A 115,343-nucleotide genomic window follows, 5' to 3' on the forward strand; every position below is an offset into this window, starting at 1 on the left:
AGAAACGCAGTAGCAAGCAGATCCACACAGTACCCCTGGCCCCAAGACCTCCTCCCTTGACCGTCCGTCTGCGACACTCCGCTCGCCGACTATTTCACCTCGAGCTTCATATACACAAAACTATAATTTTCTTGCACTTACCACAAAAACTTGATACTATGTTATGAGAAAAATACGATAAAAAAGAGGCGAATCTAATGTCCGCATACCAAAGTTTTGCAAGGGTGTATGATATGTTCATGGATAATATCCCCTATGAAGAATGGGGAGAGTATGTGAGCAGTCTGTTAAAGGAATATGGAATTGAAGACGGTCTGGTGCTGGAGCTGGGATGTGGGACGGGGAGTCTTACTCAGGTGCTGGCGGGGATGGGATATGATATGATTGGCGTGGACAACTCTGCGGACATGCTGGAGATTGCCCAGGAGAAGAAGCTGGAGAGCGGACTGGATATTTTGTATCTCCTGCAGGATATGCGGGAGTTTGAGCTGTATGGAACGGTAAGGGCGGCAGTGAGTATCTGCGACTCTATGAACTATATTTTAGAGGAAGAGGAACTGCTGGAGGTGTTCCGGCTGGTGAATAATTATCTGGATCCCGGGGGAATCTTTATCTTTGATATGAATACCCGGTATAAGTATGAAGAAATTTTGGGAGAGAATACGATTGCAGAGAACCGGGAAGAGGGGAGTTTTATCTGGGATAATTATTATCACCGGGAGGAAGAGATCAATGAGTATGATCTTACCCTGTTTATTCCCGAGGGAAGGGAATCCCTTTTGTATAGAAAATATCAGGAGACACATTATCAGAAGGCCTACGCTGTGGGACGGGTGAGAGAATTGCTGGAAGAGGCTGGGCTTCAGTTTGTCAGTGTGTATGAAGCATTTACCAGAGAGGAACCGGACAGTGGGAGTGAGAGAGTTTACTTTTTAGCCCGGGAAGTGGAAAAATCAGTATAAGGAGATAAAAAAAGTGAGAGATTATATTGTAAGAGCGACAGCAGCCGGCAATCAGATCCGGGCATTTGCCGCCACAACGAGAGACTTGGTGGAGGCAGGGAGAGCGGCTCATAATACGAGCCCGGTAGCCACAGCGGCCCTGGGAAGGCTGCTGACCGCAGGGGCTATGATGGGAGTTATGATGAAGGGGGACAAAGATCTGCTGACGCTGCAGATAAAAGCCGGAGGTCCCCTGAACGGAATTACGGTAACAGCAGACAGTAAAGGAAATGTAAAAGGATACGTAGGGAATCCCAATGTACTGCTGCCGGCCAACAAGAATGGGAAGCTGGATGTGGCTGGCGCAGTGGGTGTGGGGCTTTTGAATGTAATTAAGGATCTGGGGCTGAAAGAACCATATTCCGGCCAGACGATTCTCCAGACCAGTGAAATTGCTGAGGATCTTACCTATTATTTTGCTACCAGCGAGCAGGTGCCCTCTTCCGTAGGCCTTGGGGTTCTTATGGAAAAGGATAATACCGTAAAGCAGGCCGGGGGCTTTATCATTCAGCTGATGCCTTTTGCAGAGGAGGCAGTGATAAGCAAGCTGGAAAAAAATCTGTCCCGTGTAACTTCAGTGACTGGAATGCTGGAAAAGGGCTATACACCGGAAGCGATTCTGGAGACCTTGCTGGAGGGAATGGAGATTGAATACAATGACAGGATCAGCACTCGTTTTTACTGCAACTGCTGCAAGGAAAGAGTGGCTAAAGCACTTATCAGCGTAGGAAGGAAGGATTTGAAAGAGATGATAGATGAGGGAAAAGAAGTGGAGCTAAACTGTCATTTCTGCAACAGGAATTATATCTTTGATGTCCAGGAACTGAAAGAACTATATACACTGAGCAAATAATTTGCAGAAAGCGGGGAATAGAGATGAATCAGGGTTTTATCAAAGCCGCAGCAGGAACCCCCAGTATAAAGGTGGCGGACTGCTGCTACAACGAGAAGGAGATTGCAAAAACAATACGTGAGATGGCGGACCACGGAGCTAAGTTAATGGTTTTGCCGGAGCTGTGTCTCACCGCTTATACTTGTCAGGACTTGTTCTGGCAGGATGTGCTAATCAGGGAGGCAGAGGAACAGCTCCTGAAACTGGCGGAAGATGTAAGGGACATAGACGGATTGATTTTTGTGGGAACACCTTTTGCTTGTAAGGGAAAACTGTATAATACAGCTGCTGTTATTTCCGGCGGAGAAGTTATAGGTATTGTGCCGAAGATAAATCTCCCCAACTACTGTGAATTTTATGAGGCCCGTCATTTTATACCGGGTAACAAAGAAATAGAATGGATATCCTTCGGCGGTAAAGAAATTCCTTTTGGAACAAATCAGCTGTTTGTCTGTGAGACTATGCCGGAACTGGTAGTGGCAGCGGAGATTTGTGAAGATCTCTGGGTACCCAACCCTCCCAGCATCCGTCATGTGCTGGCGGGAGCAAACGTAATCGTGAATCTTTCGGCCAGCGATGAGGTAATAGGGAAAGATGCCTACCGGAAGGGGCTGGTAAAAGGACAGTCTGCCAATTTGGTGTGCGGATACATCTACGCCACAGCAGGCGAGGGGGAATCCACCCAGGATCTGGTATTTGGGGGAGGGAACCTTATAGGTGAAAACGGTGTACTTCTGGCAGAGGGAACACGGTTTAAGAATGAGATTGTATACGGCGATCTGGATATTCAGAGACTGCAGAGTGAGAGAAGGAAAATGAGTACCTTCCCCGGAGCAGATGAGACGGGATACTGCAGGGTGCTATTTAGCCTTGAAGTGCAGGAGACTGCTCTGGAGAGGACCTTTGATCCCGCTCCTTTTGTACCTTCGGATAAGGGTGACAGGGACAGGCGCTGCGAAGAGATTCTTACGATTCAGGCTATGGGGCTGAAAAAGAGACTGATGCATACCAACTGTACCCATGCGGTGCTGGGAATCTCCGGGGGGTTGGATTCTACCCTTGCTCTTTTGGTGACTGCAAGAGCTTTCGATCTTCTTGGGATACCCAGGAGGAATATTCTCGCTGTTACCATGCCCTGTTTCGGAACCACAGACAGAACATATACCAATGCCTGCAGGATGACAAAGTGTCTGGGAGCATCCTTAAAAGAGGTGGATATAAAGGCTTCCGTAACCCAGCACTTTAAGGATATCGGACACGATATGGAGGCACATGATGTAACCTTTGAAAATGCGCAGGCAAGGGAAAGAACGCAGGTGCTGATGGATCTTGCAAACCAATGCCAGGGAATGGTGATAGGCACCGGTGATCTGTCGGAGCTGGCCCTGGGATGGGCGACGTACAATGGGGATCATATGTCCATGTACGGTGTGAACAGCTCCATACCAAAGACTCTGGTGCGCCATCTGGTGCGCTACTACGCGGACAACTGCGGGGAAGCTGAGCTGGCAGCTACTCTGCGGGATGTGCTGGACACACCTGTCAGCCCGGAACTTCTGCCGCCCAAGGACGGTGTGATATCACAGAAGACAGAGGATCTGGTAGGACCCTATGAACTGCATGACTTCTTCCTCTACTATATGCTGCGGGCAGATTTTCCGCCGTCTAAAATCTTAAGAATTGCCAAGCTTTCATTTAAAGGCGTTTATGACGACGATACGATAGTAAAATGGCTGAAGACCTTTTACCGGAGATTTTTCTCCCAGCAGTTTAAACGCTCCTGCCTGCCGGACGGCCCTAAGGTAGGAAGTGTTGCGGTATCTCCCAGAGGAGACCTCAGAATGCCCAGTGATGCATGTGCGGATGTGTGGATGAAGGAATTGGAAAACGAATAGAAAGACCTCTGCTTTGGCGTGCGCCGGGCCGGGGACATGGAAACACAAGAAGAAAGAGTCTGACCTGTCAGACTCTTTCTTCGCATACAGGGTTACTTTATCTCTGCTTTGTCCAGGGCTGAATTAATGGCATCCAAGAGCAGCATGGAAGTATATTTATTGTCCTCTGAATACGTAATGCCTTCCGTTGACTGGGTGGTATATATCTGACTGGCAAGATCCTCCAGGGTTGGCTCCATGAGCGGATACATTGCTGTGGTTGTCTCGCTGAGATTGACCAGAGAAATGGCATTGATGTGATCCGCATCTACAGTTACTTCCACATCAAACGTATTATCATTTAAGGTGACGGAAGTATTGTAAACGCCTGCATGGAAGCGCGGATTGGAGACATTGGCAGCTTCATCATTCTTTTTAGAACCGAACATTATGAACATCAGAACAGCCAGAACAATGGCGAGAACAACAAAGATACCGGTATAAATAACTTCTTTCATATGTAGTACTACAATTTTGGTTTTTGAACTCATGGCAATACCCCTCCTGATTTCCTTTTTATAACTTATTATGGGAATGGGGAAAATATGCAAAAACCGGGCAGGATTGTGCTATAATATTTAAAATATTGAACATACAGGAAAGGAAAGGTAATAGGATGCCGTTACAGTTTGTATTTGGAAATTCAGGTTCCGGGAAATCCTGGACCCTTTATCATAAAATAATAGAAGAATCGATGGAGCATCCCCAGAGGCAGTATCTGATTCTTGTACCGGAACAGTTTACCATGCAGACCCAGAAGGACCTGGTTGCTATGCATCCCAGAGGCGGGATCATGAATATTGATGTGGTAAGCTTTGAGCGCCTTGCCTTCCGGGTTATGGAAGAGGTAGGGGAAGATATGGGACAGGTGCTGGAGGAAACAGGGAAAAGCCTGGTACTTCGGAAAGTAGCACAGAAGAAAAAGAAAGAACTGAAGGTATTAAAGGAGCAGATAAAAAAGCCCGGATACATTGCCCAGCTGAAATCAACCGTTTCGGAGTTTACCCAGTATCATGTGGGACCGGAGGATATGGAGCGTATGCTGCGGGCGGTGGAAGAAAAACCCCAGCTTTACTATAAGCTAAGGGATATCCAGATTTTATACCAGGGATTTATGGATTATCTCAGGGGAACATATATCACGGCAGAGCAGGTGCTGGAGATGCTCAGCCGAGTTATCTGGAAGTGGCAGCGGCTTGAGGACTGTGTGGTTGTTCTGGATGGATTCACCGGATTTACACCTGTGCAGTACCGTCTTCTGGAAGAAATCTTCCCCAGGGCTGGAAAGGTATATGCAGTCATTACTCTGGACGAGAAGGAGGACCCATACAGTCCGGGGAGTCCCCATAAGCTATTTTTTATGAGTAAGCAGACCGTTCACCGGCTTCTTCAGATTGCCCGGCGAACCAGAACAGAGGTGGAGAAGGAAATCTGTATTCGCCGGGGAGGAAAGGGAAGATTCGTACACAGTCCAGCTCTTGCCTATCTGGAGCAGAATATTTTTCGCTATGGCAGCAGGCCGTATCCGGGTAAACAGGAGGAGATCGAGATTCGAATCTGCAAAACCCCGCAGTCAGAGATGGAAATGGCAGCCGATGAGATCCGAAGGCTGGTAAGAGAAGAGGGATACCGCTACCGGGATTTTGCTGTGGTGACGGGAGATATGGAGGGATACGCCAGTTATGCGGCCTGGGCATTTGAGGATGCAGGGATTCCCTGTTTTTTGGATCAGAAGCACTCGGTCCTAATGAATCCTTTTATTGAGTTTATCCGGGCGGCAGTGGAGATTGCCGCGGAAAATTACAGCTATGACAGTGTATTCCGTTTTCTTCGCTGCGGCCTTACGGAGCTGATTCCGGAAGAGGTGGATCTTCTGGAGAATTATGTGATTGCCCTTGGCATCCGGGGAACAAAGAGATGGGAGGAGGAATGGATCCGCAGGTATCGGGGGCAGGAAGAGGGAGAGACCGTCCAAATGGAGAGGATCCGCAGCTTTCTCATGGCGTCGCTGCATCCTTTTATCAGTACACTGAAGAAGAAGGGGCTGACTGTTCGGGAGGGAGTGACTGCCCTCTATCAGTTTATTGTGGGGTTCAGGCTCCAGGAAAAGCTTAAGCATCAGGAGGAGCTCTTTAGAAGCTCCGGGGAATATGCCATGGTAAAGGAATACAGCCAGATCTATGAGATTATTATGGAGCTTCTGGATAAGATGGCAGATGTTCTGGGGGAGGAAAGGGTTACGGTGAAGGAATTCCAGGAACTTCTGGAGGCGGGGCTGCAGGAGGCGAAAGTGGGGGTGATCCCGCCCAGCGCAGATCAGGTCCTGGTGGGGGATATTGAGAGGACAAGACTGAAGGACGTTCGTATTCTTTTTTTTGCAGGGGTTAATGATGGAGTAATTCCCAAGAAAGAAAGCGGAGGCGGCCTTTTGTCGGATATCGACAGGGAGTATCTGAGAGGCTCCAGGGTAGAACTGGCGCCCACACAGAAGGAGAATCATGACAACCAGCGCTTTTATCTGTACCTTAACATGACTAAGCCAAGGGACAGACTGATTCTTTCATATTCCAGAACCAATGGAAAAGGGGAGTCATCCAATCCTGCTTATCTCATCCGCAGTATCCAGCATATTTTTCCGGAGCTGACCCTTCGGGATATGGAGGAAGAGACCGGGTGCCTGGAGAACCCGGTAAGAGGGCTGGAGTATCTTGGCAAAGGGTTTCGGGAAGCATTTGACCGGGAACCCAGGGGCGACTGGAAGGAACTCTGGAGCTGGTATCTGCGGTCGCCCAATTACAGAGACACCGCTAAAAAACTGGCAGAGGCAGCCTTTTATACGAATCCTCACGATCATATCAGTCTGAGCGCAGCAAGGGCACTGTATGGCACCACACTGGAAAACAGTCCTACCAGGCTGGAACGCTTTGCTGCCTGCGCCTTTGCCCATTTCCTGGAACATGGACTGGGACTCAGGGAAAGAATCCAGTACCAGTTTAATGCCATGGATATGGGGAATGTTCTCCACACCGCCCTGGAGCTTTTTGCAAGAAAGCTGGGACTTTTAGGGATCAGCTGGCGGGAACTGGGGGAGGAAAAGCGTCTGACCCTGGTAGAGGAAAGTGTGGAAGAAATCATAAACGATTACGGGAATACAGTGCTTCACAGCAGCGCCAGAAACGAATACATGATCGCCAGGGTAAAGCGGATGATGAACCGTACCGTCTGGGCGCTGCAGAAACAGGTAGAGCGGGGAGATTTTGTTCCCAGGCGGTTTGAGGTATCCTTTTCCATGGCTGATTCCCTGAAAAGTGTGAACATCGCTTTGTCAGAGGAAGAGGAAATGAAGCTAAAGGGTAGAATCGACCGTCTGGATACCTACGAGGACGGGAATCATGTCTATGTAAAAGTTATTGATTACAAATCCGGAAATACCAGCTTTGACCTGGTGGCGCTCTATCACGGCCTGCAGCTTCAGCTGGTGCTGTACCTGAATGCGGCTGTGGAGATAGAGCAGCAGGAGCACCCGGGAAAGGAAGTGAAGCCGGCGGGAATATTTTATTATAATATAAAGGATCCGGTAGTGGACAAGGTCCCCGGGGAGTCTTTGGAGGACCTGAATGAGAGAATTTTAAAGAATCTGAGGGTAAACGGGTTAGTGACAGGGGAAAAGGAAATCCTGGAGAGAATGGACCAGGGATTCTCCGGCCCTCCCCCCTATATCTCTTCCGTGGTCCCTGCGGCGTTTAATAAGGACGGAAGTCTTTCAAGAACCTCTGCGGCAGTGAATGACTACCAGTTTGGTATTCTCAGGGAATATGTGGATAAAAAAATCAGGGATATCGGAACCGATATTCTAAAAGGCAATGTTAAAGTGTCCCCTTATCAGCTGGGACAGAAGAATCCATGTACCTACTGCCCTTATCATGGAGTATGCGGCTTTGACGAGAAGATACCCGGTTATTCTTTCCGCCGTCTGGGGACCTTGCCGTCCGAGGAATTATGGGAAAAAATGAAGGAGGAAATGTAGATATGGGAGTTCAGTGGACAAAAGAGCAGCGGCAGGTAATAGAACTTCGAAATCGCAATATTCTGGTAAGCGCAGCTGCCGGATCAGGGAAAACAGCCGTACTGGTAGAGCGAATTATTTCTATGATTACGGATCCGCTGCATCCCATAGACATCGATAGGCTGCTGATTGTAACATTTACAAAGGCAGCAGCCCAGGAGATGAGAGAACGGATCGGGGCGGCAATTGAGGGATGCCTGGAGGACGAACCTGGGAATGAACACCTTCAGAGGCAGACATCCCTGATTCACAGTGCCCAGATAATGACAATAGACAGTTTCTGCTCTTATGTAGTCCGCAATTATTTTCATCTGACGGATCTGGATCCCGGATACCGTATGGGAGAAGAGGGTGAGATGAAGCTTTTAAAGGCTGATGTTGCCGCAGAAGTTCTGGAAGAGGCTTACGCCGGGAAGGAGGAGGACTTTTTAGAGTTTATAGAGTCCTATTCCACAGGAAAAACGGACGAAGGTATTGAGGAAATGATACTGAAGCTTTACGAATTTTCCATGAGCTATCCATGGCCGGGAGAGTGGCTTCAGGCCTGCCGGCAGGCATACCGGGCAGAGAATATCGAAGAACTGGAAAGCTCTCCGTTTATGAAGATTCTGGCCTGTGACACCAGACATGTGCTGGAGGAGGGGAAGGAGATTCTCAGGCAGGCAGTCCGGATTGCCGGGGGGGAGGATGGTCCCTATATGTATCTGGAAGCACTGGAATCGGACCTCAGACAGGTAGAGGCTTTGCTGGCGGCAGAGACTTACCGGAAGCGGTGGGAGGGATTCAGCAAACTGAAGTTTCAGCGCCTTTCCTCAAAAAAGGACAAAACGGTATCCGACAATTCCAGAGAGTTGGTGAAGGAGCTGAGGAATCAGGCAAAGGAAAGTCTAAAAGAACTTGGGGAGCAGTATTACTTTTCTGAACCGGAGGAAGTGATTCAGAATATCCGTCAGGCCGCTGTGCCGGTACAGGTACTCATAGACCTTACGCTTAGATTTCAGGCCGCATTTGCCGCAAAAAAGAGAGAAAAGAACATCCTGGATTTTTCAGATTTGGAACATTTTGCCCTTGACATTCTAGTGGAACACCGGACGGAGGGGGATGTGCCAAGCGGGGCAGCCGGAGAACTGGCGGACCGGTACGAGGAGATTCTGATAGACGAATACCAGGACAGCAACTATGTCCAGGAAAAGCTTCTGACCAGTGTGTCCAGGCTGGCCCAGGGAAGGTATAATCTTTTTATGGTCGGGGATGTAAAACAGAGTATCTACCGCTTTCGTCTGGCACGGCCGGAACTGTTTATGGAAAAGTTCCACAGATATACACTTGAGGACAGTGAATGCCAGAGGATTGACCTGCACAAGAATTTCAGAAGCAGAAAGGAAGTGCTTTCAGGTGTTAACTTTATCTTCCGCCAGATTATGGGGGAAGAACTGGGAGGGGTGGAATATAATGATGAGGCGGCCCTGTATCCCGGCGCATCTTTTCCGGAAAAAACAGATGGGGAGGAGTTTCTCTCCCCAGAGGTTCTGCTGGTAGAAAAGGACGATAAAGAGTGGAGAGAGATGGAGTCTGAGGAGAACGACAGAGAGCTGGAAGCCAGAGCTGTGGCCTCTAGGATTCTTGAGATTGTGGGCAGGGAACAGGTCCTGGACAAAAAAACAGGGACCTACCGGCCGGCCAGATACGGAGACTGTGTCATTCTTCTGAGAACGATATCCGGGTGGGCCGATGTATTCGGAAGAATTCTGAATGGAAAAGGGATTCCTGTGAATGTCACCTCCAGGACCGGCTATTTTTCAGCACTGGAAGTTGTCACTGTGTTAAACTACCTGCATATCTGTGACAATCCCAGGCAGGACATCCCGCTGGCGGGAGTGCTGACATCTCCTTTGGGCGGGTTCTCCTCAGAGGAGATGGCAGTTATGAAAGGGGCCTGCAGGGAATTGTCTCTGTATGACAGTCTGGCAGCCTGGGAAGAGGGGGCTGTAGGGAAGTTAGAAGAGGGAAAAGAATTGACGGAGTTGGAAGAAAAGATACACCATTTTTTCAGCCTCTATGAACGCCTTCGGGAAAAAGTCCCCTATACGCCTATCCATCAGCTGATTAAAGACATTCTCCGGGAGACTGGCTATATGGAGTATGCCAGGGCTTTGCCGGAAGGAGAGATTCGGGGGGCAAATCTGCAGATGCTTATGGAAAAGGCCATGGATTTTGAGAAGACCAGTTACCGGGGGCTTTTTAACTTTATCCGCTACATTGAATATCTGCAGAAATATTCCGTGGATTTCGGGGAGGCTAATGTAAGCTCGGAGAATGAAGATACGGTACGTATTATGAGCATTCATAAAAGCAAGGGACTGGAATTTCCCATTGTTTTTGTGGGAGGGATGGGAAAGCGGTTTAACCAGCAGGATGCCAGAAGCAAGCTTGTCCTGCATCCGGATCTGGGGATTGGCGCTGACTGCATGGATCACCGTCTGAGGACCAAGTGTCCCACACTGAACAAAAAGATCATTCAGCGCCAGACGGTCCTGGAGAATCTGGGTGAGGAGCTGAGGGTTCTGTATGTAGCGCTGACCCGGGCCAAAGAGAAATTGATTCTTACAGGTACGATAGATCATCTGGAGAAAAAAAAGGCTTCCTGGCAGATGCTGGGGAGCCGGGAGGAGGAGCTTCTGCCCTATGGAGTCCTGTCAAAGGCAGGATGCTACTGGGACTGGATCCTCCCCGCACTGTTCAGACACAGGGGAAAGGAAGAAGAATCCCTGTTTCAGATAAAGTGTATCTCTCCCCTTGCGCTTGTGGAGGAGGAGGCTGTGGAGCAGGGGATGCGCATGGTACAAAGAGAGCGTTTTCTGCACTGGGATACGAAGATCGTATATGACAGAGATGCTGCTCGTGATATAGAGGAAAGGTTTGCCTTCACGTATCCCTATGAGCATCTGCGGGATGTCCCGGTTAAGGTGACCGTGTCAGAAGTGAAAAGCGGGCGTCTTGGGAGAGAAGACTCCTTTGAGCTGCTGGAGGAGTCCCCCATTATTCCCTATGTACCTGATTTTATGAAAGAAGAGCAGGGAGAACTCTCCGGTGCGGCAAGGGGGACGGCCTATCACCGGCTCCTGGAGTGGCTGGATTATGAAAAAGCAGAAAGCCCGGAGGCAGTGGAAGCCCAGATTATGGCTCTTACCAGTCAGGGGAAACTGACGGAGGAGATGGCCCGATGCATCAGTGTAAAACAGATATGGGAGTTTTGCTGTTCCCCTTTGGGAAAAAGAATGAAGGAGGCAGCAAGGGCCGGGGAGCTATACCGGGAACAGCAATTTATGATGAGTGTACCTGCTGCCAGCCTGAATGAGCGCTGGGCCGCTGACGAGACGGTGGTGGTTCAGGGGATCATAGACGGATTCTTTCGGGAAGAGGACGGCATTGTACTGGTTGATTACAAGACAGACTGGGTTCCTGAAAGGGAGGAAGGCTTTCTCAAAGAGAAATATGGGGCGCAGCTGGATGTGTATGCAGAGGCGTTGGAACGGCTTATCGGAGGGAAAATGAAAGAAAAAATTATCTATTCTTTTTATCTGGGAAAAGGAATACTGGTAAAATAATAAAAAATATGTTAAAATATTATAAATTATATCTGAAGTGCAGCGTCAAAGGGGACGACATCTGGTTTGGTGTCCGTCCCCTTTTGCCTGTACTGCTCAGATATAGAAAAAGGAGGGAATAGGATGAGTTTTTCAGATGTGTTGTCAAAGGTAAATGATTTTGTATGGGGGCCTGTAATGCTGGTCCTTTTAGTGGGGACCGGACTGTTTCTTACCATACGTCTGAAGTTTTTGCCCTGGAGGAATCTGGGATTCGCCCTGCGGTCCGTTTTCTCAAGGCCTGACAGAAGCAAGGACGAAAGCGAGGGTGATATTACGCCCTTTCAGTCCCTGATGACGGCCCTTGCGGCAACCATTGGCACAGGAAATATTGTGGGCGTTGCCACTGCTATGGTTCTCGGCGGTCCCGGTGCTATTGTGTGGATGTGGATCAGTGCTTTGTTTGGTTTGTCAACGAAATATGCGGAGAGTGTCCTGGCCGTGAAATACAGAGAGGTGAACGACGCGGGGGAGATGGCAGGCGGGCCTATGTACGCTATGAAAAATGGATTTAAGAGGAAATGGATTGGCACTCCTCTGGCAACCCTTTTTGCAGTATTTGCAGTTCTTGCCTCTTTTGGAATTGGAAATATGACACAGGCCAACTCTATTGCGGGAGCTCTGCATAGTACTTTCGGCGTCCCAAAGATGATAACAGGGGCCATAATCACAGTGCTGGCCATTATCATTCTGCTTGGGGGCATCAAGAGCATAGGAAGGGTATGTGAAAAGATTGTACCTTTTATGGCGGTTCTATATTTTGTCTCCGGAATTGTTGTAATTATCATAAACATAAAAAATCTGCCCTCCGGAGCAGCAGAAATCTTTTCCATGGCATTTTCTGTGAAAGCAGTGGCAGGAGGCGTGGGAGGAAGCGTTGTGGCAAGTATGCTTCAGGCTATGAGATGGGGCGTTGCAAGAGGGGTATTCTCGAACGAAGCCGGCCTTGGATCTGCGCCAATCGCGGCTGCCGCTGCCAAAACGGATCATCCCTCCCGTCAGGGATATATCAATATGACGGGTACGTTTTTTGACACCCTGGTGGTCTGTTCTGTAACCGGTCTGGTAATTGCCTCTTCCGGAGTACTGGGACAGATGAACGAGGCTACCGGAGAACTTCTCACGGGTGCGGATCTCACCATTGCTGCCTTTCGCACAGCTCTTGGCAGTGCCGGAGGCTGGCTGGTTTCCATTGGCATTATGCTGTTTGCGTTCTCTACGATTCTGGGATGGGAATATTATGGGGAAAAGTCACTGGAATTTCTCGTCCGCTCCACAAAGGCCAATAAGGTATACCGCCTGTTTTTCTCTCTGATTGCCTTTGTGGGGGCGACGACTACACTTCAGATTGTCTGGGATTTTTCGGACACAATGAATGGACTCATGGCCATCCCGAATCTAATCTGTCTGCTGGTACTCAGCAATGTTGTGGCAAAAGAATGCTTTGAATTTCAGAAAAATGAAGTGAAGAAGGACAGATTCTAAAGCTTGCGTTTCAGCATCTCCGCATTTGAGGCGTGACTGAGAGCGGTGTCTTTGGAGATTATCCCATCTTTGTAAAGCCTCAGCAGATTTGCATCTGTAGAGATCATATCCTCTGTGGTGGAGGAATAGATAAGTCCCTCAATCTGTGGCACCTTGTTATCACGAATCATATTACGGATGGCAGGTGTCACTTTCATTATCTCAAATACAGGTACCAGCCTGCCGTCTGTGGCAGGCACCAGCTGCTGAGTCACTACTGCCTGCAGGCACATAGAAAGCTGTACGGCAATCTGCCGTTGCTGGTTAGAGGGAAACACATCGATAATTCGGTCGATGGTATTGGCAGCGCCTATGGTATGCAGCGTTGAAATGATAAGATGGCCTGTTTCCGCGGCAGTCATGGCCACGTTGATGGTCTCATAATCTCTCATTTCCCCCAGCAGAATCACATCAGGACTCTGGCGCAGGGTGGCTCTGAGGGCTGTGACATAGCTTTCCGTATCTGTATTAATCTCTCTTTGGCTTACAATGCTTTTTTTATGGCTGTGAAGAAATTCCAGAGGGTCCTCAAGGGTCATAATATGACGTGCCAATGAATTGTTAATGGCGTCAACAATGCAGGCCAGAGTCGTTGACTTGCCGCTTCCGGCAGGGCCTGTGATGAGCACAAGGCCTTTGGAGAGCTGGCCCAGGCGTATAATGTTGGCAGGGATTCCCAGATCCGTGGGGTTTGGAAGCTGGAAGGTAATAATCCTTACAACAGCAGCCAGGGAACCTCTCTGTTTATATGTGCTCACACGGAAACGTGACATTCCTTTGATAGAAAAGGAAAAGTCGTCATCCCCGCTTTCCATAAACGGTCGGATCTCCCGGTTATCTGCTAATTTATAGATACTTCTGATGATTTCTTTGGTATCAGGGGGGAGCAGCCTCTGCTCCTCATGCACCAGGACCCCGTTGATTCTGTAAGAGAGGGGGAGGCCGGCGATGATAAAGATGTCAGAAGCTCCTTTCTGTGTGGCGTTTCCTAATAATTCTAATACATCCATAGAGTTATCCTTTCTGATTCAATTATTCCCCTTCCGGATCCAGAAGATTCAGAGAATCATCAGGTTTCCAGTCTTTCACAGAAACTTCCTTCCAGCTGATAATTCTGCAGAGGGGATCCTGCAGCTGTCTGGGGAAGACAACTTCCAGATCGCACTCTAAAATAAAATCCTCATTGACCGGGATTTGGTAAGAGATGACAGGTGCCCGGGAGGGATCCGGGAATTTTGCCCGGACTCCTTCCATATCCTTAAGTGCTTCATAGGCATCCTGGTAGTATTCGGCGGGAGTATCGGCAGGAATTTCTGTAAGGGCAGTCTGTATCTCTGCCAGAAGCTCCTCTCCTCTATTGCAGGCAGTGTAATAGTCAGATGTTCTGTCTGCAATTTTTTCGGCATAAGTAAGGCTTGCCCTGGAACTTGCCAGTGACAGCATAGCGAAGGTTACCAGACATAGTATTATAAAGATGACGAGTATGGAAGAGGTTCCCATAGTAACAACAGGTTGTTTCTTTTTCTCCATGACATGTCCTTTCTGCAGACGGTTTTGTTATCGGGCGAGAGACAGATAACGGTTAACGTCCAGCTCATAGATACAATCCTTGCCCCGGATATCTGTTACCTCTATGTGGGAATACAGCATCTGCGGCTGAAAAGACAGATCCGCCCGAAGCAGGTATTTGGCATCTTTCTTTTTGCAGAAGTCCCACTCACTATCATAGTAGAGCCGGAAGCCATGAGTGTCAACAACGGCGTCGGGCAGAAATTCGCTGACTGCGGAGGAACTGCAGTCGGTAGTACGGATCACCTCCGCAGCACTCTGGGCCTGGCTGACTGCCTGGTTCAGATCTGCGGCCTCTCTGGTGAGAAGATGGGACTTCACAAACAACTGAACACAGACTGCGCTGGCCAGTGAGAAGAATAAAATTGCGATCATGAGTTCCATAAGGAACAAACTGGAACGTTTTGCCGGATTATGAGTTTTCATTTGATTACTCCTCTGGGATATTCAGGAACTATGGGTTCCTATGAGAAGGGAACTTTTGCTGCCGCCCGTATCTTCCACAGTAAAGCGGTACAGATTCTGTCCCAATTCTTCTACAGTAAAATCATTCACGGTAAGTATTTCCTGGCCGCTGCCGTCGGGTACAACAGCCCCCTCTTTTGTGTATAACTCCTTGAGCTGTCTTCCTTCGTAGAGATAAATATAAGTGATATACGCAGTATCCTCAATCTCCTGTCGGATTACCAGGGCCTGGTGGCCCTGAAAACTGCCCACGCTTACATTCCCGCTTGTATCATTCTGTCTGATTTTTTCCGACAGATACGTAAGAGCAGTGCTCCGGGTATGATACGTATTCGATTCTGATACTGCGGACTGATAGACATCCGCCCCCATAATAACTACCATCAGGGCGGAGGCTGCAAATACACAGAAAAGCGCCAGTGTAAATACCAAATCTACCACATGGTTTCTTGATGTTCTTATGTTCATACTGTGCCTCCTCATTCCTGTCTGGAAATAACTGTGATATCAGGCAGAATATTGGATCCGGTGACCTGATAGTCCACATAGAACCGGCTGCTGTCATAGGTAATCCCATAGTGTTCTTTCAGGTATTCCAGGCTTTCCGGGTACGTGCCTTCTGCTGCATAGCACCGCACTACTGCCTGAGACAGAGCTGTTTTCAGGCTCTTTTCCTGCTCTTTCAGGGAAATCCTTGAGATAGAAGTAACTCCTGTATAGAATAAGAGCAGAATTCCCGCAAAAATAAGAACGGAAAGCCACAGGTTTCTGGTATTAGGTTGCTTTTTATGCTGAAATCGGGCCATATGCCTTACCTCCTAATTGCTGCATTGCGGTTCCTACAGGGCTATAGACTGGACATAATACCCATAAGCGGCAGAATTACAGACAACAGAATCATACCTACAATAATAGAAAGAACAGCTACCAGAGTAGGCTCCAGTACCGAAATCATCCGGTTTATATGGGAATCTACTTCCTCCTCGTACAGGGAGGCTATTTTATCCATAACAGTTTCCAGGGCACCTGTTTTAAACCCCACGGAGATCATCCGGGAATACAGTCCGGTAAAGAGATGTGAATCTGCCAGGGCCTGGGAGACATCAACGCCGGTATCCATTAATTCCATACAGTTTTTTATCTTGTCCGTCACTTTCGGGTTATCTGCAAGGGCAGATGCCAGTTCCATACTCTGGTGGGTGTCTAGCCCGCTGCTGAGTGTAAGAGCCATACCTCCTGCAAACCGCCCGGAGGCCATCTTTTCCCAGAGATCTCTGGTGAGGGGAAATGCGCTGAGAAAGGCGGTCAGCCTTTTTTTGCCGGATTTACCCTTTGCAAAATAAAGATATATAAGGAAGAGGGCAACAAGAATTCCAATAAATACATAGGAGTACCTTCCAAGAACCTGTCCCAGGTTCATAAGACCTCTGGAAAATCCTGTCATTTCCTGTCCAAGCTGAAGAAAAACCTGGTTGAAGATAGGCAGTACCTTAACAATTAATACTACGATAATAATCAACATCATACCGATCATAATAAAAGGATAGGTAACAGCACTTTTTATAGACTGGGCCACAGATTCCTCCCTTTCATAATATCGGCTCAGGGAGTCCATGACCTCGTCCAGACGCCCGGACTGTTCCCCCAGTTCTGCCATGTGAAGCATATGAGAGGGAAATGCTCCCGTCTCTGCCAGGGCCTCCCGAAAGTTTCCTGTGGACTGCAGGGTATTGCAGATGATCCGGAGAATCTCCTTCTCCTGACTGCTGCCGGCATCCTCCAGCATAATGGTAATCCCCTCAACAGAAGAAATTCCGGCTTTTAAAATCATAGCCATCTGACTGCAGAAGGAAGACAGCTCTGTATTTGTCAATGGCTTGATGCGGGTATCCTGTGCCATATAATCTCCTTTCCAAAATCTTCGATTAACAGTTAATAAGAATATTGGAGCGTGTAATTACTTCCGTCCCCAATATACTTTTTCAAATCTTTTGCGCCGTTGCTGGCTGCAAGCGTGGGATCCATGAGTTCCCAGGACTTACCGTCAAAATGAATAATATTATCCACCCACCCGATTTCGTCCAGATACGTACTGATCCAGGCATGCTTCAGCTCCTGGGTGTAACCGATCTCCAGTTTCGTCGGAATCCCCTGGGAACGGAACATAGTAGTCATAAGTGAAGCATAGTCAAAGCAGATCCCTTTTTTGGTCTCCAGTGTTTCATCCACATCAGGAAGATATCCGCTTTTTACGTTATCCGCTTTTTCTTTATCATACTTGACATCTCCGATTACAAAATCATAGATCTTTTCTACCACTTCCAAATCAGAATAACAATTCTCCGCCAGGGAGGCAGCTTTTGCCACCGCCAGGGAATCAGCAGTGAAGCGCACATACTGATTGGGATACAAAAACGGGGAAAATTCATCGCTTAACGTAACCTCCAGAGGCTGGGAGAATGCAGTGGCATACTGGTCATCTACTACATGCTCCATAATGTCCACCTGGTATGTGCCGTCTCCACCGGGCAGGGGAAAGACATCATAATCTCCGTTTAGTGACAGTGTATACTTATATACCGTCTGATCCGGCAGGGTGAGAAGAACCTTTACTAATTCACAGGTACCGGTATACTTCACCATCACATATCCGTCAGAGGTATGGGAGGCATCGATGACAACAGAATCATCTCCGTAGGTCACAGTTCCATCAGCCACAGGGGTCAGTATCTGAGGAGTGTTATCTCTGGGTGGACCTTCTGGCTGAGACTCTGTTTGCTTTTCTTTATGACTGCAGCCAACAAAAAGGCAGAGGGCAAGTAAAAGAATGGTTATTCTGTATTTGCCGCGGTACTTGCATCTGTCCATGAATCAGCCTCCTACCTGTTTGTTATAAATATCCTATTTGAACTATTTTAACACAGATAAAAAATAAAAAAAATACTTTGTAAATACTATTGACAAAACCATATTATATAACGTATAGTATTAAATATAAAATAATATTACAAAAAAAATAATAATATATTTTTTATAATGATTGGAAAGGAGTGGTTTTATGGTATTTAATACAGGTGCCGCCTTGCTGGACGCAATTGTGCTGGCCGTTGTATCCAGAGAGACAGACGGTACATACGGATATAAAATCACCCAGGATGTACGCCAGGTTCTGGAAGTATCAGAGTCAACGCTCTATCCTGTATTGCGCAGACTTCAAAAAGATGCATGTCTGGAGGTCTATGATATGGAATACGGAGGAAGAAACCGAAGATATTATCAGGTAACAGAAAAAGGAATCGCGCAGCTGGATTTATACAGGAAGGAATGGAAAAACTATTCCGGCAAAATTACGCAGATGTTCGAGGGAGGGAGAGTATAATGAACAGAATTGAATTTATGAAGCAGCTTGAGCGGCTGCTCTGGGATATTCCGGAACAAGAGTGCCGGGATGCCATAGATTTCTACAACGCTTATTTTGATGATGCCGGCCCCGAGAATGAGGCGCAGGTAATCAGTGAACTGGGGAGTCCGGGGAAGGTAGCCGCGATTATCAAAGCGGATTTGAAGGGGAGCGCCCAGACAGAAACTTACGGAGAATATACAGAGACAGGATACCAGGATCACCGTTTTTCCGGGGGTACCCAGGTACCTGACAGGACGAATGTTATCCGTGAGAGAGAGGAAAGCGGCCGAAGGAGAAACCGGGGATATCAGGGCAGACAGACAAGGAGCGGAGGAAATCTGGCTCTGGTGATCGTGATTTTGGTATTTACAAGTCCCGTATGGTTGGGTCTGGCCGGAGGAATCCTTGGAATTGTGTTTGGCCTGGTGTTTGGAATCCTTGGAGTGGTTCTGGGGATTGGAGCTGGCTCCCTGGGACTTCTGGCCGGAGGAGGAGCGGTAATTGTTTCCGGGATCTTGAAAATAGCGTCCAATCCTGCAGTAGGGCTTGCCTCCTCAGGAGCCGGGTTCCTTATGGTGGCAATAGGCATAATGCTTCTGGTGGCTTTTCTCTGGGTAGTGGCAAAGCTTCTTCCTATGTCCCTTCGGGCTGTGGTTGGATTGTGCCAGAGGATTTTTCACCGTGGCAGAGGAGGTGACAAGAGATGAAAAAGTTTACTAAGATAAGCTTTATAGCCAGCGGAGTTCTTGCTGTGGTGGGGATTGCTTTCCTGATATCTGGTTTTGTCATGGGGGTAAGCTGGCAGGAAGTAGAGGATACCTTCGAACTTCACACTGCTGCCAGATGGATTGAAGATCACGGAGACATAATAGAGGGCAGTGAGGCATCTCACAGCTTTCCGGCGGCTGAGATTAAAAAACTGGAGATTGAGTTTAATAAAGGAGACCTGTATCTGTCAGAGACCGACGGTGATGAGATTCGTGTAAGTACCTTTAATGGAAAAGACAAGGTAAACCAGGAAAACGATACTCTAAAGATTGAGAGCAGAGGCCGGGTCAACAACGATAATACTATTGAAATAGAGATCCCCAGAGGAGTGAGCTTTGATGAAGTAGAACTTAAGATAGATGCAGGCAGCGGTCAGGTAGACTATCTGAAGACGAATGAACTGGAAGCTGAGGTCAATGCCGGCGATCTCACCTTTTATGAAGATATTGCAGCGGCAAAAGTCAATTTAGATGTGAATGCCGGAAGCTTAGACACAGAGCTGCTGGATGCCAAAGAAGTAGAGATAAAATGTGATGCGGGTTCTGTGAGCACCATACTCTCCGGAAGACAGAATGACTATCAGATTGAAATGAAAGGAGACCTGGCATCTGTAAGTCTGGATGGTTTTGAATACTCCGGACTGTCAACCAAAAAGCAGTGGGGAGATCCCAATGCGTCCAGAAAACTCGAGGCCAAATGCAATGCCGGGAGTCTGGACATAGAATTTGAACTTGATTAAAAAGCGATATATAGAAAGGGGAAATTTAGTATGAGTGAAAAAAGATTATACCGTTCATCGGCTAATTATATGCTTTGCGGGGTATGCGGAGGTATTGCAGAATATTTTAACATTGATCCCACACTGGTACGTCTGGCATGGGTGATACTCAGCTGCTTTGGAGGAAGCGGGATTATAGCATATATTGTAGCGGCTATTATAATTCCCAAGTAAGAGCGAAGATTTACGAACCGTCTGAATAAAGTACCATAAAAAAGGTCATACTCCAGTAAGAATATAAAGGAGTGTGACTTTTTTTATGGGAAAATCGAAGAAAAAGGAAGAAATTAAATTACATGAGCTTACACCCGAGGAACAGTTAAAATACGAGATTGCTGAGGAACTTGGGCTTCTGGATAAAGTAATGGAGACAGGGTGGAAAAGCCTGTCCGCCAAAGAGACAGGAAGAATCGGCGGATTGATTACGAAAAGAAAAAGACAGCTGAATCAGGGAAAAGAATCTTAGGCCGGATGGATTCGGAGTGTTAAATTTATATTGACACTCCGAATCCATTTGTCTTAAGATATAATTCAGTTAGAAGAATTTAAAACACGAAGGAGAATCTGCGTTATGAATGAGACCAGCAAACAACAGTCAGTTCTGGAAAGATTATTCCATTTAAGAGAGAATGGCACGGATGTGAAGACAGAAGTGATCGCGGGACTGACAACTTTTATGACTATGGCTTATATTCTGGCCGTAAACCCCTCTATCCTGAAAGAGGCAGGCATGGATCAGGGGGCTGTATTTACTGCCACAGCCCTGGCGGCCCTGGCGGCCACTTTGCTTATGGCAGTGCTTTCGAATTATCCCTTTGCTCTGGCCCCGGGAATGGGGCTGAATGCCTACTTTGCTTTTACTGTAGTGATCGGTATGGGGTACAGCTGGCAGGAAGCACTGGCTGCGGTATTTATTGAGGGAGTAATCTTTCTGCTCTTGTCTCTGACAAACGTCAGAGAGGCAATCTTTAATTCCATTCCAATGTCGCTGAAATATGCGGTTTCAGCGGGAATTGGCCTTTTTATTGCTTTTATTGGCCTGCAGAACGCAAAGATTGTGGGAGCGGACCCTTCTACCTTGGTATCTTTCTTTTCTTTTACGGGTTCCATAAAGGAACATACCTTCTCTACGGCAGGGATTACCGTACTCTTGGCACTCCTGGGCACCATACTTATGGCAGTGCTCCTGGTAAGAAAAGTGAAGGGCGGTATTTTGTGGGGGATTCTGGGCACCTGGGCAGCCGGAATGGTGTGTCAGGCTGCGGGGCTTTACCGGCCGAATCCGGAGACCGGATTCTATAGTCTTTTTCCGGATTTCAGCGGTGGCATTGGGGTTCCGGGAATGGGGGAGACCTTTATGCAAATGGATTTTTCCAGGGCGCTTTCCCTGGATTTTGCGGTCATTGTGTTTGCCTTTTTGTTTGTTGATATCTTCGATACTCTGGGAGGATTGATGGGGATAGGAGCGCAGGCAGATATGCTGGATGAGGAAGGAAGACTACCCAGGATCAAAGGCGCATTGATTTCAGATGCATTGGGAACCAGCATAGGTGCAGTCTTCGGAACCTCTACAACAACTACATACGCGGAGAGCGCAACAGGGATCGCAGAAGGAGGGCGCACCGGGCTGACCAGTGTAGTGGTCGCCGTATTATTTGGTCTTTCTCTCTTTTTATCCCCGGTTTTTTTGGCGATTCCTTCCTTTGCCACGGCTCCGGCTCTGATTGCGGTGGGATTTATCATGGTAACCTCTATTGCCAAGATACCTTTTAAGGATTATTCTGAGTCGATTCCAGCCTTTGTCTGCGTTATGGCAATGCCGTTTTTTTACAGTATTTCAGAAGGAATCTCTCTGGGAATCATTTTTTACGTGCTGGTGAATGTGCTTAGCGGCAAGAGGAAAGAAAAGAAGATTAGTCTGCTTATGTATATTCTGGCGGCAATCTTTGTACTGAAGTATATACTTATCTGACCGGGAAGCTTATTCGCAGCCGGACAACTGCCCGCTTTCGGCCTGCCTTCAGGCGGGCCGAAAGAGTTTTTCCGGGATGGTATTGCATTATGAAAAAAATTGTGCTAGAATAATTCTTGTATAATTCCATATGCAGCATCCAGTGCACCTGTGTTGACCGCACAACATTGGTGAAAAGGGAATTAGGTGAGAGTCCTAAGCGATCCGGTCACTGTATTTGGGGAGCGATACTTTAGAAGTCCATTGTACGCAAGTATGAGAAGGAAAAGTAAAGCTGTGATCCATAAGTCAGGAAACCTGCTAGATGCCAAAGGTGAGACTTCCGTGCAAAGTTGAACATCCCTTTTATAATATCCGCAAGTATTATAATTGATGTATCTGCTTACCCGCTGGGAGAGCAGATTTTTTTATGGAATGCCAAAGGTAACGGAGCCTGTGTGAATTATGCATTGATTAAATGGCAAGGTGAGTTGCCCTGATTCAAGCTCTGATTTACTGCTATGCGATCCCTGTTGTTCCGCAACCAACAGGTCCGCAGATCCTCCGCGAAAGATCAGAATTGTTCGTGACCGAATCAGGGTGGACCCGCCCCATTTGCGGATGAGAAGAGAAGAAAAAGAGATTCCCTACTTGACAAACAGCAAAAAGCCTACTATGATAGGACGTAAGTTCAATAGGAAAAGGTTATGAGAAAGAGGAGTATATCTAAAGACCCTGTCAGAGAGGAAGGTTCACCGGCTGAAAAACCATCCCGGGAAGGTTAGATAGAAGGTAGCTTTTGAACCGGAGGGCTGAAGATTTTGCGAGTGGTTTCGTAGAGGGATTCATTGTAGAATTGGTAAGCCATCACGCCTGGTCTGCGTTAAAAGACTTAAGAGATATAGGAGAGAATGCAGTTCCTTCCTATAATAAAGGTGGTACCGCGCATCTGAGATAAGTATGACGCCCTTTACAACAATTGTTGTAAGGGCTTTTTTTATTACATAGGAAACTTTGTTTCCTATGTAATAAAAAACCCTCCGGGGGATCACACTGCGGCGGAAAGGAAGATGCTGTCTGCGACAGCCCGCCTGGTACAGGAATTGTATTTCCCAATACGCTCAGAAGAGTAAAAATAAGAAAAAGAGAAAATAATACCAAGGAGGCTATCCATGAGCAAAGAGTTAGCAAAGACCTACGATCCCAAGGGACTGGAGGATAGAATTTATCAAAAATGGCTGGATAACAAATATTTCCATGCAGAAGTAAACAGAGAGAAAAAGCCGTTTACCATTGTAATGCCCCCGCCAAATGTAACAGGGCAGCTTCATATGGGCCATGCACTGGACAATACGATGCAGGATATTTTAATTCGTTTTAAGAGAATGCAGGGCTATGAGGCACTATGGCAGCCTGGCACGGACCACGCGGCCATAGCCACCGAAGTAAAGGTCATTGAGAAGCTGAAAGAAGAGGGAATTGATAAAGACGATATAGGAAGAGACGCGTTTCTGAAACATGCCTGGGCATGGAAGGATGAGTACGGCGGAAGAATTATCAATCAGCTGAAAAAGCTTGGGGCATCCGCTGACTGGGACAGAGAGCGGTTTACCATGGATGAGGGCTGCTCCAAGGCAGTGGAAGAAGTGTTTATAAAACTCTATAACAAAGGATATATTTACAAAGGCTCCAGAATCATAAACTGGTGCCCCGTATGCCAGACATCGATCTCTGATGCAGAGGTAGAACATTCGGAGCAGACGGGCCACTTTTGGCATATCAGATATCCCATCGCAGGGAGCAGTGAGTTTGTTGAGATTGCAACTACCAGACCAGAAACAATGCTGGGGGACACAGCGGTTGCTGTGAATCCTGAGGACGAGAGATACACAGACCTTATCGGCAAAACCCTGAAGCTTCCTTTGACAGACAGAGAGATACCGGTCATCGGGGATCCATACGTAGACAAGGAGTTTGGAACTGGGTGTGTGAAGATCACCCCGGCACACGACCCCAATGACTTTGAAGTGGGAAAGCGTCATAATCTGGAAGAGATCAACATACTAAATGATGATGCAACTATGAATGACAGGTGCGGCAAATATGCAGGCATGGACCGCTACGAAGCCAGGAAGGCCATGGTGGCAGACCTTGAAGCGCAGGGGCTTCTGGTGAAGGTAGAAGAACATGTGCATAATGTTGGGACGCATGACAGATGTAAAACTACCATTGAGCCTATGGTAAAACCCCAGTGGTTCGTCCGCATGAAAGAGATGGCAAAACCTGCTGTGGAGGCGGTGAAAAAAAAGGAGTTGAAGCTGGTTCCTGAGCGGATGGAGAAATCTTACATGAACTGGATGGACAATATCCGTGACTGGTGCATCTCCCGGCAGCTCTGGTGGGGGCACAGAATTCCGGCCTATTACTGTGACAGCTGCGGAGAAGTGGCAGTATCAAAGGAAAAACCGGCGCTCTGTCCAAAATGCGGGTGTGCACATCTGACTCAGGACGAGGATACTCTGGATACCTGGTTCAGCTCAGCGCTGTGGCCGTTCTCCACTCTGGGCTGGCCTGAGAAGACGGAAGATCTGGAATATTTTTACCCTACCAATGTTTTGGTAACCGGCTATGATATCATATTCTTCTGGGTTATCCGTATGGTATTCTCCGGAATTGAACAGACTGGCCAGCTTCCCTTTGACACCGTAATTTTCCATGGACTGGTGAGAGATTCCGAGGGAAGGAAGATGAGCAAGTCTCTGGGAAATGGAATCGACCCTCTTGAGGTGATAGACAAGTACGGAGCAGATGCGCTGAGGCTGACACTGATCACCGGCAATGCACCAGGCAACGATATGCGTTTCTATTGGGAAAGAGTGGAGGCCAGCCGTAACTTTGCCAATAAAGTATGGAATGCATCCAGATTTATTATGATGAATCTGGAAAAAGCTGAATCGGCGGAAGAACCGGATCCTGCAGCGCTCACTGATGCGGACAAATGGATTCTCTCCAAGGTGAATACCCTTGCAAAAGACGTAACAGAGAACATGGACAAATATGAGATGGGCATTGCTGTACAGAAGGTCTATGACTTTATCTGGGAAGAGTTCTGCGACTGGTTTATTGAGATGGTAAAACCAAGGCTTTACAGTGACGCAGATGAGACGAAAGGGGCGGCTCTTTGGACCCTGCGGACAGTGCTTACCAATGCGCTGAAGCTGCTGCATCCCTTTATGCCCTTTGTCACAGAAGAAATCTACTGCACGCTCTGTCCGGAGGAGGAATCCATTATGATCTCCAGCTGGCCTGCATTCAGAGAAGACTGGAGATTTGTTGAGGAAGAGAAGAAGGTAGAATTGATAAAAGGGGCTGTAAGGGAGATTCGGAATGTGAGAACGCAGATGAATGTTCCTATCAGCAAAAAAACAAAAGTGTTTGTGGTTTCAGAGAAGGAGGAGGTGCTGGACACCTTTGAAAAGGGCAGGGTATTCTTTGCTACCCTTGCACATGCCAGCGATGTTCTGGTACAGAAGGATAAAACAGGAATAGGAGAGGATGCAGTCTCAGCAGTAATCCCTGATGCGGTAATTTATCTTCCCCTGGCAGAACTGGTAGATATAGAAAAAGAAATTGAGCGTCTGAAAAAAGAACAGGAGAGGCTGACGAAGGAACTTGCCCGTGTAAACGGTATGCTGAAAAACGAGAAATTTATGAGCAAGGCTCCCCAGCAGAAGGTAGAAGAAGAGCGGGCAAAGCTGGAAAAATATACCCAGATGATGGAGCAGGTAACGCTGCAGCTGCGTCAGATGGAGAAATAGGAAAGGGCAGGCATGGCCTGCCCTCTAAGTAAGAGAGGTTAATTATGGAAAAATGGATAAAAAGACTGAATCTGGTGTCTGTCCCTCTGCAGATGCTGGCAGTGTGTCTGGGATACTTTATAATAGAAGCAATCTCCCGCCATTCTGTGGCCGAGGCTTATACATTCATGACAGAACGTCCTTTAGTCTTTTTGTATAATGCATTTTTAATATTTACCACTACGCTGATTGTCTATCTGGTGAGGAGACGTGTGTTCCTGCGCACTCTTCTTGCTATTTTCTGGATGGGACTGGGAATTATAAACGGAGTGCTGCTGTCTAACCGGGTTACACCGTTTACAGGACCGGATCTTCATCTGATTACAGATGCTTTTAACATTATGAATAAGTACTTGTCCCCCGGTCTCATGGTAGTGGCGCTCATCGGAATACTTCTTGCGCTGGCGGGACTGGCCCTGCTGTTTTTTAAGGGACCGAGATATCAGGGAACACTGAAATACAAATGGAATATCCCCCTGGTTCTTGCAGGGGTGCTGGCTTTTGCGGGGACAACCAAGCTTGCCCTGGAAAAGAGGGTACTGTCTAATTATTTTGGGAATATAGCCTTTGCCTATGAAGACTACGGTTATCCCTACTGTCTGGCTACAACACTGTTTAACACAGGGATTAGCTGTCCTAGAGAGTACTCGGAAGAGACCATTGCCAAGATTGAGGAAAGCGAGAATAAGCTGCCCGAAACCACAGAGAACAGGCCAAATATTATATTTCTCCAGCTGGAATCTTTCTTTGATCCCACATTGGTAAATTATCTTCAGTTTTCAGAGGATCCCATTCCTAATTTCCGCCGCCTGATGTCAGAATATTCCTCTGGCTACTATCGGGTCCCGTCGGTAGGGGCAGGGACGGCCAACACAGAGTTTGAGTCCATAACCGGGATGAATCTGCGCTATTTTGGTCCGGGGGAGTATCCGTATAAGAGCATTCTCAAGGAGAAAACCTGTGAGAGCGCTCCCTATGTACTGAAGGGGCTGGGGTATACCACCCATGCTATACACAACAACGAGGCTAATTTTTATGGAAGGCGATCAGTGTTCGCTAATCTGGGGTTTGACACCTTCACATCTGAAGAATATATGGATGAGCAGGATGAGGTAAATCCAAATGACTGGATGAAAGATAAAGTCCTCACCAGGCATATACTGGACTGCCTGAACTCTACAGAAGGCCCGGATTATGTCTATACGATCTCCGTCCAGGGCCATGGAGATTATCCCGAGGAACCAATGATTGACAATCCTGAAATTACAGTCACCGGCGGTGAGTCAGAGGCTGTGAATAACAAATGGGAGTACTATGCCAACCAAATTCATGAAATGGACGAATTTGTACAGGAGCTAATTGATGCGCTCTCTCAGCTGGATGAAGATGTTGTGTTAGTTATGTACGGAGATCATCTGCCCACTATGGGACTTACCGTTAAGGATGTCAAGAACCGCTATCTGTTCCAGACAGAGTATGTTATGTGGGACAATATGGGCCTGAAAAAGAAGGATGAGAATCTCTCTGCCTATCAGATGGCCGCAGAGGTTATGAATCGTGTGGGGATTCACGAAGGAAATATCTTCCGGTATCATCAGGCGCGGAGAAAAACAAAAAATTATCAGGTAGATCTGGAAATGATCCAATATGATATTTTGTATGGAAAACAGTATGTTTACGATGGGCAGAGTCCCTTTGAACGTACCAAGATTCATCTGGGTATTCATGATGCTACCATCTCTTCGATAGAGCCGGTGTCTGCCAACAGCTATTATGTGACCGGAACAAACTTTACCCAGTCTGCATTTGTGGAAATCAATGGGGAACTGGTAGAGACTACCTTTATAGATCCCAGGACGCTGCTCCTGAAAGATGTGGAGTTAAAGGATGGGGATGAGGTGGACGTGGCCATAAGAAGCAACAGCCCCACAAAAAAGGTGCTCACAAGAACAGAGCCGATTATCTACAGGATTCCTGTGGCGGATGTGAGCCCGGGTGATTTGACAGGGCAGCCTCCGGAGACTTTGCCGGAGGAGGGACTGACGGATGGCATGACAGACACGGGGCAGGAAGAACCCCAGAATCTGGTTCCTCCTGCAGAGTAAAAGAAACTTTAAGAGATACGACATAATTTGCTTGCATATTGCCACCGCTATATTATAATGGTAAAGAGCGACCAAAACGATACAGCGGTGGCTTTCAATTTAGTTTAACAGAGAAAAGAGAGGAAACAGCTTTGTTTACGTATGAAGAGGCAGTAGAATACATTGAGGAGATTCCTAAATTTACAAAGAAAAATAAGCTGGAACACACCAAAGAATGTTTAAGACGTTTGGGGAATCCAGGTTCTGATAAAAAAATCATCCACGTTGCAGGCACTAACGGGAAAGGGAGCGTCTGTGCCTTTCTGGCTTCTATGCTCCGGCAGGGAGGCTGTGTCTGCGGACTGTTTACATCCCCCCATCTGGTGGAAATCAATGAACGGTTCCAGATTGACGAGGTGCCTGTGGACAACCAGCTGTTTCTGGAGGCATTTATTAAGGTAAAAGAACTTTCGGACGAACTTCTGTCCGAGGGAAGTTACCATCCCACATATTTTGAATTCCTCTTTTTGATGGGAATGTGGATCTTTTGTAAGACAGATGTGGAATACATTATTCTGGAGACAGGGCTGGGCGGGAGGTTGGATGCGACGAATTCCATTGCCCGGCCTCTGGCCTGTGTCATCACATCCGTCAGTCTGGATCACACAGAATATCTGGGTGACACAGTAACTGCCATCGCAGGTGAAAAGGCCGGTATTATTAAGAACCAGGTACCTGTTATCTATGACGGCAATCTCCCTGCATCCTCTGAAGTAATCAAAAAGAGAGCGGAATCCCTGGAGAGTTTATCCTGCCCGGTGACAGAAGATCAGATTTCCATTCATAGAATTGCCGCCGAGGGCATTGATTTTTCGTGGAAGAGCGGGTATTATCAAGATGTGGCTGTCAGGATTCCTTTTATTGCCAGGTATCAGGTGATGAACGCCGCTTTGGCTATGAAAGTGATGGAGGTCCTGAAAGATATCCATAAAATACCGGTGGAAGCTCTGGTGGAGGGGATCGCAGTAACCAGATGGCAGGGCAGAATGGAAACAGTTCTGCCGGGAGTTATTGTAGACGGGGCCCACAATGAGGATGGGGTGGCACGCTTCGTTGAAACGGTGTCACATTTTGAAGAGGAATATCCGGTGACCCTGTTATTTTCTGCAGTATCGGATAAAGATTATGAGGACATGATTCGGGAAATTTGCAGCGGCCTTTCCCTCTCCGGGGTTGTAACCACCGAGGTGGGGGGATATCGGGCCGTCTCAGCCGGCAAACTGGCAGAGGTATTCCGGGAGAATGCCTGCGAAACAGTATATGCTTGTCCTAATATAGAACATGCATTTGAGAAGGCCTGTGACCTGAAAAAAGAAGGGATGCTTTTCTGCGCAGGTTCTTTGTATCTGGTAGGGGAGATAAAGGATTATATCAGGAGGAGAGTACATGATTAATTATGAAGAGGAGCTAAAGAAGTTTCAGCCCTGTCTGGATGTAGATGACGCAGAGGGAGTGATTTACAGCCGGGATTTGACAGATGTCATTGATATCTTAAAGGAAATTATGACAGAAACCAGCGGTAGTGACAGAGAATAAGGAGATGCTGAAATGAATTGTATGTTTTGTGGCGCTCCTTTGGGTGCTTCTGATTACTGCGGCAGCTGTAACCGCAATGTGGGAGCTCAGAAGAAGGCATTGCTCTTGTCAAATCTCTATTACAATCAGGGACTGGAAAAAGCACAGATCCGGGATTTGTCCGGGGCAATTGACTGTCTAAAGAGAAGTCTGAAGCTGAATAAGCTGAATATACAGGCAAGAAACCTGCTGGGGCTAGCCTACTTTGAAACAGGTGAGGTGGTGGCAGCTCTCAGTGAGTGGGTGATCAGTAAGAACATCCAGCCCCAGGGAAATCTTGCTGCTGAGTTTATCCAGAAGCTTCAGGGGAATCCCAACCGTCTGGATACCATTAATCAGACGATTAAAAAATACAATCAGTCTCTGCTTTACTGCAGGCAGGGAAATGTTGATATGGCTGTTATGCAGCTGAAAAAGGTCCTGGCCCAGAATCCTAAGCTGATCAAAGGGTATCACCTTCTGGCACTTCTCTATATCAGAGAACAGGCCTATGAGAAAGCTAGGAAACTGCTGAGAAGTGCGGCCAAAATTGATAAGACCAATACCACCACCCTCCGCTTTCTGCGGGAGGTGGACGAGCAGACCGGAAAGGTGACCAGTCTGGAACCCAGGTTCCGGGGACTGAGCCGAGAGAAGGAAGAAAAGAAAGCAGAGCGGTCTGTGTATTATTCCGGGAATGATCTTGTGATTCAGCCGCCTGCGTTTAGGGAGAGCTCTACGGTGGCCACGCTTCTGAACCTTGGATTCGGTCTGGTGGTTGGGGCTGCCCTTTTATGGTTTTTAATCGTACCGGGCAAGATCCAGAAAGTAAATCAGGAGGCGAATCAAAAGGTAGTGGAATACAGCGATCAGGTGGCTAGCCAGGCAGCTGAACTTGAGCGTCTGCAGAGCAGCATAGAAAGCTCCCAGAGCACAGTAGATTCGGCAAACGATCAGGTTGCACAGGCCGAGGAAAAGGCTGCCAGTTATGATAATCTGATGAAAGCTTCTGCTGCCCTGCGTGAGGAGAACTATACCACGGCGGCCAATGCACTTCAGAGTGTAAATCCTGACCTTCTGTCCATAGAGGCGAAATCTGTGTATGATACTGTGTTTGGAGAAGTGAAGACAACTTTGTACCGCCAGTACAAAAAGGACGGGGAGAGTGCCTATGAATCTCAGGATTATGCCACAGCTATAGATCAGCTCACCAAAGCCCAGGAGATTGACGCCAGTGATTACAATGTCCTGTATTATCTGGCTATGGCGTACAGGGAAACCGGAGATACGCAGAATGCCATTGCCCAGTTCCAGAAAATAATCGATACCTTTCCGAATACAAAGCGGGCCACAGACGCTAAGGATTATATGGAGGCCCTCGGAGGAACTCCGGGAAACGGGGACAGCGGTGAAGGAGACACCCAGGGAGAGGAGCCCCAGGAGGAGGATTCCGGAGACCAGCCGGAAGATACAGGGGACAACAGAGGTACAGAAGAAGGAGAATAAAGCTTACAGGAAGAAACAAAAAGAGAAACCTCGGATTAGGGGATGCACCAAACTGTGTGCATCTCTTTTTGTTGTACAGATACTTAAGAACCCGGAAAAACACATGAGAACAGTATAAAGCTTGTAGAAAAGGGGAAAGATGGGAATATGGAGGAATTTTTGCTTAAAAAAGGGAACTGTCTGATGGTTGCGGTTCCCGGAGAGCTGGATCATCACACCGCGGAGCCGATCCGCAGAGCGGTGGATAAAAGACTGGAAGAGGGAGTAATCCGGAATGTAGTGTTTGACTTCCGGAATACTACATTTATGGACAGCTCAGGGATCGGTATGCTGATGGGGCGTTACCGGCTTTTGCGCTATATGGGAGGTACAGTGACTGCGATCCACGTAAGTGACAGGATCCTGCGTATTATGCAGCTGTCAGGGATCCATAAATTTATAGAAATCAGCCAGGAAACTGTATGGACACAAAAAAGAAAGTGAGGGGAGCAGATATGGAAAATACCAATGAAATGATAATTGAATTTGACAGCCGTTCCTGCAACGAGAGTTTTGCGAGAGTAACGGTGGCAGCTTTTTGTACCCAGCTGAATCCGACGCTGGAGGAGATGACAGACATAAAGACAGCAGTCTCTGAAGCCATTACCAATGCTATTGTCCACGGGTATGAGGGGGAGATACATAAGATAAGGATAGAATGCCGTATCCGCGATAATGAGATGGAGGTAGGTATCATTGACCGGGGCAGAGGAATAGAAAATGTAAAGAAAGCAATGGAGCCGCTGTTTACCACGAAACCGGAGCAGGACAGGTCCGGAATGGGATTTGCTTTTATGGAGGCATTTATGGACGAGGTAACTGTGGATTCTGCACCGGGACAGGGGACGAAGGTGTGGATGAAAAAAAGAATAAGCAATAAGAATACACTGTTCGAATAGAAGGAGGAAATATGGACCATATCCTTGCCCTGATCGGGCGTGCGCACCAAGGGGATAAGGAAGCAAGAGATACATTAGTAGAGGAAAATATCGGATTAGTATGGAGTATAGTAAAGAGGTTTGGCAACCGTGGAGTGGAGATGGAGGACCTGTTTCAGATCGGAAGCATCGGACTGCTTAAGGCTATCGACAAATTTGACACGTCTTTCGATGTCAAATTCTCCACCTATGCTGTCCCTATGATTGCCGGGGAGATTAAGAGGTTTCTCAGAGATGACGGTATGATTAAGGTCAGCCGCTCCATGAAAGAGATCTCGTATAAAGCTTATGTAACCCGGGAAGAACTGGAGAGGAGTACAGGAAGAGAACCAACCCTTCTGGAGATTGCCAATGAACTTCAGGTAACCCAGGAGGAGCTTGTTATGGCAATGGAAGCCGGCTCCCAGATAGAATCCCTTCAGAAAACAATCTACCAGGGAGACGGCAGCGATATCTCTCTGGAAGAGAAACTGGAGGAAAAGAAGGATCATCAGGAAGCACTTCTCAACCGGTTGCTGCTGGAGGAGATTTTGGGTACCCTGGAGGCCCAGGACAGAAAATTAATTTATATGCGTTTTTTTCAGGAAAGAACCCAGTCAGAGATTGCAAAAGAGATGGGAATCTCTCAGGTGCAGGTATCCAGAATGGAAAAAAGGATACTTCAGTCTCTCCGGGGAAAGCTTTAGCTGCCTTACACATACAGCCTGCTGTGCGGTCTGCATCCTTTGATGCAAATCCCGGCAGGCTGTATTTGTATATTTTAATAGAAAGAAAGGCATACTACATGGAAGAAAAGTACCTGTAAGGGAGTGAAATAATGAGTGACACTTTATATATTCAAACTGAAAAAAATGTAGAGGTACACAGCCCGGATGTATATCTGCAGGATGTGGCAAAACTCTCCTGCTGCAACAGCAGTGTGCTCAACAGGAATAAGGTCAGAAAAATTTTTACCATACCGCAGGATAAGCCGGGCAGATATGTTGTTTCTGCCATGGATCTGATTGACGAGATACAGAAAAAAGAACAGAGCGTGGATGTGAACCACATCGGGGAGCCTAATTTTGTAATTACCTATGAGACTCAGAAACACAAACATGTGGCCTACAGCTGGTTTAAAACCGTATTAGTAAGCCTGGTGACCTTTGTGGGCGCGGCCTTCTCCATTATGACCTTTAATACGGATGTGGATACCTCGGGGCTGTTTTTCCATATTTATAAACAGTTCACCGGCAACATCTCCGATGGATATACGATCCTGGAGCTTACCTATTCTATCGGAATCGGCCTTGGGGTTATCTTCTTCTTCAACCATTTCGGAGGCAAACGACTGACGCAGGATCCCACGCCTATGGAAGTGGAGATGCGCCTCTATGAAGACGATATTGATACTACGATCATTGAGCAGGCAGAGCGAAAGGAGAATCAGTAAATGTGGTTAGTATCTCAGATTGCAGTTGGAGCCATCGGACTTGCAGGGGGGATGGTAGTGGCAAGCGGTCTGGCAGCTCTTATGATTGGGTTGGGGATTATTCCCAGGTATGCGGGGATTACTCACACAGGGGACAGGATACTGCTGTATGAGACCTGTACCATGCTGGGGACTATTTTCGGCAACCTCTTTTATCTTTACCGTTGGGAGCTGCCTGTGGGGACTATAGGGCTCTGTATTGTAGGACTGCTCTTTGGTATCTTTCTGGGCAGCTGGGTGATTGCACTGGGAGAAGTGGTTAATATATTCGCAATCATGGCCAGAAGAGTGGGACTGACCAAAGGCATCGGGCTGGTAATTGTGTCCATGGCAGCCGGAAAAATAATAGGCTCCATCCTTTTCTTTTTCTATGGATGGTAGAGAACTATATAAATCAGCGAGAAAGGACTTAAAACTATGGTTGATATAGCAAAAGAAAAAAAACAAAAAGAATATGAAAAGTATGTAAAAAAGGTAACACCAACCCACAGTCTCCCCCTAAATATGGCAAAGGCATTTCTAATCGGGGGGATCATCTGTACTCTGGGACAGGGCATACTCAATTTTGCACAGAGCCAGGGCCTGGATCAGGAGACAGCGGGAGCCTGGTGCTCTCTGATTCTGGTGCTCCTGAGTGTTCTGTTAACAGGGCTTAATGTATATGGAAAAATAGTAAAATTCGGAGGAGCAGGGGCTTTGGTACCCATTACAGGATTCGCTAATTCTGTGGCAGCCCCCGCCATTGAATATCAGAAGGAAGGGCAGGTCTTTGGCATTGGTTGCAAGATCTTTACAATTGCAGGCCCTGTAATTCTTTATGGGATATTTACCAGCTGGATTCTGGGACTGGCCTACTGGATATTAAAGACAGCAGGGATTGCATAGAGAGGAGAAGCAAAATGGATCAGACAAAAGGAAAACAGAGTATAGAGTTTCAGGAGGGAGTGCACATTCTCAGCGGAGCTTCTATAGTAGGAAAGAAAGAGGGGGAAGGTCCTCTGGGTTCTTGCTTTGATTTGATTGGGGAGGATCCAATGTTTGGATGTAAGACATGGGAGGATGCTGAGAGTACCCTTCAGAAGGAAACAGCACAGCTGGCCATAGGGAAAGCACAGCTGGAAAAGTGGCAGATTCGCACCATCTTTGCCGGGGATCTTCTGGCGCAGTCGATTGCGTCCTCCTTTGGCATTATGGATCTGGAGATACCTGTCTACGGCCTGTACGGTGCCTGTTCTACCATGGGGGAAGCGCTCTCTTTGGGGGCTATGGCAGTATCCGGAGGGTTCGGAGAGTATGTACTCTCCATTACATCCAGCCATTTCGGAAGTGCAGAAAAAGAATTCCGGTTTCCGCTGGAATATGGGAATCAGCGTCCCCTTTCCGCTACCTGGACAGTAACCGGAAGCGGCGCTTGTGTGCTGGGAAAGAAGGGGGGGAAAGCCAGAATTACTGGTTTGACCACGGGAAAAATTATGGACTACGGACTGAAGGACTCTCTGAATATGGGAGCTTGTATGGCTCCGGCAGCCTGTGACACTATTTATCAGAATTTTATGGACTTCAACAGAAGCCCTGAAGACTATGATCGCATTATTACCGGGGATCTCGGTGAGGTAGGGCAGCGAATCCTGTTTGATCTGATGGCGGAGAAAGGCTTTGATATTAAAAAGCAGCATATGGACTGCGGAATTGAAATTTTTGACAATGCAACTCAGGATACCCACGCTGGGGGAAGCGGATGCGGATGTTCTGCGGCCACCTTTGCCTCCTACATTCTGCCAAAACTGGAAAAGGGAGAGTGGAAGCGGATTCTCTTTGTGCCAACGGGTGCGCTGCTCTCAAAGGTGAGTTTCAATGAAGGACAGAGTGTTCCGGGGATTGCTCAGGCAGTTGTGGTGGAGCATTGTTAACAGATACAAAGTACTAAATTGTGAGAAGGAGAAATATTATGGATTATATCAATGCATTCTGGGTAGGAGGTTTAATCTGTGCGCTGGTGCAGATTCTGCTGGATAAAACCAAAATGCTTCCCGGAAGAGTAATGGTACTTCTGGTGTGCACCGGAGCCGTTCTGGGGGCTGTGGGAATCTACGAACCATTTTTAAAATTTGCCGGAGGAGGAGCCAGCGTACCGCTGCTTGGCTTTGGAAATGTACTCTGGAAAGGAGTGGAGAAAGCCGTCACAGAAAAAGGCTTTCTGGGAATTTTTATGGGCGGTTTTACTGCAAGTGCAGTAGGAATCAGTGCTGCCCTTGTCTTTGGATATCTGGCCAGTCTGATCTTTAAGCCGAAAATGAAGGACTAAAAATTACCAGAGGAAAAAAGCATGTACTTTTCCCGGTTAAAATAGTATAATGTCGATATATATAGACATTATACTATTGCCTGGAGAACAGGTGAGAGGAAAATAGGAGGAATGACACTTATGTTGCATGCGTTTTCCAGAACAGAATCTCTGATAGGAGAAAAAGGGCTGGACACCTTACTGCGGTCTAAAGTTGCCGTCTTCGGAATCGGGGGCGTTGGTTCCTATGTGGTGGAAGCACTTGCCAGAAGCGGGGTCGGTAATCTTACGCTGGTTGACAACGATGAGGTAGCGGTTACCAATATCAATCGTCAGCTGATTGCTCTTCGCTCAACGATAGGAAAATCCAAGACACAGGTAGCAAAAGACAGGATCATGGATATTAATCAGGATGCTGTGGTTCACACCTACGATACGTTCTACAGTGCCAGAACAGCAGATCTTTTTGATTTTAGTACGTTTGACTATGTGGTAGACGCCATTGATACGGTATCGTCCAAGATCCTGCTCATTGAGAAAGCGAAAGAAGCGCAGGTTCCTATTATCTCATCTATGGGAACGGGGAATAAACTGGACCCGTCCAAATTCCAGATCACAGATATTTCCAAGACGAGCGTCTGCCCATTGGCAAAGGTTATGCGTCTGGAGCTGAAAAAAAGAAAAATAAAGAAAGTTAAGGTGCTTTTTTCCACCGAGCTGCCTCAGAAGGACAGGAGGAAGAGGGGAGAACCACAGGAGACAAAAGGAAACACGAATCACCCCGTGCCGGGAAGTATCTCTTTTGTGCCCAGCGTGGCGGGCCTTTTGATTGCAGGGGAAGTGATTCGTGACTTGCTGAAGGAAAAAGAGCAGAATAAATAAAGACAGAGGGAAGCAGAGGTTAGACAGTTGAAGGAAAATATAGTAAATGAATTTTGCAGCATAGTAGGAAGCGATAACGTTTGGACGGATGAGCCTATGTGTAATCATACCACCTTCCGAATCGGAGGACCGGCGGATTACTATCTTTGCCCCCACTCCATTGAAGAGATACAAAGGATATTACATACCTGCCAGGAGGCGGAGGTGCCCTATTTTATTCTTGGGAACGGAAGCAATCTGCTGGTGAGTGATAAAGGCTACCGGGGAGCAATCATCCAAATCTACCGGAACCTGAGTGATATTCTGGTGGAAGGCACTCTGCTCACAGTAAAGGCGGGAGCACTGCTTTCCCAGGTCGCCAGAAAAGCTATGGAATATGGTCTTACGGGATTTGAATTCGCAGGAGGGATCCCCGGCACATTGGGGGGAGCGGTTGTGATGAACGCAGGCGCCTATGGAGGAGAGATGAAAGATGTCCTTCAGGAGGTGGTAGTGATGACCAATGAGGGAGAGGTATGCTGCCTGAAAGCGGAGGATTTGAAGCTTGGTTACCGGACCAGTATCATCAAAGAATCTGGATATATTGTTCTTGAGGCGGCCATCAGGCTGATGCCGGGGGAAAAAGAAAAAATCAGGGAAAGAATGAACGAGCTGCGTGACAGAAGGGTAAGCAAGCAGCCTTTGGAATATCCCAGTGCAGGCAGTACCTTCAAACGTCCCCAGGGATATTTTGCAGGGAAGCTTATCATGGATGCCGGACTGAGAGGGTTTGCAGTGGGAAATGCTCAGGTTTCTGATAAACACTGCGGTTTTGTGATTAATAATGGAAATGCCACAGCAGAAGAGGTGAGGGAGCTCATCCGTCAGATCGTTGAGAGAGTTTATGAGAATTCGAATGTAACCCTGGAACCGGAAGTAAAGTTTTTGGGAGAATTCTGACAGGAGGAGTAAAAGATGCGTTTTGTGATAGTGACTGGAATGTCCGGGGCCGGCAAGAGTACTGCTCTCAAGATGCTTGAGGATGCGGATTATTTCTGTGTAGATAATCTGCCCATCCCATTGATTGAAAAGTTTGCCCAGCTGATGGTTGCCAGCGAAGCCAGTGAGATACAAAAGGTTGCTTTGGGTGTGGATGTCAGAAGCGGCCAGGCATTGGGGGAATTGGAAAAGGTCCTGGAGGGGCTTACTCTGGCAGGGTTCAAGTATGAGATTCTCTTTTTGGATGCAAAGGATTCCGTGCTGGTTAACCGATACAAGGAGACCCGCCGTACCCATCCCCTCGCCGGGAATGGGCGGGTGGATCAGGGCATTGCCAAGGAACGTGTAAGGCTGGAATTTTTGAAGAAGCATGCGGATTATATTATCGATACAAGCTATCTCCTCACCAGGGAACTAAAAGGCGAGATTGACAAGATTTTTGTACAGAACCTGGAGTTTCGAAGCCTTGTGATTACTATACTATCCTTTGGATTCAAATATGGGATACCGGGTGACTCTGACTTGGTGTTTGATGTACGGTTTCTGCCGAATCCCTATTATATCGAGGAGCTTCGGCCCCTTACCGGAAATGATGAACCGGTCAGAGAATACGTTATGGGATTTGACGTGTCCCATGAGTTTTCTGATAAACTAGAGGATATGATACGGTTTTTAATTCCTAATTACATAATGGAAGGAAAAAACCAGCTGGTTATCAGCATTGGCTGTACAGGCGGGAAGCATCGTTCCGTAACTCTGGCCAATGAACTCTACAGAAGGCTTAGTCAGGAGACTGAATTTGCCCTGCGGGTAGAACATAAGGATATTACAAAGGATGCGTTCCGCAAAAAAATATAAGGCAGGTAATGAAGATGTCTTTTTCCGGACAAGTAAAGGAAGAATTATCCAGGCACATCAGTGAAGCCAGACACTGCCAAATCGCTGAGCTGGCCGCAATTATAGGGTTTTGCGGAAGGATTACACCTTCTGGCCAGGATGGATTTCTGCTGACTATGCACACAGAAAATGAATATGTAGCAAGAAAGTACTTTACATTATTGAAAAAAACATTTAATATAGATACTGATATCTGCGTCAGACAGAATCCATCGTTACATAAGAACAACGGTTATACCGTTTTGGTGGGTACGCCGGAGGATACTGTACGTGTACTTCAGGCGGTGAAGATACTGAGTTCGGATATGCAGATAGCACCTCACCATAATCTGGTGAACCAGATGGTAGTTCAAAAAAGCTGTTGCAGACGGGCATTTATCAGAGGTGCGTTTTTGGCATCAGGGTCTCTAAGCGATCCTCAGAAGTTTTATCATTTTGAGATAGTCTGCAACACCAGAGAGAAAGCGGTGCAGATGCAGGAACTGATATGCAGCTTCGGCGTGGATGCTAAAATTGTAGGCAGAAAAAAGTATTTTGTTGTCTACATTAAGGAAGGCGCCCAGATCGTAGAGATTCTGGGGATTATGGAAGCCAATGTTTCTCTCATGGATCTGGAAAATGTGAGAATACTAAAAGAGATGAGAAACAGCGTCAACCGTAAAGTAAATTGTGAAACTGCTAACATAAACAAAACAGTGAGTGCGGCAGTTAAGCAAATAGAGGATATTAAATATATCCAAAAAACCATAGGATTTCATGAGCTCCCGGAGAACCTGGAAGAGATAGCTAACCTAAGGTTAGAATATCCGGAAGCCACCTTAAAGGAACTGGGGATGTTGTTATCACCTCCCGTTGGGAAATCCGGAGTGAACCATAGACTTAGAAAGTTGAGCAGCATGGCAGAAGAGTTGAAAGGACACAAGGAGGAGTAAGTATGATCAGGAAACCAATTACTATCAAAATCTCAAACGGCTTAGAGGCGCGCCCTATTGCATTATTAGTACAGGTTGCGAGTCAGTATGAGAGCAGCATCTACGTAGAGAGTGAAGCAAAAAAGGTCAATGCCAAGAGCATTATGGGAATGATGAGTTTAGGATTGGATTCAGGAGAGTCTGTTACAGTTTCTGTTGAAGGAGCAGACGAAGCAGAAGCTATGGAGAGTATTGAGAAATACTTGAGCAGTAAATAAGATATCGGAGAACAAAACGACTGTCGAATAAGAGCATTCTCGCAGGAATCAAGAGTATTAAACTTGATTCTCCTGCGGGAATGTTTTTTTGTTATTTTCTTGTCACCTCGTTTTTCTGTATTCTGACATAGACATATGTTCCATTTCTTTAAACAGTTTCTGGAGTGACTTTGGAGAGGAAAACCCCACAATATGGGCGATTTCCTCAATCGAGTAATCTGTATTGCACAAATAATCTTTGGCATATTCCATGCGCAGTATGCTTAAAGTCTTGCTGAAGGTGGTTCCGAATAAGGATTGGAATACTCTGTTTACATGTCTGGGGGCAATATTCAAATGTGCTGCTACACTGTCTATGGTGATCTCGTGCTGGTAGTTCATATGGATATACTTGGAAGCCTCCAGTCCTAAGTTGAGTATGCCGTCAGGCTTTTGCTGTGACGATACTTTATCATTAATATGCCGAAGTGCCTGTATAAAAAACTGATAAAATAAAACATTTGTAACAGAAGCCCAGCCAATCCTTTTTTCCTTCATTTCATTCCATATTTGATTCAAAAGCCTGGTGCCATGGAAGGTTTCCCTGGACAGCAGATACTTCTCATGAACGATCAAATCCAGCACTTGCTGGATTTCTTTATATTCCAGAGCTCCAAACAGCGATTTCGAGGATACTTTGGAGACAAAATCGAAGATAATTACAAAATATTCCTTTTTCTCATTTGGTTCATGAAACACATGGTGATTGATATTGGGAGAAAGATAAAGAACCTCTCCGGCAGAAAGGGTCAGTTCCTGCTCCTGTACCAGAACGTGCAGACGGCCGCTTGTTACATAATAAATTTCATAGTATGGGTGATAATGGCGGAATTCTACTGTAGAACTGTTCAGCTTTTCTGCGTATTGAATCATAAAATCGAAATCAGGCATGGTGACAGAGGTTATGTATTTTTGGTATAGATTATCAGGGTTATAGATATTATCCAATCGGAATCACCTCACTGGCATTTTGTTTACAAAATTATGAGTGAATTTTAGCACAAATAAACAATAAAGTAAATATAAATGACAGAAAAGAGACATATTAGAGAAATATATGTCTCTTAGGTCAATTGAATTTAGAAATAATAGCTAATATAATTCATATATCAGAGAAAAATATGTGCACAATGTTCTGCGGAACGGGATGCAGCTATTATGGAGGTATGGAAATGGCTAAAATGAGACAACTATGGTTTGTGGCGGAGAATACAGTAGAGGTGCTGGAGGTAGATATCCCGCCTGTGCTTCCGCGCCAGGTGAAGATTAAGATTGCCTATGCGGCTCTCTGTGCTACAGATGTACATCAGGTTACGATGGGGGTGTTGGATGCGAAACCACCCATGGCGCTGGGGCATGAAGCGGCAGGAATTATTGAGGAAGTTAGTCCGGAAGCGGCTGCCGCGGGTTATCAAGTGGGGGATAAGGTGGCATTATATCCAGTAACCAGCTGCGGTATATGCGAACAGTGCAAAAAAGGTATGCCTCAGTATTGCATTCATTCCCAGACAACCGGTGCATTCGCAGAGTATGTGGTTACCGATATTAGTGCAGTCTTTAAGATTCCTAAGGATGCCGATCTCATGCATTATAGCTTGGTGGAACCGGCAAACTGCACGGTGCGGGCGCTGGACCTTGCACCTATCCGTCACGGGGCAACTGTAGCCATAGCAGGTGTGGGTGGGATTGGATCTATTATGCTGAATATGATTCTCCTCTCAGGAGCATCTAAAGTGACCGCCATTGATCCGGTGGAGGACAAGAGGAGTATGGCGCTGGACATGGGAGCCTTGCATGTGATAGATCCCTTTCATGAAGATGTGGAGGCGAGAGCTATGGAGATAACCGGGGGAGAGGGGTTTGACATGGTTTTTGAGTTCTCGGGCTCTCCGAAGGCAGCCGAAACTCCTTTGAAAATACTGGCTAAATGTGGAACGGCAGTGTATTTTGCGGTATTTCCTCCAACCTTTGAAATGCCTCTGAACTTATATGACTTATACAGGAAGGAAGGCCGGATACAGACTGTATTTACTACAACGTCTATTATGAACAGAACGATAAATCTGATTCCGAGAATGCAGCTGGATAAAATAATTGGAAAAGTAATGCCTCTTAGGGAGGGAGCGGAGGCTTTTGCTCTATTTCATAAATCTATTTATCCTAAAATTCTGCTGGACTGCTCAAATTAGGAGGATGACTGCATGGGTACAAAAACAGAGAATAAAGAAAAACTATCTGCGTTTCGTGTAATTGGCTATGCCTCAGGAGACTTTGCAAACAATTTCAGCTGGGCGCTTGTATCAGGCTATCTGTTGTATTTCTGGACCGATGTTGCGCTTATTCCTGCGGCTCTCTGCGGCACCTTCATGCTTCTATCGAAAGGGATAGATGCTGTCAGCGATCCCATTGTAGGGGCATTGGCAGACCGGACAAAGTCTAAGTGGGGAAGATACCGCCCCTGGATTATATTTGCAGCGGTTCCTATGCTGATTTTCAATATCATGAGTTTTACAGTGTTTCCTTCTGACAATGTAACTGTGCGGGCGGTGTATGCTTTGGCAGTTTATGTGGTTTTAGTAATCGCTTATACCTGTGTCAATATTCCATATTCCGCTATGCCAGCCGCCATAACCAGGGATGACAATGAACGCTCCAAGCTGTCGAGCTGGCGTATGACAGGAGCTTTTATCGCAACCTTGATACTGTCTCAGGGGGTACTGAGGGTTGTTAATTTTGCAGGCAAGGGGGATGAGGCGAAAGGCTATTTTTATGCGGCCATAATCTTTTCTGCCATAGCTTTTCCTATCTATTTATTCTGTTTTAAGACGACAAGAGAGACGGTTGACATTCCCATGACAGAAGAAAAGATGGGCTTAAAAGAATATGTGAGGGTTTTAAAAGGTAACCGTCCGGTATACATATTGATTATATCCTTTGTGTGCTGGGGATTCTACGAGGCAGCGATTGGGGCTGTGAGAATGTACTACTTTAAGTATTATGTAGGAGATGCCAATTTGTTTATGCTGAACTCAAGCCTGATGTTTCTGGGAAGAGTATTTGGAACATATTCTCTGGCTTTTCTGGTAAAAAAAGTTTCCAATAAGAGAACGCTTCCTCTAATTGGGTTTATGGCCAGCGGAATACTAATGGTAATTATGAACTTTCTGCCGGTACATTCTCAGACAGGTCTGAACTTTTATCATTTTATGACATTCCTAACAGGAATTGGCGGGGGGCTTGGCCTTGCTTCCCTTTTTGGAATGGTGCCGGATTGTTCTGAATACACACAATATAAATATCATACCCATGCCATTGGGTTTATCTCAGCGTTTATCAACTTCGCTTTTAAGCTGGGGATGGCATTTTGTACTGCTTTTATAGGATGGATCTTAAGTGCTCTGGGATATATGGCAAATGCAGAGCAGAATACTTCTGTGCTGACTGCCATTAATCTGACAATGAATGGAATCTGCGGTATCCTGCTCATAGGGGCAGCTGTAGCTCTGATTTTCTATGGGATTGATAAAAAGAGCTATGCGGCAATGAGAAGGGAGATAGAAAAGAAAATAGAAGAGAGTCATGAACTATAGAAACTATGGGGAAGGGGTTGTCCTGACAATGTTATTTCGGGACAGCCCCTTGTGTGCTTTTAGATTATTCGGCATCCTTCTGGCGGAACCAGTAAGTATAAAAATCTTCGTATCCTAGAGCAGAATACAGGCGTTTGGCCGGTTCATTGCCCTTTACTACCTGGAGGTATGAGGAGGAGGCTCCCTGACGGATGCCTTCCTGAATGATTGCTGTGCAGATTGCCTGCCCCCAGTGCCTTTTCCGGTACAGCTCTTCTACGTGAATGGCATACAGGCCAATGTATTCCCGGTCCAGTATCCCAAGTCCGGTGGCAGCTATCTGGCCGTCAACTTTGATAGAGGCGGCAATGGTATCTTTAGGGATGGCCCGGTACATAGAGGGAACAATGGAGCGGTGAATGGGGTTGGTGGTTCCTTTCAGGCGGAAAAGCCCCTGGATCCATTCGGCGGGGATATAGTGATCCAAATGCACGTCACAGGACGGAGGGGTGCAGGAAAATTTCTCCAGATCCATAGTCATTACTTCTGTTATATGACTGATGTTGTATCCACTCTCTGCCAGCATCTGGTCAAACGCGCTGTCTACAAGAGGGCTGATCTTAAAGATGGTCGGTGTGCCCCAGTCTTCATAGATACTTTCACAGTAGTTTATCTTTTCCCTCAGGGGGATAGTGGATGGGCCCAGCTGCTCCACACTGTTGGTGCGGTGGGTATAAAAATATGAAAAGCGCAGAATCCAGCTGTCGTATATCTGCATTTGATGAGAAGGCCAGGCATTCAGAGAAAGGTCCTCGATCATTTTTATCTTCCGTTTCATAATAGTTCTCCCTCATTTGATTGTAAGAGCAATTCTATCCACATTATAGAATAGGCGTCGGAAACTGGCAAGTATAATCTTAAGCACTCCGGTTACTTGCGGGAAGGGGGAAAAAAGGATATAATCAGATAATATGAAAGAAAGGCAGGTTATTACATATGGATATTAAGAATGCGTGGATTAAGTATAAGGGGAACGAGCGGGAGAAAGTCATGAACTTTGCGGAGGGCTACAAAAACTTTCTGTCTGCCTGCAAGACAGAGAGAGAATGCGTAGACAGAATCATAGAGGAGGCCAGGGAGCAGGGATATCTGGATCTGGAGGAAGTGATCCGCAGGGGGGCATCTCTCAAATCCGGGGACAAGGTATATGCCAATAACATGGGGAAAGCCCTGGCGCTGTTTCAGATTGGGAAAAAACCTTTGGAGGACGGCATGCGGATTCTGGGAGCTCATATTGATTCTCCCAGACTGGATCTGAAACAGAACCCTCTCTATGAAGAGGGAGAGCAGGCGCTTTGGGAGACACATTATTACGGCGGAGTAAAAAAGTATCAATGGGTTACCCTTCCCATGGCTGTCCATGGGGTTGTGGTGAAAAAGGATGGTACCAGGATAGCGCTGAATATCGGGGAAGGTGATGAGGATCCGGTGGTTGGGATCTCAGATCTGCTTATTCATCTCTCCGGAAAGCAGCTTGCGAAAAAGGGAAATGAGGTAATCGAAGGGGAAGATTTGAATGTTCTTGTGGGCAGCTGCCCGGTTTCTGAGGAAGAAGACGAGGAAAAAGAGCCGGTGAAGGCCCGGGTGCTGCAAATTTTAAAGGAAACCTATGAGATAGAAGAAGAGGATTTCCTGTCAGCAGAAATTGAGATTGTGCCGGCAGGGCGGGCCAGGGACTGCGGCCTGGACAGGAGCATGATTATGGCTTACGGCCATGACGACAGAGTATGCGCCTATCCTTCCTATCAGGCCATGTTCCAGGTGAAGGATCCGGAATATACTTCTGTGTGCCTTCTGGTAGACAAGGAAGAGATTGGGAGCGTAGGGGCAACGGGAATGCAGTCCAGATTTTTTGAAAATATGGTGGCGGAAGTCATGAATGCTGCAGGGGAGTACAGTGAATTGAAGGTTCGCCGGGCTTTGAGCCGCTCCAGGATGCTTTCATCTGATGTGAGCGCTGCATTTGATCCGAATTACCCGCAGGTAATGGAAAAGAAAAATGCTGCTTTTTTGGGAAAAGGAGTAGTTTTTAACAAATATACCGGTTCCCGGGGGAAATCAGGATCCAACGATGCCAATGCAGAATACCTCGGGAGTCTCAGGAAAGTTATGGATGACAATCAGGTAACCTTTCAGACCGCAGAATTGGGGAAAGTAGACCAGGGCGGGGGAGGAACGATAGCCTATATCCTGGCTAATTATAATATGGAAGTGATTGACTGCGGCGTCGCTGTTTTGAATATGCATGCCCCCTGGGAGATTGCAAGCAAGGTGGACATCTATGAGGCATACAGGGGCTATCAGGCATTTCTAAGAGACATGTAATGGATATCGAAAACAGCAGAAAAATGTTGGGAATGGAAGTTTGGGGTGTACAGATTCTCATTTCAATGGTAGTATAATACTGTATGATGCAAAATGAAAACAACGAGGAGAAAAAAACATGTCAAAGTTTCTGAAATTTATAGTAAACCTGATTGTGATATGTGTGGTCCTGGTAGCAGGGATGCTGATTGTTCCGCCTCTTTTAGGGGTGGATACCTTTATGATAGATGATGTGAGTATAGATTCGAACCTTCCTATGGGATCCGTGACTTACGCCAAGAGGGTGAAAAGGGAGAACCTTTCAGCCGGAGACAAGATTATGATCCAGGACGGAAAGCAAATCTATGAATACCAAATCGCGGATATGGATGCCACCGCGGGTTCCTATACTCTGAAGAATCCGCGCAATTCCAAGTCAGAAGATCAGACTGTAGCACTTACTGCCACGGTGGCTAAGCCGGTTTTGACCGTGCCCTTTATCGCTTATGCGGTAATGGCTCTCCAAAGCAAGGAAGGGCTGATTATCATTGGACTTGGTGTTATATTTCTCATTATTCTTTTCGTGCTGGCTGAGCTGTGGAAAAAGGATACGGACGAAGACGATGAGGAAGAGGACTACGAAGATGAGGAGTATGAAGAAGACGAGGAAGATGACGAGGATGAGCCAAAGAGCAGACGCCAGTTAAAAAAAGAAGCTAAGCGGGCTGAAAAAGAGGCGAAGAAAGAAGCCAGGAGGCGCCGCAAAGAGGGCCTGGATGATGAGGATGAGGAAGAAGAACTGCCTCCTCCGGTGAGAAGAAAGCCGGCGGCCCAGCCTCTGACGGAGAAACCGGCTGCTGCATCTGCGGACGCAGTCCTTGAGGAGACACTGGCTTCCATTGCGGCGGGAGTTGCGGGAGTGAAGGAGTCAGAAGTTCCTGTACAGGAGGAGATTGTCTTCCCTCAGAGAGAGGAAGCGGCTGCGGATAACTCCAAAACTATGGTTATGCCCCAGGCAGAAGAACTCAAGGAAGCTGTCGCTGAGAAAGAAGCTGCACCTGAGAGGCCAAAGACAACGAATATGCCGGAGCCAGAACAGCGCAAAGAAAAAATACGTCATACACCTTCTGCTCAGGAATTGCTGAACAAAGCAAGCCGAAGCGGAGAAGAACCAAAAGTGGAGGAAGATAAGGACGCCGGAGTTACACTCCTAGACTATACGGATTTGTTGTAGAGAATACACCCTGCATGGTAACGTGCAGGGTGTTTTGTATGAGTTTCTTCTATATTAAAGGTACGTTTAGAGTGGTTTGCCGGAGACTTTTGACACCTGCAATAATGCTTAAGAGGAACAGTATGAAAAAAATGTATTTTTTGTAAAAAAACTCTTGCAATATTTTGGATTATCCTGTATACTAATTACTGTTGTGACATTGATAGCGATGAAGCGTGAGGTTGCTGCATGAATTGCAGGTTTTCCGTGGAGCGAATGTCAAGTTAAGAAACTGGCGACAAGTCACTGTACAAGTTGAAAATGTCTATCGAATCAGAAGAACAGGTAGAAACTACGTGTGAAACATTTTATGACACACACGGGAATGTGTACAGTCACCGCTTGTCGTACTGCTAATAAGTGCGAAAAGGAGGCGACTTTTTTTATGGCAAGTCAAGTAATGAGAATCACATTAAAAGCTTACGATCATCAGTTAGTGGATGCGTCTGCAGGCAAAATTATCGAAACTGTAAAAAAGACCGGATCAGTAGTGAGTGGACCAGTTCCCCTGCCTACAAAGAAAGAGGTAGTTACAATTCTTAGGGCGGTACACAAATACAAAGATTCCAGAGAGCAGTTCGAACAGAGAACTCACAAGAGACTCATCGATATCATTACACCAACACAGAAAACTGTGGATGCGTTATCTCGTTTAGAGATGCCGGCAGGTGTTTACATTGATATTAAAATGAAACAGAAATAATAGTGAAAGAAATTATCCTACAAGGTTGATATATAAATGAAAACGCCACACGACTAAGTTCAAAAGGACTTCTCTAAGTGTTGCGGCGTACGTTTGCACTAGGTTCGAAAGAACCTCACTAAGTGCTCACAGTATATTAACTTTCTGTCTAGGATGATTGCACAAAACAGTGTAATCCGCTGTAGATTAAACAGGAGGTAAAAAAATGAAGAAAGCAATCTTAGCTACAAAAGTCGGAATGACTCAAATCTTCAACGATGACGGAGTGTTAACTCCGGTAACTGTATTGCAGGCAGGCCCTTGTGTGGTAACCCAGGTTAAAACACAGGAAAACGACGGATACAGCGCAGTACAGGTTGGATTCGGCGACAAAAGAGAAAAGTTAGTCAACAAGCCAATGAAAGGACAGTTTGAGAAAGCGGGAGTTTCCTGCAAGAGATTCGTCAGAGAATTCAAACTGGACGGAGCGGAAGAATATACTTTGGGACAGGAAATTAAAGTTGATGTCTTTGAGGCAGGAGACAAAGTCGATGCCACCGCTACTTCCAAAGGAAAAGGATTCCAGGGCGCAATCAAGAGACACGGACAGTCCCGCGGACCTATGGGCCACGGTTCTAAGTTCCACCGTCATGCAGGTTCCAACGGCGCTGCATCAGATCCCAGCAAGGTGTTCAAGGGCAAAAAAATGCCGGGTCAGATGGGTAACAAAAAGATCACTGTTCAAAATCTGGAAGTTGTAAAAGTAGATGCAGAAAATAATCTGTTATTAGTAAAAGGTGCTGTACCGGGACCTAAAAAATCTTTAGTGACAATCAAGGAAACTGTGAAAACTGTTAAATAAGTTTTTTTCAGGAAAGGAGGAACACACAGATGGCAAACGTATCTGTTTTTAATATGGAAGGCAAAGAAGTTGGAACAATGGATCTGAATGACGCAGTGTTTGGTGTGGAAATAAACGATCACTTAGTGCATTTAGCAGTTGTTCGTCAGCTTGCAAATAATCGTCAGGGAACTCAGAAAGCAAAAACCCGTTCAGAAGTTCGCGGCGGCGGAAGAAAACCATGGAGACAAAAAGGAACTGGTCATGCAAGACAGGGTTCAACCAGATCTCCTCAGTGGACAGGCGGTGGAGTGGTATTTGCTCCCACACCGAGAGACTATGATATGAAGATGAACAAAAAGGAAAGAAGAGCAGCGTTAAAATCAGCTCTTACATCCAGAGTTCAGGAAAATAAACTGATTGTTCTTGATGAACTGAAATTAGATGAAGTAAAGACGAAAGCAATGCAGAATGTATTGAACAACCTGAATGTTTCCAAAGCATTAGTTGTGTTGAACGACAATGACAGCAATGTGGTATTATCCGCAAGAAACATTCCTGATGTAGTAACTGCGTTACCTAATACAATCAATGTATATGATGTATTAAAATATAATACAGTGATTCTTACAAAGGCTGCTGTTGCTTCGATCGAGGAGGTGTACGCATAATGGCAAACATTCAATATTATGATGTAATCCTTAAACCAGTCGTGACTGAAAAGAGTATGAACGCTATGGGAGAAAAGAAATATACTTTCTTAGTACACCCGGAAGCAAATAAGACGATGATCAAAGAAGCTGTTGAGAAAATGTTCGAGGGTACAAAAGTAAAATCTGTTAACACCATGAACAATGACGGCAAAAAGAAAAGACGCGGTATGACCATCGGCCGCACAGCAAAGTCTAAAAAAGCAATTGTTGCTTTGACAGAGGACAGCAAAGATATCGAAATCTTTGAAGGACTTTAAAACTAACGGATAATGATAGAGACAGCGGCTGAGAGAAATTAATCCATTATTCAGTCGCGTAGCAAAACGCTAGGATGCGTTGTAAAACGAGAATCGAAAGGAGAGATAGTAATGGGAATTAAGACCTATAACCCATATACACCTTCCAGAAGACACATGACCAGCTCCGATTTCCAGGAGATTACAAAATCTACACCGGAGAAATCTCTGGTAGTGTCATTGAAAAAGAACGCTGGACGTAACAATCAGGGTAAAATCACAGTAAGACACCGCGGAGGCGGAAGCAGAAGAAAATATAGAATCATCGATTTTAAGAGAAGAAAAGATGATGTACCGGCAACTGTAACAGCAATTGAGTACGATCCCAACAGAACAGCCAATATCGCTTTGATCACCTATGCAGATGGTGAAAAAGCATATATTCTGGCTCCGGATGGATTAAAAGTAGGCATGAAGATTATGAACGGCCCTAACGCAGAAGTAAGAACAGGCAATTGCCTGCCTCTCTCAGAGGTGCCGGTCGGTACAATGATACACAACATTGAGCTGTATCCTGGAAAGGGCGGACAGCTGGTTCGTTCAGCAGGTAATGGCGCACAGTTAATGGCAAAAGAAGGCAAGTACGCAACCCTTCGTCTGCCGTCAGGAGAAATGAGAATGGTTCCAATCATCTGCAGAGCATCTATCGGCGTGGTTGGAAACGGCGAGCACAGCCTTATTAACATTGGTAAAGCTGGACGTAAGCGTAACATGGGTATCAGACCTACTGTCCGCGGTTCTGTTATGAACCCCAATGACCATCCACACGGCGGTGGTGAAGGTAAGACAGGAATCGGCCGTCCGGGCCCATGTACTCCTTGGGGTAAACCTGCTCTTGGCCTTAAGACAAGAAAGAAAAATAAGCAGTCTAATAAATATATCGTAAGAAGAAGAGATGGTAAAGCATTAGCTAAATAAAGGAGGTTAGAACTAATGGCTCGTTCACTGAAAAAAGGACCATTTGCAGACGAAAGCTTACTGAAAAAAGTAGAAGCAATGAATGCTGCAGGTGATAAAACAGTTATTAAAACCTGGTCACGTCGTTCTACAATCTTCCCTCAGTTCGTTGGACACACAATTGCTGTCCACGACGGAAGAAAACATGTGCCGGTATATGTTACAGAAGATATGGTTGGACACAAGCTTGGTGAGTTCGTGGCAACCAGAACCTATAGAGGACATGGAAAAGACGAGAAAAGATCAGGAGTTCGTTAATTATTCGTAGTCGAGAAAGGAGGACTTATCCATGGCAAAAGGACATAGATCCCAGATAAAAAGAGCAAGAAATGCAGTGAAAGATACAAGACCGTCTGCTAAATTATCTTATGCGAGAATGTCAGTACAGAAAGCTTGTTATGTATTAGATGTAATCCGCGGCAAAGATGTTCAGACAGCGCTTGGTATTTTGACATATAATCCAAGATATGCATCCAGCGTAATCAAAAAAATATTAGAATCAGCAATCGCTAATGCTGAGAATAACAACGGAATGAATGTTGAGAATCTTTACGTAGCTGAGTGCTATGCCAACAAAGCACCAACTATGAAGAGAATCAAACCAAGAGCTCAGGGTAGAGCATATAGAATTGAGAAAAGAACAAGTCATATCTCTATCGTATTAGATGAAAGATAAGGAGGGCAAACATGGGACAGAAAGTTAATCCACACGGCCTTAGAGTCGGTGTGATCAAAGACTGGGATTCCAAATGGTATGCAGAAGGCGATTTTGCTGACTATTTAGTAGAAGACTATAATATCAGGACTTTCCTGAAAAAGAAATTATACAGTGCAGGTATCTCTAAGATTGAAATCGAAAGAGCTTCCGACAGAGTAAAGATTATCATTTATACAGCTAAGCCGGGTGTAGTAATCGGCAAGGGCGGATCTGAGATTGAGAAAGTAAAAGCTGAACTTCAGAACTATACAGACAAAAAATTAGTTGTTGATATCAAAGAAGTAAAGAGACCAGACAAAGATGCTCAGTTAGTAGCAGAAAACATTGCATTGCAGTTAGAGAACCGTATCTCTTTCCGCCGTGCTATGAAATCTACTATGTCCAGAACTATGAAGGCTGGAGCAAAGGGAATCAAAACTTCCGTATCCGGACGTCTCGGCGGAGCTGATATGGCCCGTACAGAGTTCTACAGCGAAGGAACCATTCCTCTTCAGACTTTAAGAGCAGATATCGATTATGGCTTCGCTGAGGCAGATACAACCTATGGTAAGGTAGGTGTTAAGGCTTGGATTTATAATGGCGAAGTACTTCCAACTAAAGGAACTAAGGAAGGGAGCGATAAATAATTATGTTAATGCCTAAAAGAGTAAAACGTCGTAAACAATTCCGCGGATCCATGAAAGGAAAAGCATTAAGAGGAAATAAAATCAACTACGGTGAATACGGCCTTGTTGCTACAGAACCATGTTGGATCAAGTCAAACCAGATTGAAGCAGCCCGTGTTGCCATGACTCGTTACATCAAGCGTGGCGGTCAGGTTTGGATTAAGATTTTCCCGGATAAACCAGTAACAGCGAAACCAGCAGAAACACGTATGGGTTCCGGTAAGGGAGCTTTGGAATACTGGGTAGCAGTAGTGAAACCAGGCCGTGTAATGTTCGAAATCGCAGGTGTTTCTGAGGAAACAGCCCGTGAAGCATTACGTCTTGCTATGCACAAGTTACCATGTAAATGTAAAATCGTTTCTCGCGCAGACTTAGAAGGCGGTGATAACAGTGAAAATTAATAAGTATGTAGAAGATTTAAGAACAAAATCAGCTACAGAATTACAGGAAGAATTAGTAGCTGCTAAGAAAGAACTCTTTAATTTGAGATTCCAGAATGCAACGAATCAATTGGACAATACAAGCAGAATCAAAGAGGTTCGTAAAAATATTGCCAGAATCCAGACAGTGATCGCCGAGATGGCTAATGCTGCTGAGTAATCAAAGGAGGCATAAATCGTGGAAGAAAGAAATCTTAGAAAAACACGTACTGGTAAAGTAGTGAGCAATAAGATGGATAAAACTATCGTAGTTGCTATTGAAGACCATGTAAAACATCCTCTTTACAAGAAAATCGTAAAGAGAACCTATAAATTAAAAGCGCATGATGAGAGCAATGTATGCAACATCGGCGATACCGTAAAAGTGATGGAAACAAGACCTTTATCCAAGGATAAGAGATGGAGACTTGTGGAAGTAGTAGAAAAAGTTAAATAATTTGATAGATAATTTACGAAAATTCGTGAAGGAGGAATACCAGCATGATTCAACAGGAAAGTAGACTTAGAGTTGCTGATAACACCGGTGCAAAAGAAATCCTGTGCATCAGAGTTATGGGCGGTTCTACTAGAAGATATGCTAATATCGGCGATGTGATCGTTGCTACTGTCAAAGATGCAACACCAGGTGGAGTTGTGAAAAAAGGCGACGTTGTGAAAGCCGTAGTTGTTCGTACTGTAAAAGGCGCTCGCCGTAAAGATGGTTCTTACATCAAATTTGACGAGAATGCAGCCGTTATTATTAAAGATGATAAAACACCAAGAGGAACTCGTATTTTTGGACCAGTAGCCAGAGAGCTTCGTGAAAAACAGTTTATGAAAATTGTTTCCTTAGCTCCGGAAGTATTATAGGAGGTACTCTAATGTCAACATTTAAGATTAAAACAGGCGATACTGTAAAAGTGATTGCCGGCAAAGATAAAGATAAAGAGGGTAAAGTAATCTCTGTGAATCCTAAAAACAGCACAGTTGTTGTGGAAGGGGTAAACATGATTACGAAGCATGAAAAACCTTCTATGGCCAACCAGCAGGGCGGTATTGTAAACAAAGAAGCACCTATCCAGGTTTCTAACGTAATGTATCTGCACAAAGGTACTCCTACCAGAATCGGTTTCAAGGTAGAGGGCGACAAGAAAGTGCGTATTGCTAAAAAAACCGGAGAGGTTATCGATTAATTAGGAGAGGAGGCCATTCAAAGTGAGCAGACTGAGAGAGATGTACGAAAATGAGATCGTAGATGCTATGGTCAAAAAGTTTGGATATAAAAATGTCATGGAAGTGCCAAAACTCAATAAGATCGTTGTAAATATGGGTGTTGGTGAAGCCAAAGACAATGCAAAGCTGTTAGATGCAGCAGTTGCAGATATGGAACTGGTAACAGGACAGAAAGCAGTTCTGACAAAGGCAAAGAATTCTGTTGCTAACTTCAAAATCAGAGAAGGAATGCCGATCGGTTGTAAAGTAACATTAAGAGGCGAGAAGATGTATGAGTTCGCGGATCGTCTTATCAACCTTGCATTACCGCGTGTACGTGACTTCAGGGGTGTAAACCCTAACGCATTCGACGGAAGAGGTAACTACGCACTGGGTATTAAAGAACAGTTGATTTTCCCTGAAGTGGAATATGATAAAGTCGATAAAGTAAGAGGTATGGATGTTATTTTCGTAACAACTGCTAAGACAGACGAAGAAGCCCGTGAATTATTGACATTATTCAATATGCCGTTTGCAAAATAGAATAGGAGGGAAATTTCATGGCTAAAACAGCAATGAAAATCAAACAGCAGCGTAAACCTAAATTCTCTACAAGAGAATATAACCGTTGCAGAATCTGTGGACGTCCACATGCATACTTAAGAAAATATGGAATCTGCAGAATCTGCTTCCGTGAATTAGCATATAAAGGACAGATTCCTGGAGTGAAAAAGGCAAGCTGGTAGGCAAGCCCCGTAGAAATATAAGGAAGAAGGAGGCAACTTCAAAATGACAATGAGCGATCCAATCGCAGATATGCTTACAAGAATCCGTAATGCAAATACTGCAAAACATGATACCGTCGATGTTCCTGCATCTAAAATGAAACTTGCTATTGCAGATATCCTTGTGAACGAAGGTTACATCGCAAAATATGATATCATCGAAGATGGCAATTTTAAAACAATCCGTATGACATTAAAATACGGTGCAGATAAAAATGAAAAAATCATCACAGGTCTGAAGAGAATTTCCAAACCAGGCTTACGTATCTACGTAGGCAAAGAAGAACTGCCAAAAGTACTTGGCGGCCTGGGAATCGCAATCATCTCTACAAACCAGGGTGTAATCACCGACAGAGAGGCAAGAAAGCGTCAGGTAGGCGGAGAAGTCCTGGCATTTGTCTGGTAGGCTGTGAACACTTAGTGAATGCAAGCCGCAGGCGCAGTATGAACTTAGTGAGAACGCCCGTCGCGAACCTTAGAGAGTCTGAGCCAAAGGCGACAGACGAACTTAGTTGAGCGACGTGTAAATCCATTGCTTCACACTATATTAACAAATATTATCTAGGTTTTTCACATTTAGCCTATATAATAAAAAAGGTGCGGTCAATCCGTACCTAAACAAATCACTGAAAACAGAAGGGAACCACATAAGCGTCCCTTCCGAAAATCTAAGTAAGGAGGAAAATGGTATGTCACGTATCGGAAGACTGCCTGTAGTTGTTCCAGCCGGCGTAGAAGTTAAAATCGCTGAGAACAACGTGGTGACTGTAAAAGGTCCAAAGGGAACACTTGAAAGAGCGTTGCCAGTAGAGATGGAAATTAAGTTAGAGGATGGTCAGGTAATTGTTACAAGACCAAACGATTTGAAGAAAATGAAATCTTTACACGGTTTAACCAGAAGTCTGGTTCAGAACATGGTAACCGGCGTCAGCGAAGGTTACGCTAAGATTCTGGAAGTAAACGGTGTAGGTTATAAAGTTCAGAAACAGGGTAAGAAATTAGTACTGTCCTTAGGCTACTCTCATCCAGTAGAAATGGAAGATCCGGAAGGATTAGAGTCCGTAGTAGATGGAAATAAGATTACTGTTAAGGGTATCGACAAAGAAAAAGTTGGCCAATACGCAGCTGAAATCAGAGACAAGAGAAGACCTGAGCCTTACAAAGGAAAAGGTATTAAGTATGCTGATGAAGTTATCAGACGTAAAGTTGGTAAGACTGGTAAGAAATAATTAAGGAGAGTGTAAAAATGGTTAGTAAAGTATCAAGAGCGAAAGTTCGCGCAAAAAAGCATAGAAGATTACGTAATCATCTAAGTGGTACAGCTGCAACTCCTCGTTTGGCTGTATTCAGAAGCAATAATCATATGTATGCTCAAATTATTGACGATACAGTTGGAAAAACACTGGTTTCCGCTTCTACACTTCAGAAAGATGTGAAAGCAGAGTTAGAGAAAACCAATAACGTTGACGCAGCAGCATATTTAGGAACCGTAATCGGTAAAAAAGCAGTTGAAGCAGGTATTAAGCAGGTTGTCTTTGACAGAGGCGGCTTCATATATCAGGGTAAAATTCAAGCATTAGCAGACGCAGCCAGAGAAGCTGGGTTAGAATTCTAGAAAAGGAGGTCAAGAACACATGAAACATTCTATTATTGATGCTAGTCAATTAGAATTAGAAGAAAAAGTAGTATCAATCAAGCGTGTAACAAAGGTTGTTAAAGGTGGTCGTAACTTCCGTTTCACAGCTTTAGTGGTTGTTGGTGATGGCAATGGCCATGTAGGCGCTGGTTTAGGAAAAGCAACTGAGATTCCTGAAGCAATCCGCAAGGGAAAAGAAGATGCAATGAAAAAATTAGTGACTGTAGCGAGAGACGACAAGGGAAGTATTACACATGACTTCATCGGTAACTTCGGAAGCGCATCCGTATTATTGAAGAGAGCTCCGGAAGGTACTGGTGTTATCGCCGGCGGCCCGGCCCGTGCGGTAATTGAGTTAGCTGGTATTAAAAATATTCGTACCAAGTGCCTGGGATCCAGAAATAAACAGAACGTAGTACTTGCTACCATTGCAGGATTAAGTCAGTTAAAAACTCCGGAAGAAGTTGCAAAACTCCGCGGAAAATCTGTTGACGAGATCTTTGCATAAGGAGGATTAGAAAATGGCAGATAAATTAAGAATCACATTAGTAAAATCCACAATCGGAGCAGTTCCAAAGCACAAAAAAACAGTGGAAGCATTAGGCTTGAGAAAGCTGAACAAAACTGTTGAGATGCCGGACAATGCCGGAGTTCGTGGAATGGTTCAACAAGTAAGACACTTAGTGAAAGTGGAAGAAATTTAATACAGGTTAAGGAGGTGCCATAATGGATTTATCAAGTTTAAAGCCAGCAGAAGGTTCCAGACAGAGCGATAACTTCAGAAGAGGCCGTGGACACGCTTCCGGAAATGGTAAGACAGCCGGTAAAGGCCATAAGGGTCAGAAAGCACGTTCAGGCGCTAAAAGAGTAGGCTTTGAAGGTGGACAGATGCCTTTATATAGAAGAATTCCAAAGAGAGGCTTTACTAATAGAAATACGAAAGATATCGTAGCTATTAATGTAAGCGCTCTGGAAAGATTCGAGGACGGTGCAGAGGTTACTGTGGCTGCTTTATTAGAAAGCGGAGCAATCTCTCATGCGAGGGATGGAGTTAAGATTCTCGGCAACGGGGAGCTGACAAAGAAACTGAACGTAAAAGTAAACGCAGTTAGCGAAGGTGCTAAAGCTAAAATTGAAGCCGCAGGTGGAACAGTAGAGGTGATCTAATGTTAAAGACTCTTCAAAATGCTTTTAAGGTCAAAGATATTAGACGTCGAATCCTTTATGTGTTAATGATGTTAGTTGTGATCCGTATCGGATCACAGCTTCCTATCCCTGGTACAAACCCGGACTTCTTTAAGAATTGGTTTGCACAGCAGTCCGGGGATGCATTCAATTTCTTTGATGCATTTACAGGGGGATCTTTCACCCAGATGTCTATCTTTGCACTGAGTATCACTCCATATATCACATCATCCATCATTATTCAGCTTCTCACCATTGCAATACCGAAGCTGGAGGAGATGCAGAGGGATGGAGAGGACGGAAGGAAGAAATTGACTGCTATCACAAGATATGTGACAGTAGGACTTTCCATATTTCAATCTGTTGCTATGGCAATCGGATTCAAGGGTAACATAATTGATGATTTCAACTTTGTCAATGCAGCTGTAGTAGTGGTATGTTTAACTGCTGGTTCTGCAATGCTTATGTGGATAGGTGAACAGATTACAGAAAAGGGCGTGGGAAATGGTATTTCCATCGTATTGATGATCAACATCGTTTCCAGAATCCCAAGTGACCTTATGAGCTTGTTCGAGAGTTTTGTAAAAGGCAAGACGATTGCCAGAGGTGCGTTAGCTGCAGTGATTATTCTTGCAATTATTTTGGTAGTAATCGTGTTGGTGCTAATCCTGAATGGCGGAGAGCGCAAGATTCCGGTACAGTATTCCAAGAAAATGCAGGGAAGGAAGATGGTGGGCGGCCAGTCTACGTTTATTCCCTTAAAGGTAAATACATCTGGTGTTATACCGATTATCTTTGCATCCTCGCTGATGTCTTTCCCCACAATTATTGCAGCTTTCCTTGGGAAAACCAATGGTACGGGAATTGGCAGCCAGATTATGAAGGCTCTTACATCCAACAACTGGTGTAATCCAAGTCAGCCTGTGTACAGTTTGGGATTATTGCTGTATATAGTTTTAGTAATCTTTTTTGCTTACTTCTATACATCTATTACTTTCAATCCATTGGAAATAGCAGATAATATGAAGAAGCAGGGCGGATTTATCCCGGGTATTCGTCCCGGCAAGCCGACCACAGAATATCTGAATAAAATCCTGAATTATATTATTTTTATCGGGGCAACCGGATTGATTATCGTAGCCGTTATCCCTATCTTCTTTAACGGTGTGTTCGGTGCCAATGTTTCCTTTGGAGGAACGTCTATCATTATCGTTGTAGGTGTTGTTCTTGAGACAATTAAGCAGGTCGAGTCCATGATGCTGGTACGTAATTACAAGGGATTCTTAAACGATTAGAAACAGACGCGGGATTTCATATATGGTGTACCCACATTTTCGTGGGTGCACTAAAATGCTATTGAGACTTAATTTTAGATGTATACAGGGAGGTATAAGTCTATGAAAGTTATCATGCTGGGAGCACCAGGTGCAGGAAAAGGAACGCAGGCTAAAAAAATTGCAGCAAAATATACAATTCCCCACATTTCTACGGGAGATATTTTCAGGGCAAATATTAAAAACGGAACCGAACTGGGCAAAAAGGCCAAAACCTATATGGATCAGGGACTTTTGGTGCCGGATGAGCTGGTGGTGGATCTTGTGGTTGACAGGGTACAGCAGGCTGACTGTGAAAACGGTTACGTTCTGGACGGATTTCCGAGGACCATCCCACAGGCGGAAAGTCTGGATGAGGCTCTGAAAAAGCTGGATCAGAAAATTGATTATGCTATTAATATAGAAGTTCCCGATGAGAATATTATCCGCCGTATGTCGGGGCGCAGGGCATGTGTGGGCTGCGGAGCAACCTACCATGTGGTCTACAACCCTCCGAAAAAGGAAGATGTGTGCGATGTATGCGGGGAAAAGCTGATCCTGAGAGACGACGATCAGCCGGATACAGTAAAAAAACGTCTGGATGTTTATCATGACCAGACACAACCGTTAATTGACTACTATGAAAAGTCAGACGTATTAAAAGAGGTGGACGGCACTATGGATATGGAAGACGTATTCAGGGCTATCACCGCCATATTAGGAGCTTAAACAATGTCAGTATCGATTAAAACTGCTAGAGAGATTGAACTTATGAGAAAGGCCGGACAGCTGCTGGAGCAGGTGCATGATGAACTGGAACGGTTTGTTCGTCCGGGCATCTCCACCCTGGATATTGATCACTATGGAGAGAAATTAATCCGGGATTTGGGATGTGTACCTAATTTTCTGAATTATAATGGTTACCCGGCATCTATCTGTGTTTCTGTGAATGATGAAGTGGTGCACGGGATACCCAATAAGCATCATATCTTAAAAGATGGGGACATCGTCAGTCTGGATGCCGGCCTGATTTATCAGGGGTATCACTCGGACGCGGCACGTACCCATGCAGTTGGAACAATCAGCGCGGAAGCTAGAAAGCTGATAGAAGTAACAAGACAATCCTTCTTCGAAGGTATCAAATATGCCAGGGCAGGAAATCATCTCTACGAAATCTCTGCTGCTATTGGTGCCTATGCCGAGAGCTTCGGCTATGGCGTTGTACGCGATCTGGTAGGACATGGAATCGGAACGCATCTCCATGAGGACCCACAAATTCCTAATTTTCCCCAGAAGCGCAGGGGAATCCGGCTTCAGCCCGGTATGACACTGGCCATTGAGCCTATGATTAATCAGGGCAGGGCCGATGTGGCGTGGCTGGATGATGACTGGACGGTTGTCACGGAGGACGAATCCTTATCCGCACATTATGAAAATACGGTTCTTATTACAGACGGGGAACCCGAGATTCTGACTCTCAGCAGGTAGACGGCTTATGGTAGAGTTGAGAAAAGGGATGCTTGCCAAATCAAAAGCCGGTCATGATGCGGGAAAAGTATTTGTCATAAAACAGGCGGATTCGGAATATGTGTATCTAGTGGATGGCCGCAGCCGGACGCTGGACCATCCAAAGAAAAAGAAAAGAAAGCATATTCAGGTGATTTACCGCACCCCGTTTACACTGGAAGAGGTATTTGCGGCAGGCAAAGGGGTTACCGACGAAACAGTCAAGAAAGCAATCAAAGAATATAATAAGAATGTTCTTACAGAACGTGTATGAGAGATAATAGGAGGATTATATATGTCAAAGGCAGATGTTATTGAAGTAGAAGGTACTGTATTGGAGAAACTTCCCAACGCAATGTTCCGCGTAGAACTGGAAAATAAGCACGTAGTGCTGGCTCATATCAGCGGTAAGCTCAGGATGAACTTTATTCGAATTTTACCGGGTGATAAGGTTACCATTGAATTATCCCCATATGATTTGTCAAAAGGAAGGATCATCTGGAGAGATAAATAAAAAAGTTTCCATTTTGTGCAAAAATTGCTTGCAATTTGTGTTGGACAATGATAAAATATAAAACGAACTTTTGTGCTGGCATATGAAGATATGCCCATTGACGCATTAAGAAAGGAGGGTTACCAGTGAAAGTAAGATCATCTGTGAAGCCTATTTGCGAAAAATGTAAAATCATCAAAAGAAAGGGTAGCATCAGAGTTATCTGTGAAAACCCAAAACACAAACAGAGACAGGGCTAATTCTATTAGGCTTGCTTTTGTGTGCAAGGAGTTAATGAAATAAACTCCTAATTTTTATGTGCGGCTGCAGTATGAACCACCAGGAGGTGTTGTTCATATTTGTTCAAATATATGGTGAAAATTGTTTATCCTGTCCAGAAATGGATATCCTTTATATATTCCGGGACAGACATGATTATTCACGTAATATTGGCGTAATACCGGGAGACCGGAAAGGTCGCGGACTTGTCTGCGGCTGGGTGTGAAAATGCCCCGTCAGCTTTTCATACCTCAATTAGGTAACAATATTAACACAGAATCCGGCGGAAACGCACACATTTCAGGCATAAGCTATGCTTATGAGCTGCGACAGGCTGGGATCTGCAGTAGAAAATGGAGGAATAATCACATGGCTCGTATAGCTGGTGTAGACTTACCAAGAGAAAAACGTGTAGAAATCGGACTGACTTACATCTACGGAATCGGCAGAGTAAGCGCAACCCGTATTTTAGAAGAGGCAAAAGTAAATCCTGATACCCGTGTCAGAGACTTAACAGACGAAGAAGTAGGAAGAATCCGTGACGTAATCGATGAGACACAGGTAGTAGAAGGTGATTTGAGAAGAGAAATTGCTCTGAACATCAAGAGACTGCAGGAGATCGGATGCTACAGAGGAATTCGTCATAGAAAAGGACTGCCTGTTCGCGGACAGAAGACAAAGACAAATGCCAGAACAAGAAAAGGTCCTAAGAGAACTGTTGCTAACAAGAAGAAATAAGCAGCACCCGTAACTGAATGAACAAAGTAAATGAGAAAGTAGGTTAGTTTAAAAATGGCTAAAGTTACAAAGAAAGTGACAAAAAAGCGCGTAAAGAAAAACGTTGAACGCGGACAAGCACATATCCAATCATCTTTTAATAACACAATTGTTACATTAACAGATGCTGAAGGAAATGCTTTATCATGGGCAAGTGCTGGTGGTCTGGGATTTAGAGGTTCAAGGAAATCTACTCCATATGCAGCTCAGATGGCTGCGGAAACTGCTACAAAAGCAGCGTTAGTACATGGACTTAAAACTGTAGATGTTATGGTAAAAGGACCAGGATCAGGAAGAGAAGCAGCAATCCGTGCTCTTCAGGCCTGCGGTCTTGAAGTAACAAGTATCAGAGACGTGACACCGGTTCCACACAACGGATGCCGCCCACCAAAACGCAGAAGAGTCTAATAGGAGGTAGTATATACAATGGCAGTTAATAGAGTACCGGTTCTTAAAAGATGCAGATCCCTTGGCCTGGATCCAGTTTATTTAGGAATTGACAAAAAATCAACCAGACAGTTAAGAAGAGCAAACCGTAAGATGTCCGAATACGGACTTCAGTTAAGAGAAAAACAGAAAGCCAAATTCATCTACGGTGTTCTGGAAAAACCTTTCAGAAACTATTATGAAAAGGCTGATAAAATGCAGGGGATGACAGGTGAAAACCTGATGACTCTGTTAGAGCTTCGTTTAGATAACGTAATCTATCGTATGGGACTTGCAAGAACAAGAAGAGAAGCAAGACAGATCGTTGACCATAAGCATGTGATGGTAAACGGCAAGCAGGTTAACATTCCTTCTTACCTTGTATCTGTAGGCGATACCATCGAGATTAAAGAAAAATGCAAATCTTCTCAGAGATATAAAGATATTTTGGACGTTACAGCAGGAAGACTTGTTCCCCAGTGGCTTGATGTAGATCAGGAAGCTTTAAAGGGAGAAGTGAAAGAAATGCCTACCAGAGAGGTAATCGACGTTCCTGTTGATGAAATGTTAATCGTCGAATTATATTCTAAATAATTAAAGCATCACACTCACGGCATATGGGTTTCCATATGCCTGTTGAGACGATGTGCATTATGCACTGCAAGGAGGGCTTTGCATGTTCGATTTTAACAAACCTAAAATTGAAATCACAGAAATTTCTGATGATAAAAAATACGGCAGATTCGTTGTGGAACCACTTGAGAGAGGGTATGGCACTACACTTGGCAATTCTCTTCGCAGAATTATGCTTTCTTCCTTACCGGGAGCGGCAGTCAGCCAGGTGAAGATCGAGGGCGTTCTCCATGAATTCAGCTCTATTCCAGGTGTTAAGGAAGATGTGACAGAGATCATCATGAACTTAAAAAGCCTGGCAATCAGAAATAACAGTGACAGCAACGAACCTAAGATTGCATACATTGAATTCGAAGGGGAAGGGGTTGTAACTGCCGGCGATATTCAGGTGGATCAGGATATAGAAATCATGAATCCGGACCTGGTAATTGCCACCTTAAACGGCGGTGCTGACAGCAAATTTAATGCGGAACTTACAATTACCAAAGGCCGCGGATACATCAGCGCTGACAAAGGAAAAACGGATGATATGCCCATTGGTGTGATTGCGGTGGACGCTATCTATACACCGGTAGAGCGTGTCAACCTGACGGTAGAAAATACCCGTGTTGGTCAGATTACCGACTATGATAAATTAACATTGGATATCTATACAAATGGGACATTAGACCCTGATGAGGCAGTGAGTTTAGCTGCAAAAGTATTGAGCGAACATTTAAGCCTGTTCATTGATCTTTCTGAGAATGCCAAGACAGCTGAAGTTATGATTGAGAAGGAAGACAATGAGAAAGAAAAAGTATTAGAGATGAACATTGACGAATTAGAACTCTCTGTTCGTTCTTATAACTGCTTAAAGAGAGCTGGTATCAATACTGTGGAAGAGCTCTGCAACCGTACTTCAGAGGATATGATGAAGGTTCGTAATCTGGGCCGCAAGTCACTGGAAGAGGTTCTCGCAAAGCTGAAAGAGCTGGGTCTGCAGTTAAATCCCAGCGACGAATAAAATTTTGCCCGTCAGGCATCCCAGTGATGCCGTGCCCTGCAGGCAGGGTCCGGGGTACCCCTTACTACACGCCTGATAGGCGTGTGCACGGCGTATGCCGTAGGTTTAAGTATGGAAAACACAGCAGTCTGTCAGTAAGACCGATGAATGCATGGCAGATTGTTCCACACAAATGGAGGAAATATAAAAATGGCGAAATATAGAAAATTAGGCAGAACATCCAGCCAGAGAAAAGCTTTGATCAGAAATCAGGTAACTAATCTGTTATACAACGGAAAAATCGTTACTACAGAATCAAAAGCAAAAGAAATCCGCAAAGTAGCAGAAGGCTTAATCGCTTTAGCTGTAAAGGAAAAAGACAACTTTGAGACTGTGACCGTAACAGCTAAGGTTCCCCGCAAAGACAAAGACGGCAAGAGAGTGAAAGAAGTCGTTGACGGAAAGAAAGTAACTGTATTCGATGAAGTACAGAAAGAGATCAAAAAAGACGCTCCTTCCAGACTTCATGCAAGAAGACAGATGTTAAAAGTATTCTATCCAGTAAAAGAAGTTCCTGCGGATAAAGCCGGAAAGAAAAAACATACAAAAGAAGTTGATTTAGTAGACAAGATGTTTACTGAAATCGCTCCCAAGTATGCAGACCGCAACGGTGGTTACACACGTATCGTAAAGATCGGACAGCGTAAAGGCGATGCTGCTATGGAAGTTCTTCTGGAGTTAGTTTAAGTCACATAACGAAAACCATCAGGTGTTCCCGGTAATACGGGGGCACCTTTTTCTTTCGTATAAGAACCGCGCTGCCGGACAACTGAATATATCTTGCAGGAAATTTCCCGCTATAGTAAAATATAAACATTACAGGGAAGCAGAGGAAACAATTATGGCAAAGAAAATGTTATTTATCTATAACCCCAGATCGGGGAAGGCGACGATTAAGACCAAATTAATGGATATTATAGATATATTTATCAAGGGTGGATTCCAGGTGGAGGTTCACCCCACACAGGGCTATCTGGACGCTATGAAGGTAACCCGGGAGCGGGCGGGGGAATTCCATATGGTGGCCTGCAGCGGAGGAGACGGTACCCTGGATGAGGTGGTGACCGGCCTGATAAAAGGGCATCACACCACTCCTCTGGGGTATATACCGGCAGGGAGCACCAATGATTTTGCCAGCAGCCTTCACATATCCAAAAATATGCTGAAAGCTGCTGACGATATTGTGCACGGAGAGATGTTTGCCTTTGATGTAGGTAAGTTTAATCACGATGTATTTGTGTATATCGCAGCCTTTGGATTGTTTACAGATGTGGCTTATGAAACGAACCAGGATCTGAAGAATATTTTCGGGCACGTTGCATATCTTTTAGAAGGGATGAAGCGTCTGTATGGCATCCGTTCCTATCAGATGAGGGTGGAAAGCAGTGAGGGAACCTTTGAGGGAGATTTTATCTTCGGTATGGTGACCAACTCTGTCTCCGTGGGAGGCTTTAAGAAGCTGTCCGGAAAGAATGTGGAGCTGGACGACGGCCTGTTCGAGGCTACATTTATCCGAAAGCCAAAAAATCCTCTGGAACTGCAGGAAATTATCTCCTCCCTTCTTATGGCAGAGGATAATACGGAGCTGATAGAATCCTTTAAAACAGACCATCTCATCATTGAGACAGAAGAGGAGGTAGCCTGGACTTTAGACGGGGAATACGGGGGCGATCACATGAATGTAGAGATACGCAACAGAAAGCAGGCAGCCAGCATCGCTATTTCTTCCAAGGAGGACATGCAGCTTCTGGAGGATTAAGAATACTATAGTATTAAAGTCATAAATGAGTAAGTATGGTGTGATATGAATGGCATCTTGTTGAGTGAGATCATACTCTTCGTTATAGCTTTAACTATGGATTCATTTGTCATAAGCTTTGCTTATGGAATTAGTAAATGTAAGCCCTCTCTGGGCGTTGTGATAATGATGAATGGAGTCTGCAGTCTGGTTCTCGGCATTGCTCTCATAGCCGGAGGATTTCTGGGTACCTTAATTCCGGACTGGGTGACGAAACAAATATGCTTTGTACTGCTTCTGCTGGTTGGGGGATATAAATTGATTGCAGCCTGCAGAAAGAAAGAGACTGTGGATCAGACAGAGATAAAAGAACTTTCCTGGACAGAAGGATTTTTGCTGGCACTGGCCCTTTCGCTGGACGGTTTAGTTGCAGGGGTCGGGGCCGGCCTTTTATATTCAAATAAACTGCTTCTTGTGGCCTGCTCGTTCGTGGCCGGTATCGCTGTTATGCTTCTGGGATGGATGCTGGGCTACAGATGCAGGCATTTTATCCGCCGGGATTTATCCTGGATCAGCGGGGCCTGCCTCCTTCTGCTGGCTCTCCGGACTATCATGGGAGTATAAAGGGCAGACCGGATAATGCACAGAATGTGAGCATTGTCGTTTTTACTAAAAAGAAAATTAAATGTTCATTAGATTTATATAAAATGCGACAAAATAAGAAATTTGCGAAAATCCCCTTGCATTTTTAGTGTTTTTGCGGTATCTTAATACCAGATTGGAAATGACATTCCAGTAAATGTGTACGAGTGAACAAGGGCGTTCCACTTTTAGTGGATCGCCCCTCTTTTTGTTTAAGGCCCGTACAGAAATAATGTTTGAAAGGATGGAAGGTATGAGTGAATTTACAAATGTAGTGGAGATATTCGGGGAAAATGTGTTCAACGATTCCGTTATGCAGGCCCGTCTGCCGAAGAAAGTTTATAAAGAGTTAAAACAGACCATCGAAGAAGGAAAAGACCTGACCTTAGAAATCGCTGATGTGGTTGCCCATGAGATGAAAGAGTGGGCCATCGAAAAAGGAGCTACCCATTATACCCACTGGTTTCAGCCATTGACGGGCGTTACGGCAGAGAAACATGATTCCTTCATTACGGCTCCCAAGGAAGACGGAAAAGTCCTGATGAGTTTTTCAGGCAAAGAATTAATTAAGGGTGAGCCGGATGCTTCTTCCTTCCCATCAGGAGGATTACGGGCAACCTTTGAGGCGAGGGGATATACGGCATGGGACTGCACCTCACCGGCATTTGTGCGGCAGGATGCGGCCGGCGGAACCCTCTGTATTCCCACCGCATTCTGTTCCTACACCGGGGAAGCGCTGGACCAGAAAACACCTCTGCTCCGTTCCATGGAGGCTATTAATGAACAGAGTCTGCGGCTGCTGAAGCTTTTTGGAAATACTACCTCAAAACGTGTGACACCTTCGGTAGGTCCGGAACAGGAATATTTCCTGGTAGACGAAAAGAAATTTCTGCAGAGAAAGGACCTTATATTTACAGGCAGAACTTTATTTGGAGCAATGCCTCCAAAGGGACAGGAGCTGGATGATCATTATTTCGGAACCATTCGCCAGAGAATTGCAAGCTTTATGAAGGATGTGAACCAAGAACTCTGGAAGCTGGGGGTTTCCTCCAAGACACAGCATAACGAGGTGGCGCCTGCACAGCATGAGCTGGCACCTATCTACGCAAAGGTAAATATTGCGGTGGATCACAATCAGCTGATTATGCAGACGTTAAAAAGAGTTGCCTGTCAGCATGGTTTGAAATGTCTGTTACACGAGAAGCCGTTTGCAGGGGTAAATGGTTCAGGGAAGCACAACAACTGGTCGCTGACTACAGATGACGGCATTAACCTGTTAGAGCCGGGAAAGACCCCTCATGAAAATGTACAGTTTCTTCTGGTTCTCAGCTGTATTTTAAAAGCAGTTGATATTCACGCAGACTTGCTGAGAGAATCAGCGGCCGACGTAGGAAATGACCACAGACTGGGAGCCAACGAAGCTCCGCCGGCGATTATCTCCGTATTCCTGGGAGAACAGCTGGAGGATGTTCTGGAACAGCTGGTGAGCACAGGATCAGCCACCCACAGCATTAAAGGCGGAAAGCTAAGCACGGGAGTCCGCACCCTTCCAGACCTGTATAAGGATGCCACAGACAGAAACAGAACCTCACCGTTTGCATTTACCGGAAATAAATTTGAGTTCCGTATGGTTGGATCCAGGGATTCTGTTGCAGGGCCCAATGTGGTTCTGAACACAATCGTTGCAGAGGCATTCCGGGAAGCCTGCGATATTCTGGAAGCCTCTGATGATTTTGAGATGGCAGTTCATGATATTATCAAGAAGAACTGTGCGGATCACCAGAGAATCGTGTTTAACGGCAACGGATATTCCGAAGAGTGGGTAAAAGAGGCGGAGAGAAGAGGTCTTCCTAATATTACATCCATGGTGGATTCCATTCCGGCACTGGTTACAGATAAAACAGTTAAGCTTTTTGAAGAGTTCCATGTATTCTCCAAGGCCGAGCTGGAGTCTCGGGTAGAGATTAAATATGAATCCTACGCCAAGGCTATTAATATAGAGGCCAGAACTATGATCGATATGGCCGGAAAGCAGATTATTCCTGCGGTTATCAAATATACTACAACATTGGCAGAATCCATCAATGCCGTCAAATTGGCCGGAGATGTGGATGTCAGTGTGCAGACAGAGCTGCTGACGGAGACATCCTCCCTTTTGAAAGAAACTAAAGAGGCATTAAAGACCCTGATCCGGGTTACAGAAGAAGCTGCAGCAAAAGAGGAGGGCTGTGATCAGGCTACATATTTCAGAGATACTGTATTCCCGGCTATGGAGGCACTGAGAGCTCCCGTGGATAAACTGGAGATGATTGTAGACAAGGAAATATGGCCTATGCCGTCTTACGGTGATTTGTTATTCGAAGTATAAAGTGTACCATATCATTTTGAAGAGAACGAGGAAGTTCCCAGCTAAGGGAACTTCCTCGTTTTTTATAAATAAAACAAGGAGGAATAGAGGATGAAAAAGCTGGAGATTGTTGTTAAACCGGAGAAGCTGGAAGATCTGAAAATGATTTTAGATGAATGTAATGCCAGCGGACTGATGATCACCAATATCATGGGATACGGAAATCAAAAAGGGTTCAGGCAGCTGTACCGGGGGGCAGAATATCAGGTAAATCTTCTGCCAAAGATAAAGGTAGAGTCCGTGGTGGACGATAAGGCTGCCGTACAGATTATTGACAAAGTAGTGGATCGGATTAATACAGGGAATTACGGAGATGGGAAAATATTTGTGTATGATGTGGAGGATGCGGTCCGTATCCGAACCGGTGAGAGGGGAGCCGAGGCTCTCTAGAAGAATAAATATTATGAAAAGGTTATGCTGTCAAAGGGGATAGCTGTCAGATAAGAGGAGTCTGGCAACTATCCCCTTTTAGTATATGTGTGTAAAGAAAAAGAGGAGGCGTTGTATATGTATTTATCAGATTTGTTGGGAGGCAGTACAGAGGTTACTGCACTGGCGGAAGCGGCCGAGCTGCTGCTGAATATTGTATGGACATTATTGGGAGCATTCCTGGTGTATTTTATGCAGGCAGGTTTTGCTATGGTTGAGTCGGGATTTACAAGGGCGAAAAATGCCGGCAATATTATTATGAAAAATATGATGGATTTTGTATTGGGAAGTCTTTGCTTCTTCCTGCTTGGCTTCGCTGTTATGTTCGGGCCGGATGCAGCCGGCATTATTGGAACTTCGGGCTTCTTTCAGCCAACTGCTCTGGCAGATGCAAATGGGATGTACCGGGGACTTCCTATCGGCGTGTTCATGATTTTTCAGACCGTATTCTGTGCCACATCTGCTACTATTGTTTCAGGCGCTATGGCAGAGCGTACGAAATTTGTTTCTTATTTGATTTACAGTGCGGCCATCAGTATTTTCATTTACCCGGTAACCGGCCATTGGATCTGGGGAGACGGATGGCTGGCATCCATAGGCTTCCATGATTTTGCCGGATCTACGGCAGTCCATATGGTGGGTGGTGTCTGTGCGCTGGTGGGTGCAAAAATCATTGGTCCGCGTATAGGAAAGTACGGTTCAGACGGAAAGCCAAAGGCAATACCGGGACATAACCTTCCTATCGGCGCACTGGGTGTATTTATCTTATGGTTCTGCTGGTTCGGGTTTAACTGCGGCTCCACCACAGGCGCTTCCACTAATCTGGGGGATATTGCTATGACCACAAACCTTGCAGCTGCGGCAGCTACACTTGCTGCACTGTTTATGACCTGGATTCGTTATGGAAAACCAGATGTTTCTATGACACTCAATGGATCTTTGGCAGGACTGGTAGCTATTACCGCAGGCTGCGACGTGGTTTCCAATTACTCTGCCATAATCATCGGCCTGGCTGCAGGAATTGCCGTGGTACTTGTAATTGAATTCATTGACCGCAGACTAAAGATTGATGACCCGGTGGGGGCCATCGGGGTCCACGGCTTCTGTGGACTGCTGGGTACCATACTGACAGGAGTATTCGCATTCGAAAACTCAGGGATTAAGCTCTCAACACAGATGATTGGCGTAGGGGCGGTTCTGGTGTATGTGCTGGTACTTGCATTTCTTGTATTCACAGTAATTGATAAGACAGTTGGGCTTCGTGTATCGGAAGAGGAAGAGAGAGACGGACTGGATGTACACGAGCATGGGGCACCGGCGTATGCGAACTTTAATCTGCACAGGGATAAATAAAAGATTTGGAGAGGGCTGTACCGGGAGGTATGGCTCTTTTTATTACATAGGAAACTGCTGTCTGCGGCAGCCCGCCGCAGGCGGAGATTACGCCTTCGCACAATCTTTCTTGTTTGGTTAGTGTACATTCTGGATAATTTAAGTTATAATAGAGGAAGGCAAGGAAGATGGCCGTAAGCGGCCGCGCTCCGGTGCGCGAGTCCGGCTTGCCGGACGCTTTTTTATAGAAGAAACGAATCAGAAAGGATAAGAGATGATAAGAGAACTGCAATTTTTACAGGATCAGGGAGTGAATCCTTTTTTAATACAGGGGGTGGAGGAATTCCGCAGGCAATACGCGGTTGCGGATGAGGTGAAGTCCAGAATTGTTGCACCTAGTATTCCTTTTTACGGCAGGGAAGTTCTGGAGATGGCCATTGCCGCCTTACTGGAAGGGGAGAATCTGCTGCTTACAGGATCTAAAGCTACGGGAAAGAATGTGCTGGCGGAGAATTTGGCGTTTATGTTCGGAAGGCCGTCCTATAACGTGTCGTTTCATGTGAATACAAACAGCGGAGATTTGATTGGCACGGATACCTTTCGGAATAATGAGGTTGAGCTGAGAAAGGGAAGTATTTACCAGTGTGCTCAGTATGGGGGATTTGGGATCCTGGACGAGATTAATATGGCGAAGAATGACGCGGTTTCCGTACTTCACGCATCCCTGGACTACCGGAGAACCATTGATGTTCCGGGATATGACAAAATCGATCTCCACGGGGCTGCCCGGTTTATAGGAACCATGAATTACGGTTATGCGGGGACAAAGGATCTGAACGAGGCGCTGGTGTCCAGGTTTCTGGTAATTGATATGCCGGGACAGAGTGAGGAGACCCTGGAATTTGTATTTAAGAATATGTTTCCCGGACTGAAGGACGAGGCGCTGAAACAGTGGATTGGACTTTTTCTGGATCTCCAGCAGAAGGCGGCAAACGGGGAGATTTCCACAAAGGCGTTGGATCTTAGGGGGATGATTGCAGCCCTGAAAACGATTCAGTGTGGATTATCCCCGGCATTGGCGGTGCAGATGGGGGTTGTGAATAAGTGCTTTGACATTTTCGAAAAGGAAATAGTACAGGATGTGGTGACTACCAGGATTCCGGAGGCGTGGACCTCAGGAGAATTCTTTTGACTCATAGCGGAGGGTGCTGATGGAAGAACAATATACAGAATATCAGCTGGAATTGGAAAACAGAATAAAGAACCTTATGTGGACGGTGAGCGGTGACTACAGTCTGGAGATTAAGGCAGACGTGGATACTTTTCTGCGTTCCAAAGATATTGCCCTTTATGACGGAGTAAAACAGGGTGCTTTTGCGAAGTATTATGACAGGGACGCACTCAGTTTATATCTCGTCAAAAAGGTTTTCCTTCAGGCCCAGGAGGCTCCGCTGATGGCAGTGGCACAGATGTGCATTGAACAGGCGGTGTACCAGAGAATACTGGAGGAACGAAAAGGGGTTGCCGATATCAGGCGGCGGGCGTACAGGGATATCTTAGAAGAGGAATTCACAGCTCTGTCGGGAAATCCTCTGGGACATTTAAAGATCGCCCTCCTTAAAGAAGGGCTGCAGGGGACATACCAGGTGCCAAGAAATACCAGGAGCTGGATAGAGGAAATTTACAGCCTGAGCCAGGCTGAAGATACCATGGCCATTATCAGAGTCATTGACCGCCTGTATAATGCGCTTGTGGAGCCGGATTTTGAGAAACGGAAGGGCAGTCTGCAGAAGGTACTGGATATCACCCTGGAGGAACTGACAGAATACTCATGGAAGGACTTTCTCTCAGAGGAAATGTATGAAGAGACTCTGGAGAGTTACCTGGAAAAGGTAACGGAGACCATGACACAGATGGAAGTATTTCAGGAGGAAAAAGAAGAACAGGCCCCCCCGGAGCATTCACTGCAGAAAAAGATAGTGATTGTGGACGAGGAAGCCCTTCAAAAGATGTATACCTATGTGGAACGCAACTATGGGATTACTTATCTAAGCCCTGCGGAGGAAAAATCGCTGAATTACCAGCTTTGCAGAGGGATTCATGGAGACTGCAGCCTGTATTTTACAGAAGGGATTCTGAAACATCCTGCCCTTCGGAATTATCAGTATGAATACGCCAGAAAGCAGAAGGATAAAAATCTTTTTGAGTATTATGACAATCACCGGGTGGTTAAAAGAAATATAGTTATATTAAGCGATCTCCTGAAAAAGGCATTCGTTATGAGAGACGAGGTACAGGAAGTGCTTTCTGACAGAGGAACTATTGTCCCTTCTCTTTTGTGGAAAGTGGGGAGGACACAGGATGCAAAATTATTCCGGAGAGAACTGAAAAATGATGCCATTGATTTTGCCGTAGACGTTCTCATCGATGCCAGTGGATCCCAGCGCAGCCGTCAGGGTAAGGTGGCTATGCAGGCATACATTATAAGTGAGGCCCTCAGCAATGTAAACATTCCCCACAGGGTTATGAGCTTTTGTACCTTCTGGGATTATACCATTCTCCACCGGTTTCGGAGCTACGATGATGACAGGAGTATGAACGCCAATATATTCGAGTATATTACTTCCAGCAATAACAGGGACGGACTGGCGGTGAAGGCTGCCGGCCAGGGGCTGCTGCAGAGGGAGGAAGAGCATAAAGTGCTGATCGTACTCAGCGACGGAAGGCCCTATGATGTGGTTATCAACAGGCCCAACGCCAGAAATCCACAGCCGTATCAGGGGGAATATGCGATCCGGGATACAGCCTTTGAGATCCGGAGGCTGCGAAATCTGGGGGTATCGGTACTGGGAGTGTTTGCCGGTGAAGAAAAAGACCTGGCAACTGAGAAAAAGATATTTGGAAAAGACTTCGCATACATCAGAGACATCGGAAATTTTTCAAATATGGTAGGACGGTATCTGCTGAAGCAGCTGGAAGAAGAGTAAGGGGAGAATCTGTACCAGATTGGTCATACTTGAAATAAATGTTTTTTTCTGCTATACTCCATATATTGCAAAATAATCCAACTGATTTGGAGTGACTCTATGGAGAATAAAGTTGATATATTGGGTTTTCTGATTGATAAATATTCTGTGGACGAAATGCTGGAGATTGTGAGAAGACAGTGGGATGAACAGGGGCTTTTGACCTATGGCCTCATCACAATGAATCTTCTGATGGCTGCCAGAGAGGATGAAATCCTGGCAAATTATATACAGTCTCTGGATTTGAGTATCATCGGTGAACCGGAAGTTCTAAAAGCAGCAAAGATAGAAGAAGAAGCCATGCTCCAGGAGGTGACGAATCATGAATTCCTGGGGGCTTTCTTCATGTATGTAATCAATTACGGGAATACGGTTTTTGTACTCGGAGAGACTAAGGAAGAGGCCGATGTCCTGAAAAAGCATCTGGAAGAAACTTACGAGGGATTAAAGATTGCAGCTTCAGACTTTCTCTGCGGGGAGACCGCCGACGGGGAAGACCGGGTGATTAATGAGATCAACAGTGTATCTCCCGAGGTGATTCTCACCTGTTCCCAGAGCCTGTCCATGGAGCGGTTTGCTGTGGAGAACCGCAAAAAGGTAAATGCCAGAATCTGGATGAGTCTGGGAAGCCACGCAAATCTTCAGACAGAATCAGGTTTAAAATCGAACTGGCTGAGCAAACTATTAGAGAAGAGCACCTTTAAAAAAATGGTTGCCCGGTATAATAGTGAAAAAGGAGAATAACTGAATCATGTTCCTGCAGCATGGGAAATCAAAGGTAAAGAACTATGTTTTTATTACAGTAGGTACAGCATTGATGGCGCTGGCAATCAATTCCATTTATGACCCCATGAAGCTTGTAACAGGCGGTTTCAGTGGTTTAGCCATTGTTATCAAGACTGTTACAGAACCTATCGTGACAGGGGGCATTCCATTATGGCTTACCAATGCCATATTAAATGTACCTCTGTTTTTCATTGGAATAAAGATTATGGGCCTGCCCCTTCTTGCCAAATCCCTTTGGGGAACGGTCAGCTTATCTGTGTGGCTCTATATTTTGCCTGCCTTTCATTTGATTTCCGATGATTTGGTTTTGGCCGCTCTCTTCGGAGGTGTAATTATGGGGGTGGGAATTGGCTTTGTCTTTCTGGGACAGGGCACCACCGGAGGCACCGATATGGTTTCCGCCCTGATTCAGAGAAAGCTGCGCCATTATTCCATCGCTCAAATTATGATGTTTGTAGACGGTCTCATCGTGTTTATGGGAGCCTGGGTATTCGGACTGAACTTGGCACTCTACGCCATGATTGCTATATTTGTTACTGCAAAAATTACGGATGGATTGTTGGAGGGCCTGCATTACTCTAAAATAGCTTTTATCATCACGGATTCCTATGATTCGGTGGCAAGGGAGATTATGGAGAGCATTGAGCGCGGGGTGACAGGGATATCCGCGAAGGGTATGTACTCAAAAGCAAAAAAGCAGATGCTTTTCTGTGTTGTCTCCAAAAAAGAAATTGTGCCGTTAAAAGAGCTTGTGGCCAGGATAGATGAAAAGGCCTTTGTTATTGTGTGCGATGCCCGGGAGGTGCTGGGGGAAGGATTTATCCAGCAGGAACAAAAGAAATAAAATGTGTTTTTTTGGTGAATTACTCAATATTTCGCATTTTTACTTTCTTTTTTCGGGATTTTATATTATTATATAGAGTAGGGTTTTTTGTTTTTTATGGGAAAAAGCAAGGCTGGCAATACATTATATAATGGAAAGAGGGAAAAAGATGATATCAAATCAAGTACTGCAAAACACATTAGACGGATTAAAGAACATCTCAAGAACAGAATTTTGTGTAACGGATACTGAAGGTAAAGCTTTGGCTACGACATTTGCAGACACTGTATGCTCAGAGGACGAAGTCGTAGATTTTATTAATTCTCAGGCCGATAGTCAGATTATCAAAGGATATCAGTTGTTTAAAATATATGACGATCATCAGCTGGAGTACGTCTTAATCGTGGACGGTGACAGCCAGGATGTATTTATGGTGGGAAAACTCGTTGTTTTCCAGATCCAGAATCTTCTGGTTGCCTACAAAGAGAGATTTAATAAGGATAACTTTATCAAAAACCTCTTGCTGGATAACCTGCTTTTAGTGGATATCTACAACCGGGCAAAGAAGTTACATATCGACATTGATGTCCGTCGTGTAGTATTTATTCTGGAATCCAATCAGGATAAAGAATACGGTTCCCTGGAGGGGATCAAGAATGTGTTGGGCGGCAAGAACGGAGATTTCGTAACTGCCGTAGACGAGAAGAGTATCATCATTGTAAAAGAACTGAGTCCCACCGACGGCTACGACGAGGCGGACAAAGTTGCAAATACGATCTTAACTGCTCTTGGCATTGAGAAGGACGGCAAAACCCACATTGCCTACGGTACCATTGTTAAGGAATTAAAGGAGGTATCCCGTTCTTACAAAGAGGCAAGGATGGCTCTGGATGTAGGTAAGATTTTCTTTGGCGACAAAGAAGTAATTGCATACAGTTCTCTGGGAATCGGCCGGTTAATCTACCAGCTTCCCATACCACTTTGTAAAATGTTCATAAAAGAGATCTTTGATGGGAAATCACCAGATGACTTTGACGAAGAGACATTAACCACCATCAATAAGTTCTTTGAGAACAGCTTAAATGTATCCGAGACTTCCAGACAGTTATATATCCACAGAAATACACTAGTATACCGCCTGGATAAACTGCAGAAGAGCACCGGGCTGGACCTTAGGGTATTTGAGGATGCCATCACTTTCAAGATTGCACTTATGGTAGTGCGTTATATGAAGTATATGGAGACTCTGGACTACTAGGGTTTCGGATGCGCAGGAACACTTAGGAGGATAATATGATTGATTTAAAGGGCGTTAGCAAGTCCTATGCGAAAGGCCAGCCGGCCGTGAATAACGTAGACTTGCACGTAGATAAGGGTGAATTTGTTTTCGTTGTAGGAAACAGTGGATCCGGGAAGTCCACGTTGATCAAGCTGCTTTTAAAAGAGCTGGATCCTACTTCGGGAGTCATTACAGTAAACCAACAGAATCTCAATAAGCTAAAGAGAAGAAAGATAGCCAAATACCGCCGTGGGGTGGGGGTTGTTTTTCAGGACTTCCGTTTATTAAAAGATAGAAATGTATATGAGAATGTGGCATTTGCCCAGCGGGTAATAGAAAAGCCTACCCGTGTGATTAAAAAAAGAGTGCCTGAGGTGCTTACCATGGTAGGTCTAGCGGAAAAGTACAAATCTTTTCCGAAGGAGCTGTCAGGTGGTGAACAGCAGAGGGTTGCCCTCGCAAGGGCGCTGGTAAACCGTCCTGCGATCCTGCTGGCGGATGAGCCCACAGGTAATTTGGATCCGAAGACTTCCTTTGAGATTATGAAGCTTTTGGAGGAAATAAACGAAAGAGGAACCACAGTTCTTGTCGTTACACATAACAGAGAGATAGTAAATGCCATGAAAAAACGGGTAATTACTATGAAGAAAGGCGTCATTGTAAGCGACGAACAAGAAGGTGAATATCATTATGCGAATTAGTACCATAGGATACACACTGAAACAGGGTGTGAAGAACATCTTTAGAAACCTGAGATTTTCGCTGGCTTCTGTGGCAACTATGGCTGCCTGCATTTTCTTATTCGGACTCTTTCTGGCAATTGTCATGAACTTCAACTCCATGCTTCGGGAAGTGGAGGAAGGAGTTGGAATTACCGTATTTTTTGAAGAGGGTGCCAAACAGGAACAGATTGACAAGATTGGCCAGGAGATTAAAAAGCAGAAGGGCGTAAAGAAAGTCAAATACGTATCTGCGGAGGAAGCCTGGGAGTCCTTTATTACGCAGTATTTTGACGGTGACGATCAGGCCGCTGCAGGATTTAAGGATGACAATCCGCTGGCGAATTCCTCCAACTACGAAGTATATTTAGATAAAATCGAGGACCAGACAGAACTGGTTGCCTATATCGAAGGTCTGGACGGGGTGAGGGAGGTAAATCACTCCAAAAACGCCAGTACCACACTGACGAGTTTGAACAGAGTGGTAGGTTATACCTCCATTGGTATCATAATTATTCTGTTTGCGGTTGCATTTTTCCTTATCAGCAATACCATAGCCATGGGTATCTCTATCCGGAGGGAAGAGATTGGTATCATGAAACTGATAGGAGCCACTAACTTTTTTGTGCGTGCACCTTTCGTCATTGAGGGAATTCTTATAGGTCTGGTAGGCGCAGGTCTTCCTCTGGGACTGGTGTATGTCTGCTATAATCAGCTGATAAAGTATATCCAGGACAGATTCCATGTTTTTACAGCTATGGGCAGTTTCCTGACTGTACAGACAATTTTCCATATCCTTCTGCCTGTAGGATTAGGGCTGGGTGTTGGAATCGGTCTGCTGGGCAGCGCAGTTGCCATCAGAAAGCATCTGCGGGTATAATAATATGATTCAGAAAGGCTTCAGGGGATTCTCCCTCTGAAGCCTTCCGGTGTTTAAAGGAGCTATGTATGAAAGATTATAAATTTTTAAAGGGGTTCCTTTTGGGAGTCCTTCTGGCAGCTGTGGTAGGACTTGGAGGTTATCTTGGAGTAACCAATTATATCAGTGCAAAAGAGGCCCGGCAGGAGGAAACAGCGCCTGACAGTGCCAAAGCAAAGAAAAAGATTCAGCTGCTGGAGACGCTCATTGATGAGACGTATTTGGAAGACGCGGATGAGGATGCATTGACAGAAAGCATGTATGCCGGCCTGATTGATGGACTGGGAGACCCTTATTCCAGATATTATACAAAGGAAGAGTATAAATCCCTTACAGAAGAGACAGAGGGATCCTACCAGGGAATCGGGATTGTCATGCAGCAGAATCCCGATACAGGAGTGATTACCATTGTACGCTGCTATGAAGGGGCTCCCGGGGCAGAAGCAGGTGTCCTTCCCGGAGATATTCTGTATAAAGTGGACGGGGAGGAAGTTACGGGTACTGAACTTGCAGAGGTTGCAAAGAAAATCCGCAGCGAGGATACAGAATCAGCGAAGCTGACTCTTGCCAGGGACGGAGAAAACGATTATATTGAGGTAGATGTCAAAAAGGCCCAGGTGGAGATCCCGGTAGTATCCCATGAGATGCTGGAAAACCAGGTGGGATATATCGCAGTCTACGAATTTACAGCTGTCACGGTTCAGCAGTATAATGATGCGTATGCGGATTTGATGGCTCAGGGGATGAAAAAACTAGTCATAGACCTCAGAGGCAATCCCGGAGGGCTTCTCACAGCAGTATGTGACATCTTTAACAATATAGCGCCGGAGAAACTGATTGTATATACAGAAGATAAAAATGGAGAGAAAGAAGAATACCTATCCGGTAAGGGCACGAACATGGATGTTCCCCTAGCTGTTTTGGTAAACGGCAACAGCGCCAGCGCTGCTGAGATCTTTGCCGGAGCTGTCCAGGACTACGGGATCGGCACTTTGGTGGGTACTACCACATTCGGAAAGGGGATTGTCCAAAAAGTAACGCCTCTTACAGACGGAAGCGCGGTAAAGCTTACCATATCAAAGTACTATACTCCAAGCGGAAGGAATATACACGGAACCGGGATAACCCCGGATGTGGAGGTAGAACTGGATGAAGCCCTGAAGCAAAAGGTGACTATCAGCAAAGATGAGGATAATCAGCTGCAGAAAGCCCTTGAGGTCTTGGGGGAATAGAATAGAGTCTGTTGTATTTCTCAAAACACTTTGTTGAAGTTGGGAATTAAAAATGTTATGATAGAAAAAAAACGGAGGGGACATTTATGAATGACTTTGTAATAACGACAGAAAATACATCGGATTTGCCAAAAGACTATTACAGCCAAAACGGCATTACGTATATGTATCTGCCCTGTACAATAGATGGAGTGGTGTATAATAAAGAGAATGAAATGCCTTCAGGGGAATTCTACGAAAAAATGAGAGGCGGCAGCATGCCTACGACTTCCCAGATTAATCCCAACGATGCGAAGACAGAATTCTCCAGAATCCTTGACGAGGGAAAGGGGATTCTTCATATAGCATTTTCCTCCGGACTCAGCGGGAGCTATAACAGTGCCAGGATTGCCGCCGAGGAGATCCGGGAGGAGAGACCAGAAGCCAGGATTGCAGTGGTAGATACACTGGCTGCTTCCATGGGAGAGGGAATGCTGGTTTATAAAGCTGTGCAGATGCAGAAGGCGGGAAAAAGTCTGGAAGAGACCGCTGAATGGCTGGAGGCAAATAAACTGCATCTGTGCCATATGTTTACCGTAGACGATCTCAATCATCTGTACCGGGGCGGCAGGGTATCCAAAGCGGCCGCGGTTCTCGGCACTATGATTAATATTAAGCCTGTCCTTCATGTGGATAATGAAGGGCATCTGATCCCCCTTGGAAAGGTAAGAGGAAGGAAGAAATCTCTGGTGACTTTGGTATCCATGATGGAAGAGAGAGTGGGATCCTATCGGGATAAGAATGACATTATTATGATTAGCCACGGCGACTGTCTGGAAGATGCAGAATATGTTGCTAAGCTGGTGAAAGAAAAGTTTGGATATGATAATATTATGATTAATCCTGTGGGAGCAACCATCGGTGCGCACTCCGGCCCTGGTACAGTGGCACTGTTTTTCCTGGGAGAATACAGATAATAAAAAACCTGTGGGCGATATACGCACTGCACGCAAAAGGAAGATGGCAGCGCTTCGGCGTGGGAGTCCGGCTTAGCCGGGCTCTTTTTTTATTACATAGGAAACTTCGTTCCCTATGTAATAAAAAGCCCTGTGGGGGATCACACTGCGGCGGAAAGGAAGATGCTGCCTGCGACAGCCCGCCGCAGGCGGAGATTGCACTTTCTCGCAATCTTTCTTATTGACAGGCTAGTAATTATTAGCTATACTGAGGTTATGGGCTAGTAAATACTAGCCTGTGCGAACGAACGTATGATTGGAGCGGGAAAACAGATGGAGACATTTCGGCTGGAAGAATATTTAAGCAATGGAGTGGAACAGATGATCAAAGGAATTCTTAAGGCGTCTGCAGGGAACCCCAGAGAGAGTCTTTTTATGGTACAGTATGCCCGGGGCGGCAGAAAGAGAAGAGAGCTTCGCAGAAAACGAGAGGAAGAGGGGGTGCATATTCCGCCGTTTTTGATTGCCAGTATTACAAATCAATGCAATCTCAACTGCAAAGGCTGCTATGCCCGGGAAAATGAGAAGAGGGAAGGGTTTCGGGTGAAAAGAATGCTGACGGTAAAAGAGTGGGGAAACATTTTTGAAGAGGCTCAAAAATTGGGCGTAGGATTTGTGCTCCTTGCCGGAGGGGAACCTATGACGAGAAGAGATGTGCTGAGAGAAGCCGGAGAGTATAAGGGAATTCTTTTTCCCGTATTTACCAACGGGACATTGTTTGATAAGGATTATGCAAAACTCTTCGGAATACATAAGAACTTGATTCCCATTTTAAGCGTAGAGGGTGGGGAAGGACGTACAGATGACAGGAGAGGAGGGGGGATATACCGTAGAGTTCAAAGAACAATGGAACTTCTGCAAAACAGCCGTATTCTCTTTGGAGCATCGGTAACTGTGACAAAGGAAAACCTGGAGGAAGTGACAGGGGAAAATTTTCTGAAGGAACTTCGGACACGGGGATGCAAAGGGATAATATATGTAGAGTATGTACCCGTGGACAGGAAATCTGCCTCCCTGGCTTTAGAGGAGAGAGACCGGCAATATATGAACAGCAGAATACAGAGGCTGAGAAACGGCCAGGACGAGATGCTGTATATCTCTTTTCCGGGGGACGAGAAATCATCCGGGGGATGTCTGGCAGCAGGACGGGGATTTTTTCACATTAATGCTGCGGGGAATGCGGAACCATGCCCATTTTCCCCCTTCTCAGATACCAGTCTGCTGGATATGTCCCTGGAAGATGCTCTCCATTCCCCTCTTTTTAGAAAGCTTCAGACATCCGGACTTTTGACTGCACCTCATGAGGGCGGATGTGTACTGTACCAGCATGAGGAGAAGGTAGAGAACCTCCTGAAGGGAGGCAGCAGATGAAAACCAGAGAACGGATCATAGAGGAGGCGCTGAACCTTTTTTCCAGGAAAGGCTATCAGGGAACCAGTGTAAAAAATATTGCAGAGGCTGTGGGAATCAGGGACAGCTCTCTGTATAAACACTTCAGGAGCAAAGAGGAAATTTTTAGTACCATAGTGGAAGAAATGTCGCGCCGTATGGAGAAAATGTCACAGGCTTTGGGGCTGCCTGGGGAGAAGCACATGGAGGCGGCAGCGAAAGTATACGGGAAGCTTTCTGTGGACGGACTCTTGGAACTGAGCAGGAAGATATTTTTGTTTTATTTGAAGGATGAATTCGCATCCAGGTTCCGGCGGATGCTGACTATTGAGCAGTATTCTGACAAGAGGATTTATGAGGTATACAGAAAGATTTTTATGGTAGACAGTATTACTTATCAAACAGCGCTTTTCCAGGAAATGATGAGGCAGAGGGTTTTTAGTGAGGGTGATCCTGCCGCAATGGCAATGAATTTTTATGCCCCTATTTATTTTTTGCTGAACAAATACGACCAGATGCCCGGGGCCGAGGAGGAGGCGATGGGGGAGTTAGAGCGTCATGTAAGGGAGTTCTGCAGAATCTATAACTGCAGAAAGGGATAAAAAATTGAAAAAAGGAATGAGAACCTGTATGCCTGTTGGCAATGACAGGACCTCATTCCTTTTTTTGCTAAAGGGGAATGGGGAGAAAATCTGTACCCGAGGGCAGCTGGGCGATGACAAAATGGATATCCCGGTAAATCTGCAAAAAGGCTTTTTCCAGTGCGGCGGGCAAAGCGGAAGAATCCTTTTCCCGGAGGGCCTTCACCACATCACGCATAAGGGCCTGCAGCTTCTCCTGAGGCGCATAGTAAGAGGCATCCGCTGCATACAGATAATAGCCCCACAGGAGCAGCTCATTCAGCTGAGAATAGATGTTGCTCAGAGAGTGGCAGGGAGCAAACTGTATCATATAATCCATAAGGAGCTGAACCGAACGGGGATTGAGACTGTGGAGAGAGGCAGAGAATAACTTTTCTTCTGCCCTGTGCAGCCATTCCTCTGTGACAGGGGTGAAGGATTTTGCGCAGATTCCTGCAGACAGAGCCATAATCTGGATGGCATCCATACAGAGAGCCAGTCTTTGCTGGATCAGAGGATCGCTGAAATCGAAAGAGGCAGGGGAGATGCTGCCCTGAATCTCTCCTGTCACCAGAATAGTTCCTTTTTTAGCTTTTGTTTCAGCAATTCCCAGCATATTCAGCAGAGCAATGCTGCGGCATACAGTCTCCTTCATCAGCCCGTATTCTTCCATCAGTCTGGGAATGGAAGGGAGATATTTCTTCCCTTCAAACTCCCCTCCCGCAATCCGCCGAAGAATAGACATGGCCAGGCGTATATAAAGTTCAGAATGGCCTTTGGTCCGGAACCAGCGGATATCTGCCTTCCGCGGGACCGGGGCAGGAATCGCGCGGCTAAGTTCCTCAAGATAACCGTCTATGGTACTCTGGGTTTTACAGTAAAAGTCCAGAATACTATCATAAAACGCGTCATACTGTTTCCGGAGGATTCTGTTTAATGCTGTCTCCAGCCAGGCTTTTACCCTGCTCTCAGCTTGATAGGAGGGAGCTTTTACCCCGGGATAAGGAATATAGGGCACATCCAGATAACTCTCAGCATCCAGTTGCAGATCCTGAATCAGAAGGTTGTTAAAGGGCTTGAGTACAGCCCTGAAAAAAAGATTGGCCTGCCGATAAAGGGCAGAGAGCTCCATGTGACCGGCAATACCGTCTATGGCGTCCCGCATGATTGTAAATTCGGTCTCCTGACAGAGTCTGGCACCCTCCCGATAGAGGGCCGGAAGAAGAAGGCCAAGTCCGCAAAATGCATCATTCACTCCGTCCCTGCGTTCTAACAGGGCGGCAATGCAGGACTCTGCTGATGCGCGGTAGGCAGAAACTGCCGGCCGTCCGGTAACAGTACGGATATATCCGCTGTGTTCCAGCATCTTCATGACTTTCCGGATTGTGGTGATCCCTACATTGAACTGCCGGCAAAGCTGCTGCTGGGAAGGCATAGTCTGTCCTTCGGGATAGACACCGCATTCAAACTGAGTGACAAAGGAGCGATAAAGATATTCGTACTGGTGTAAATTCTGACGCAATTGGCGCTTTCTCCTTTCGAAAAAATGTATTAATAAAATAAGTATATCAACTTTGGTGTTCAGCTTCAACTTGCTTTTTACAGTTACCTGCGATAAAATATACCTATAGCCTATATGGGAAAGATGCGGCCTGAGGTAAGCGGCAGGAGGTGATGGGGAAATGAAAAAGCGAAACTGCATTTTGATTGTGGATGATGCAGAGATGAACCGCGCCATGCTGGCAGATATGCTGTCCGGGGAATATGATATCCTTGAGGCGTCTAACGGGAAAAAAGCAATCGAGATAATGCAGCGGCAGCTGTTTAAAATTTCCCTGATTTTGCTGGACATTATTATGCCTGTGATGGATGGGTTTGAAGTGCTGTCGATTATGAACAAATATGGCTGGCTGAACCGTATTCCTGTTATTACTATATCGTCAGAGACTTCATCTACCTACATTGATCATGCATATGATTTGGGGGCAACAGACTATATCAGTAGGCCCTTTGACGAGAAAACTGTACAGCGGAGGGTGCAGAACACAATAGTGCTGTATTCCAAACAAAAGGTTCTGGAAGGAATGGTGGCGGATCAGATTGCAGAAAAGGAAAAGAATAACTTCCTGATGGTAGAGATTCTTTCAAATATTGTGGAATTCAGAAATGGGGAGAGCGGCCTTCATGTGCTCCATATTCGGGTTCTCACTGAGATATTCTTTCGAAAGCTGCAGGAGATTACTGGACAGTATCCCATGACAGTTTCCAGAATGGCATTGATTGTAAATGCTTCTGCGCTGCATGATGTGGGAAAGATATCTATTCCGGAAGAGATTTTGAATAAACCGGGGAAGCTCACCCCAGAGGAATTTAAGATTATGAAGACACACAGTATACAGGGGGCCCTCATTATGGAAGACGCACTCTCACGGCATCATGAAGAACTGCTTAATCTGGCCTATAATATCTGTCGCTGGCACCATGAGAGGTATGACGGAGGGGGATATCCGGACGGGCTGAAAGGAGACGATATTCCCATAGAAGCTCAAGTGGTTGCTCTGGCAGATGTGTATGACGCACTAACCAGCATGCGTGTATATAAACCGGCTTACTCTCACGACACAGCTATGCAGATGATACTAAAGGGTGAGTGCGGAGCCTTTCATCCGCTTCTTATGCAGTGCCTGGAAGCAGTCGGTCCGTATTTGGAGGAAGAGTTGAAGATCCGCTCTATGAATCCTGTATCAGAAGAAAATTTACAGCATTTATCAAACCAGATTATAGCGGACGGCCAGGTTTCCGAACGCACCCTTACGCTGCTGGAGCAGGAACGGGTAAAGTATCAGTTTTTTGCTTCTATGTCTAAGGAGATTCAGTTTGAGTATAATTATAGCATCGACGTTCTCACCATGTCAGAGTGGGGAGGAAGCCAGCTTGGACTGCCTATTCTCATAGAGCATCCCGGACAAAATGAGGTACTGCACAAGGTGTTCTCTCAGAAAGATTACATGGACCTGCAGAGAAAGCTGAGGAAAGCTACAGAGGAAAATCCAATTGTAAGTGGTGTATACTGTCTTTGCATAAAAGGAAATCACCGGTGGTTTAAGGCTACGGCCCGCCCTTTGTGGGAAGGGGAAGGACAGGATGGGATCTCAGGTATCATTGGAAAGTTTGTGGATGTTCATGAGGAACAGCTAAAGCTTGACAAGCTGAAAAGAAATGCAGAACGGGATGGAATATAACAGACTGTTTCACTGTGCAGACCAGGCGCTGTATGCGGCGAAAAGGGATGGAAAGAACCGGTTTACTTTTTATGGATCATGAAAGCGGAGGATAGGAACATGGATAAACAGAAAAGTAGTGCAGGGCAGATTGGATATGAATATGATACACTGATGAATCTTCTCCATGTCAGCGTCAGTAAACATCTGCTGGATGATCATTTCACACTGGTTTGGGCAAATGACTTTTATTATGAATTGATTGGTTATACAAAGGAAGAGTATCTGGCGATTTATCATAATCTGTGTGATACGTATTATATGAATGACGATTTGGGGATACATGATGAGGAACTGTGGAACCAGCTGGGGGCTGAGGTGATCCGCACGCTGAATGCCGGGGAGAACGGCTATACCATGGTAGCGCAGATGCGTCGCAGGAGTGGAGAATATATATGGGTCCGTATGTCGGCGAGGTTTACGGATGAGTATATTGACGGGTACCGGGTGTCCTATACGGCCATGATGGATGTCAGTGACATGATGCGAATGGAGCAGGAGCAGTCCGTTACCTATGATAATCTGCCTGGTTTTATTGCAAAATACAAAGTGGGCAAGATGCTTGATTTTACACTGCTTGACGGCAACGACCGTTTCTTTGAGTTTTTTGGGAAAGAGAGCTGGAAGAATATGGAGTACCCTCTGTTCCGGGACAATGTGCTGCGCAATCAGTCGGTATTTGAAGAGCACCGGGAGGCGCTTCTGAAGGGGGAGCAGGTTCATTTTACTGTACATATGAGCGATCAGAGAGGTCAGGATGCCTGGCTGCAGATTAATGGGTCCTGTGTGGGACACCAGGAGGGGGATCCGGTATATCTTGTAATCTACATTGATATTACCAACGAGACGGAGCTCCGGCAGATGCAGAGGCAGCTGGAGGCCCAGGCCAAAAGGCTGCGCAGCGCTCTGAAAGAGGCTGAAGAGGCTAACCGGGCAAAATCAGATTTTCTGTCCCGGATGAGCCACGACATCCGTACTCCCATGAATGCAATTCTTGGAATGAAGGATATTGCGGTTTCCCATATGGAGGATCCGGATAAAGTAAAAGACTGCCTAAAAAAAATCGGCCTTTCGGGACAGCACCTGCTGGGCCTTATCAATGACGTGCTGGATATGTCCAAAATTGAGAGCGGGGAGATGGCTCTTAGGGATGATGTGGTATCCCTGCCGGAGGTACTTGAAAATATTGTAACCATTATGCAGCCCCAGTTTAAAGAAAAAGATCAAAAGTTTTCTATCCGTCTCCAGTGTGTGATTCACGAACTCTTTTTAAGCGATTCCCTCAGGCTGCGGCAAATATTTTTAAATATACTTTCCAATGCATGTAAGTTTACTCCTCCGGGAGGAAGCATCACCATGGACGTGGCAGAGGGCGGTACAGAAGGGAGAATCACTCACTTTGTATTTACAATTACGGATACAGGAATTGGTATGCAGCCAGAATTTATGGAACATCTTTTCACCGCCTTCAGCCGGGAGAGAGACAGCAGAGTGGATAAGACAGAAGGAACCGGACTTGGGATGGCCATAACAAAAAAGATAGTAGAACTGCTGGAGGGAACCATTGAAGTGGAGAGTGAACCGGGGAAAGGGTCGGTTTTTAGAGTTTATCTACCATTGAAAATCGAGGAATCTCCAAAACTTGACGCTTCTTTCCCGGATTTAAAAGTTATTGTGGCGGATGATGATGCGGTTATGTGCGAATACACTGCAGAGATGCTTCGGAACATCGGTATCTATGCAGACTGGGTGGACAGTGGTGAGCAGGCCGTAGCAAAGGTGTTGGAAGCACAGAAAAAGGGGGAGGCATATGACGCCATTCTCCTGGACTGGAAGATGCCCGGGCAGGACGGACTTGAGACTACCCGCCGGCTGCGGGAGGTCAGTAAGGGTAAGCTGCCTATATTGATTATCTCTGCTTATGACTGGAACGACATAGAACAGGAAGCTAAAATGGCAGGCGTAAGCGGATTTCTTCAGAAGCCTATCTTTGCGTCCACTCTGATCCGGGGGCTGCGGCAGTATATTCTGGGAGAGTCAACGGATGGGGAGCGAAGTGAATCAGAGCATATATCTGACTTTGAAGGCAGGCATTTTCTTCTGGTGGAGGATAATGCCCTGAACCGGGAGGTAGCCCAGGAACTGCTGGGGGATATGGGAGCGGTGATTGACACTGCCTGTGACGGCCTCCAGGGGGTTGAGGCTTTTGCAGCTTCAGAAGAAGGCTTCTATGACATTCTTCTTATGGATATTCAGATGCCCGTGATGGATGGCTATACGGCTGCCCGGACGATAAGGACTCTGAACCGTGCGGATGCCGGGACAGTGCCCATTCTGGCAATGACAGCAGATGCCTTTGCCGAAGATATCCAGGCAGCAAAGGATGCCGGTATGGATGGTCATCTGGCCAAGCCTCTGGACGGTGTTACACTGAAGCGTGAGATTAGCAAATACCTTAGTTGACATCAGAAAACAGGTATTTTATACAGATGCAGGAATGAAAGAACAAATGTTCCGCTGCTGCCTATACTTTTCTATTGGTCTATGTTATAATTTTTAAAGTATAATATCCACCAGGCTTTATCTGGCGCAGCAATATATCTAGGAAAAGATTTTGTGATCTTCATTTCACGGAGGTAAAAATACAGTATGGTTAAACAAAGGCACTCCCAAGACGCTTCGCTGCTTGCTCATGAAACCGGCATGAGGGGCGATATTGGTTTCAAATTACACTCGGAATATCAGCCAACCGGCGACCAGCCCCAGGCTATAAGACAACTGGTCCAGGGATTCAAAGAAGGCAATCAATGCCAGACCTTACTGGGGGTAACAGGTTCCGGAAAGACATTTACCATGGCGAATGTCATCCAGCAGATTCAAAAGCCGACCCTCATTATTGCTCACAATAAAACCCTTGCCGCTCAGCTCTACGGCGAGTTTAAGGAGTTCTTTCCGGAGAACGCGGTAGAGTACTTTGTATCCTATTACGACTATTATCAGCCGGAGGCCTACGTTCCATCCTCTGACACTTATATAGCAAAAGATTCCGCTATCAACGATGAGATTGACAAGCTCCGTCTCTCTGCCACTGCCGCTTTAAGTGAGCGGAGAGATGTCATTATCGTATCCAGTGTGTCCTGTATCTATGGGATCGGAAGTCCCAAGGATTACCAGAATATGATAATCTCCCTCCGGCCCGGTATGGAGCGGGACAGGGATGAGGTGATCCGCAGGCTCATTGACATTCAGTATGACAGAAATGACATGGATTTCCACCGGGGGACCTTCCGGGTAAGGGGGGATGTGCTGGAGATATTTCCTGCAGATTACTCAGAGCTGGCGGTCAGGGTGGAATTTTTCGGGGATGAGATCGATCGGATTACAGAGGTGGATACCCTCACCGGAGAGATTAAGAATGTTTTAAACCATATTGCCATCTTTCCGGCCTCTCACTATGTGGTTCCCATGGAACGGATTCTGGAGGCGGCAACGAATATTGAGGAGGAATTACAGGAGAGGGTGGCCTATTTTAAGAGTGAAGATAAACTGTTAGAGGCCCAGAGAATCTCAGAGAGGACAAATTTCGACATTGAAATGATGAAAGAGACCGGCTTCTGTTCAGGGATAGAGAACTATTCACGCCATTTATCCGGACTTGCTCCGGGACAGCCGCCCTATACCCTGGTTGATTATTTTGGAGACGACTTCCTTATCATTGTAGACGAGTCTCACAAAACGGTTCCCCAGATCCGCGGAATGTATGCCGGAGATCAGTCCAGAAAAGGAACTTTGGTGGACTATGGTTTCCGCCTTCCCTCAGCAAAGGATAACCGTCCTCTTAACTTTGAAGAGTTTGAAAGCAAAATTGATCAGATTTTGTTTGTCTCTGCTACCCCCGGGGAGTATGAGGAGGAGCATGAACTGCTCCGGGCAGAACAGATTATCCGTCCTACGGGCCTGCTGGATCCGAAGGTAGAGGTAAGACCTGTGGAGGGACAGATTGATGACCTGGTAGGAGAGGTGAACCAGGAAGTGGAGAAGGGCAACAAAATCCTCATTACGACGCTTACAAAGCGTATGGCCGAGGATCTCACGGAGTATATGAAGGAGCTGGGCATACGTGTCAAATATCTTCATTCTGACATTGACACTCTGGAGCGCACGGAGATTATCCGGGATATGCGCCTGAATGTATTCGATGTGCTGGTGGGAATCAACCTTCTGAGAGAGGGTCTGGATATTCCGGAAATTACTCTGGTAGCTATCCTGGATGCAGATAAAGAAGGGTTCCTCCGTTCTGAGACCTCCCTGATTCAGACCATAGGGCGTGCGGCCCGTAACGCGGACGGCCATGTAATTATGTACGCTGATGTCATAACGGATTCCATGCGGATGGCTATTGATGAGACAGAGCGCAGAAGAGCCATACAGGAGGAGTACAACAGGGAGCATAATATCACGCCCCAAACCATAAAGAAGGCCGTCAGGGATTTGATAAGTATCTCTCAGAATGTAGCTGAAACAGAGGATAAATTAATGAAAGATCCGGAGTCCATGAGCAGGGAAGAACTGGAGAAACTGATAGGTGAGATACAAAAGCAGATGAGAAAAGCTGCGGCAGATCTGAACTTTGAGGCAGCGGCGGAACTTCGGGATAAGATGATCGAACTTAAAAAATCTCTGGAGGAATTGGACGACTGACTCTGGTGAGAAGGATAATTTTTGCTATTGTTCTGTTATACAGAACAATAGCTTTTATTTCATAAAGAATAGAAAAAGTGTGGTAAAAATTGATAAAAATATATCACATATACGGGAAATATCCATTAAAGTGCACAATTGTATTTACTTTTGTACATGGCTGTGATAAGCTATTGGTAACGAATTGTACCACAAATGTGTGAAATATCTAACGATTTTTTGTGGGGCATTACAAAATATACTACATATTGGGAGGCGGTATTATGACTTACTTGGACATTGGAATTATTGTCGCTTATCTTGTGGGAATGCTGTTAATCGGTATTTATGCAAGCAAAAAACAGAAAGGAATTGATGATTACTATGTTGCCGGAAGGAATGTGGGCGCATTTTCTCTCATGTGCTTATGGATGTCAGCCTGGATTGGAGGAGCATCTGTCATGGGAACCTCATCCAGAGCCTACGAAATGGGAATTACGGCAATCTGGTATGTGGGCATTATTGCTGTAGGCATAATTGTTTTTGCCTTTGTTATGGTGAAACCTATCAAACGGCTGGGAGATAAACTGAATAACCTGACTTTCCCGGACTTTATTGAGAACAGATATGATTCAAAAACACGGGCGGCAACCACGGTAACCACGATCCTGGCGTATATTGCCTATACAGGCAGCCAGTTCGTGGCCGGAGCCAGTATCCTCAATGTGCTTACCGGTTGGAGCCTGCCGATCTGTTTTATTGTGACAACTTTTGTTATTGTACTGTACACTTCCATCGGAGGCTTTCTGGCGGTAACCTATACGGACCTTGCACAGATGATTCTGCTGTTCGGGGGGATCGTATTGCTGGGAGTGCCCCTGGCCATGCACCATGTGAGCACAAACGAATTGTCCTTCTCTACGCTGCCTGCATCTTATTTTGACTTGGGTACCTGGGGATGGCCTACGATTATTGCGCTGGGCATCTCAACTATTTTTTCTTTCTTTACCTCTATGGACAGCTATACCAAGTGTTTTGCTGCAAAAGATGAGAAAGCTGCCAAGAGAGGAACACTGATGGCGGCAGCCTGTGTGATTGTTATTGCGCTGTCTTCCACCTATCTGGGACTCACTGCAAAGCTGGTACTTCCGGATCTTGCCTCCAGCTCCAACAGCTTGGCGGCACTGGTCGTAGAGATTTTCCCTGCAGGGGTAAGGGGCCTGGTGCTGGTAGGCATCCTGGCGGCCATTATGTCTACAGGAGATGTGTGTGTGCTGACTGCATCTGCAAATATTACAAGAGATATCTATCAGCGGTATATAAATCCTAAAGTAGAAGAAAAGAAGCTCCTGGTGATGGGAATTGCCAGCTCTTTCTTCATTGGCATAATCAGTGCTGTTTTTGCCTGGTTTAACCAGGACATCATTGATGCCTTGTTTATAGCATTTACCATTAACTCCGCTGGACTATTCCTGCCCACGGTATGCGGGCTGTTCTGGAAACGCTCAAGCTCTAAGGGTGCCTTCCTGTCTGTATTATCTTCGCTGATTATTGTGGTTATATGGTACATAGGCGGCATGGTGAGCAGCAGTCCTATTTTCCAGATTGAAGCACTCTGGCCGGCGTTCGGGATCTCCGCGGTTATATATCTGACGGTATGCTTAACCGGAAAACAAAGTCCTGAGGAAATACAGAAGGCGGAAGCTTTTATAGCAGCTAAAAATGGCTAATCTAAAATTATATAAAGAAATGTATCAAAAACGGGGGAAGGAAGGCTTGCAGCCTTCCTTTCCGACCCTTGAAAGGAGTGGGGAGAATGAAACTGGTATTGGCAGAATATCCAGAATCCAGAGACAGGAGTATCGAGGTGGAAAAAAGATACCTGCCGCCGGATACGGAGATTTCCTATGCGGTGGTAGATGAGGGGAACATGGAATCCTACTATGCAGCTTTGGAGGAGGCAGATGCTGTTCTGACCGGATTTGCGCCCCTGGATGAAACCGCAATTGACCGGATGAAGCACTGCAGGATTATTTCCGTGCAGGCAACCGGATGGAATTTCGTGGCTGATGCGTATGCTGCAAAAAAAGGAATTGCTGTGTGCGCTGTGGGGGAATACTGCACCCAGGAGGTGGCGGACCATACCATGGCTCTGATGCTGGGTGTGTGCAGGCTTATCCCCTATCATATGCGCAGAGTCAATCGGGATCATGTGTGGGAGATTGAGTCGCTCAAGGACAGGAAGGTACAGAGATTCGGAGCCAAAACACTGGGAATCGTAGGATTTGGAAAGATTGGGCGGGCTGTGGCTGTCCGGGCCCGTGCCTTCGGAATGAAGGTAATTGCCCATGATCCCTATATCAGTGAGGAAACAGCAGAGATACAGGGGGTAGAGCTGGTAAGCATAGACCGAATTTTGGAGGAGGCAGATGTGATTTCCATTCACATGAATCTTACCAGCGAGAATGAAAACTATTTTAATAAAGAAAAGTTTGATAAGATGAAGCGTCAGCCTTATATTATTAACATGGCCCGCGGGGCAATGATTAATGAGGAAGATCTGGCAGATGCCCTGGATCGCCAGGTGGTATCCGGCGCCGGACTTGATGTTTTGTACAGTGAATCACCAGAACTAGGGACAAGTAAGCTCATTAACAGGGAAAACGTGATCATTACTCCCCACTGCGGTTTCTATTCCGACGATGCCATTGAGGCGTGTGAGAGAATTTCTGTTCAGAACATTACCTATTATATGAAAGGGGAGAAGGAGAAAGTATTTAAGATAGTAAATGGAATCTGAGGCGGTGATACCAGAAAAAGAAGCGCAGAACAGCCGGCCGGAAAATGCAGAACAGGCATTTTCCGGCCGGCTGCGTTTTTCCCATGGTGTACAGCTTTTGTCCCGAAACAAGTATAAAATAATTATAAACCACTTGACAAACTAAAGTCTCAGTGCTATCTTAAAACCATAGGTATTAGCACTCCACACAAACGAGTGCTAACAACTAAAAGAAAGGAGCGAAGATATGGGTAGCGATCTGGATGAGAGAAAACTAAAAATCTTGAAAGCAATCATTAAAACTTATCTGGACACCGGCGAACCAGTGGGGTCGCGTACGATTTCCAAGTACACAGACCTGAATCTGAGCTCTGCAACGATTAGAAATGAAATGTCAGATTTGGAAGAGCTTGGTTATATTTTACAGCCCCATACCTCGGCTGGCAGGATTCCATCGGACAAAGGCTATCGTCTCTATGTAGATGAGCTGATGCAGGAGAAGGAGGACGAGATTTCCGAGATAAAAGGGATGATGATTGAGAAGACCGACAGGATGGAAAAGGTTCTGCAGCAGGTAGTTAAAGTGCTGGCATCTAATACAAATTATGCAACTATGATTTCTACTCCCAGTTATCATCAGAACAAGTTAAAGTTTATCCAGCTGTCCAGAGTGGGTGATATGCAGCTGCTGGCAGTTGTGGTGGTAGAAGGGAATATTGTAAAGAATCAGATCCTTGACCTGGAAGAGCCTATGGATGAGGAAACAGTTCTGAAGCTTAATCTTCTCTTGAATACGCAGCTAAATGGCCTGACCATTGACGAAATCAATCTGGGTATGATTCTTGCCATGAAAGAACAGGCAGGCATACACAGCGATGTGGTGGGAAGCGTTATTGATGCTGTGGCCAGTGCAATCCGTTCCGACGAGGATGAAGTTCAGGTTTACACAAGCGGAGCTACAAATATCTTCAAGTATCCGGAGTTAAGCGACAGTACAAAGGCCAGTGAGCTTATCTCTACATTTGAGGAAAAACAGGCACTGGTTGAGCTTGTTAAGGAAAGTATGTCAGGTGAGGAGAATACAGGTATTCAGGTATATATCGGCAACGAAACACCCATACAGACCATGAAAGACTGCAGCGTGGTGACCGCCACCTACGAATTAGGAGAGGGAATGCGGGGCACCATAGGGATTATCGGACCCAAGCGGATGGACTACGAGAATGTAGTAGATAATCTGAAAACGTTGAAGGTGCAATTAGATAATATATTTAAAAAAACATAGAAAGGCGGTATAGATGGTGGCAGAGGAAAAACAGACGGTTGAGGAAGAAATAACAGAGAAAGAAGCGATGGAACAGACGGCAGAAGCCCAGGAGGATGATATTCAGGAAAGCCCGGGAGATACGGCGGAGGGGACAGAAGAAGACACCGGAGAATGCGGCCAGGAGGAGTCTGAAGAAGCCCGGGAGGCCTGTGAAGAAAAGGAAAAGAAAGGTCTTTTCGGAAAAAAGAAAAAGGACAAAAAAGATCAGAAAATAGAAGAGCTGACAGATCAGCTGAAACGCCAGATGGCGGAATTCGATAATTTCCGGAAACGTACGGATAAGGAGAAGTCAGCCATGTATGAGATCGGAGCAAAAGAGATAATTGAAAAGATGCTCCCGATTGTAGATAATTTTGAGAGAGGCCTGGGAGGAGTTCCTGAGGATAAAAAGGAAGATCCTTTTGTGGAGGGAATGAACAAAATCTACAAGCAGATGATGACAGCCTTTGAAGAATTAGGTGTGAAGCCTATAGAAGCAGTTGGCAGTGAGTTTGATCCCAATCTTCACAATGCAGTTATGCATGTAGACGATGAAGAGGCGGGAGAGAATGTGGTTGTGGAGGAATTCCAGAAGGGCTATTTATATAAAGAAAATGTGGTAAGACACAGTATGGTTAAAGTAGCAAACTAGATGCGCGAATAACGTATCTGGATTTATATATAAATAATTACAAATAAGACTTAGATTCAGGAGGGAATAAATTATGAGTAAAATCATTGGTATTGACTTAGGTACAACAAACAGCTGTGTAGGCGTAATGGAAGGCGGTAAGCCAGTAGTTGTTGCCAACGCAGAAGGAGCAAGAACGACACCATCTGTCGTAGCATTTACAAAAACAGGAGAGAGATTAGTAGGTGAACCCGCAAAGCGTCAGGCAGTTACCAATGCCGATAAAACCATTTCTTCTATTAAGAGACATATGGGAACTGACTTCAGGGTGACCATCGACGACAAGAAATACTCACCGCAGGAGATTTCTGCTATGATTCTGCAGAAGTTAAAGGCAGACGCAGAGAATTACCTGGGTGAAAAAGTAACGGAGGCAGTTATTACAGTTCCTGCATACTTCAATGATGCTCAGCGTCAGGCAACAAAAGACGCAGGTAAGATTGCAGGTCTTGATGTAAAACGTATTATCAACGAGCCGACTGCGGCAGCTCTGGCATATGGTCTTGACAACGAGAAAGAGCAGAAAATTATGGTATATGACCTGGGCGGCGGTACGTTTGATGTGTCTATTATAGAAATCGGCGACGGTGTTATTGAGGTTCTGTCCACAGCCGGCAACAACAAACTGGGCGGAGATGACTTTGACCAGATGGTAGCTGACTATATGATCAGTGAATTCAAAAAGGCAGAAGGTGTGGACTTGTCAAATGACAAGATGGCGCTCCAGAGAATTAAGGAAGCTGCAGAAAAGGCTAAAAAAGAGCTCTCCTCCGCAACCACTACCAACATTAACCTGCCGTTCATCACTGCTACCGCTGATGGACCGAAACATTTTGATATGAACCTTACAAGGGCTAAATTTGACGAACTGACACATGAGCTGGTGGAAAAGACGGCAGAGCCAGTGAGAAGAGCTCTTTCTGATGCCGGTCTGACCGCTTCTGAACTGGGTCAGGTGCTCCTGGTGGGCGGTTCCACACGTATTCCGGCGGTACAGGATAAAGTAAGACAGTTAACCGGCAAAGAGCCAAGCAAGACATTGAATCCGGACGAATGTGTAGCTCTGGGTGCTTCTGTTCAGGGCGGTAAGCTGGCAGGCGATGCAGGCGCAGGCGACATTCTTCTTCTGGATGTAACTCCGCTGTCACTTTCTATCGAAACAATGGGCGGCGTGGCTACCAGATTAATTGAGAGAAACACAACCATTCCTACAAAGAAGAGCCAGATCTTCTCAACCGCTGCAGACAATCAGACAGCTGTTGATATTAACGTAGTACAGGGAGAAAGACAGTTTGCGAAAGACAACAAATCTCTGGGACAGTTCAGACTGGATGGAATTCCTCCTGCAAGAAGAGGCGTGCCTCAGATTGAAGTTACCTTTGACATTGACGCAAACGGTATTGTAAATGTATCTGCTAAGGATCTGGGAACCGGAAAAGAACAGCATATCACCATTACTGCCGGTTCGAATATGTCAGACTCTGATATCGAAAAGGCCGTGAAAGAGGCTGCTGAGTTTGAGGCTCAGGATAAGAAGAGAAAAGAGGCAATTGATACAAAGAATGATGCCGATGCTTTTGTATTCCAGACAGAGAAAGCCCTGGAAGAAGCCGGTGATAAGATAGACGCGAATGATAAGACTGCTGTGGAGGCTGACTTAAATGCATTAAAAGAGCTTCTGGAGAAAACAAATGTGGAAGAGATGACAGAGGCCCAGGTTGCTGAAATTAAAGCAGGACAGGAAAAATTAATGCAGAGCGCTCAGAAATTATTTGCTAAGATGTACGAGCAGACGCAGCAGGCAGACGGAGCCCAGGCAGGCCCCGGACCAGACGCGGCAGGCGGAGAAGCCGGTTACGATGCGGATGATGTAGTTGACGGCGACTACAGAGAAGTATAATATGATATCAGGGTCAAAAGGTCATTTGACCCCAACATCATAATATAGATACGGGTAAGAGTGAGACACAGCGGGATCTGCGAGGACCTGCTGTGTCGCTTCAAGTCAGATAGAAGGGAAACATAAGTATGGCAGATAAGAGAGATTATTATGAGGTTCTGGGCGTGGACAAGGGGGCTGATGAGGCTACCATAAAAAGTGCGTACCGGAAGCTTGCCAAAAAATATCACCCGGATATGAACCCTGGAGACGCGGAAGCTGAAAAAAAGTTCAAGGAAGCCACAGAAGCCTATGGCGTTTTAAGTGATCCTGATAAAAGAAGACAGTATGATCAGTTTGGCCATGCTGCCTTTGATCAGGGAGCCGGCGGTGGCGGCGGATTCGGCGGTTTTGATTTTGGCGGCGGAGATATGGGAGATATCTTCGGAGATATTTTTGGAGATTTATTCGGCGGCGGACGGAGCAGAAGGCCCAATAACGGTCCCTCCAAAGGGGCAAATGTACGCGCTTCTGTGCGTATTACCTTTGAGGAGGCTGTATTTGGCTGTGAAAAAGAACTGGAATTAACCCTGAAGGATACTTGTTCAAAGTGCAGCGGCAGCGGCGCTAAGCCGGGAACTTCCCCTGAGACTTGTCCGAAATGTAACGGACAGGGGCAGATTGTGTATACGCAGCAGTCCATGTTCGGTATGGTCCGAAACGTACAGACGTGTCCGGAATGTAATGGTACGGGCAAGGTGATCAAAGAGAAATGTCCGGACTGCCGGGGAACGGGTTACATCGCAAACCGCAAGAAGATTCAGGTGTCTGTACCTGCGGGGATTGACAATGGGCAGAGCATTCGTATCCGTGAAAAAGGAGAACCAGGCAAGAACGGAGGTCCCAGAGGGGATCTGTTAGTGGAGGTACAGGTAAGTCGCCATCCTATCTTCCAGCGCCAGGATATGAACATCTTCTCTACCGCGCCTATCACCTACGCCCAGGCAGCCCTGGGAGGGGAAGTGCGCATCAGCACGGTAGACGGTGATATCATGTATGATGTGAAGCCGGGAACTCAAACCGATACGAAGGTGCGGTTAAAAGGAAAGGGAGTGCCATCTCTTAGGAATAAGTCTGTTCGGGGAGACCACTATGTTACGCTGGTGGTGCAGGTGCCTACCAAGCTCAATGAGGAGGCAAAAGAGGCTCTCCGCAAGTTTGACGAAGCCTGCGGCAATAAGCCTGCGGGAAAACCTGCGGAAAAGAAAAAGAAAGGCTTTATGGAAAAACTGAAAGAAAGTCTGGAAGAATAAATGCAGGGGTACAGTCTGACAGGCTGTACCTTTTTTCTGCTCGGAGATGGAATGCGGTCGTATTTTGTGTCTGATGGTGCTATAATAGTTCTATAGGTGAGCAGAAGGAGGTTTTATCCATGGCAAGAGAACTGAAAGGCGGCCATATCGGCCTGATGACAAATGATATGGAAGAGACGGTAAAATGGTACACCGAGACACTGGGGTTCCGGAAAACAGGGGAATTTGAAGCTCCTGACGGAGCTGCCATCTGCTTTATCCAGAATGGAGAGGTAATATATGAGCTAATCCAGCCCCCGGTTAAGCTTCCCCGGGAAGCCTGCAGTAAGGTGGATCATTACTGTTTTGATTCAAAAGACATCGAAAAGGATTATGAAGAGTGCAAAGAGAAAGGCTGCCGCTTTACCACAGACGGTATTATGGAGGCTCCATTCTGGGAAAAGGGGATCCGATTTTTTAAGATTGCCGGCGCGTCCGGAGAGGAATTGGAATTCTGCCAGATTTTATAAAAAAGATTTGACTTTTATATCTAAGGGAAGATATAATTAAATGCAGTATCAGAACTCTTATAAGACTTTATTGTGAAGTCTTTAGGAGTTCTTTTTATGGAGAGAATGCGGAAGGATATAAAAAAATGAGTTTTTCACTTGTACTTGGCCAGATGGTAATGATATTTATTCTTATGATGATAGGCTTTTTCTTTTTTAAGCAAAAGCTGGTGAGTGAGCAGGCTGCAAAGGATATTTCTGTGATGGTTGTAAATCTGTGCAGTCCTGTTCTTCTAATAAGCAGTGTTTCTAGGGAATCCTCTGTCACACAGCACAATGTAATCGTCTTTACCATTGTCACGGTTCTGTCTTTTGCCCTACTGATTCTTCTGGGACATTTAATATCTGCCCTTCTTTTGGTCCCAAAGCCGAGAAAAAGTGATTATATGATGATGACCATATTCGGCAACGTAGGGTTTATCGGTATCCCTGTTGTGTCCGGACTTCTGGGACAGGATGCCCTGATCTATGTGGCAATCTATAATCTGGCTTTTAATATTCTGATCTATACATACGGAATCTACGTTATCAGAAAGGATATGGAAGGCGAACAGGGTGGGTTCCGTCTGAAATCCTGTATTAATCCGGGTACCATAGCCAGCCTGATTACCATTATCATTTTCTGGTTTCATATACCGGTTCCCAATGTGGCAGCCCAGCTGCTGAACTATGCGGGGCAGCCTGCCACCTTTTTATCCCTGTTTGTGATTGGAACCTCCCTGGCGCAGATGAATCTGCGGGAGGTGGTTTCCGATGTAAGGCTTTTGTTGTTTACCCTTCTGCGCTTTGTGGCAGTGCCTATTATAGCGGTGCTGATCTCTAAGCTGGTGTTAAAGGATGAGATGATGCGGGGGGTACTGGCACTTATGATTGCCGTCCCGGTGGGAAATCTTCCGGCGATGCTGAACAAACAATTCGGGAAAGACGATTCTGTTGTAGCAAAAGGTATTGTCTATACTACTGTTCTGTCAGTTTTAACAATAACCGTAACCTGTATGTTCCTGTAAGAAAGGCTATACATTTGCCCTGTTTTATGATAAAACAGAAAGTAGGCGAAAAAAGTACGGATAAAGAAAGAGGTATTATATGAAATGGAATAAATTCACTGTAAAAACAACCACAGAGGCTGAAGATCTTGTCATCTCGGCGCTGGTAGATCTAGGGATTGAAGGGGTGGAGATTGAGGACAAGCAGCCGCTGACGGAAGAGGACAAACAGCGGATGTTTGTGGATATACTGCCTGACTTTCCGGAGGATGACGGGGTAGCGTATCTGAACTTTTATCTGGAGGAGGATGCGGACACAAGCTCTGTTCTGGAGCGTGTGAAGAGAGAACTGGAGGACATGCGTGCTTATACGGACATCGGAGAGGGAAGTATTGCCGCAAGCCAAACGGAAGATAAAGACTGGATAAATAACTGGAAGGAATATTTTAAACAGTTTTATGTGGATGATATTCTGATTATACCCTCCTGGGAGACGGTGAAGGAAGAGGACAAGGAGAGGCTTATCATTCACATCGATCCCGGGACTGCTTTTGGTACGGGAATGCACGAGACTACGCAGCTGTGTATCCGGCAGCTGAAAAAGTATGTGACAGAAGAGACGGAGCTTCTGGATGTGGGGACAGGCAGCGGTATTCTGTCCATTGTGGCACTGAAGCTGGGAGCCAAGGGTGCGGTAGGAACAGACCTGGATCCCTGTGCTGTGCCGGCAGTAGAAGAAAACAAAGAGGCAAATGATATCCCGGCAGACGCATTTACCATGATGATTGGGAATCTTATAGACGACAGGGCAATCCAGGATGCCGTAGGATACGAAAAATATGACATTGTCACGGCAAATATCCTGGCCGATGTGCTGGTGCCCCTGACCCCTGTTATTATAAACCAGATGAAGCAGGGAGGGATTTATATTACCTCGGGCATTATTGAGGACAAAGAAGCGGTTGTGGTAAATGCGGTGAAGGAAGCAGGCCTGGAAGTGCTGGAGGTAACCCGCCAGGGAGAGTGGGTATCCGTGACAGCCAGAAAGAATTAGGTGGGAATATGCATCGTTTTTTTGTTGAGCCTGAGCAAGTAGGCCGGGAGGAGATTACCATCATAGGAAATGATGTGAATCATATGAAAAATGTGCTCCGTATGAAGCCTGGAGAAATTATTGGGATCAGCGACGGTACCGGCATTGAGTATACCTGTGAGGTCCTTGCGCTGAACAAAGAGGTAAAGACTAAAATTCTTACATGCCTGGATGCAAGAAGAGAACTGCCGTCCAGAATCACGCTGTTCCAGGGGCTTCCAAAGTCTGACAAGATGGAATGGATCATTCAGAAAGCGGTAGAGCTGGGGGTATATGAGATAATTCCGATGACTACAAGAAACACGGTGGTCAAGCTGGATAAAAAGAAGGAAGAGAATAAGCGGAAGAGATGGCAGGCTATAGCAGAGAGTGCGGCCAAGCAGTCTAAACGGTTATATATCCCCCAGGTGGGAGCACTTATGTCTTTTTCCCAGGCAGTGAAAAGGGCCTGTGATATGGAGGTAAGGCTGATTCCCTATGAGCTGGCTGAGAATATGGCTGAGACAAGAGAGATCATTGCCGGAATACGTCCCGGCCAGAGGGTGGCTGTCTTTATCGGCCCGGAGGGAGGATTCGGGGAGGAAGAGATCGCCATGGCCATGGAGGCTGGGATTCGGCCTATTACCCTGGGAAAACGGATCCTGCGGACGGAAACAGCAGGAATTTCAGTATTGTCTGTTCTGATGTTTACCCTGGAAGGAGAACAGGCGGCAGCTGAAAAGAGCAGGGAATGACAGGACCGTGTGGTGAAACTTGGAGGAAATAAAATGGAAGCTTATTTAGATAATTCAGCTACAACCAGATGCTATGAGTGCGTCAGGGACGTGGTGGTGAAGACGATGATGACTGATTACGGGAATCCTTCAGCTATGCATGCGAAGGGAGTAGAGGCAGAGCAGTATGTCAAACAGGCAGCCCAGAGGATAGCCAGGGCTATGAAGGTACAGGAAAAAGAAATATATTTTACTTCCGGGGGCACGGAGTCAGATAATTGGGCCCTGATCGGTGCGGCCATGGCGAATCAACGGCAGGGAAAGCACATCATTACCACGGCTGTAGAGCATCCGGCGGTATCGGCTCCTCTGGCGTATCTGACAGAGCTGGGATTCCAGGTATCTGTACTGCCGGTGAACAGGATGGGGACAGTATCGCTAAAGGATCTGGAGGATGCGCTCCGGGAGGATACCATTCTGGTGTCTACCATGTTTGTGAATAACGAAATAGGCTCTCTGCAGCCCGTGGAGGAAATCGGAAAGCTGTTAAAGGATAAGGCGCCGGGTGTAGTGTACCATGTGGATGCCATACAGGCCTTCGGCAAATACCGCATATTCCCCAAAAAACTTGGGATTGATCTGCTGGCAGTGAGCGGACATAAGATTCATGGACCGAAGGGTACCGGTATTTTATATATCAATGAGAAATGCAGGATACGCCCTCTGATACTGGGAGGGGGGCAGCAGAAAAATATGCGGTCCGGGACAGACAATGTTCCGGGAATTGCCGGGCTGGGTGCTGCCGCTGAAGAAATATACCGGGACTTTGACCGTAAAATCCCAAAGCTGTATGAACTGAAGGGATATTTCAGGGGACAGCTGGAAGGGATTGCAGATGTGGTGATTCACGGCATGGACACAAAACAGGGTGCTCCCCATATTGTGAACGCAAGCTTTCTGGGAGTCCGCAGTGAGGTCCTTCTCCACACATTGGAGGAAAAGGGAATATATGTATCCGCAGGGTCTGCCTGCTCCACACATAAGCGGGCTGGGAGCCCAACCTTGTCGGCAATGGGAGCGTCGAAAGCGGAGATGGAATCTGCTGTGCGCTTCAGTTTCTCAGAGTTTACAACCAAGGAAGAACTGGATTATTGTCTGGAGGCCCTCAGGGAAGCCGTTCCCATGCTTCGCAGATATGCCCGTCACTAATAAAGGAGAATACTATGTTTAAAGCATTTTTGATTAAATACGCAGAGATTGGAATCAAAGGAAAAAACAGATATCTTTTTGAGGACGCTCTGGTAGCCCGGATAAAGCAGGTACTTAAGGAAGTGGAAGGGATATTTCACGTAACCAAAGAACAAGGGCGTATCTATGTCTTTGCAGAGGGAGCCTTTGACTATGAGGAGACTGTGGAGGCTCTGAAGCGGGTGTTCGGAATCTTCGGCATCTGTCCGGTTGTGGTGCTGGAGGATAAAGGCTATGAGGAGCTGGCAAAAGAGGTTGTCTCTTATATGGACCACATGTACCCGGACAAGGATAAAAGCTTTAAGGTCAATGCAAGAAGGGCAAAGAAAAGCTATCCCCTCAACTCTATGGAGCTGAACTGTGAACTGGGAGGAGCTGTTCTGGACGCCTTTCCGTCTATGCGGGTGGATGTGCACCATCCGGAGATTATGCTGAATGTGGAAATCCGCAGTAAGATATATATATATTCAGAGATTATCCCCGGACCGGGAGGAATGCCCATTGGGACCAACGGTAAGGCGATGCTGCTTCTATCCGGGGGAATTGACAGTCCGGTAGCGGGCTATATGATCGCAAAAAGAGGGGTAAAAATTGATGCTGTATACTTTCATGCACCTCCCTATACCAGTGAGCGCGCCAAGCAGAAGGTAGTGGACCTTGCCCGTCTGGTAGCCAGGTACAGCGGCCCCATCCAGCTGCATGTGGTGAACTTTACAGATATTCAGCTCTATATCTATGAGAAGTGCCCTCACGATGAGCTTACCATTATAATGAGACGCTATATGATGAAGATTGCGGAGCATTTTGCCAGGGAGAACGGATGCCTGGGACTGATAACAGGGGAGAGCATCGGACAGGTGGCCAGTCAGACCATGCAGAGCCTGGCAGCTACCAATGAAGTCTGCACGCTGCCGGTATACCGCCCTGTGATTGGATTTGATAAACAGGAAATCGTGGATGTATCCCTGAAGATTGGTACGTATGAGACGTCTATACTTCCCTTTGAGGACTGCTGCACCATTTTTGTGGCAAAGCACCCGGTTACAAAACCGAATCTTAATATCATAAAGCGCTCAGAAAAGAATCTGGAGGAAAAGATTGATACCCTTATGGAAGAGGCGATCCGTTCCACAGAAGTGATTTCCGTAGAATAATGTGGGAATATAGAACAGAAAAAAACGGCCTCTGCACTGCAGGGCCGCATTCTGTTTTGTCTGTTCTCTGATTCGTATATAACAGAGAAATTAAATCATGTAAGGTTTTAAAGTCTCTAAAATAGTATCCAAAGGTCCTTCATTTGCGTGGATATTCAAATCGATCGGCTTGGATAAATCTAAGCTGAAAATCCCCATAATTGATTTAGCGTCGATTACGTATCTTCCGGATACTAAATCAAAATCAAAGTCAAACTTAGTAATGTCGTTAACAAATGATTTTACTTTATCGATAGAATTTAATGAGATCTGAACAGTTTTCATTGGAATCCCTCCCTTATGTATTAGTACTGTTTACAGGGATAATCTTACCGTCTATACTGGGAAAAGTCAAGATGAAAACACACAAAGATGAAAAGCAGGATTCGTCAAGTCGCATAATAAATGGAAAATGTTAGGAATAGAAAATATGGAAAAAAAAGTTGCCCTGCACAACCTGGGCTGTAAAGTAAACGCATATGAAACAGAGGCTATGGAGCAGATGCTGGAGGAAGCGGGATATCAAATCGTGCCTTTTGCTCCCGGGGCAGATATTTATATTATCAACACCTGTACCGTGACAAATATTGCCGACCGCAAATCCCGGCAGATGCTTCACAAAGCCAAGAAAATGAATCCCGATGCCATTGTAGTGGCGACGGGGTGTTATGTACAGGTAGGAAAAGAAAAGCTGAAAAAGGATGATGCCATTGACCTGGTGGTGGGCAATAATAAGAAAAAGGATCTTCTGTCTATTCTGGACGCCTACGTCCAGGGGAAGGCAGGGGACAAAGAGGAAGTCCTGGACATGAAGGAGGCGCTGGAGTATGAAAATCTTCAGCTTTCTCAGACCGGGGAGCATACCAGAGCCTATCTAAAGGTACAGGACGGATGCAATCAGTTCTGCAGCTACTGTATTATCCCCTATGCCAGAGGCAGAGTCAGGAGCAGAAAAAAGGAAGAGGTTTTGGCTGAGGTAAACCGTCTGACCGCGAACGGGTATCAGGAATTTGTTTTGACCGGCATCCACCTGAGTTCCTACGGGATTGACTGCGATGACAGTCTGCTGTCTCTGATACAGGCTGTACATGGTATAGAGGGCGTAAAGCGTATCCGGCTGGGCTCCCTGGAACCCCGGATTATAACCCAGGACTTTGCCCGGGCATTGGCAGGAATGCCCAAGATCTGTCCTCATTTTCACCTCTCCCTGCAGAGCGGCTGCGATGAGACGCTAAAGCGGATGAACCGCCGGTACAGTGCCGGAGAGTACCGGGAAAAATGCGAGCTTTTGCGGCAGGTATTTGATAACCCTGCTCTGACCACGGATGTGATCGTGGGATTTCCGGGAGAGACAGAAAAAGAATTTCAGGAGTCCCGGGAGTTTATTGACGGCATCCGGTTTTATGAGACACATATTTTTAAGTACTCCAGGAGAGAGGGAACCCGGGCGGCAGCTATGGAGAACCAGATTCAGGAATCGGTCAAAACGCAGAGAAGCAGGGATTTAATTGAATTGGGAGAACTGCACCAGAGGGAATATATGGAATCCTTTTTGGGAAAAGAAGTGGAGATCCTGTTTGAGGAAACAGTAAATATCCAGGGCAAAGTCTGCTGGATCGGTCATACAAGAGAATACATTCGGGCAGTGGCAAAGACAGATCAGAACCTGGAGAATGTGATAGCCAGGGGAACTGTTCGCGGTTTTTCGACAAAAGATACGATTATTTGTGAAATATAGTAGAAAATATCCATTGAATTCTGTGTAGTTTTATATTAGAATAAAAGAAAGTTTAGGTAAGGGCGTGAAAATATGGCAAACAATAATATTAGCAATACACAATATTTCAAAGTAAAAACAGAACCGGAGATCCAGGTAAAAGAGATTCTGGATCTGGTATATAATGCGATGGACGAAAAGGGTTACAATCCGGTTAACCAGATCGTTGGCTACATTATGTCCGGAGATCCCACTTATATTACCAGCCATAAAGGTGCCAGGAGCATGATTATGAAGGTGGAAAGAGATGAGCTGGTAGAAGAACTCCTCAAGGAGTATATCAAGAATAAATCCTGGAAACGAGATTAATCTATGAGAATTATGGGACTTGATTACGGTTCGAAAACCATAGGGGTAGCAGTCAGTGACCCCTTAGGTTTGACTGCCCAGGGAATCGAAACCATTCATCGCAAGGACGAGAATAAGCTTCGCAAGTCTCTGGCGCGGATTGAAGAATTGGTACGTGAATATGAAGTAGAAACCATTGTGTTAGGCTTTCCTAAAAATATGAATAATACCATTGGGGACAGGGCTGTCAAATCTCTTGAGCTAAAAGATGTTCTGGAGAGAAGGACAGGCCTGCCTGTTGTGATGTGGGATGAGAGGCTGACGACAGTGGAAGCGAACCGGACGCTGATGGAGAGCGGGGTTCGCAGGGAAGACCGCGGCAAATATGTGGACAAGATTGCCGCTGTATTTATTTTGCAGGGATATTTGGATTCCCTTAGCTAAAACTTAATATTGTGAAGAAAGGATGTCAGGTATGGAGACTATTATATTTGACGGGGACGACGGGATTCAGCTGGAATTCGGTATACTGGAACAGACAAGAGTAAACGGACATAACTATCTTCTGGTAGTAGATCCGGACGAGGAAGACGAGGAAGAGGGAAGCGAGGCTTATATCCTGAAGGATATCTCTGAGGAAGAGGACGAAGAGGCCTGCTATGTATTCGTAGAGGACGACACGGAGTACGACGCCGTGTTTAAAGTTTTTGAAACTATGTTAGAAGATGTTGAATTTGTGAAATAATAATAGGTGAACAATGCACTTTATTCTACGTAAAAGTGAAGGTAAGAGGTGAGAACGTGACAGACAGCCAAGAGTTTGCAGAGATTTTAAGAAAAAACGGGTTGAAAGTAACCAACCAGAGACTACGGATATTGGAAGTGCTGGCTGGCTGTCCCGATCGGCACCTGACAGCAGAAGAAATTTATGATCTGGTAAAGGCAGAATTTCCTGAGATAGGACTTGCTACGGTTTACCGGACCATACAGATTTTATTAGATTTGCATTTAATTGATCGGATTAATCTGGATGACGGATGCGTGCGTTATGAGATCGGCCAGGATAAGGACCGGGACAGACACCACCACCATCATCTGATTTGTATATCGTGCGGAAAGATTATCTCACTGGAAGATGACTTTCTGGAACAATTAGAGGAGCATATCAGGGATTCCCTTGGGTTTACCGTAACGGACCACGAGGTGAAGCTTTTTGGATATTGCAGAGATTGTACGAAAGAACAGAATAAAGTAGAATGAGGTGCCAATTATATCATATGACGGAGGAATCATTTTGAAAAAAAAGAATAATGGCACAAGCTTGAAAATAATACCCCTGGGTGGGCTGGAACAGATTGGTTTGAATATGACTGCCTTTGAATACGAGGACAGCATTGTGGTAGTTGACTGCGGACTTTCTTTTCCGGAGGATGATATGCTGGGAATTGACCTTGTGATCCCGGACGTGACTTACCTGAAGGATAATATTCAGAAGGTAAAAGGATTTGTGATTACCCATGGGCATGAGGATCATATTGGGGCACTGCCCTATATTTTAAAGGAAATTAACGTTCCTATCTATGCGACAAAGCTTACGATAGGACTGATAGATAATAAATTAAAAGAGCACAACCTGCTGAAAACAACCAAGAGAAAAGTGATCAAACACGGACAGTCCATCAATCTGGGGGCTTTCCGCATTGAATTTATTAAGACAAACCACAGTATTCAGGATGCGTCCGCCCTGGCTATCTATTCCCCTGCGGGGATTGTGGTACACACAGGGGATTTTAAGGTGGATTATACGCCCGTGTTCGGGGATGCCATTGACCTGCAGCGGTTTGCCGAGATTGGAAAGAAGGGCGTACTTGCGCTTATGTGCGACAGCACTAATGCGGAACGGCCGGGATTTACCATGTCGGAGCGCACGGTGGGACGCACCTTTGACAATATATTCTCAGAACACAAGAATACCAGGATTATCATTGCCACATTTGCATCCAATGTAGACAGGGTGCAGCAGATTATTAATTCTGCCTATAAATTCGGCAGAAAAGTGGCGGTGGAGGGGCGCAGCATGGTAAATGTTATTACCACAGCTTCTGAACTGGGCTATCTGAAGATTCCGGAGAAAACACTGGTTGAAATTGATCAGATTAAGAATTATCCGGATGAGCAGATGACGCTGATTACCACCGGCAGTCAGGGAGAATCTATGGCGGCTCTTTCCCGTATGGCAGCCAGTATTCATAAAAAAGTATCTATAAAACCCGGCGATACTATTATATTCAGCTCGAATCCCATCCCCGGGAACGAAAAGGCAGTGTCTAAGGTAATTAACGAGCTTGGGATGAAAGGGGCGGATGTCATTTTCCAGGACGCCCATGTATCGGGACACGCCTGCCAGGAAGAAATTAAACTGATTTACTCTTTGGTTAAGCCCAAATATGCCATACCCGCCCACGGGGAATACCGACATCTGAAGGCACAGGCCAAGGTGGTAGAGCAGCTGGGGATAGATAAGGACAATATTTTTATTCTGTCTTCAGGGGATGTTCTGGAGGTGAGTGATGACAAGGCGGAAGTGACGGGAAAAGTTCATACGGGAAGTATCCTGGTAGACGGCCTTGGCGTAGGAGATGTGGGAAATATTGTGCTCAGAGACCGGCAGCATCTGGCTGAGGATGGCATCATTATCGTAGTCCTTACCCTGGAGAGAAGGAGCAATCAGCTGCTGGCAGGCCCGGATATTGTGTCCAGAGGATTCGTCTATGTAAGGGAATCGGAAGATCTGATGGGAGAGGCCAGAGTTGTTGTGGAAGATGCCCTGGACGTTTGTCTGGATAAAAGAATCTCCGATTGGGGCAGAATAAAAGGAGTCATCAAGGATTCCCTTGGTGAATTTGTATGGAAACGCACAAAGAGAAGACCGATGATCCTGCCCATTATTATGGAGGCTTAGAGGTGATAAAATGAGTTTGATAGAAACCTGTACGGAAAGGCTGGCAGCAGCCATCCGCACCGGTGATGTTTATAAACGCTACAAAAAGGCGCTGGATGAACTGAAGCTGATGCCGGAAGAGAAAGCAAAAATGGATGAATTGCGAATTCTGAACTATCGTATGCAGAATGAGGAAAAGGACATTGATCTGTACGAGGCCATTGATCAGGTGGCGGAGCGTATGGATGAGCTGCTCGAAATCCCTCAGGTGAGAGAGTTCCTTTTGGCGGAACAGGCCCTCTGCAGGCAGCTGCAGAATATAAATGCAACGATTCACCAGGGAATTGAAATCGACGTGCCGGATCTGTAAAAGTAAGGAGAATATTATGGCTAATAGAATGAGAGACGATGGACATGGAGTGGCAATCGCAGGTGGGTTTTTCAGAATTCTTCTGTACGTCTGTGTGATATTCGCAATCATATATGTAGGTAAAACTGCTTACAGCTTTGGATACGATATCTTTAATCAGGTACCTGTGTCCCAGGGAGAGGGAAAGGATGTTACTGTGGTGATAAAAGACGGAACATCTGTGTACAAGATAGGTAAAATCTTGAAGAATAAGGGCCTGATTGATGATGCGAAGGTTTTTGTGGTACAGGAAAAGTTATCAAACTATAAGGATAAACTGCAGGCTGGAACTTATATTCTGAACACGTCCCAGACCGCAGATGAGATGATGGCGATTCTGGCCCGGGAGAATACGGAAGGCCAGCCTGAACAGGAAGACAAAGAGGAAGACGGTACAAAGGACGAGGCGGACAAAACTGCGGACGAGAATTTGGAGAAAGTAAGCCAGGATCCTCAGGACGGAGACGATGCCCAGAGCGGTGAAGGCGACTCCGGGGAAGAGGGGGCTGAAGGAGGCCAGGAATAAGCAGGATGGGAGATTGACAGATGATTGTAGAGGAGAGAATGGCTGCCTATATAAATTCTCTGGACAGGGGGAATACGCCATTTTTGGATCAGCTTGAGATAGAGGCTGTCCAGAATCGTGTTCCGATTATCCGGAGAGAGATGCAAAGCTTTTTAAAGGTTCTGCTTCTGTCCCTTCGTCCTCTGAGCATATTGGAGGTAGGGACCGCAGTGGGATTTTCAGCGCTTTTGATGAGCGAATACGCCCCACAGGGCTGCCGGATTACAACCATAGAAAACTATGAAAAACGAATCCCCATAGCCAGGGAGAATTTCAAAAAGGCAGGAAAAGAGGATGTGATTACTCTTTTGGAGGGAGATGCGGCAGACATACTGAAAGATCTTGATGATAGGTACGATCTGATATTTATGGATGCTGCTAAGGGACAGTATATTCACTTCCTCCCTGAGATACTCAGGCTTCTGCGCACTGGGGGAGTGCTGCTCTCGGACAATGTGCTTCAGGATGGAGATATCATTGAATCCCATTTTGCCGTGGAGAGGAGAAACCGCACCATTTATAAACGGATGCGGGAATACCTCTATACGCTGAAACATCATGAACAATTGGAAACTGCCATCCTTCCTCTGGGGGATGGCGTAACTATGAGCACAAAAATCAAATGAGTGATGATGCAATGAAAAAACCAGAATTATTAGTGCCTGCCAGCAGTCTGGAGGTATTGAAAATAGCTGTGATATACGGTGCTGATGCGGTGTATATCGGAGGGGAAGCCTTCGGACTGAGGGCAAAAGCTAAAAACTTTTCCATGGATGAAATGAGAGAAGGCATACAATTTGCCCACGATCATAGAGTAAAGGTCTATGTAACAGCCAATATCCTGGCTCATAACGATGATTTGGAAGGGATCCGCACATACTTCCGGGAACTTAGGAAAATTAGACCGGATGGGCTTATAATAGCCGATCCAGGCGTGTTTATGATTGCCGGGGAAGTATGTCCGGAGATCGAGCGGCATATCAGTACACAGGCGAACAACACCAATTATGAGACTTATCTGTTCTGGCATAAGCTAGGGGCAAAGCGGGTGGTATCGGCCAGGGAACTGTCTCTGGAGGAGATACGGGGGATTCGCAGCCGGATTCCTGAGGAACTGGAGATTGAGACCTTTATACACGGGGCAATGTGTATCTCGTATTCCGGGCGGTGTCTGCTCAGCAACTACTTCACCGGACGGGATGCCAACCAGGGAGCCTGTACCCATCCCTGCCGGTGGAAATATTCCATTGTGGAGGAGACAAGGCCAAATGAATATATGCCTGTCTACGAGAATGAACGGGGTACTTATATCTTCAATTCAAAAGACCTCTGTATGATTGAACATATGGAGGACGTGCTTACCTGCGGAATCGACAGCTTAAAGATAGAGGGCCGGATGAAGACAGCCCTCTATGTTGCAACCGTTGCCAGAACCTACAGGAAAGCAATTGATGATTATTTTTCAGATCCCTCCTTGTACCGGGAACATATGCCCTGGTACCGGGAGCAGATCTCTAACTGTACGTACCGCCAGTTTACCACTGGTTTCTTCTACGGAAAGCCAGATTCCGATACCCAGATTTATGACCAGAATACGTATCTGAAAGAGTATACGTATTTGGGATACGTGGAAGCAAAGGATGACCGCGGGCTCTGCCGGATTACCCAGAGAAATAAATTCTCTGTAGGGGAAACCATTGAAGTCATGAAACCGGACGGCAGAAATATTTCCGTGCAGGTCAAATCCATTCTGGATGAGGAGGGCAGTCCCCGGGAAAGTGCTCCCCATCCAAAAGAAGTGCTATATCTTGATCTGGGAATAGAACTGGATCCATACGATATCTTAAGACGGCAGGAAGAATCTGCGTAATTTCAGAAGGGCATTTTTTTCTATTCTAGAGACGTAAGAGCGGCTGATATTCAGCCGCTTTGCTATTTCCCGCTGGGTATACTCTTCCTCCCCGAACAGGCCATAGCGAAGCTTTACCACCTCATATTCTCTGGGGGTCAGAACAGACTCAATCAGCTCATATAATTTTTTTACATCTTCTTTGAAGGTATAGGTATCCACCACATCTACCGGAACATTTTCTATAATGTCCAGCAGATGAATTTCATTGCCTTCCTTATCTGTGCCAATGGGTTCATAGAGGGAGACTTCTTTGGACGTCTTCTTGCGGGAGCGGAGCATCATCAACAGCTCATTGTCAATACACCTGGCCGCATAGGTAGAAAGCCGGTTGGCTTTATTGCTGTCAAAAGTTTGTATTGCCTTGATGAGCCCTACAGTTCCTATGGAAATCAAGTCATCCAAATCTTCATCTATTCCCTGATACTTCTTCACAACATGTGCAACAAGACGTAAGTTTCGTTCAATAAGAACATTTTTAGCTTCCAAGTCGCCCCCCTGGTATCTCTGAAGATAATATTTCTCCTCTTCTACGGTAAGGGGCTTAAGAAATGTCTTCAAAAAGGTTACCTCAAAGGGATTTGTTTATAGTCTATGTGAGAGAAGAAGATTTTGTGCTTTTCCATCTGAAAAGGGCGAAAAAGGGGACGTGTTCTTTCTGGAAAGAACACGTCCCAAAATAGGATCGACCTGTCCCCAATGAGGTTTTAGCTTTGTTTATCCTGCTGGTAAGCTACCAGTACAATGTCTTTGTCTGTCTTCTGACTGATTTCTTCTTCCAGACGGTTGATCATGGAATTATCGGACTCTGTAATATCTGCCACCTGGTATCCTGAATATTCTTTGTTATCCATTTGAAACACCTCCTTTTGATGTAGTATGTGAGAAAAAGAGCAAAATTATGTTTTTTTTCATGGTGCAATTGACATGGCATAAGTTTTGTGACAAAATAAAAGAACCTTTTATTAAAACTTCTGTATTTCCGGGACATTTCGTCCATGTTTATCCTTTCAATAGTAATTACTTATTAAATAATAAGTTTGATTCTTTTTGTCTCTGTGTTTTGCAGCAGGCATATCTTTTTCTGTTCAGATTTGTCAAAGAAATATTTCCAATGCATAAGTGAATGGTATTTGAGCCGGAGGAAAGGCTTGGAGAGGAGTTAAGTATGTTTAGCAGTGTATTGTCAGCAGCTATTATGGGAGTAGAATGTTTTCCGGTAAGGGTGGAGGCAGATGTGAGTGACGGACTTCCTATGTTTAATATGGTGGGGTATCTTACTTCCCAGGTGCGGGAGGCTCAGGACAGAGTGAAGACTGCTATGCGCAATATGGGGATTGCGCTGCCTCCCAAAAGGGTGACGATTAATCTGTCGCCTGGTGATCTGCGAAAGGATGGCCCTGCCTTTGACCTGCCCATTGCTGCAGCTATTCTGACTGCTCTGGGGTATCTGGAGGAGGTCATGGTAAAGGATGTTTTGATTGTGGGAGAATTGAGCCTGGACGGTACCGTACACCCGGTATCCGGCATTCTGGCTATGGTGGATAAAGCGAAGGAGCTGGGATGCAGAGCCTGCGTACTCCCAAAGGAAAACTGGAGAGAGGGTAATATTATCCAGGGGATTCCAGTTGCCGGGGTCAGTACCTTAAAAGAAACCATAGAAATGCTTCGCAGCGGCGATTTTGAGCGTTTTCAGCGAGAAAATCCCGTCGGGGAGGTATTTTACAGGGAACCGGAATATTCTCTTGATTTTGACGAAATACAGGGACAGGAGGCTGTAAAAAGGGCGGCGGTAGTGGCTGCCGCAGGTTTTCACAATCTATTGATGATAGGTCCCCCGGGAGCTGGTAAGACAATGGTGGCAAGACGGCTCCCCACAATTATGCCTCTGCCGTCGCTGGAAGAATGTATAGAAATATCAAGAATTTACAGTATCGCAGGTCTTCTACCGGCGGACAGTCCTCTGATGGTTACCCGTCCCTTCCGGGCGCCCCATCATACGCTTTCTCCCCAGGCTCTGGCCGGAGGAGGCAGAATTCCCCGGCCGGGAGAAATTACTTTGGCTCACAGGGGGATTCTCTTTCTGGATGAACTGACGGAATTCTCCAGAGTCAGCCTGGAGATCTTAAGGCAGCCTCTGGAAGACAGACAGATCTTAATAGCAAGGGCAATGGGGAGCTTCTGCTTTCCCGCTAACTGCATGGTAGTTGCTGCCATGAACCCGTGCGGATGCGGCTATTTTCCGGATATGAACCGCTGTACCTGCCGGCCTGGGGACATTAGCAAATATCTGCGGAAGATCAGCGGTCCCCTCCTGGACCGGATGGATATCTGCGTGGAGGCAGGGGCAGTAAAGTATCAGGATATTGCGTCAAAACGAAAAAAGGGGCCTTCCTCTGCTGATCTTCGTAAAGAGATTACAAGGGTACATAAGACCCAGGAGGATAGGTTTAGGGGGACAGAGATACGCTTCAACTCACAAATTCCCGGTTCAGAACTTGAAACCTTCTGTCCTGTGGAAAAGCAAGGCAGGGAACTTTTGGAAAAAGCGTATAAAAAGATGAATTTTAGTATCAGGGGCTATCATAGAATCTTAAAAACAGCCCGTACGATAGCCGATTTGGAGGGGGAAGAAATTCTTCTAAAAAGGCATATCGGTGAAGCGATCTGCTACCGGAAGGCTGATAAGAAATACTGGAACATTTAATGGTTATACAAAGAGAGGACGTACCACCATGTTCTATCAGGCACAGAGAAAAGGAACTTGGGGTATAAAAATCAGAATAGGAGGAATTATGGAGAATACGGGAGACAAAGAAGTTGTCTGTTATCATAAACTTCACAGGGAGTACCCCAGGCGTCTGCTGCACTACGGTGATATGCCGCCCCGACTGTTTGTAAGAGGAGTGCTTCCCAGAGAGGACAGGGCTACCGTGGCTATTGTAGGGGCGAGAATGTGCAGCTATTATGGTCAGGTGCAGGCGTTTGAATTTGCAAAAGCGCTGAGTCAGGCAGGGGTTCAGATTATAAGCGGTATGGCCCGGGGAATAGACGGCCATGCGCACCGGGGAGCACTGGCGGGTGGAACCCCGACCTTTGCTGTTCTTGGCTGCGGCGTTGATGTCTGCTATCCCAGGTCAAATTATGATTTATATAAAAAAATCCCTGAACAGGGAGGGCTGCTGTCTGAGTTCCCCCTGGGATATGAACCTCTGCCCCGGAATTTTCCCCTACGAAATCGTATAATCAGCGGGCTGGCAGACCTAGTGCTGGTTATAGAGGCAAAAAAGAAAAGCGGCTCTCTGATTACCGCAGACTGTGCACTGGAGCAGGGGAAGACGGTATATGCCCTGCCGGGGCGTGTGAGCGATGGGCTAAGCTATGGGTGCAACCGCCTGATAGAGCAGGGGGCGGGAATCGCCTGTTCTGTGGAGAGCCTATTGGAAGAACTGGGAATTTCCCCGGGAAAAAGCGACAAATTGCTAATAAAATCACAAATAAGACTTGAAAGTCAGAAAAATATGGTGTATAGTTGTCTGGATTTACAGCCCCAGAATCTGAATCAATTATTAGAAAAAATACCTCTGTCTCCAGAGGAAGTTATGGGGATTCTTCTGGAACTTCAGCTAGAGGAACTAATAGTGGAACCGATGAAAAACTATTATGCCAAAATAAAATAAATGAAATGGACCGAATACCGGAGGAGGTAAGGAATGGCAAAGTATTTAGTGATTGTGGAGTCGCCTGCAAAGGTAAAAACAATCAAGAAATTTCTTGGTTCAAATTATGAAGTGGCTGCATCAAACGGTCATGTGCGTGACTTGCCCAAAAGTCAGCTGGGAATTGAT

At 45.9% G+C, this 115,343-nt stretch carries 123 protein-coding genes, 1 pseudogene and 1 riboswitch (1 of these 125 running past the window's edge); of the genes and pseudogenes, 110 read left to right on the plus strand and 14 right to left on the minus strand.

Going from position 1 to position 115,343, the window contains the following annotated elements:
- Positions 1-191: 191 nt before the first annotated feature.
- The 3 genes and pseudogenes from GKG41_RS03670 to GKG41_RS03680 all read left to right on the plus strand — a co-directional run.
- Positions 192-962: pseudogene (locus GKG41_RS03670) on the plus strand (class I SAM-dependent methyltransferase); the annotation flags it as partial.
- Positions 963-975: 13 nt separating this feature from the next.
- Positions 976-1,854, plus strand: a complete 879-nt coding sequence (gene hslO / locus GKG41_RS03675) for an Hsp33 family molecular chaperone HslO (RefSeq protein ID WP_226902970.1) — start codon at positions 976-978, stop codon at positions 1,852-1,854.
- A 23-nt stretch (positions 1,855-1,877) separates the two neighbouring features.
- Positions 1,878-3,788, plus strand: a complete 1,911-nt coding sequence (locus tag GKG41_RS03680; RefSeq protein WP_154257173.1) for an NAD(+) synthase — start codon at positions 1,878-1,880, stop codon at positions 3,786-3,788.
- A 92-nt stretch (positions 3,789-3,880) separates the two neighbouring features.
- Here GKG41_RS03680 and GKG41_RS03685 read toward each other — a convergent pair whose 3' ends face one another.
- Complete coding sequence (locus GKG41_RS03685) at positions 3,881-4,318, minus strand: hypothetical protein (RefSeq protein WP_072849295.1); 438 nt, start codon at positions 4,316-4,318, stop codon at positions 3,881-3,883.
- Positions 4,319-4,443: 125 nt separating this feature from the next.
- Between GKG41_RS03685 and addB the strand changes: the two genes are divergently transcribed.
- The 3 genes from addB (at position 4,444) to GKG41_RS03700 (ending at position 13,025) form a co-directional block, all read left to right on the plus strand.
- On the plus strand, positions 4,444-7,854 hold the full coding sequence (gene addB / locus GKG41_RS03690) for a helicase-exonuclease AddAB subunit AddB (RefSeq protein WP_154257175.1): 3,411 nt from the start codon (positions 4,444-4,446) through the stop codon (positions 7,852-7,854).
- A gap of 2 nt (positions 7,855-7,856) precedes the next feature.
- Positions 7,857-11,501 carry a helicase-exonuclease AddAB subunit AddA gene (addA, locus tag GKG41_RS03695; protein ID WP_154257177.1) on the plus strand — a complete coding sequence of 1,215 codons (3,645 nt, stop codon included), beginning with the start codon at positions 7,857-7,859 and terminating at the stop codon, positions 11,499-11,501.
- Between the two features lie 123 nt (positions 11,502-11,624).
- Positions 11,625-13,025 (plus strand): sodium:alanine symporter family protein, encoded by a 1,401-nt coding sequence (locus tag GKG41_RS03700; protein ID WP_173015490.1) that lies wholly within the window; start codon positions 11,625-11,627, stop codon positions 13,023-13,025.
- Here the strand turns inward: GKG41_RS03700 and GKG41_RS03705 are convergent.
- The 7 genes from GKG41_RS03705 to GKG41_RS03735 are packed head-to-tail and all read right to left on the minus strand — an operon-like array spanning position 13,022 to position 17,966.
- On the minus strand, positions 13,022-14,074 hold the full coding sequence (locus GKG41_RS03705) for a PilT/PilU family type 4a pilus ATPase (RefSeq protein ID WP_154257178.1): 1,053 nt from the start codon (positions 14,072-14,074) through the stop codon (positions 13,022-13,024). The two genes, GKG41_RS03700 and GKG41_RS03705, sit on opposite strands and share 4 nt — an antisense overlap.
- A 22-nt stretch (positions 14,075-14,096) precedes the next feature.
- Positions 14,097-14,594 carry a hypothetical protein gene (locus GKG41_RS03710; protein WP_154257180.1) on the minus strand — a complete coding sequence of 166 codons (498 nt, stop codon included), beginning with the start codon at positions 14,592-14,594 and terminating at the stop codon, positions 14,097-14,099.
- 27 nt (positions 14,595-14,621) lie between these two features.
- Positions 14,622-15,059 (minus strand): hypothetical protein, encoded by a 438-nt coding sequence (locus GKG41_RS03715; protein ID WP_154257182.1) that lies wholly within the window; start codon positions 15,057-15,059, stop codon positions 14,622-14,624.
- A gap of 21 nt (positions 15,060-15,080) precedes the next feature.
- Positions 15,081-15,566 carry a DUF4860 domain-containing protein gene (locus GKG41_RS03720; RefSeq protein WP_173015491.1) on the minus strand — a complete coding sequence of 162 codons (486 nt, stop codon included), beginning with the start codon at positions 15,564-15,566 and terminating at the stop codon, positions 15,081-15,083.
- An 11-nt stretch (positions 15,567-15,577) separates the two neighbouring features.
- On the minus strand, positions 15,578-15,904 hold the full coding sequence (locus tag GKG41_RS03725; protein WP_154257186.1) for a hypothetical protein: 327 nt from the start codon (positions 15,902-15,904) through the stop codon (positions 15,578-15,580).
- 41 nt (positions 15,905-15,945) lie between these two features.
- Positions 15,946-16,998 (minus strand): type II secretion system F family protein, encoded by a 1,053-nt coding sequence (locus GKG41_RS03730; RefSeq protein WP_154257188.1) that lies wholly within the window; start codon positions 16,996-16,998, stop codon positions 15,946-15,948.
- A gap of 32 nt (positions 16,999-17,030) precedes the next feature.
- The gene (locus tag GKG41_RS03735) at positions 17,031-17,966 is read right to left on the minus strand and encodes a transglutaminase-like domain-containing protein (protein WP_154257190.1); all 936 of its coding nucleotides are present in this window, start codon (positions 17,964-17,966) and stop codon (positions 17,031-17,033) included.
- A gap of 190 nt (positions 17,967-18,156) precedes the next feature.
- On the opposite strand from GKG41_RS03735, the gene GKG41_RS03740 reads away from it, so the two are divergent.
- From GKG41_RS03740 to GKG41_RS03850, 24 genes are all read left to right on the plus strand, one after another.
- Positions 18,157-18,477, plus strand: coding sequence for a PadR family transcriptional regulator (locus tag GKG41_RS03740; RefSeq protein WP_072849281.1), 321 nt, complete (start codon positions 18,157-18,159; stop codon positions 18,475-18,477).
- Positions 18,477-19,208: a hypothetical protein gene (locus GKG41_RS03745; protein WP_154257191.1), complete on the plus strand. Its 732-nt coding sequence runs from the start codon at positions 18,477-18,479 to the stop codon at positions 19,206-19,208. The genes GKG41_RS03740 and GKG41_RS03745 overlap by 1 nt, the downstream gene beginning before the upstream one ends.
- Entirely contained in the window at positions 19,205-20,008 is an 804-nt protein-coding gene (locus GKG41_RS03750; protein WP_154257193.1) for a DUF4097 family beta strand repeat-containing protein, read from the plus strand. The genes GKG41_RS03745 and GKG41_RS03750 overlap by 4 nt, the downstream gene beginning before the upstream one ends.
- Before the next feature lie 30 nt (positions 20,009-20,038).
- Positions 20,039-20,221 (plus strand): PspC domain-containing protein, encoded by a 183-nt coding sequence (locus GKG41_RS03755; protein WP_154257195.1) that lies wholly within the window; start codon positions 20,039-20,041, stop codon positions 20,219-20,221.
- A gap of 85 nt (positions 20,222-20,306) precedes the next feature.
- A complete protein-coding gene (locus tag GKG41_RS03760) occupies positions 20,307-20,513 on the plus strand; it encodes a small, acid-soluble spore protein, alpha/beta type (protein WP_154257197.1) in 207 nt (68 codons plus the stop codon).
- Between the two features lie 105 nt (positions 20,514-20,618).
- Positions 20,619-22,019, plus strand: coding sequence for an NCS2 family permease (locus tag GKG41_RS03765; RefSeq protein ID WP_154257199.1), 1,401 nt, complete (start codon positions 20,619-20,621; stop codon positions 22,017-22,019).
- A gap of 123 nt (positions 22,020-22,142) precedes the next feature.
- Positions 22,143-22,339: riboswitch (cobalamin riboswitch) on the plus strand.
- Positions 22,340-23,170: 831 nt separating this feature from the next.
- Positions 23,171-25,816, plus strand: a complete 2,646-nt coding sequence (locus GKG41_RS03770) for a valine--tRNA ligase (protein WP_154257201.1) — start codon at positions 23,171-23,173, stop codon at positions 25,814-25,816.
- A 44-nt stretch (positions 25,817-25,860) separates the two neighbouring features.
- Complete coding sequence (locus GKG41_RS03775) at positions 25,861-27,960, plus strand: LTA synthase family protein (RefSeq protein ID WP_154257203.1); 2,100 nt, start codon at positions 25,861-25,863, stop codon at positions 27,958-27,960.
- Positions 27,961-28,091: 131 nt separating this feature from the next.
- Positions 28,092-29,393: a folylpolyglutamate synthase/dihydrofolate synthase family protein gene (locus GKG41_RS03780; protein ID WP_154257205.1), complete on the plus strand. Its 1,302-nt coding sequence runs from the start codon at positions 28,092-28,094 to the stop codon at positions 29,391-29,393.
- Positions 29,386-29,535, plus strand: a complete 150-nt coding sequence (locus GKG41_RS23080; RefSeq protein ID WP_167594272.1) for a hypothetical protein — start codon at positions 29,386-29,388, stop codon at positions 29,533-29,535. Before GKG41_RS03780 ends, GKG41_RS23080 begins: the two co-directional genes overlap by 8 nt.
- Before the next feature lie 12 nt (positions 29,536-29,547).
- Entirely contained in the window at positions 29,548-31,059 is a 1,512-nt protein-coding gene (locus GKG41_RS03785; protein ID WP_154257207.1) for a tetratricopeptide repeat protein, read from the plus strand.
- Positions 31,060-31,218: 159 nt separating this feature from the next.
- On the plus strand, positions 31,219-31,542 hold the full coding sequence (locus tag GKG41_RS03790) for an anti-sigma factor antagonist (protein ID WP_319018685.1): 324 nt from the start codon (positions 31,219-31,221) through the stop codon (positions 31,540-31,542).
- Between the two features lie 11 nt (positions 31,543-31,553).
- Positions 31,554-31,997 carry an anti-sigma F factor gene (gene spoIIAB, locus GKG41_RS03795; RefSeq protein ID WP_154257210.1) on the plus strand — a complete coding sequence of 148 codons (444 nt, stop codon included), beginning with the start codon at positions 31,554-31,556 and terminating at the stop codon, positions 31,995-31,997.
- A gap of 11 nt (positions 31,998-32,008) precedes the next feature.
- Positions 32,009-32,722, plus strand: a complete 714-nt coding sequence (locus GKG41_RS03800; protein ID WP_154257212.1) for a SigF/SigG family RNA polymerase sporulation sigma factor — start codon at positions 32,009-32,011, stop codon at positions 32,720-32,722.
- Positions 32,723-32,853: 131 nt separating this feature from the next.
- Positions 32,854-33,468: a stage V sporulation protein AA gene (locus tag GKG41_RS03805; protein ID WP_154257213.1), complete on the plus strand. Its 615-nt coding sequence runs from the start codon at positions 32,854-32,856 to the stop codon at positions 33,466-33,468.
- A complete protein-coding gene (locus tag GKG41_RS03810) occupies positions 33,469-33,888 on the plus strand; it encodes a stage V sporulation protein AB (RefSeq protein ID WP_072849265.1) in 420 nt (139 codons plus the stop codon). It abuts the gene before it with no gap.
- 36 nt (positions 33,889-33,924) lie between these two features.
- Positions 33,925-34,392 carry a SpoVA/SpoVAEb family sporulation membrane protein gene (locus GKG41_RS03815; protein ID WP_154257215.1) on the plus strand — a complete coding sequence of 156 codons (468 nt, stop codon included), beginning with the start codon at positions 33,925-33,927 and terminating at the stop codon, positions 34,390-34,392.
- Between the two features lie 14 nt (positions 34,393-34,406).
- The gene (locus tag GKG41_RS03820; protein WP_154257217.1) at positions 34,407-35,417 is read left to right on the plus strand and encodes a stage V sporulation protein AD; all 1,011 of its coding nucleotides are present in this window, start codon (positions 34,407-34,409) and stop codon (positions 35,415-35,417) included.
- 38 nt (positions 35,418-35,455) lie between these two features.
- Entirely contained in the window at positions 35,456-35,812 is a 357-nt protein-coding gene (gene spoVAE, locus GKG41_RS03825; protein WP_072849261.1) for a stage V sporulation protein AE, read from the plus strand.
- 120 nt (positions 35,813-35,932) lie between these two features.
- The gene (locus tag GKG41_RS03830) at positions 35,933-36,673 is read left to right on the plus strand and encodes a tRNA threonylcarbamoyladenosine dehydratase (protein ID WP_154257219.1); all 741 of its coding nucleotides are present in this window, start codon (positions 35,933-35,935) and stop codon (positions 36,671-36,673) included.
- A gap of 27 nt (positions 36,674-36,700) precedes the next feature.
- Entirely contained in the window at positions 36,701-37,612 is a 912-nt protein-coding gene (gene murB / locus GKG41_RS03835; RefSeq protein ID WP_154257221.1) for a UDP-N-acetylmuramate dehydrogenase, read from the plus strand.
- Between the two features lie 15 nt (positions 37,613-37,627).
- Positions 37,628-38,509, plus strand: coding sequence for an RNase adapter RapZ (gene rapZ / locus GKG41_RS03840; RefSeq protein WP_154257222.1), 882 nt, complete (start codon positions 37,628-37,630; stop codon positions 38,507-38,509).
- A gap of 14 nt (positions 38,510-38,523) precedes the next feature.
- Positions 38,524-39,480: a DNA-binding protein WhiA gene (gene whiA / locus GKG41_RS03845; RefSeq protein WP_154257426.1), complete on the plus strand. Its 957-nt coding sequence runs from the start codon at positions 38,524-38,526 to the stop codon at positions 39,478-39,480.
- A gap of 2 nt (positions 39,481-39,482) precedes the next feature.
- Positions 39,483-39,737 carry an HPr family phosphocarrier protein gene (locus tag GKG41_RS03850; protein WP_072849255.1) on the plus strand — a complete coding sequence of 85 codons (255 nt, stop codon included), beginning with the start codon at positions 39,483-39,485 and terminating at the stop codon, positions 39,735-39,737.
- A 102-nt stretch (positions 39,738-39,839) separates the two neighbouring features.
- On the opposite strand, the gene GKG41_RS03855 is transcribed toward GKG41_RS03850, so the two are convergent.
- Positions 39,840-40,724 carry an AraC family transcriptional regulator gene (locus tag GKG41_RS03855; protein ID WP_154257224.1) on the minus strand — a complete coding sequence of 295 codons (885 nt, stop codon included), beginning with the start codon at positions 40,722-40,724 and terminating at the stop codon, positions 39,840-39,842.
- A gap of 224 nt (positions 40,725-40,948) precedes the next feature.
- Here GKG41_RS03855 and GKG41_RS03860 point away from each other — a divergent pair, with 224 nt between their 5' ends.
- Both GKG41_RS03860 and GKG41_RS03865 read left to right on the plus strand, forming a co-directional pair.
- Positions 40,949-41,965 (plus strand): alcohol dehydrogenase catalytic domain-containing protein, encoded by a 1,017-nt coding sequence (locus GKG41_RS03860; RefSeq protein ID WP_173015492.1) that lies wholly within the window; start codon positions 40,949-40,951, stop codon positions 41,963-41,965.
- Between the two features lie 12 nt (positions 41,966-41,977).
- Complete coding sequence (locus tag GKG41_RS03865; protein ID WP_154257228.1) at positions 41,978-43,366, plus strand: glycoside-pentoside-hexuronide (GPH):cation symporter; 1,389 nt, start codon at positions 41,978-41,980, stop codon at positions 43,364-43,366.
- A 64-nt stretch (positions 43,367-43,430) separates the two neighbouring features.
- Here the strand turns inward: GKG41_RS03865 and GKG41_RS03870 are convergent, their stop codons facing one another.
- Positions 43,431-44,183: a GNAT family N-acetyltransferase gene (locus GKG41_RS03870; protein WP_154257230.1), complete on the minus strand. Its 753-nt coding sequence runs from the start codon at positions 44,181-44,183 to the stop codon at positions 43,431-43,433.
- Between the two features lie 158 nt (positions 44,184-44,341).
- On the opposite strand from GKG41_RS03870, the gene GKG41_RS03875 reads away from it, so the two are divergent.
- The 50 genes from GKG41_RS03875 to GKG41_RS04120 all read left to right on the plus strand — a co-directional run bounded on the left by GKG41_RS03875 (position 44,342) and on the right by GKG41_RS04120 (position 81,878).
- Positions 44,342-45,730 carry an aminopeptidase gene (locus GKG41_RS03875; RefSeq protein WP_154257232.1) on the plus strand — a complete coding sequence of 463 codons (1,389 nt, stop codon included), beginning with the start codon at positions 44,342-44,344 and terminating at the stop codon, positions 45,728-45,730.
- 118 nt (positions 45,731-45,848) lie between these two features.
- Positions 45,849-46,943: a hypothetical protein gene (locus tag GKG41_RS03880; RefSeq protein ID WP_154257234.1), complete on the plus strand. Its 1,095-nt coding sequence runs from the start codon at positions 45,849-45,851 to the stop codon at positions 46,941-46,943.
- A gap of 424 nt (positions 46,944-47,367) precedes the next feature.
- Positions 47,368-47,685: a 30S ribosomal protein S10 gene (gene rpsJ, locus GKG41_RS03885; RefSeq protein WP_072849244.1), complete on the plus strand. Its 318-nt coding sequence runs from the start codon at positions 47,368-47,370 to the stop codon at positions 47,683-47,685.
- A 205-nt stretch (positions 47,686-47,890) separates the two neighbouring features.
- A complete protein-coding gene (gene rplC / locus GKG41_RS03890) occupies positions 47,891-48,526 on the plus strand; it encodes a 50S ribosomal protein L3 (protein WP_072849243.1) in 636 nt (211 codons plus the stop codon).
- A 29-nt stretch (positions 48,527-48,555) separates the two neighbouring features.
- Positions 48,556-49,176: a 50S ribosomal protein L4 gene (gene rplD / locus GKG41_RS03895; RefSeq protein WP_154257236.1), complete on the plus strand. Its 621-nt coding sequence runs from the start codon at positions 48,556-48,558 to the stop codon at positions 49,174-49,176.
- Positions 49,176-49,475, plus strand: a complete 300-nt coding sequence (gene rplW, locus GKG41_RS03900) for a 50S ribosomal protein L23 (protein ID WP_072849240.1) — start codon at positions 49,176-49,178, stop codon at positions 49,473-49,475. The genes rplD and rplW overlap by 1 nt, the downstream gene beginning before the upstream one ends.
- Before the next feature lie 111 nt (positions 49,476-49,586).
- Positions 49,587-50,432 (plus strand): 50S ribosomal protein L2, encoded by an 846-nt coding sequence (gene rplB / locus GKG41_RS03905; protein WP_154257237.1) that lies wholly within the window; start codon positions 49,587-49,589, stop codon positions 50,430-50,432.
- Positions 50,433-50,447: 15 nt separating this feature from the next.
- Complete coding sequence (rpsS, locus tag GKG41_RS03910) at positions 50,448-50,729, plus strand: 30S ribosomal protein S19 (protein WP_154257239.1); 282 nt, start codon at positions 50,448-50,450, stop codon at positions 50,727-50,729.
- 31 nt (positions 50,730-50,760) lie between these two features.
- A complete protein-coding gene (gene rplV / locus GKG41_RS03915; protein WP_154257241.1) occupies positions 50,761-51,147 on the plus strand; it encodes a 50S ribosomal protein L22 in 387 nt (128 codons plus the stop codon).
- 11 nt (positions 51,148-51,158) lie between these two features.
- Positions 51,159-51,815 (plus strand): 30S ribosomal protein S3, encoded by a 657-nt coding sequence (rpsC, locus tag GKG41_RS03920; RefSeq protein ID WP_154257243.1) that lies wholly within the window; start codon positions 51,159-51,161, stop codon positions 51,813-51,815.
- 2 nt (positions 51,816-51,817) lie between these two features.
- Positions 51,818-52,255 (plus strand): 50S ribosomal protein L16, encoded by a 438-nt coding sequence (gene rplP / locus GKG41_RS03925; RefSeq protein WP_072849233.1) that lies wholly within the window; start codon positions 51,818-51,820, stop codon positions 52,253-52,255.
- A complete protein-coding gene (gene rpmC / locus GKG41_RS03930) occupies positions 52,245-52,454 on the plus strand; it encodes a 50S ribosomal protein L29 (protein WP_072849232.1) in 210 nt (69 codons plus the stop codon). The genes rplP and rpmC overlap by 11 nt, the downstream gene beginning before the upstream one ends.
- An 18-nt stretch (positions 52,455-52,472) precedes the next feature.
- On the plus strand, positions 52,473-52,730 hold the full coding sequence (gene rpsQ, locus GKG41_RS03935; RefSeq protein ID WP_072849231.1) for a 30S ribosomal protein S17: 258 nt from the start codon (positions 52,473-52,475) through the stop codon (positions 52,728-52,730).
- Positions 52,731-52,774: 44 nt separating this feature from the next.
- On the plus strand, positions 52,775-53,143 hold the full coding sequence (gene rplN, locus GKG41_RS03940; protein ID WP_072849229.1) for a 50S ribosomal protein L14: 369 nt from the start codon (positions 52,775-52,777) through the stop codon (positions 53,141-53,143).
- Positions 53,144-53,154: 11 nt separating this feature from the next.
- Entirely contained in the window at positions 53,155-53,466 is a 312-nt protein-coding gene (gene rplX, locus GKG41_RS03945) for a 50S ribosomal protein L24 (RefSeq protein WP_072849228.1), read from the plus strand.
- Positions 53,467-53,488: 22 nt separating this feature from the next.
- Complete coding sequence (rplE, locus tag GKG41_RS03950; RefSeq protein ID WP_072849227.1) at positions 53,489-54,028, plus strand: 50S ribosomal protein L5; 540 nt, start codon at positions 53,489-53,491, stop codon at positions 54,026-54,028.
- Between the two features lie 17 nt (positions 54,029-54,045).
- Entirely contained in the window at positions 54,046-54,231 is a 186-nt protein-coding gene (locus GKG41_RS03955) for a type Z 30S ribosomal protein S14 (RefSeq protein WP_072849226.1), read from the plus strand.
- Between the two features lie 43 nt (positions 54,232-54,274).
- Positions 54,275-54,676: a 30S ribosomal protein S8 gene (gene rpsH, locus GKG41_RS03960; protein ID WP_154257245.1), complete on the plus strand. Its 402-nt coding sequence runs from the start codon at positions 54,275-54,277 to the stop codon at positions 54,674-54,676.
- 283 nt (positions 54,677-54,959) lie between these two features.
- Positions 54,960-55,499: a 50S ribosomal protein L6 gene (gene rplF, locus GKG41_RS03965; RefSeq protein ID WP_072849221.1), complete on the plus strand. Its 540-nt coding sequence runs from the start codon at positions 54,960-54,962 to the stop codon at positions 55,497-55,499.
- A 17-nt stretch (positions 55,500-55,516) separates the two neighbouring features.
- Entirely contained in the window at positions 55,517-55,885 is a 369-nt protein-coding gene (gene rplR / locus GKG41_RS03970) for a 50S ribosomal protein L18 (protein WP_072849219.1), read from the plus strand.
- 19 nt (positions 55,886-55,904) lie between these two features.
- Positions 55,905-56,414, plus strand: coding sequence for a 30S ribosomal protein S5 (rpsE, locus tag GKG41_RS03975; RefSeq protein WP_072849217.1), 510 nt, complete (start codon positions 55,905-55,907; stop codon positions 56,412-56,414).
- A gap of 13 nt (positions 56,415-56,427) precedes the next feature.
- Positions 56,428-56,610, plus strand: a complete 183-nt coding sequence (gene rpmD, locus GKG41_RS03980) for a 50S ribosomal protein L30 (RefSeq protein ID WP_072849215.1) — start codon at positions 56,428-56,430, stop codon at positions 56,608-56,610.
- A gap of 22 nt (positions 56,611-56,632) precedes the next feature.
- Entirely contained in the window at positions 56,633-57,073 is a 441-nt protein-coding gene (gene rplO / locus GKG41_RS03985) for a 50S ribosomal protein L15 (RefSeq protein WP_072849213.1), read from the plus strand.
- Positions 57,073-58,386, plus strand: coding sequence for a preprotein translocase subunit SecY (gene secY / locus GKG41_RS03990; RefSeq protein ID WP_154257247.1), 1,314 nt, complete (start codon positions 57,073-57,075; stop codon positions 58,384-58,386). Before rplO ends, secY begins: the two co-directional genes overlap by 1 nt.
- 102 nt (positions 58,387-58,488) lie before the next feature.
- The gene (locus GKG41_RS03995; protein ID WP_154257249.1) at positions 58,489-59,133 is read left to right on the plus strand and encodes an adenylate kinase; all 645 of its coding nucleotides are present in this window, start codon (positions 58,489-58,491) and stop codon (positions 59,131-59,133) included.
- A 3-nt stretch (positions 59,134-59,136) separates the two neighbouring features.
- Positions 59,137-59,892: a type I methionyl aminopeptidase gene (gene map / locus GKG41_RS04000; protein ID WP_154257251.1), complete on the plus strand. Its 756-nt coding sequence runs from the start codon at positions 59,137-59,139 to the stop codon at positions 59,890-59,892.
- Between the two features lie 7 nt (positions 59,893-59,899).
- Positions 59,900-60,184 (plus strand): KOW domain-containing RNA-binding protein, encoded by a 285-nt coding sequence (locus GKG41_RS04005; protein ID WP_154257254.1) that lies wholly within the window; start codon positions 59,900-59,902, stop codon positions 60,182-60,184.
- Positions 60,185-60,205: 21 nt separating this feature from the next.
- Positions 60,206-60,424: a translation initiation factor IF-1 gene (gene infA, locus GKG41_RS04010; RefSeq protein ID WP_005950464.1), complete on the plus strand. Its 219-nt coding sequence runs from the start codon at positions 60,206-60,208 to the stop codon at positions 60,422-60,424.
- A gap of 125 nt (positions 60,425-60,549) precedes the next feature.
- A complete protein-coding gene (rpmJ, locus tag GKG41_RS04015) occupies positions 60,550-60,663 on the plus strand; it encodes a 50S ribosomal protein L36 (protein ID WP_003497809.1) in 114 nt (37 codons plus the stop codon).
- 388 nt (positions 60,664-61,051) lie between these two features.
- Positions 61,052-61,420, plus strand: a complete 369-nt coding sequence (rpsM, locus tag GKG41_RS04020) for a 30S ribosomal protein S13 (protein WP_072849201.1) — start codon at positions 61,052-61,054, stop codon at positions 61,418-61,420.
- 54 nt (positions 61,421-61,474) lie between these two features.
- Positions 61,475-61,867: a 30S ribosomal protein S11 gene (gene rpsK, locus GKG41_RS04025; RefSeq protein WP_072849199.1), complete on the plus strand. Its 393-nt coding sequence runs from the start codon at positions 61,475-61,477 to the stop codon at positions 61,865-61,867.
- Between the two features lie 18 nt (positions 61,868-61,885).
- A complete protein-coding gene (gene rpsD, locus GKG41_RS04030) occupies positions 61,886-62,479 on the plus strand; it encodes a 30S ribosomal protein S4 (protein WP_154257256.1) in 594 nt (197 codons plus the stop codon).
- A gap of 82 nt (positions 62,480-62,561) precedes the next feature.
- The gene (locus GKG41_RS04035; protein ID WP_072849195.1) at positions 62,562-63,521 is read left to right on the plus strand and encodes a DNA-directed RNA polymerase subunit alpha; all 960 of its coding nucleotides are present in this window, start codon (positions 62,562-62,564) and stop codon (positions 63,519-63,521) included.
- Between the two features lie 189 nt (positions 63,522-63,710).
- Positions 63,711-64,247 (plus strand): L17 family ribosomal protein, encoded by a 537-nt coding sequence (locus GKG41_RS04040; protein ID WP_072849193.1) that lies wholly within the window; start codon positions 63,711-63,713, stop codon positions 64,245-64,247.
- A gap of 154 nt (positions 64,248-64,401) precedes the next feature.
- Positions 64,402-65,319, plus strand: a complete 918-nt coding sequence (locus tag GKG41_RS04045; RefSeq protein WP_154257258.1) for a diacylglycerol kinase family protein — start codon at positions 64,402-64,404, stop codon at positions 65,317-65,319.
- A 45-nt stretch (positions 65,320-65,364) separates the two neighbouring features.
- Positions 65,365-65,922, plus strand: a complete 558-nt coding sequence (locus tag GKG41_RS04050) for a manganese efflux pump (RefSeq protein ID WP_154257260.1) — start codon at positions 65,365-65,367, stop codon at positions 65,920-65,922.
- 271 nt (positions 65,923-66,193) lie between these two features.
- Positions 66,194-68,308 (plus strand): glutamine synthetase III, encoded by a 2,115-nt coding sequence (locus GKG41_RS04055; protein ID WP_154257262.1) that lies wholly within the window; start codon positions 66,194-66,196, stop codon positions 68,306-68,308.
- A 90-nt stretch (positions 68,309-68,398) separates the two neighbouring features.
- Complete coding sequence (locus tag GKG41_RS04060; protein WP_154257264.1) at positions 68,399-68,737, plus strand: P-II family nitrogen regulator; 339 nt, start codon at positions 68,399-68,401, stop codon at positions 68,735-68,737.
- Between the two features lie 117 nt (positions 68,738-68,854).
- Positions 68,855-70,129: an ammonium transporter gene (locus GKG41_RS04065; protein ID WP_154257266.1), complete on the plus strand. Its 1,275-nt coding sequence runs from the start codon at positions 68,855-68,857 to the stop codon at positions 70,127-70,129.
- A gap of 253 nt (positions 70,130-70,382) precedes the next feature.
- Complete coding sequence (locus tag GKG41_RS04070; protein ID WP_154257268.1) at positions 70,383-71,300, plus strand: MoxR family ATPase; 918 nt, start codon at positions 70,383-70,385, stop codon at positions 71,298-71,300.
- Positions 71,301-71,319: 19 nt separating this feature from the next.
- Positions 71,320-73,095: a nitric oxide reductase activation protein gene (locus GKG41_RS04075; RefSeq protein ID WP_154257270.1), complete on the plus strand. Its 1,776-nt coding sequence runs from the start codon at positions 71,320-71,322 to the stop codon at positions 73,093-73,095.
- Between the two features lie 99 nt (positions 73,096-73,194).
- Positions 73,195-73,878, plus strand: a complete 684-nt coding sequence (locus tag GKG41_RS04080; protein WP_154257272.1) for a WecB/TagA/CpsF family glycosyltransferase — start codon at positions 73,195-73,197, stop codon at positions 73,876-73,878.
- 7 nt (positions 73,879-73,885) lie between these two features.
- A complete protein-coding gene (locus GKG41_RS04085) occupies positions 73,886-74,764 on the plus strand; it encodes a YitT family protein (protein WP_154257274.1) in 879 nt (292 codons plus the stop codon).
- Between the two features lie 148 nt (positions 74,765-74,912).
- Complete coding sequence (locus tag GKG41_RS04090; protein WP_072849174.1) at positions 74,913-76,001, plus strand: helix-turn-helix domain-containing protein; 1,089 nt, start codon at positions 74,913-74,915, stop codon at positions 75,999-76,001.
- Positions 76,002-76,036: 35 nt separating this feature from the next.
- Positions 76,037-76,723 carry a cell division ATP-binding protein FtsE gene (ftsE, locus tag GKG41_RS04095; RefSeq protein ID WP_072849172.1) on the plus strand — a complete coding sequence of 229 codons (687 nt, stop codon included), beginning with the start codon at positions 76,037-76,039 and terminating at the stop codon, positions 76,721-76,723.
- On the plus strand, positions 76,713-77,621 hold the full coding sequence (gene ftsX, locus GKG41_RS04100; RefSeq protein WP_154257275.1) for a permease-like cell division protein FtsX: 909 nt from the start codon (positions 76,713-76,715) through the stop codon (positions 77,619-77,621). Before ftsE ends, ftsX begins: the two co-directional genes overlap by 11 nt.
- A 68-nt stretch (positions 77,622-77,689) precedes the next feature.
- Complete coding sequence (locus GKG41_RS04105) at positions 77,690-78,892, plus strand: S41 family peptidase (RefSeq protein ID WP_154257277.1); 1,203 nt, start codon at positions 77,690-77,692, stop codon at positions 78,890-78,892.
- An 86-nt stretch (positions 78,893-78,978) separates the two neighbouring features.
- Positions 78,979-79,848 (plus strand): DegV family protein, encoded by an 870-nt coding sequence (locus tag GKG41_RS04110; protein WP_154257279.1) that lies wholly within the window; start codon positions 78,979-78,981, stop codon positions 79,846-79,848.
- 312 nt (positions 79,849-80,160) lie between these two features.
- On the plus strand, positions 80,161-81,258 hold the full coding sequence (locus GKG41_RS04115) for a radical SAM protein (RefSeq protein WP_154257280.1): 1,098 nt from the start codon (positions 80,161-80,163) through the stop codon (positions 81,256-81,258).
- A complete protein-coding gene (locus tag GKG41_RS04120; RefSeq protein WP_154257282.1) occupies positions 81,255-81,878 on the plus strand; it encodes a TetR/AcrR family transcriptional regulator in 624 nt (207 codons plus the stop codon). The genes GKG41_RS04115 and GKG41_RS04120 overlap by 4 nt, the downstream gene beginning before the upstream one ends.
- Positions 81,879-81,945: 67 nt before the next feature.
- Here GKG41_RS04120 and GKG41_RS04125 read toward each other — a convergent pair whose 3' ends face one another.
- Positions 81,946-83,418, minus strand: a complete 1,473-nt coding sequence (locus GKG41_RS04125) for a GntR family transcriptional regulator (RefSeq protein ID WP_173015493.1) — start codon at positions 83,416-83,418, stop codon at positions 81,946-81,948.
- A 160-nt stretch (positions 83,419-83,578) separates the two neighbouring features.
- Here GKG41_RS04125 and GKG41_RS04130 point away from each other — a divergent pair, with 160 nt between their 5' ends.
- The 15 genes from GKG41_RS04130 to thiI all read left to right on the plus strand — a co-directional run bounded on the left by GKG41_RS04130 (position 83,579) and on the right by thiI (position 103,567).
- Positions 83,579-85,138 carry an HD domain-containing phosphohydrolase gene (locus GKG41_RS04130; RefSeq protein ID WP_154257286.1) on the plus strand — a complete coding sequence of 520 codons (1,560 nt, stop codon included), beginning with the start codon at positions 83,579-83,581 and terminating at the stop codon, positions 85,136-85,138.
- 99 nt (positions 85,139-85,237) lie between these two features.
- On the plus strand, positions 85,238-87,640 hold the full coding sequence (locus GKG41_RS04135) for a response regulator (protein ID WP_154257288.1): 2,403 nt from the start codon (positions 85,238-85,240) through the stop codon (positions 87,638-87,640).
- 240 nt (positions 87,641-87,880) lie between these two features.
- A complete protein-coding gene (gene uvrB, locus GKG41_RS04140; RefSeq protein ID WP_154257429.1) occupies positions 87,881-89,878 on the plus strand; it encodes an excinuclease ABC subunit UvrB in 1,998 nt (665 codons plus the stop codon).
- 263 nt (positions 89,879-90,141) lie between these two features.
- Positions 90,142-91,587, plus strand: coding sequence for a sodium:solute symporter family protein (locus GKG41_RS04145; protein ID WP_154257290.1), 1,446 nt, complete (start codon positions 90,142-90,144; stop codon positions 91,585-91,587).
- 86 nt (positions 91,588-91,673) lie between these two features.
- Positions 91,674-92,657 carry an NAD(P)-dependent oxidoreductase gene (locus tag GKG41_RS04150; RefSeq protein WP_154257292.1) on the plus strand — a complete coding sequence of 328 codons (984 nt, stop codon included), beginning with the start codon at positions 91,674-91,676 and terminating at the stop codon, positions 92,655-92,657.
- 226 nt (positions 92,658-92,883) lie between these two features.
- Positions 92,884-93,921, plus strand: a complete 1,038-nt coding sequence (gene hrcA / locus GKG41_RS04155; RefSeq protein ID WP_154257294.1) for a heat-inducible transcriptional repressor HrcA — start codon at positions 92,884-92,886, stop codon at positions 93,919-93,921.
- Between the two features lie 13 nt (positions 93,922-93,934).
- On the plus strand, positions 93,935-94,594 hold the full coding sequence (gene grpE / locus GKG41_RS04160) for a nucleotide exchange factor GrpE (RefSeq protein ID WP_154257296.1): 660 nt from the start codon (positions 93,935-93,937) through the stop codon (positions 94,592-94,594).
- A 73-nt stretch (positions 94,595-94,667) separates the two neighbouring features.
- Positions 94,668-96,533, plus strand: a complete 1,866-nt coding sequence (dnaK, locus tag GKG41_RS04165; RefSeq protein ID WP_154257298.1) for a molecular chaperone DnaK — start codon at positions 94,668-94,670, stop codon at positions 96,531-96,533.
- A gap of 128 nt (positions 96,534-96,661) precedes the next feature.
- The gene (gene dnaJ / locus GKG41_RS04170; protein ID WP_154257300.1) at positions 96,662-97,825 is read left to right on the plus strand and encodes a molecular chaperone DnaJ; all 1,164 of its coding nucleotides are present in this window, start codon (positions 96,662-96,664) and stop codon (positions 97,823-97,825) included.
- Positions 97,826-97,944: 119 nt separating this feature from the next.
- Positions 97,945-98,334, plus strand: a complete 390-nt coding sequence (locus GKG41_RS04175) for a VOC family protein (protein WP_154257301.1) — start codon at positions 97,945-97,947, stop codon at positions 98,332-98,334.
- 125 nt (positions 98,335-98,459) lie between these two features.
- Complete coding sequence (locus GKG41_RS04180; protein WP_154257303.1) at positions 98,460-99,380, plus strand: AEC family transporter; 921 nt, start codon at positions 98,460-98,462, stop codon at positions 99,378-99,380.
- A 79-nt stretch (positions 99,381-99,459) separates the two neighbouring features.
- The gene (gene prmA / locus GKG41_RS04185; RefSeq protein WP_154257305.1) at positions 99,460-100,413 is read left to right on the plus strand and encodes a 50S ribosomal protein L11 methyltransferase; all 954 of its coding nucleotides are present in this window, start codon (positions 99,460-99,462) and stop codon (positions 100,411-100,413) included.
- 8 nt (positions 100,414-100,421) lie between these two features.
- On the plus strand, positions 100,422-101,186 hold the full coding sequence (locus GKG41_RS04190) for a 16S rRNA (uracil(1498)-N(3))-methyltransferase (RefSeq protein ID WP_154257307.1): 765 nt from the start codon (positions 100,422-100,424) through the stop codon (positions 101,184-101,186).
- A 33-nt stretch (positions 101,187-101,219) separates the two neighbouring features.
- Positions 101,220-102,374, plus strand: a complete 1,155-nt coding sequence (locus GKG41_RS04195) for a cysteine desulfurase family protein (RefSeq protein ID WP_154257309.1) — start codon at positions 101,220-101,222, stop codon at positions 102,372-102,374.
- A 14-nt stretch (positions 102,375-102,388) separates the two neighbouring features.
- Positions 102,389-103,567: a tRNA uracil 4-sulfurtransferase ThiI gene (gene thiI / locus GKG41_RS04200; RefSeq protein ID WP_154257311.1), complete on the plus strand. Its 1,179-nt coding sequence runs from the start codon at positions 102,389-102,391 to the stop codon at positions 103,565-103,567.
- Between the two features lie 90 nt (positions 103,568-103,657).
- On the opposite strand, the gene GKG41_RS04205 is transcribed toward thiI, so the two are convergent.
- Entirely contained in the window at positions 103,658-103,891 is a 234-nt protein-coding gene (locus tag GKG41_RS04205; RefSeq protein ID WP_072849130.1) for a PTS sugar transporter, read from the minus strand.
- Positions 103,892-104,036: 145 nt separating this feature from the next.
- Here GKG41_RS04205 and mtaB point away from each other — a divergent pair, with 145 nt between their 5' ends.
- The 10 genes from mtaB (at position 104,037) to GKG41_RS04255 (ending at position 111,456) form a co-directional block, all read left to right on the plus strand.
- Positions 104,037-105,344, plus strand: a complete 1,308-nt coding sequence (gene mtaB, locus GKG41_RS04210) for a tRNA (N(6)-L-threonylcarbamoyladenosine(37)-C(2))-methylthiotransferase MtaB (RefSeq protein ID WP_154257312.1) — start codon at positions 104,037-104,039, stop codon at positions 105,342-105,344.
- A gap of 72 nt (positions 105,345-105,416) precedes the next feature.
- Positions 105,417-105,692, plus strand: coding sequence for an IreB family regulatory phosphoprotein (locus GKG41_RS04215; protein ID WP_072849129.1), 276 nt, complete (start codon positions 105,417-105,419; stop codon positions 105,690-105,692).
- Between the two features lie 3 nt (positions 105,693-105,695).
- Positions 105,696-106,115 carry a Holliday junction resolvase RuvX gene (gene ruvX / locus GKG41_RS04220; RefSeq protein ID WP_154257314.1) on the plus strand — a complete coding sequence of 140 codons (420 nt, stop codon included), beginning with the start codon at positions 105,696-105,698 and terminating at the stop codon, positions 106,113-106,115.
- 31 nt (positions 106,116-106,146) lie between these two features.
- Positions 106,147-106,416, plus strand: coding sequence for a DUF1292 domain-containing protein (locus GKG41_RS04225; RefSeq protein ID WP_072849127.1), 270 nt, complete (start codon positions 106,147-106,149; stop codon positions 106,414-106,416).
- 56 nt (positions 106,417-106,472) lie between these two features.
- Entirely contained in the window at positions 106,473-106,931 is a 459-nt protein-coding gene (locus tag GKG41_RS04230) for a Fur family transcriptional regulator (RefSeq protein ID WP_226903010.1), read from the plus strand.
- A gap of 34 nt (positions 106,932-106,965) precedes the next feature.
- Complete coding sequence (locus GKG41_RS04235; protein WP_154257316.1) at positions 106,966-108,633, plus strand: ribonuclease J; 1,668 nt, start codon at positions 106,966-106,968, stop codon at positions 108,631-108,633.
- Between the two features lie 10 nt (positions 108,634-108,643).
- A complete protein-coding gene (locus tag GKG41_RS04240; protein WP_072849124.1) occupies positions 108,644-108,982 on the plus strand; it encodes a YlbF family regulator in 339 nt (112 codons plus the stop codon).
- 16 nt (positions 108,983-108,998) lie between these two features.
- Positions 108,999-109,547 carry an endolytic transglycosylase MltG gene (locus tag GKG41_RS04245; RefSeq protein WP_154257318.1) on the plus strand — a complete coding sequence of 183 codons (549 nt, stop codon included), beginning with the start codon at positions 108,999-109,001 and terminating at the stop codon, positions 109,545-109,547.
- A gap of 20 nt (positions 109,548-109,567) precedes the next feature.
- Positions 109,568-110,212 (plus strand): O-methyltransferase, encoded by a 645-nt coding sequence (locus tag GKG41_RS04250; RefSeq protein WP_154257320.1) that lies wholly within the window; start codon positions 109,568-109,570, stop codon positions 110,210-110,212.
- An 11-nt stretch (positions 110,213-110,223) separates the two neighbouring features.
- Complete coding sequence (locus tag GKG41_RS04255) at positions 110,224-111,456, plus strand: U32 family peptidase (protein ID WP_154257322.1); 1,233 nt, start codon at positions 110,224-110,226, stop codon at positions 111,454-111,456.
- Here GKG41_RS04255 and sigK read toward each other — a convergent pair.
- Together sigK and GKG41_RS23085 are read right to left on the minus strand one after the other, a co-directional pair.
- Entirely contained in the window at positions 111,430-112,056 is a 627-nt protein-coding gene (gene sigK, locus GKG41_RS04260; RefSeq protein ID WP_072849121.1) for an RNA polymerase sporulation sigma factor SigK, read from the minus strand. The two genes, GKG41_RS04255 and sigK, sit on opposite strands and share 27 nt — an antisense overlap.
- A 146-nt stretch (positions 112,057-112,202) precedes the next feature.
- Positions 112,203-112,349, minus strand: coding sequence for a hypothetical protein (locus tag GKG41_RS23085; protein WP_173015494.1), 147 nt, complete (start codon positions 112,347-112,349; stop codon positions 112,203-112,205).
- A 314-nt stretch (positions 112,350-112,663) separates the two neighbouring features.
- Here GKG41_RS23085 and GKG41_RS04265 point away from each other — a divergent pair, with 314 nt between their 5' ends.
- The 3 genes from GKG41_RS04265 to topA form a co-directional block, all read left to right on the plus strand.
- The gene (locus GKG41_RS04265; RefSeq protein ID WP_154257324.1) at positions 112,664-114,202 is read left to right on the plus strand and encodes a YifB family Mg chelatase-like AAA ATPase; all 1,539 of its coding nucleotides are present in this window, start codon (positions 112,664-112,666) and stop codon (positions 114,200-114,202) included.
- An 88-nt stretch (positions 114,203-114,290) separates the two neighbouring features.
- Positions 114,291-115,175: a DNA-processing protein DprA gene (gene dprA / locus GKG41_RS04270; RefSeq protein WP_154257326.1), complete on the plus strand. Its 885-nt coding sequence runs from the start codon at positions 114,291-114,293 to the stop codon at positions 115,173-115,175.
- A gap of 33 nt (positions 115,176-115,208) precedes the next feature.
- Positions 115,209-115,343 carry the beginning of a type I DNA topoisomerase gene (gene topA / locus GKG41_RS04275; protein WP_154257328.1) on the plus strand. It continues 1,947 nt past the right edge of the window, so only the first 135 of its 2,082 coding nucleotides appear in the window; the start codon lies at positions 115,209-115,211; the stop codon falls past the right edge of the window.

Origin of the sequence: Lactonifactor sp. BIOML-A5, from assembly GCF_009677585.1 — a bacterium.
Lineage (GTDB): Bacteria > Bacillota > Clostridia > Lachnospirales > Lachnospiraceae > Lactonifactor.

Bases quoted from the DNA above. Each gene is read 5' to 3' on its own strand.
- GKG41_RS03680 (WP_154257173.1), top strand. From the start codon at position 1,878: ATGAATCAGGGTTTTATCAAAGCCGCAGCAGGAACCCCCAGTATAAAG.
- GKG41_RS03685 (WP_072849295.1), bottom strand. From the start codon at position 4,318: ATGAGTTCAAAAACCAAAATTGTAGTACTACATATGAAAGAAGTTATT.
- addB (WP_154257175.1), top strand. From the start codon at position 4,444: ATGCCGTTACAGTTTGTATTTGGAAATTCAGGTTCCGGGAAATCCTGG.
- addA (WP_154257177.1), top strand. From the start codon at position 7,857: ATGGGAGTTCAGTGGACAAAAGAGCAGCGGCAGGTAATAGAACTTCGA.
- GKG41_RS03700 (WP_173015490.1), top strand. From the start codon at position 11,625: ATGAGTTTTTCAGATGTGTTGTCAAAGGTAAATGATTTTGTATGGGGG.
- GKG41_RS03705 (WP_154257178.1), bottom strand. From the start codon at position 14,074: ATGGATGTATTAGAATTATTAGGAAACGCCACACAGAAAGGAGCTTCT.
- GKG41_RS03710 (WP_154257180.1), bottom strand. From the start codon at position 14,594: ATGGAGAAAAAGAAACAACCTGTTGTTACTATGGGAACCTCTTCCATA.
- GKG41_RS03715 (WP_154257182.1), bottom strand. From the start codon at position 15,059: ATGAAAACTCATAATCCGGCAAAACGTTCCAGTTTGTTCCTTATGGAA.
- GKG41_RS03720 (WP_173015491.1), bottom strand. From the start codon at position 15,566: ATGAACATAAGAACATCAAGAAACCATGTGGTAGATTTGGTATTTACA.
- GKG41_RS03725 (WP_154257186.1), bottom strand. From the start codon at position 15,904: ATGGCCCGATTTCAGCATAAAAAGCAACCTAATACCAGAAACCTGTGG.
- GKG41_RS03730 (WP_154257188.1), bottom strand. From the start codon at position 16,998: ATGGCACAGGATACCCGCATCAAGCCATTGACAAATACAGAGCTGTCT.
- GKG41_RS03735 (WP_154257190.1), bottom strand. From the start codon at position 17,966: ATGGACAGATGCAAGTACCGCGGCAAATACAGAATAACCATTCTTTTA.
- GKG41_RS03740 (WP_072849281.1), top strand. From the start codon at position 18,157: ATGGTATTTAATACAGGTGCCGCCTTGCTGGACGCAATTGTGCTGGCC.
- GKG41_RS03745 (WP_154257191.1), top strand. From the start codon at position 18,477: ATGAACAGAATTGAATTTATGAAGCAGCTTGAGCGGCTGCTCTGGGAT.
- GKG41_RS03750 (WP_154257193.1), top strand. From the start codon at position 19,205: ATGAAAAAGTTTACTAAGATAAGCTTTATAGCCAGCGGAGTTCTTGCT.
- GKG41_RS03755 (WP_154257195.1), top strand. From the start codon at position 20,039: ATGAGTGAAAAAAGATTATACCGTTCATCGGCTAATTATATGCTTTGC.
- GKG41_RS03760 (WP_154257197.1), top strand. From the start codon at position 20,307: ATGGGAAAATCGAAGAAAAAGGAAGAAATTAAATTACATGAGCTTACA.
- GKG41_RS03765 (WP_154257199.1), top strand. From the start codon at position 20,619: ATGAATGAGACCAGCAAACAACAGTCAGTTCTGGAAAGATTATTCCAT.
- GKG41_RS03770 (WP_154257201.1), top strand. From the start codon at position 23,171: ATGAGCAAAGAGTTAGCAAAGACCTACGATCCCAAGGGACTGGAGGAT.
- GKG41_RS03775 (WP_154257203.1), top strand. From the start codon at position 25,861: ATGGAAAAATGGATAAAAAGACTGAATCTGGTGTCTGTCCCTCTGCAG.
- GKG41_RS23080 (WP_167594272.1), top strand. From the start codon at position 29,386: ATGATTAATTATGAAGAGGAGCTAAAGAAGTTTCAGCCCTGTCTGGAT.
- GKG41_RS03785 (WP_154257207.1), top strand. From the start codon at position 29,548: ATGAATTGTATGTTTTGTGGCGCTCCTTTGGGTGCTTCTGATTACTGC.
- spoIIAB (WP_154257210.1), top strand. From the start codon at position 31,554: ATGGAAAATACCAATGAAATGATAATTGAATTTGACAGCCGTTCCTGC.
- GKG41_RS03800 (WP_154257212.1), top strand. From the start codon at position 32,009: ATGGACCATATCCTTGCCCTGATCGGGCGTGCGCACCAAGGGGATAAG.
- GKG41_RS03805 (WP_154257213.1), top strand. From the start codon at position 32,854: ATGAGTGACACTTTATATATTCAAACTGAAAAAAATGTAGAGGTACAC.
- GKG41_RS03810 (WP_072849265.1), top strand. From the start codon at position 33,469: ATGTGGTTAGTATCTCAGATTGCAGTTGGAGCCATCGGACTTGCAGGG.
- GKG41_RS03815 (WP_154257215.1), top strand. From the start codon at position 33,925: ATGGTTGATATAGCAAAAGAAAAAAAACAAAAAGAATATGAAAAGTAT.
- GKG41_RS03820 (WP_154257217.1), top strand. From the start codon at position 34,407: ATGGATCAGACAAAAGGAAAACAGAGTATAGAGTTTCAGGAGGGAGTG.
- spoVAE (WP_072849261.1), top strand. From the start codon at position 35,456: ATGGATTATATCAATGCATTCTGGGTAGGAGGTTTAATCTGTGCGCTG.
- GKG41_RS03830 (WP_154257219.1), top strand. From the start codon at position 35,933: ATGTTGCATGCGTTTTCCAGAACAGAATCTCTGATAGGAGAAAAAGGG.
- rapZ (WP_154257222.1), top strand. From the start codon at position 37,628: ATGCGTTTTGTGATAGTGACTGGAATGTCCGGGGCCGGCAAGAGTACT.
- whiA (WP_154257426.1), top strand. From the start codon at position 38,524: ATGTCTTTTTCCGGACAAGTAAAGGAAGAATTATCCAGGCACATCAGT.
- GKG41_RS03850 (WP_072849255.1), top strand. From the start codon at position 39,483: ATGATCAGGAAACCAATTACTATCAAAATCTCAAACGGCTTAGAGGCG.
- GKG41_RS03860 (WP_173015492.1), top strand. From the start codon at position 40,949: ATGGCTAAAATGAGACAACTATGGTTTGTGGCGGAGAATACAGTAGAG.
- GKG41_RS03865 (WP_154257228.1), top strand. From the start codon at position 41,978: ATGGGTACAAAAACAGAGAATAAAGAAAAACTATCTGCGTTTCGTGTA.
- GKG41_RS03870 (WP_154257230.1), bottom strand. From the start codon at position 44,183: ATGAAACGGAAGATAAAAATGATCGAGGACCTTTCTCTGAATGCCTGG.
- GKG41_RS03875 (WP_154257232.1), top strand. From the start codon at position 44,342: ATGGATATTAAGAATGCGTGGATTAAGTATAAGGGGAACGAGCGGGAG.
- GKG41_RS03880 (WP_154257234.1), top strand. From the start codon at position 45,849: ATGTCAAAGTTTCTGAAATTTATAGTAAACCTGATTGTGATATGTGTG.
- rpsJ (WP_072849244.1), top strand. From the start codon at position 47,368: ATGGCAAGTCAAGTAATGAGAATCACATTAAAAGCTTACGATCATCAG.
- rplC (WP_072849243.1), top strand. From the start codon at position 47,891: ATGAAGAAAGCAATCTTAGCTACAAAAGTCGGAATGACTCAAATCTTC.
- rplD (WP_154257236.1), top strand. From the start codon at position 48,556: ATGGCAAACGTATCTGTTTTTAATATGGAAGGCAAAGAAGTTGGAACA.
- rplW (WP_072849240.1), top strand. From the start codon at position 49,176: ATGGCAAACATTCAATATTATGATGTAATCCTTAAACCAGTCGTGACT.
- rplB (WP_154257237.1), top strand. From the start codon at position 49,587: ATGGGAATTAAGACCTATAACCCATATACACCTTCCAGAAGACACATG.
- rpsS (WP_154257239.1), top strand. From the start codon at position 50,448: ATGGCTCGTTCACTGAAAAAAGGACCATTTGCAGACGAAAGCTTACTG.
- rplV (WP_154257241.1), top strand. From the start codon at position 50,761: ATGGCAAAAGGACATAGATCCCAGATAAAAAGAGCAAGAAATGCAGTG.
- rpsC (WP_154257243.1), top strand. From the start codon at position 51,159: ATGGGACAGAAAGTTAATCCACACGGCCTTAGAGTCGGTGTGATCAAA.
- rplP (WP_072849233.1), top strand. From the start codon at position 51,818: ATGTTAATGCCTAAAAGAGTAAAACGTCGTAAACAATTCCGCGGATCC.
- rplN (WP_072849229.1), top strand. From the start codon at position 52,775: ATGATTCAACAGGAAAGTAGACTTAGAGTTGCTGATAACACCGGTGCA.
- rplX (WP_072849228.1), top strand. From the start codon at position 53,155: ATGTCAACATTTAAGATTAAAACAGGCGATACTGTAAAAGTGATTGCC.
- GKG41_RS03955 (WP_072849226.1), top strand. From the start codon at position 54,046: ATGGCTAAAACAGCAATGAAAATCAAACAGCAGCGTAAACCTAAATTC.
- rpsH (WP_154257245.1), top strand. From the start codon at position 54,275: ATGACAATGAGCGATCCAATCGCAGATATGCTTACAAGAATCCGTAAT.
- rplF (WP_072849221.1), top strand. From the start codon at position 54,960: ATGTCACGTATCGGAAGACTGCCTGTAGTTGTTCCAGCCGGCGTAGAA.
- rplR (WP_072849219.1), top strand. From the start codon at position 55,517: ATGGTTAGTAAAGTATCAAGAGCGAAAGTTCGCGCAAAAAAGCATAGA.
- rpsE (WP_072849217.1), top strand. From the start codon at position 55,905: ATGAAACATTCTATTATTGATGCTAGTCAATTAGAATTAGAAGAAAAA.
- rpmD (WP_072849215.1), top strand. From the start codon at position 56,428: ATGGCAGATAAATTAAGAATCACATTAGTAAAATCCACAATCGGAGCA.
- rplO (WP_072849213.1), top strand. From the start codon at position 56,633: ATGGATTTATCAAGTTTAAAGCCAGCAGAAGGTTCCAGACAGAGCGAT.
- secY (WP_154257247.1), top strand. From the start codon at position 57,073: ATGTTAAAGACTCTTCAAAATGCTTTTAAGGTCAAAGATATTAGACGT.
- GKG41_RS03995 (WP_154257249.1), top strand. From the start codon at position 58,489: ATGAAAGTTATCATGCTGGGAGCACCAGGTGCAGGAAAAGGAACGCAG.
- map (WP_154257251.1), top strand. From the start codon at position 59,137: ATGTCAGTATCGATTAAAACTGCTAGAGAGATTGAACTTATGAGAAAG.
- GKG41_RS04005 (WP_154257254.1), top strand. From the start codon at position 59,900: ATGGTAGAGTTGAGAAAAGGGATGCTTGCCAAATCAAAAGCCGGTCAT.
- infA (WP_005950464.1), top strand. From the start codon at position 60,206: ATGTCAAAGGCAGATGTTATTGAAGTAGAAGGTACTGTATTGGAGAAA.
- rpsM (WP_072849201.1), top strand. From the start codon at position 61,052: ATGGCTCGTATAGCTGGTGTAGACTTACCAAGAGAAAAACGTGTAGAA.
- rpsK (WP_072849199.1), top strand. From the start codon at position 61,475: ATGGCTAAAGTTACAAAGAAAGTGACAAAAAAGCGCGTAAAGAAAAAC.
- rpsD (WP_154257256.1), top strand. From the start codon at position 61,886: ATGGCAGTTAATAGAGTACCGGTTCTTAAAAGATGCAGATCCCTTGGC.
- GKG41_RS04035 (WP_072849195.1), top strand. From the start codon at position 62,562: ATGTTCGATTTTAACAAACCTAAAATTGAAATCACAGAAATTTCTGAT.
- GKG41_RS04040 (WP_072849193.1), top strand. From the start codon at position 63,711: ATGGCGAAATATAGAAAATTAGGCAGAACATCCAGCCAGAGAAAAGCT.
- GKG41_RS04045 (WP_154257258.1), top strand. From the start codon at position 64,402: ATGGCAAAGAAAATGTTATTTATCTATAACCCCAGATCGGGGAAGGCG.
- GKG41_RS04050 (WP_154257260.1), top strand. From the start codon at position 65,365: ATGAATGGCATCTTGTTGAGTGAGATCATACTCTTCGTTATAGCTTTA.
- GKG41_RS04055 (WP_154257262.1), top strand. From the start codon at position 66,194: ATGAGTGAATTTACAAATGTAGTGGAGATATTCGGGGAAAATGTGTTC.
- GKG41_RS04060 (WP_154257264.1), top strand. From the start codon at position 68,399: ATGAAAAAGCTGGAGATTGTTGTTAAACCGGAGAAGCTGGAAGATCTG.
- GKG41_RS04065 (WP_154257266.1), top strand. From the start codon at position 68,855: ATGTATTTATCAGATTTGTTGGGAGGCAGTACAGAGGTTACTGCACTG.
- GKG41_RS04070 (WP_154257268.1), top strand. From the start codon at position 70,383: ATGATAAGAGAACTGCAATTTTTACAGGATCAGGGAGTGAATCCTTTT.
- GKG41_RS04075 (WP_154257270.1), top strand. From the start codon at position 71,320: ATGGAAGAACAATATACAGAATATCAGCTGGAATTGGAAAACAGAATA.
- GKG41_RS04080 (WP_154257272.1), top strand. From the start codon at position 73,195: ATGGAGAATAAAGTTGATATATTGGGTTTTCTGATTGATAAATATTCT.
- GKG41_RS04085 (WP_154257274.1), top strand. From the start codon at position 73,886: ATGTTCCTGCAGCATGGGAAATCAAAGGTAAAGAACTATGTTTTTATT.
- GKG41_RS04090 (WP_072849174.1), top strand. From the start codon at position 74,913: ATGATATCAAATCAAGTACTGCAAAACACATTAGACGGATTAAAGAAC.
- ftsE (WP_072849172.1), top strand. From the start codon at position 76,037: ATGATTGATTTAAAGGGCGTTAGCAAGTCCTATGCGAAAGGCCAGCCG.
- ftsX (WP_154257275.1), top strand. From the start codon at position 76,713: ATGCGAATTAGTACCATAGGATACACACTGAAACAGGGTGTGAAGAAC.
- GKG41_RS04105 (WP_154257277.1), top strand. From the start codon at position 77,690: ATGAAAGATTATAAATTTTTAAAGGGGTTCCTTTTGGGAGTCCTTCTG.
- GKG41_RS04110 (WP_154257279.1), top strand. From the start codon at position 78,979: ATGAATGACTTTGTAATAACGACAGAAAATACATCGGATTTGCCAAAA.
- GKG41_RS04115 (WP_154257280.1), top strand. From the start codon at position 80,161: ATGGAGACATTTCGGCTGGAAGAATATTTAAGCAATGGAGTGGAACAG.
- GKG41_RS04120 (WP_154257282.1), top strand. From the start codon at position 81,255: ATGAAAACCAGAGAACGGATCATAGAGGAGGCGCTGAACCTTTTTTCC.
- GKG41_RS04130 (WP_154257286.1), top strand. From the start codon at position 83,579: ATGAAAAAGCGAAACTGCATTTTGATTGTGGATGATGCAGAGATGAAC.
- GKG41_RS04135 (WP_154257288.1), top strand. From the start codon at position 85,238: ATGGATAAACAGAAAAGTAGTGCAGGGCAGATTGGATATGAATATGAT.
- uvrB (WP_154257429.1), top strand. From the start codon at position 87,881: ATGAGGGGCGATATTGGTTTCAAATTACACTCGGAATATCAGCCAACC.
- GKG41_RS04145 (WP_154257290.1), top strand. From the start codon at position 90,142: ATGACTTACTTGGACATTGGAATTATTGTCGCTTATCTTGTGGGAATG.
- GKG41_RS04150 (WP_154257292.1), top strand. From the start codon at position 91,674: ATGAAACTGGTATTGGCAGAATATCCAGAATCCAGAGACAGGAGTATC.
- hrcA (WP_154257294.1), top strand. From the start codon at position 92,884: ATGGGTAGCGATCTGGATGAGAGAAAACTAAAAATCTTGAAAGCAATC.
- grpE (WP_154257296.1), top strand. From the start codon at position 93,935: ATGGTGGCAGAGGAAAAACAGACGGTTGAGGAAGAAATAACAGAGAAA.
- dnaK (WP_154257298.1), top strand. From the start codon at position 94,668: ATGAGTAAAATCATTGGTATTGACTTAGGTACAACAAACAGCTGTGTA.
- dnaJ (WP_154257300.1), top strand. From the start codon at position 96,662: ATGGCAGATAAGAGAGATTATTATGAGGTTCTGGGCGTGGACAAGGGG.
- GKG41_RS04175 (WP_154257301.1), top strand. From the start codon at position 97,945: ATGGCAAGAGAACTGAAAGGCGGCCATATCGGCCTGATGACAAATGAT.
- GKG41_RS04180 (WP_154257303.1), top strand. From the start codon at position 98,460: ATGAGTTTTTCACTTGTACTTGGCCAGATGGTAATGATATTTATTCTT.
- prmA (WP_154257305.1), top strand. From the start codon at position 99,460: ATGAAATGGAATAAATTCACTGTAAAAACAACCACAGAGGCTGAAGAT.
- GKG41_RS04190 (WP_154257307.1), top strand. From the start codon at position 100,422: ATGCATCGTTTTTTTGTTGAGCCTGAGCAAGTAGGCCGGGAGGAGATT.
- GKG41_RS04195 (WP_154257309.1), top strand. From the start codon at position 101,220: ATGGAAGCTTATTTAGATAATTCAGCTACAACCAGATGCTATGAGTGC.
- thiI (WP_154257311.1), top strand. From the start codon at position 102,389: ATGTTTAAAGCATTTTTGATTAAATACGCAGAGATTGGAATCAAAGGA.
- GKG41_RS04205 (WP_072849130.1), bottom strand. From the start codon at position 103,891: ATGAAAACTGTTCAGATCTCATTAAATTCTATCGATAAAGTAAAATCA.
- mtaB (WP_154257312.1), top strand. From the start codon at position 104,037: ATGGAAAAAAAAGTTGCCCTGCACAACCTGGGCTGTAAAGTAAACGCA.
- GKG41_RS04215 (WP_072849129.1), top strand. From the start codon at position 105,417: ATGGCAAACAATAATATTAGCAATACACAATATTTCAAAGTAAAAACA.
- ruvX (WP_154257314.1), top strand. From the start codon at position 105,696: ATGAGAATTATGGGACTTGATTACGGTTCGAAAACCATAGGGGTAGCA.
- GKG41_RS04225 (WP_072849127.1), top strand. From the start codon at position 106,147: ATGGAGACTATTATATTTGACGGGGACGACGGGATTCAGCTGGAATTC.
- GKG41_RS04240 (WP_072849124.1), top strand. From the start codon at position 108,644: ATGAGTTTGATAGAAACCTGTACGGAAAGGCTGGCAGCAGCCATCCGC.
- GKG41_RS04245 (WP_154257318.1), top strand. From the start codon at position 108,999: ATGGCTAATAGAATGAGAGACGATGGACATGGAGTGGCAATCGCAGGT.
- GKG41_RS04250 (WP_154257320.1), top strand. From the start codon at position 109,568: ATGATTGTAGAGGAGAGAATGGCTGCCTATATAAATTCTCTGGACAGG.
- GKG41_RS04255 (WP_154257322.1), top strand. From the start codon at position 110,224: ATGAAAAAACCAGAATTATTAGTGCCTGCCAGCAGTCTGGAGGTATTG.
- GKG41_RS23085 (WP_173015494.1), bottom strand. From the start codon at position 112,349: ATGGATAACAAAGAATATTCAGGATACCAGGTGGCAGATATTACAGAG.
- GKG41_RS04265 (WP_154257324.1), top strand. From the start codon at position 112,664: ATGTTTAGCAGTGTATTGTCAGCAGCTATTATGGGAGTAGAATGTTTT.
- dprA (WP_154257326.1), top strand. From the start codon at position 114,291: ATGGAGAATACGGGAGACAAAGAAGTTGTCTGTTATCATAAACTTCAC.